The organism is Candidatus Zixiibacteriota bacterium (genome assembly GCA_029860345.1).
GTDB lineage: Bacteria > Zixibacteria > MSB-5A5 > GN15 > FEB-12 > JAJRTA01.
The window spans coordinates 115,343-230,685 of sequence record JAOUBJ010000006.1; the positions used below are offsets into that span (position 1 = coordinate 115,343).

Genomic DNA, 115,343 nt, shown 5'->3' on the forward strand with positions numbered 1-115,343 from the left:
GATTCGAAGAACTCAACCTGCCCCCGGTCATAAAAAAACTGGCCGCCGAACAACGCGGGCTGATAGTCCTCACCGGCACCACCGGTTCCGGCAAGTCGACCACCCTGGCTTCCATGATCGAGCACATGAATTCAAATCGTAATTGCAATATCCTCACTGTCGAAGACCCGATAGAGTATATCTACCGCGATAAGAAATCGATAATCGGTCAACGCGAAGTGGGCGGCGACACCGACACTTTCGCCTCGGCCTTGCGTCATGCTTTCCGTCAGGACCCGGATGTGATTCTAATCGGTGAGGTGCGTGATCTGGAGACCATGTCAATCGCGCTTACCGCCGCCGACACCGGTCACCTGGTTCTGACCTCGCTGCATACACTCAATGTGGTGGAGACAGTGACGCGTATCATATCGTTCTTCCCGCCCCATCAACACCAGCAGATTCGCCTCCTGCTCGGTGGTACGCTCAAGTCTATCGTTTGCCAGAGACTGCTTGCCCGATCCGACATGCCGGGCCGGGTACCGGCTTTGGAAATCCTGATCAACACCGGCGCCATCCGCGAGTGCATTCTTGATCCGGAGAAAACCTCCGACTTTCCCGAACTGATGGAGCAAGGCGGCGTCCAGTATGGCATGCAGACTTTCGATCAGTCTATCATGGGTCTTTATAAACAAGGGATGATCTCGTTCGAAGAAGCGATGATACAGGCTACTAACCCGGACGATTTCGACCTACGTGTCCGTGGCGTCACCGGTACGTCCGACCGTTGGGGAAGCGACGATCAGCAGGACGCCCCCGCCGAGGAGTCTTCATCCACCGATCTCGGCGGAGAATTCACTAAGTACTAGTCGCGCATATAGCGTGCAAAGTTGCGGCAGGTCTTGTCCCGCTCTGGCGGGATGTGACCTGCCGCTTTCGTTTGGCTTTTCCAGGGGGGCGGGTCCGTCTTCGCCTGCGCGCCGCGGCGTGAACCCGCCAAAACGTCAGGTCTTCAAGATAAGAGAGACCCGACCTGCAGCGACCACCGCCCCAAACAGGGTTTGAGACGGCCACCCGACGTTTGTTGTTATGTAAGCAGCTTTGTTGGGCGGGTCCTCCGCGCCTTAATTCTAGTTGTACCAAACCCCACTTTAGCGTATATTGATAAACTGTATAATGGCAGGGATTGTCCTGCCGTGACTGTTAATGGAGAGTGTTTTAGTTTGTTTGATAAAGTCCTGATAGCCAATCGCGGCGAAATCGCCCTGCGGGTAATCCGCGCCTGTCGCGAACTGGGTCTGACTACCGTGGCCGTCTATTCGGAAGCTGATCGGGATGCTCTGCATGTTCGATTTGCCGATGAAGATGTCTGTATCGGCCCGGCCCCACCCAATTTGTCCTATCTTGATACAAGGCAGATTATTGCCGCGGCTGAAGTAACCAACGCCGGCGCGATCCATCCCGGTTATGGGTTCTTAGCGGAAAACGCTGACTTCGCCGACATCTGCGAGTCCTGCGGCATCGTGTTTATCGGTCCCACCGCCGACCAAATCCGCAAGATGGGTGACAAAATCGCCGCCAAAGAACTGATGAAAAAAGCCGGTGTCCCAGTCACGCCGGGTTCCGATGGTGTGGTTGGGACTTTTCAGGTGGCCCGCGAAGTGGCCAGGGAAATCGGCTACCCGGTCATGCTCAAAGCGGTGGCCGGAGGCGGTGGCAAGGGGATGCGCATGTGTCGCGACGATGCCGAACTGGAACGCGGTTTTCATATAGCATCTACCGAAGCGGCCAACTCGTTCAGCAACCCCGACCTCTATCTTGAGAAACTTATCCTGAGTCCGCATCATGTAGAGATTCAGGTCATCGGCGACACCCACGGCAATTACTTCCATTTCGGTGAACGTGACTGCTCGGTACAGCGTCGTCACCAGAAACTGATCGAAGAAACACCCTCCCCGCTAATGACGCCCGAGTTGCGCACCAAGATGGGCGAGGCGGCGGTCAATGGGGCCAAGAGAGTTGGGTATCGCGGCGTTGGGACGATTGAGTTCCTGGTTGATGCTGATCGCAATTTCTATTTCATGGAAATGAACACCCGGATACAGGTGGAGCATCCGGTAACCGAAGAAGCGTATGAGATCGACCTGGTCATGGACCAAATTCGGGTAGCCATGGGTGAAGAGTTGAAATATAAGCCGGAAGAACTACAGCCCAAGTGGGCCGTTATCGAGTGTCGAATCAATGCCGAGGACGTCGAGAAGTCCTTCCGGCCTACGCCGGGCACGATTGTCGGCCTGCACATACCGGGCGGTCCGGGTGTGCGCGTCGATCGGGCCGTGTACACTACATACAAAATCCCCCCCTACTACGATTCCATGATCGCCAAGCTGATTTGCAAAGGACGTGACCGGCAGCAGGCATTGATCCGAATGAAGAACGCGCTGAAAGAATTTATTATTGAAGGTCTCCCGACCACGATCCCGTTTCATCAACAGGTGATCGACCATCCGGACTTCGCCAGCGGGAATTACAATCTGGATTTTGTTGAAAAGATGATGACAACTCAAAAAGCAACTCCACCGGCCAAACTGACATTGCAGCGATCCGGTGAGGGCGACGAGAGTAAGACCGAAGACAAGACTAAAGACAAGGATGTCGAACCGGTGGCCGAAACGGCGACCTCAACCGGCGAGGACTCAAGCTAACACGGAGGACAGAGTGAACATCCCGGCCGATCTTAAATATACCAATGAGCATGAGTGGCTCCGCACGGAAGACAAAACAGCTACCATCGGCATCACCGACTGGGCGCAAAGTGAATTGGGCGACATCGTCTTTATCGAACTCCCGGAAGTCGGCAGCACCATCGGCAAGGCGCAACCGTTTGGAACTATCGAAGCGGTCAAGGCGGTGTCGGAGCTTTTTGCACCGGTGACGGGAACGGTGGTCCAGATCAACAGTGCCCTTGAGGATGATCCGATGGCTATCAATCGTGATGCCTATGGCGACGGCTGGATGATCAAAGTGGAATTGTCGAAACCGACCGAGCTGGATCAATTGCTGGACGCAGGAGGTTACCAGAGTATCATCGACGGGTGAACCGGATTGATATGATGCTCCCAATTCAATAGGAATCCGCCTCGACCGAATATGCCTTACGTACCGAACAGTGACGACGACCGTCGCACCATGCTCAAAGAGATCGGCGTCGACCGCATCGAAGAGTTACTCACCGATATTCCAGCCAAGCTGCGGCTGAATCGCCCCCTCGACATCCCGGCCGCCTCCGAACTGGAACTGCTCAACCAGATCCATACAATGGCCGCTCAGAAGGTCACCACGTTGGCCTGTTTTGCAGGCGGCGGGGTGTATGATCACTTTATACCCTCAGCGGTTGCCACAATCATTTCGCGGCCGGAGTTCATGACGGCCTACACTCCCTATCAGCCCGAAGTAGCCCAGGGCACGTTGCAGGTCATGTATGAATTCCAGACACACATTTGTCGATTGACCGGGATGGATGTGGCCAATGGTTCCATGTACGACGGCGCCACGGCCGCCGCCGAAGCTGCCGCCATGGCCTGCCGGGCGACACGTCGAAATCGGGTAGTGGTTTCGGAAACAGTCAACCCCCTGTATCGCCAGGTGCTTCAGACCTATCTATCGGGACGCGATACGCAATTGGTAACAGCGCCCATGGCGTCCGGCCTCACCGACACAGACAGACTGGCCGAGATAGTTGACGACGAGACTGCTTGCGTAATAGTCGGGCAGCCGAACTTCTTCGGCCGGCTTGAAGACCTGACCGGCATGGCTGAAACCGTTCACACCGTCGGCGGAAAACTGGTGGCATGCGTCGATCCAATCGCCCAGGCAATCCTGAAAACCCCGGCCGATTGCGGCGCCGATATCGTCGTCGGCGAGGGGCAACCACTGGGCATACCAATGTCGTTCGGCGGACCGCTGCTCGGATTCTTTGCCACCCGCAAAGAGCTGATCAGGTCGCTACCGGGCAGAGTAGTTGCGCGCACGACCGATGTCGATGGACGGGACGGGTTCGTGCTGACCCTGCAAACAAGAGAGCAACACATACGACGAGAAAAAGCAACCTCCAATATCTGCACCAACCAGGCGTTGTGTGCCGCAGCCGCTGCCGTATACATGTCATTGCTGGGCAAGTCCGGGCTCAAGCAGGCGGCCCTGCTGTCGGCCGAGAGAGCTCAGACGGTAGCGCAACGTTTGGCTGAATTGGACGGATTCGAGCTATGGTTCGATGGACCTTTCGTGCGCGAAGTTGCCATCAAGACGCCGCTACCGGCCGCACGGATAATCCAGGAGTTGGTCACGCGAAATATCCTGCCGGGAATCGATGCCGGTCGATGGTATCCGGGTATGGAAAACTGTTTGATTCTTGCCACTACCGAAAAACGCACCGAACCGGAGATTGATCGCCTGGTCAGTGAAATGGGAAAGCTCGCCTCAAGTCATGTTGTGTCCCGAATGTAAAGTAGAGATTGCGGACGGCCAGGTGAATTGCTCAATCTGCGGCTGGGAACATGCCAAAGAGACGGAGCAGGAGTGGGTGGTACTGGGTACCATTGAAGATCGCCCCTTTGCCGATCTCGCTCGCGAGACGTTGAAGTCATTGGATATCCCGGCCGTTGTCGTCTCCCGCGCAGGTTTTTTTGGGAACATTGGTTTGCCGCTCAATTCTGTTTTCGATGGCGGTAAACTTGGCGTCTTCGAGATTTCGGTGCCGCAGTCATTCGTCAGGGAAGCAGCCGACACCCTGGACATGACGCTCGGCGACAAATGGCGAAGGGAAGGTGTCTAAGTGCCGTTTTGCCCCAAGTGCAAATATGTGTTTCAGAACGGTATCGGAATCTGCCCGGACTGTGACGAACCGCTGGTGGAACATTCGCTCACCGGTAAAGGCGCGGCAATGATGCCCGACGACAGTTGGATGGTGGTCGGAGGAGTTGTCAATCACGACCAAACACGGGTGGCAAAAGGCTCGCTCGACTCATCCAATATCCCGTCGATGGTACTGCCTTCGAAGTTCGCCGTCTTCGGAACCGAAAACCCACAACCGCCCATTGATCCTAACGGCCCGGATGATGGAAGCCTGATTATGGTGCCACGGGAGTTTCACGATGAAGCCCTGGCCATTCTCGAAGCGGTTCTGGGGGATGAACTGTACGGCGAGCAAGCTGATGAATAAACGACACTTGATATAACAAGGAGTTATTATGCGACATGTTTCCATCGTCTTGCTTCTGACGGCTCTGATAATAATGGCGGTCGCCTGCGGTCAACAGGAGGTTGAGACCACCAATGTTATGTCTTCGCCAACTGTTTACTCCAGCATAGAAGAAGCCAAAGCGGCGGTGGGCGAGTCCGGCCGACCGATTGTCGTCGATTTCTATACCGAGTGGTGACCGGGCTGCAAGATGATCGACACGGTCGTGTTGAGAGATTCTGCTGCTATTAAGTTCTTTAATAATGAAATGGCTTTCGTGAGAATAAACGCCGAAGAGGATACTATCCTTGCCCAGGAGTACCGCATCTCCGGTTACCCCACTATCGTGATGCTGGGTGCCGACGGTAAGGAAGTTGATCGGCTGATCGGCTATATCCCCCCGGTACCGTTTGTCCAGAAGTTTCGTGATTACGCTAACGGGATCGGTACGCTTGAGGACCTGCTGAATCGGGCCGCCGCCAAAACCGACCGTGCGCTTTTCATGGAGATTGGCATGAAGTATAAGTATCGGGGCGGCACCGAGGATGCCACCTACTGGTACACCCGGGCGCTTGAGGAAGGGGATGCACTCGACAGCTTGTCGGGTGAGTGCCGGATCGCCCTGGCCGACATGCACCGGCGCGCCAAAAACTACGACAAGGCGCTGGCCGACTATGCTCAAATCACAGCGGACTTCGGTGACCTGCCCGCCGGTACCGACGCCGAGATATGGACAGCCATCATATATCGAAAAACGGGTGACACAGCCAAGGCGGTGGCCCAGTTCGAAGCATTCATAGAGAACCACCCAAATCATGGTGATGCCGAATACTGCAGGCAACAGATCGTGAAATTGACGACACCGGCTGAGGAGGATGATCAGTCACACTAAGTTTGGGACCAAGCCTGTAAGACAAGACTGTTATGAAACATCGAACTCTGATATATGAGAAGTCCGCTCCCGGACGCAAAGGCTACACACTTCCCAGGTGTCAAAAAAGCGAAACCGATATCCTCGCCGCTATCCCGGCTGAGTTACGACGTGGCGACGATGCCGCGTTACCTGAAGTAACCGAGGGTGAGGCCATGCGTCACTTTGTCGAACTTTCGATCAAGAATCATCATATCGACAAAGGGTTCTATCCGCTGGGGTCCTGCACGATGAAGTACAACCCCAAGCTAAACGATGCGGCGGCATCAATGCCCGGTTTTGCCAACCATCACCCCCTCTCTCCCTGCAGTACCGCGCCGGGAATCCTGCATCTCATGTGGGACTTAGCCGCCTGTCTCTCGGAGATTTCAGGGCTGCCCTCAATGTCCTTGCAACCGGTAGCCGGTGCCCACGGTGAGTTTGCCGGGCTGCTCGTCATGCGAGAGTATCACAAGGGTAAGGGTGAACAACGGCATCGGATTATCATACCCGATTCTGCGCATGGTACCAACCCGGCCTCGGTCACCACGGTCGGCTACACGGCGCTGCCCATAGCGTCCAACGAACAGGGCGTGGTGTCACCCGAAGCGGTGGCCGAAGTGATGGATGAAACAGTGGCCGGAATGATGCTGACCAACCCCAACACGCTGGGGATTTTCGAAAAGCATGTTGAACAAATCGCCGAGATCGTACACGCCAAAGGTGGCCTGATGTACATGGACGGCGCCAACTTGAATGCCAACATGGGTATCTTCCGACCCGGCGATGTCGGTTTTGACCTCATGCATTTCAACCTGCACAAAACCTTCTCCACACCGCATGGTGGCGGCGGGCCCGGCGCCGGCGCTCTGGGCGCCACGGCGGAGCTTGACCGATTCCAGCCGCTGCCGGTGTTGGACAAGGACAAAGACGGCGGCCTGTTTTTCAACTATGACCGACCGGACTCTATCGGTCGCTTACACAGTTTCTACGGAAATTTCGGCAACATGGTGCGGGCCTACGCATACATCCGCACCCTGGGCGGTGAAGGACTCAAGCGGGTCAGCGAAGTGGCCGTGCTCAACGCCAACTATCTCAAAGCACTCTTGCGCGATGACTTCGAGATTCCATTCGATGGACCCTGCATGCATGAGTTTGTCGCCTCGGGCAGCCGTCAGAAAAAGCTGGGCGTGCGGACGCACGATATGTCAAAACGTATGCTCGATTTCGGCATTCATTCCCCCACCAATTACTTCCCGCTGATCGTGCCCGAAGCACTCATGATCGAACCGACCGAAACCGAGAGCAAAGAGACGCTTGATGAGTTTGCTCGCATCATGAAACAGATCGCGCGCGAAGTCCAGGAGAATCCCGACCTGGTCAAAACCGCGCCGCACGATACTCCTGTCCGTCGTCTTGACGAAGTACACGCCGCCCGCACCTTGGATGTGTGCTATAAGGGGTGAGGGGGAATAAACACGTTGTTGATAGCACAATGAGTATGACCCGCCACGCTCTTGTCGGACCCTGTCACAAAGCGTCACATTTACTACATCTCCCAGCCTAACAGTCCAAAAAAAGACATCCTAATCTATTGACAATTCTGCCCAGCGATCTTTCTTATGTTTTTATACGTAGAATGTGCCGGACCGTTATTCCATAGGGGTTACCCAAGTGCTCGACGTGTGCAAACTTATTATCACAATCTTGAGTGCTCTGCTTGTATTGCATGAATTGATAAAAAGGCGCTCAAGGAAGTATAAGCAGAATGAGTACAAGGAGTACCGGGAGGACATGGAGGACAAACACACGAAACTTACAGATCAAACAGATTGGCCAAACCAGTACTTCATCCCCATAATATTCCTTATGCTATTGTTACTGACAGTCCTACTCGTTTACGACTATTTCCGGTGAAAGGTGGTTAGTGGTGATTATTCAGGTTTACAGACTGGCAATTGTGGGGCTCCTTGTGGTAGGGGCTTATGATCTATTCACGTCATTTGTCGGGGCAGTTTCACTCTTCAATTTGAGCGGTGAATCGCCACTATATTTCTGGGGGTTGCCGGCAGCCATTGGGATAGGAGCGTTTTCCCTTAACCTGATCACTCAGGCAATCTGGGACAAGCGTCAAGGTATGCGCGGTATAATGCTGGTGTGGGGAGCTTTCCTGATCTACGATTACTATACATCCTACCTTGGGCTGGCCAACATCGTCAGAGGTGGAGAACCATGGAAGATGAACCTCGCAAGCATTGAAACAGTTATCCAGGTGCTGTCCTTGGAACAGGTAGCTGCGATTACTATCATCGCGCTGATTGTCGTTGTCAGTCCGATGACCGCTTTTGTCGTGATCAGGAGACTGAGCGAATTGCAGAGAAAGAACGATGACACCTGACAAGCTGATTGGATACGCCCATGAAGCCTGCTTACCGGCCTGCCGCCGCACGAAATACGAAGATAGATTCCCGCTTTCGCGGGAATGACAGAGGGGCGCAGGAATGACACCCCGCGCTACGCGGGGTTTCTTGCACCGCTACCCCGCGCTCGGCCTGACGAACTCCTTAAGCTTCTCCTCCGATACTTTGTGGAACGAATACTTGTATCCGTAATACAAAGCCAGCCCGTAGAACAAAATATCGAGCGGGCTGAAAGTGTCAATCAGCAACTCCATAGTGATCTGAAGATCGAGATGTGAGATAACTTCGGATACCTGAACACCTTCTTCTTTCGCGATGAAGATACAGTAGGTGAGGATGTTGCCGGACAAACAACCGATCAGCGACAGCACCGCCCCGGCAATCCCAAAACTGACATCGACCCCGGCTCCAAATTGACGTATCGCCAAGCCAACCAGGAAACCGATCCCAACTGCCATCCAGGCGATCTGGTATTCGGTAGCATAAGTGACTCCTGCCCAGATCAAAGCGCCAACGGCCGCAGCCGCCAACCCGGCCATCACCCCCATACCAAGGTTCTGGTTGTCGCGCACTTCCTGCATGTACATCTCCAGTTTCATCTGGTCGATTTCGACCGGAACACTCGCCTGCCCGCTTTCTGATGGTTCCATACGATGCATCTCCTAGGATTCGATTTTTCTCTCTGCCCTGCCTGTCGAATCTGGATTTTGGGGGGGTGTGTCGGCGGTCGATTTAGTCCCCCCGCACCGCTGCAATATAGTCGTGGCTGGTTTGGGGTGCAAGAAGAATCAGAGCGAGTCTGTCGTCCGGCCGCCGCTAGTATCCGGCAATGGTTTGGGCATCAGGCGCAACTCGAACTCAACGCCGCCGTTGTGGAAGTCAATCCGCCGGATCGGTAGGTTCCTGGCCGCGGGGTCCACACATTGTTTCGGTGCACCGAGACGGGTGGGAAAGATACTCTCGGTTTCATGGTCAGGTACCGGGTAATAGTCATATAGTTGACTTGACATCGATAGAGTATCTCCTCTTACACCGGAGATACTGTTGTCCGAGCATCGTTCCCAAAAGAAGTAAACGGCCGCCGTAGTGTCGGGGACCAGCTCAACATGCTCGCTTGAGACTATCAGCCGCACCAGCGAGGCCGGTCGTTTGAATCCGAAACAGGCCGGCCTGGTTTCGTCCGGAATAACTTCGGCCAGCGCCACCACGTGCCATACCGATCGGGGACAGTTCTCACGCTGGGCCGGTTCGACCATTTTGGCATTGAAGAACTCCCATGAACAGGAATCCAGAATCTCACCCGGCAGAATGTTGAGAATCTCTATGAACTCGCTTTCGACGCCCACCCGAAAATCGAAGCCGGCCATAAGATTGTTGCCGGGTTCCAGGACAATTTCCAGCGTGTCCATAATCCGACCGGTGTGGATGGTTACACGTTCGATAGAAACCACAAAATTCCGGCTTGAGTCGACCGACGCCGAAGACTCTTGAGTGCTATCTTCGGACAAGACTCTATTGCTGTCCAACTCTTGGGCGGCCGTGCCATCCTGGTGAAAGGCATTCAGTGACAAGAATAGTAGACCAATCAGGCACAAGCCTGTGCCTTGACGGAAACCACATCTTGGCTTGGCAATAATCATATCGACACAAAAAAAGCCCACCGGTTAGGGTGTATTGACAAACCCTGTGCGTCGCCAGGTGCAGCGCGTTGCGGTGGCGGTGCTGTCAGGCGACTCGCCTGACAGCCGACGGGTTTGACGGCAGGTGTCGGGCGGGGTCGCCCAACACCACCCCGCGATCCAGGGGTTTATCAACAAGCCCGGTAGGGTGGGCTTTCAGATTCGGTGGCTTATTTGACCACTTTGAATTTGTACGGTCCACCCCAGCTCGGTGAGGTCGAAACACCCAGCCTGGCCGGTGCTGAGTATAACCACTTACCGCCCGGCGGGAAAAAAGCTGAATCGATTACGATGGTACCGGCCTGAGGCACCATGACGTCGAAAGACAGTTTCTTTTCGGCTTTGTGAGCGGTGTATTTCTTCTTCACCGACAGACCACCAAAACCGAGCGTGTCCGGAAGCTTGCCGTCCCAGTCCGTCTCACGCACAAAGACGCCGTTGAGGTCCCAGACCGACTCATCCTGCCAGCCGTTGTACCCTTTGATGTCCCCGGCTTCATTAAGGCCGTTACCTGAGTCGGCCACATGAACGACATTCTCCAAATCGGGCGAGGTGATCTTGAAGCCCATGGTGAAACCGGTGAAAATGGTGTCGTTTTCGATTACAATGTCCACCGAAACCGGCTGCCCAGCTTTGATCGTGGCTTCACCAGCCGCCCCCGGGCCGGATAGTTTCAGCGTTATGTCGGTGGCCCCGGCTGAGCCAACGGCAACAACCAGTAAAAAGCCAGTGACGACAAGTAGGGTGTTCGTCCGCATATTTCTCTCCTGATGCTTATACATCAACAACTTATTCTCTCGCTTATTCCGTAAGTATCGACAATTTAGCGGCTTAGATTATACCAGCAGAGCCGAAGATTGTCAACCGAATTCTCTTGATAGAGGACTGGATCGGGCTGCGGGACTATCCTTGCCAAATAGACTTTGATTCCTCATTCACTGGTTTCTTATACCCACGATCTGATTCGGCGACCAAATAGAACCCACAAAGTCCGCAAAATCAATTTCTGTTGACATGTTCTTGCAGCCCTGTTTATTACCTCGATAAACTTGGAGAGAGTATGACAACTGCTGCAAAAACACCGGTTTCCCAATCAGTTCGGGGATCGGGTTATTCGTCGATTGGTAAGAAAATCTGGATGGCGGTCACGGGAGTCACGTTTATCGGCTTTGTGGCCGGCCACCTGATTGGTAACCTTCAAATCTTCCTGGGGCAGGAGAAACTAAACGCTTACGCCCTTTTTCTGCACGACTTGGGCAAGCTCCTGTGGATAGTCCGCGGGACGATGGCCCTGTTCTTGGTGATCCACGTTTGGACGGGTGTACGGCTATACCTGCAGAACAAATCGGCCCGACCGATTTCTTACCGGCGCATGGATCCTGTCGAAACCGGCCTGACGTCGAGAACGATGATCTGGTCGGGGCTAGGGATCTTTCTTTATCTGTTGTACCATCTGTTGCACTTCACTTTCATCACGACTAATCCGGAGTATGCCTCGTTGACCGATGCGGCCGGACGCTTTGATGTTTACTCGATGGTCATTCTCGGTTTTCAGAATTATCTGATCTCTATAGTCTACCTGGTGGCTATGTTTGCTTTGGCCTTTCACATCAATCACGCCTTGCCGAGTTTGCTTCAGACTTTCGGATTGACCCGACCATCATGCCGCACCTGCCTGAAGCGGGTTGGTAACATTGCGGCTATCTTGTTCTTTGTTGGTTATGCATCGATGCCGGTAGCCGTCCTGTTGAACCTCATCAGCCTGCCGGGAGGACACTAATATGACACTCGATCCCAAGATTCCCTCCGGCCCGCTGGCAGAAAAGTGGGACAAACACAAATTCGACATGAAGCTGGTCAACCCGGCCAACAAAAGGAAGTACTCTATAATAGTCGTAGGTTCCGGACTGGCCGGCGCCTCGGCTGCGGCTTCGCTGGCTGAGCTTGGTTATAACGTTTCCTGTTTCTGCTATCAGGACAGCCCGCGCCGCGCCCACAGTATCGCCGCCCAGGGTGGGATCAATGCCAGCAAGAACTATCAAAACGACGGTGACAGCACCTACCGTCTTTTCTATGACACCATCAAAGGCGGCGACTTCCGGTCTCGCGAGGCCAACGTCTACCGTCTGGCCGAGGTTTCCGGTAACATCATCGACCAGTGCGTCGCCCAGGGTGTGCCGTTCGCGCGTGACTACGGCGGCTTGCTGGACAACCGCTCGTTCGGCGGGGCGCAGGTATCCCGAACCTTCTATGCCCGCGGTCAGACCGGCCAGCAGCTTCTGTTGGGTGCCTACTCGGCCCTGGTCCGCCAGATCGGCAAGGGTCAGGTAGCTATGTACAACCGCGCCGAGATGCTTGACCTGGTCGTGGCAGACGGACGGGCCCGCGGTATCGTCGTGCGCGACATGGTCTCAGGCGCTGTCAGTTCGCATGCCGCCGATGCTGTCGTGCTGGCCACCGGTGGATACTCAAACGTCTTCTATCTGTCCACCAACGCCAAAGGCTGCAACGTTACCGCTGCCTATCGCGCCTACAAAAAGGGTGCCTTTTTTGCCAATCCCTGTTACACGCAGATTCATCCGACTTGCATCCCGGTAAGCGGCGACTATCAATCAAAGTTGACCCTTATGTCCGAATCATTGCGCAATGACGGACGCATTTGGGTTCCCACAAGCGCCGACGACAAAAGAGCGGCCAACGATATCCCGGAATCGGATCGCGACTACTATCTCGAACGGAAGTATCCCAGTTTCGGTAATCTGGCGCCACGGGACATTTCATCACGCTCGGCTAAAGAAGCGTGCGATGAAGGTCGCGGAATCGGTGAAACCGGTCTGGGTGTCTATCTTGATTTTGCCGATGCTATCGGACGGCTGGGTGAGAATGTTATCCGCGAACGATATGGCAACCTCTTCCACATGTACGAGAAGATCACCGGCGAGAATCCGTACCAGGTTCCGATGCGCATCTACCCCGCGCTGCATTACACAATGGGCGGCTTGTGGGTGGATTACAATCTTGAGAGCAACCTGCCGGGACTGTTCGTGCTGGGTGAAGCCAACTTCTCCGATCACGGCGCCAACCGGCTGGGTGCCTCGGCCTTGATGCAGGGACTGGCCGATGGATACTTCGTGGTACCTTACACGATGGGCAACTGGCTGGCACGGTCGGGAGTGAGTGACGTGAAAGCCGACCATACCGAATTCAAAAAAGCCGAACAGGAAGTATCCGACCGCACCAAGAAACTGCTCGGTGTCAACGGTAAGCGCACGGTCGATTCGTTCCACCGTGAACTGGGCAAAATCATGTGGGAAAACTGCGGCATGGCGCGCAACGATGCCGGCTTGCGAAAAGCAATCGAAGAGATACCCAAACTCCGTGAAGAGTTCTGGCAGAATGTTCTCGTGCCGGGCGACAACAACGAACTGAACCAGTCGCTCGAACGGGCCGGACGGGTGGCGGACTTCTTGGAGTTCGGTGAAGTGGTCTGTCAGGATGCACTTACCCGAACCGAGTCGTGCGGTGGACATTTCCGCGAGGAAAGTCAGACGGCCGAAGGTGAGGCGATGCGCAACGATGCCGAGTTTACGCACGTCACTGCCTGGGAGTATCAGGGAGTCGGCAAAACACCCACCGAGCACAAGGAAACACTGGAATTCGAAAATGTGGAACTGGCCACGAGGAGTTACAAGTAATGAACCTGACTCTCTTGGTTTGGCGGCAGAAGAACGCTTCGGACAAGGGGAAGATGGAGCGTTACGATGCAAGGGACATTAGCACGCACATGTCCTTTCTGGAGATGCTCGATGTGGCCAACGAGGACCTGACCGAAAAAGGCATCGACCCGATCGCCTTCGATCATGATTGTCGTGAAGGTATCTGCGGTATGTGTTCGCTGATGATTAACGGTATCGCGCACGGCCCAGAGCCGGGCACGACTGTTTGTCAGTTGCACATGCGACACTTCAAAGACGGCGACTCGATCTACATAGAACCCTGGCGCGCACGCGCATTTCCCGTGGTCAAGGACTTGATCGTTGACCGCTCAGCTTTTGAACGTATCCAACAGGTGGGTGGATTTGTTTCTATTAACACCGGCGGCACACCCGACGCCAACGCTATCCCGATCTCGAAGGAGAAAGCCGAACTGGCTATGGACGCAGCTTCCTGTATCGGGTGTGGCGCTTGCGTGGCGGCTTGTCCGAACGCATCGGCGATGTTGTTCGTGTCGGCCAAGGTCACGCAGTACGCCAACCTTCCTCAGGGACAGGTTGAGGCATCCGACCGTGTCGAGAAAATGGTAGCGCAGATGGACGCTGAGGGTTTCGGCAACTGCACCAATCATTATGAGTGCGAGGCTGTCTGTCCGAAGGAGATCAACATCCGTTTCATCGGCCAGCTAAACCGCGAGTTCATGAAAGCCAAGACGGGGCTCGGCAGCTAAGCCACGATTCAGGGCGCGCGCAGCGCGAAAGACCCATTTATGGGTGTCATTCCCGCGAAGGCGGGAATCCATCTTCCTAGTGTCACCCTGAGCGCAGTCGAAGGGTGACACGGTCAAGCCGTGGGTGACATAGTACGTGGCGCACGAGGACGTACACCACGCACGAAACAAGACTGGATGCCGGATCAAGTCCGGCATGACCGATAAATCGGTTCCTCGCGCTTCGCGCCCCCTTCGCTTTCCCCCCGCCCAGACACAACTGGCGGGTTCACGGTACGGCGCGCAGGCGAAGACGGATCCGACATGCTCACCGAGAACGAGCACTGGAACCCAAAACTCACTTGATATGAAAGACAGTCGCTACATGCCTGACCCGTGCTATTTGTGCTCGTGATCGGTAGGGTCCACCTCGTCGTTCATCCGCTTAGCCAGGTTTCTGGCTTCGGAAAGCGTAGGGACGTTCCATTTGCGACGTTCATCATCGGTTATCACGGTGGTGTCAATCGGCTCAATCGTCCACACCCCATCGACCGGCTTGCGCTGGGTGCCAAACCATTGCGGTTGGCCAACGTGCCATAGATATCTATCCTTGGCCGCCGCCGCCAGCCAGAGGTAACTGCTCAGTGTAGAATCAAGCTCGGCGGCTTTAAGGGACAACTCATGGGCCAGCAAATAGTGGCTGCTGTCATCCCCGTGCTGAAGTATCAAGGCGGCATTGAAGTGGTCCGAGGCTGAGATGACCTGACCGTCCTTGAGCATTTCCATCACACGCGATCGACGTCGAGCGTCTCGAACATCCATACCCTCCCAACGCTCCAGTTGTCGGTCCGCCTGATCCTCATCACAGAGCCAAGCCAATTCCCGGTTGTTGACCCGAAAGAACTCTTCGGCAGCAGCTTCGCACTTCTTGATGATCTCCTGCCACCGATCATCAGTGTGCAGTGACGTCAGATCGGCGTCCTTTTGGAGCCAGGTCACATCTCGGTAGCCTATGGCTATGGCTGTATCCAGGTAGAGGAAGGCCTGATCCAGACCGTCGGACTGAGCACAACAGCAGGCGGCGTTGTAGAAAGTGAGCGGGTTGCGAGCGCCGATCTCAATGATAGCTCGATAGTGCTCGGCACATTTGTCGAACTCTTTGGCTTGCATGGCCGCGTTGGCCATCTCCAAGAGTTCCAGTTGCTTGTCGGTGGCTGCAGAAACCGCGGCAACGCTGAGCGAGATTAGACAGAACCAGCAGACAAATCGTCGCATTCCAAGACTCCTTTGTTTTCAATGGGTGCGTAGTGCACGAGGACGTACAATACGCACGGAAAGGCGGGTTCACGCCACGGCGCGCGGGCGAAGACGGACCCGCCCTACGAATCACTCGGTCAATCGTTCAGTGATCATGTCCTTCGTGTTCATCAGAATCGTCATCATGCTCACTATCCGCAGAGTCCGGCGGCGGTGCGAACTCTGTAGACCATTGATGGATCAGTGCTTTGTCATCGTCCGATAGCCTAGCCTCGGAGTGCAGCATCAGGTAGCCGGTCATCGGCATCTCACCCTCCTCGACCTCCTCCCATATTTCCTCGCGAGCGTGTGCTTGCTTGTCGGCCGGCAGAGCCTTCCAGGTGGAGAAGTTGAGATGCTCGCGCGCCTCTCCAACATGGTCAGCCACGACCCACGACACCGGCGCTACCACCGAGTACCACGGCCAGACGGTAGTATTGGAATGGCAATCATAGCACGACCGCTGGAAGACCTTCTGTACCTCCGAATTCTCATCGAACTCCCCGGTCACCGGCGGGTTGTCGCGAGTTACGGGGACGAACTGAATCAGGATCAACAAGCCGAATATGCCGAACACTATGAGACTCTTCTTTGATCGTTTCATGTCAAGCGCTCCGCCGTTTCTTGTCAATTGCCTCAGTCACACCGGATACTAATGAATGCCAGTGCGTATGAGCAAGATTTTTCACAGGCAAGGCGACAAGTCGCTTCTTTGTGCGTCGCGGTATAAATCACCTTTGTGCGCTCCGCGCTTTGTAGCCTCAAAGTGGGTGCTCCCAACCTCACCTTGAGCGGAGTCGAAGGGTGAACCTATTGTGCCAATAACCGTCCCAAACCTTGTGTGAGACGGCGAGTGGGTGGCACCCTCAAACCCGGTTTGGGGGTGATCTTCTGCCTAACACGCACCCGTCCCAAACAAAGTTCGAGACGACCACCCAACCGAAGACTGGATTCCAGTTTTGGCGCCGTAATGACAGTTGGGGAAGTCGTCGCACAAAAAAAACAAAAAAGTGTTTGACATCGATTAAGAAATCCATAAATTAGTCGAAACATTCGCCAAATAGAAACGTCAAGTATTGGAATGAAACGCTAATCCGCCGCGAAACTGTTACGAGGAGAGTTTGATGTTGAATCAAATGAATAACTATATCTCGAATGGCGTACCGAAATTTCGCGGCGGGTGGTGTATGAATCGCTTGTGAACAGATTCACATAAAGATTTCAACCCGCCGCAACCGAAAAGGTCCGGCGGGTTTCTTTTTTGAGCTAAGTCCCGTCGAGCCTTCAACATAAACGACTGAATGAAAAGAAGGTGAGAAAATGACCGCTGAATTCTATGAAGATGAGAAAGCAACCGCCGAGGAAAAAGATATAGGCTCCAAAAAGGCGTTCGGCCGGCTGCTCCCCCTGTTAAAAGAACACACCAAGGGTCTGTTGTTCTGTCTCGGTCTCCTGGCCGGTGCCACTTTGCTGTCGATTTACTGGCCGATTCTGATCAAAACAGCGGTCGATACCGACATCAAAAGCGGCGACTTCGACGGCCTTCTGTGGACCGCTCTGGCCATCGGCGGGCTCCAGGTTGCTACCATCCTGTTTCAGTATATTCAGCGCATTCGTCTGGAAACTATCGGACAGGATGTGATGGTTGCCCTGAAACGCAAACTATACCACCATATTCTGTCGCTGGATGTTTCGTTCTTCGACAAGAACCCGGTAGGTCGACTGCTGGCCCGGGTCGAGTCGGACACGGAAGCGCTTAGGATGCTTTTCACCAACACTGTGGTGCTGGTGGTGGGTGACTTTCTTTTGGTGGCCGGAATCTACGCGGTCATGTTCTATTACAGTTGGCGGCTGGCCTCGCTTCTGTTGATCGTGGTGCCGATAGTTGCGCTGCTGGTAGTGATTTTCGAACGTAAGACGACCAAGCGGTTCTTGAACGTTCGCAAGAAAATGGCCGAAGTGACAGCTACCTTGACGGAGTTTTTGCACGGCATGTCGATTGTGCAGATATTCCATCGCGGCGCCTATGCGCAGCAGCGGGTGAGTACGGCCAACCGGGAGAAGTTCGCCGAAGATACCTATGTCAATATTGCCGTAGTGCTGTTCTTCAACACTGTCTTCTTCTTTGAATCGGTGATGTTAGCGCTGGTTTTGTTTTTTGGCGATCAATGGCGCCAAGCGCACCTGATCACGTCCGGCACGTTCATCATGTTCATTGTATTGATTTGGAAGTCGTTCGAGCCTATCTGGCGCGTTTCGGAACAGTTGTCGACCATTCAAAAAGCTGTGGCCGGCGCCAAGCGGATCTTTGCCCTGCTGTCCACACCACAAAGACTGCTGGACCCGGCCAACCCGGTGCGCCTGACCGGTCTCAAAAAATCGATCCGGTTTGAGAAGGTGTGGTTTTCGTACACCGACGATGACAATTATGCGTTGAAGGACGTCAGTTTCGAGATTCCGGTCGGCAAGCGGTTCGCGCTGGTCGGCGTAACCGGTGGCGGCAAGAGCACGGTGATATCGTTGCTGCTCAGGCTGTACGATCCACAAAAGGGTCGCATCACCATCGACGGCGTTGACATACGCGACATCCGCAAAGCCGACCTGCGCGGCCAGTTTGCCCTGGTGTTACAGGATATCTTTCTCTTCCCCGGCGATGTGACGTCGAACATCTCGCTGGATTCAGATGAGATGGAAGCTGCAACCATCGAGGATGCAGCCCGAACAGTCGAAGCCGACCGGTTCATCGACAAGTTGCCGGACAAGTACGGCACCGAGGTCTCCGAGAAAGGGTCCAATTTCAGCCGCGGTGAACGTCAGCTACTATCGTTCGCGCGCGCGTTGGCATCCGAGCCGGATATCCTTCTGCTCGATGAAGCGACCAGCTCGGTCGACCCGGAGACGGAGCGGACTATTCAGAGTTCGCTTAAGAAACTGATGGCCGATCGTACTTCGATAATCGTGGCCCACCGGTTGTCGACGATTCTCGATGTCGATCAGATTCTGGTCATCCGCCGCGGAGAAATAATCGAACGCGGTTCACACACAGAATTGTTACTGCAGGACGGTTACTACTCGAAACTGTTCCACTTGCAGTTCAAGCATAGAAACGGAGTGTTAGCAGATGCTGGATAAAATAAGATGGTTCTGGCGATATTATCGCCGTTACAAGTATGTACTGGCATTGTTGATTATACTGACGCCAATCCAGGCGGCTTTCCAGGTGTCGATTCCGAGAACGATCGAATTCAGTATCGACTACTTCGAAAGCGGTCAAGTTTCCGATCACTGGGCGGCGCACCTGATAGATGACGCGGCGCATAGTTATGGTCTGTCGACCGCCGCCGGACTGGCCCTTACTCTGGTCATACTCGGTCTAACGGCCGGGATTCTGTATTCAGTGGTACAATCGCATCGAGCCTGGATGAACCTGAAACTGGAGTGGCTGTTTCGCCAGGATGCGTTCGACCGGATCACACTGAAGGGACCGAATTTCTTCAACGACTTTCGAACCGGTGATCTGGTAACCCGCATGACCGACGATGTGGCCGAGAAACTGTCGTGGTTTGCTTGTAGTGGTATATTCCGGCTATACGAGGCTTTGGCTTTCGTAGCTTTCACGATCTACATGATGACCACAATCGATCCGACGTTGACCTTGTGGACGGCCGGTCCGTTGCCTATTTTGATTGTAATCTTCTTCGTGAGCGCATCGGTTTTGGACAAACGTTATGACCATCTGCAAACACGCATTTCGCGTTTCAACGATGTCATGGAAGCCTGTTTCTCGGGCATCCGCGTAGTCAAGGCGTATGTCAAAGAGCCGGCTCAGAAGAAGAGTTTCGAGACGGCGGTGCAGGATCGCCGGAATGCGGAGATTTCAACGATCAAAGCGATGACTGTCGTTGAGTCGATGTACCATTACATCTGGCAGCTCGGCATCATCATTGTGATAGTCGGTGGCGGATACCTCGCTATCAACAGTAATCTGTCGGTCGGCAAGCTCAGCGCCTTTGTCTATTTGACGGTCTACCTGATTTTCCCGATGTTCGACATCGGTCAGTTCCTGGTCAAATCGCGCCAGTCGGCGGTGTCTATCAACCGGCTGGTCGAGCTTGAGAAGGTAGCTCCGATGGTGGCCGACAACGGTCATCAAGGCGCCAACGGCAATGTGGTCGGACGATTGACCTTTGAGAACGTTCGGTTCAGGTTCCCCGATGGTGAGCGGGATATCCTTGATGACATTTCGCTTGAGATCGAAGCCGGTCAAACTGTGGCCGTCGTCGGTCGGGTTGGTTCCGGCAAGAGCTGGTTGATAAACATGATCCCGCGCCTGGTCGAACCGACCGGTGGTGTGGTCAAGCTCGACGGCAATGATCTGAAGATGTTCCGACTTGAGGACCTGCGCAGCAATATCGGCTACGTACCACAGGAGCCGACGCTGTTCTCGGACACGGTGAAGAACAACATTCTGTTCGGACGCGAGAGTGTCTCCGATGCCGTGCTGGAGTGGGCGATCGATGTCGCGCAGCTCAAAGACGAAATCGCTACCTTTCCCAAAGGTATCGAAACTGCAATTGGGACACGCGGCATGTCGATCTCGGGTGGTCAGAAACAGCGACTGGCTCTGGCCCGGGCGCTGGTGGCCAAACCGAAGATATTGATCCTCGACGATTGCACTTCGGCCTTGGACTCGCGCACCGAGACCGCTCTTTGGCAGCGGTTGCACGAAGTGATGCCGGGTATGACGGCGATCCTGATCACGCATCGTCCGGACACCCTTGAGAGCGCGGATAATATTTTCGTGCTGGACAACGGACGGGTGGTCGAAACCGGTAGGCATCATCAGTTGATCGCCGGTGACGGGCATTACGCTCGGATTTACAAACGGTATCGCCTGGCCGAAGAGGTCGGCGCGTAGCTGCCGGTTGACACAACGAGATCGCGCGGCTAAGAGGACTGTGAAATCTCAACGAGTAGGGTGGGTCCGTCTTCGGACCCGCCTTCTTTACTGTGGCCGGTGTACGTCCTCGTGCACCGGCCTGTCTTACGGGCCATGACGGGCGGGAACGTACGCCTCCACTGAGCCGCGCCATTGCTCTGGCGGTTCTCACAATAGCCTTGCCAGCAAAGAGATATGCCCTATATCGAAATGATGCACAAAGACTTGGGTGCATCGATGGGAAGAACTGTTTTGAAACTAATATCTATCATCATTACTGTTTCACTTGGGCTGTGTGCGACGGCTCACTGTTCGGAGTATGATCGGCAGTCTGACTTTGAGGATTCGCTGGAGTTGAAGTATGCGGGAAGCACGGCATGGTCCCATTTTAGTGACATGATTGTGGACGGTCACTTATTGTATGCAGCGATGGTGTTCGGCGTTAAGATTCTGGATCTATCAAACCCTGAAAAACCTTCCCTGGTTAGCCAAGTGTATATGAACGGCAGCCTCACATACTCCTTGGCGCTCCAAAAGCCCTACCTGTACGGTCGTACGGTCGACGGATTGAGCGTATTCGACGTTACCGAGCCAGCAGCGCCTGAGCTTTTAGGCCGACTCGATCATTCGTGTGATGAGGGGGGCATGGCCGTGGCGGGTGACTACGCCTATCTCAGTTGCGGCACACGCCTCGTCACGGTTGATATCTCGATTCCGACGTACCCTGTCATAACGAGTGACATGATCCTGCCAAGGAACGGGGGTGATGCCAGATTCTACGTCGCCGATACCCTCATGTACCTTGCCGCACAGAGATTCTTTGTTGTCAGTATCGCCGATCCCGCACATCCGGAGGTAGTATCTACCATCGGGTGGCCGGATATAGACTGCGCCAAGGATCTCGCCGTGGTGGACAGTCTCGTGTTCATCGCTAACCATCCATGCGGTGAACCGCCGGGTCGTTCCAAGTTCAACATTGTGAATGTTGCGAATCCACTCCTGCCTGAGATCATTGCGACTCACGAGATTGGCGCTGGCGTTTATCACATGGCGAGGAGTTCCCAGAACGTATTTGTCAGTTGTGGTATGACCGGCATAGTCTCATTCGACGTGACCGATCCGACGTCACCGGTGATTGCCGGGTGCTACATGGGTCCAGGAATAGCCGGCCCCATAGTTATGTGCGGCGACCATCTAATCGTTTCCGACGATATGCCTGCGTGGACTCAGTCGCCTGGTCGGATTTGTGATCCGGATTCCACTTCCAGGGCCGATTCTCTGACTCGCCCCGGTGATCTCCAGATTGTCAACGTGTCCGATCCACCGTCACTAACCCTGATCGGACGTGTTCCCACAGGCGCTTTGCACCGCTATCTAGCGGTCTCCGACTCACACGTCTATGTGTCTGAGTTGTCAGGCGATATTGTAGTAGTGGACAACTCGAATTCAGACACCGTGACGAGGAAGCGCAGCATAGAATTGCCACAACTAGCGGGAAAACAATGTGTCTCAGGTGACTACCTATACGTTCCCCTTGGTCCACGAGGGCTGCACATTATGGATGTGTCCAACCTCGACAGTGTCGTGACTGTTGGGGAGGTAGTCACTCAAAGTTCCGCCGGCGCCGTCGATGTGCAGGGCAATTATGCCTACGTCACAGAGAGCCAGTACGGACTTGAGATCGTTGAGATTACCGACCCAAACGCACCGCACGTGGTCGGCTCGATTTTTCTGGAAGGTGGTTTGATAATGGACGTCGCTGTTCACGGTAGTCATGCCTATGTCGCAGCCAGCGACCGCATGCTTGTTGTGGATGTTGCGAACGCCGCCAGTCCCAGTGTTATCGGGGTCTTCATGGGATCATACATCCTCAATCTTGCAGTACAAGACACCTTAGTGTACGCGGGCGGAGGCGCGCGACTCCATGCCATCAGCGTCTCCGACCCTATGAATCCCGTTGGAGTGAGTGAGTGGAATGGAGCCGAGATTAGAGATGTCGCTACCAACGGCGACTATCTGTATACTGCATCAGCGGAAGCGGGGGCACTTATCTTTGACGTGTCCGATCCGGGCCAGATTGTATTGGCGAGTCAGATTCACACACCGCTGTTTGCTGTCGCGGTGTGCGCCACGCATGAATACGTTTGGGTAGGAGACACATACGGGATTCTCAGATATGTGTCACCCGGCAGCAATAACGGTCTCGATCTGCCGACCACATTCACGCTCCATCAGAACTTCCCGAACCCGTTCAACCACTCGACAACCATTTCTTTTTACCTAACCGGCAGCGCGCATACCACGCTGGAGGTGCTGAACATCCTTGGCCAACGGGTTGAGACCCTTCTGGATCGAACTGTACCGAGTGGAACAGTCACTGCAGGGTGGGATGCATCGGGTCACGCTTCCGGGGTATACCTTTATCGATTGACGGTTGGAGATTCACAGCAGACCAAAAAGATGCTACTGCTGAAGTAGGTGTCACCAGGGCAATAAGAGAACCACGTTCTGCATAGCTTTAGGTGGGGGATTGAAGAACTGGATTCCGTGTCAAAGCCCGGAATGACTGGAATTCATAATCCCCTCCGGTATGAAGTCCGGGCCACGTCCAGAGAAGAATCTCGCCAAGCGCGTGATGTCGAAACCCGCCTGCGGCGGTCCCACGGACCGGTGGCCGTCTCAAACCTTGTTTGGGACGGAGAATAGAAAAGCCACCTCCAAACCGGGTTTGAGGGTGCCACCCAATGTGAGCGGCAGATGTCCACATCTGCCGCTTTGTTGTGCCCGCGTGATTATCAGATCGCGCGGGTGATCGTGGCCGAGTCTGAAAACTCGACAACCACAACCCGCCTTCTTCATTGTGGCCGGTGTACGTCCTCGTGCACCGGCGTATTCTTGTCAACACGGGGGGCGCTAAACGGTAGCGGAGAGTACTGTGCGCCCGCAGTCCTATGAACCTCAAAAAACGGCCTTGCAAACAGTACGAAACGTCCTATATTAGTAAGTGTACAAAGGGAAAGAGTGTTTCTGGAGAGGCTTGATCTTGCGGCTGTTGTCAGTCATTACAATAGCTTGTCTTGGGCTGTGTGCGGAAGAGACGCAGGCTGAGCAAAACTTCTATTCTGCCGAAGTAGATTCGGTCCAATTGCAATATGCGGGGAGTGCTCTGTGGAGTGGTCGTCACGACATTCTGGTTGATGGAGATTACATCTATTGCGCGATGACTAACGGCTTGATGGTTATTGACGCGAGCGACCCAACACTGCCCACAATGATCTCCCAAACCTATTTGAATACCCGGGTTAACTGTCTGGCCAAGTCAGGATCGACGGTCTTCTGTGGGACCACATACTCCGGCCTTCTTGTGGTGGACGTATCAAATCCCAGTAGATCGCAGCTAGTGGGGTCAGCCCCACTTGATGGCTGGATCGCCAATCTTGCCTTTGACGACGGATTTGTCTACGCCATTTGCTTGGACTCAATGCACGTTATCGACGTGACGAACCCCCATTCCCCGTCGGCTGTCGCCAGTGTAGTCATTCCCGTCAATTCCAGCATGACGTTTCGAGGCATTGTCGTTTCAGGTGGAGTTGCATTTATCGCGGCAAACGACCTCTACTTGGTCGACATATCCACACCTGCCACACCGCTCCAGATTGCCCGTATCACAGTTCCCCAGATTGCTATTGATGTTGATCTGGGCGATACACTTGCGCTCGTTGCCGGGTTGTCGAGTCGACAGCCGTCTTACCAATCTGTTTTAAGTGTCATCAATGTCCGGGATATCAACTCTCCCTCGATTATTTCGAGCTACGATGTCTGGGGTGATCTGATGAGCGTCACCGTTCGAGGCAGCTATGCATACTTGGCAGCCGGTGAGTCAGGCGTGGCTGTATTTGACATAACAGATCGCTTGGCAATGCAACCAACAGGTTGTTTTCCCCCGTTGGGTCGGGCTTATGAAGTGAATGTGCATGAGGCACTCGCTTTTGTTGATAATTCGGCTCCATTGCTATTCAATGAATCCGAGTTCAATCAGGTTCTGTGTGCGCAGGCGGGAAGGGGCTTTTTACCAGCATCAAATCTTACGCAATCGCCCGATACGGGCGATCTATTGATCCTTGATGTCTCAGATGAATCGTCGTTGGTTGCCGTGGGCGCCTATCCGCACCCTGGTTACGCCACTTCGGTAAAGGTAGTGGGGCAACACGCATTTGTAGCAGATGAAACTGGGGGCGTATCTATCGTCGATGTATCCGGATCAGACACGCTCATTGCGGTCTCAGAAATCGAAGGACCTGAATCGCCGCGCGGTATGGACGTCGCGGGGAACATACTGCTGATAGCGGATCAGCTAACCGGTTTGTTGATTGCTGATGTTTCTGACATTGCCCATCCCCGCATTGTAGGCAGTGCCTCGATAAATGGTTGGACTTCGGATGTCGCAACTGACGGTGAATATGCCTTCGTCGCCGGCGGCAGCCAGGGTCTATTGGTCTTCGACATTTCAGAGCCAACTGTGCCAACAGTCGTCGGACGATCTAACACCAACGATTTCGCTATTGAGGTCATCGTTTCCGAACAGTATGCCTATGTATCGGATCGATACGCAGGCCTACGGGTTTTCGACCTGTCTGATCCGACCCAACCTGTCGCGGTAGGGAAGTATCCGGCTAATGATGAGCCCCTGTGGGTCATTTACCTGGCAAAATGGGGGAACACTCTTGTCCTGGCCGCCGATTTCGAAGTTTTCATTCTGGATGTCACGAACCCACTCGAACCGAAGCAAATCGGCTCGTACGTTTCCTCGAGAATCCAAGACATATCACTGGCAGGTGATCTTCTCTTCCTGGCGACGGCACGGAATGGGATCGAAGTGGTTGACATCTCTGACCCCGTTGCTACTAAGAAAGTATGCACATACGACACTGAAGGCGCGGCGATGGGCGTTGCCTCAAGGGACTCTATGCTCTTTGTTGCCGATCACAACAGCCTTCTCAGGTTTCAATGGCGGGGGTCATCAGACCCGAACGGTCATGGCGTTGTACCAGACGATCTCAGAATCGATCCCGGTTACCCCAACCCGTTCAACCCTTCCACGACCATAGAGTACTCAATTCCGCGAACCTCAAGGCTGAGCCTGTCTGTTTATAATATATTGGGCCAGAAAGTTGCCACGTTGGTTGATGACGTCAAACCGGCCGGATCATACACAGCAAGATGGGGTGGCACAGATGCTGCCGGTAACTCTGTCGCAAGTGGTGTATACCTTTGCACAATCAAAGCAGGAGGTGCTTATCGAACTATCAAGTTAGTCAAAGCGAAGTGAAGCTCGACACACATTACGGTTCACCTTTCTACGAATAATGTCCTGGTGTTCACTCCTTCCTAAACAAATACTTCTCCAATTCGTCTAATTAACCAAACCCCACACCCTCACCGCTGTGCTGTATAAAACGCAGAGTTTGCCTTCCCCATAGGGGCGGGCGTATGTGCATTGACAAAAACGAACAAACCGGTATCTTGCAGAAACTCGGTTACCTCAGACCGTACTCGCAAAATGCCGACCAGTCGGCCCACGACAAAGGAGAGCCAAAATGACACGTCAATTGCTAACGGCAACCCTCATCATCACCCTATTGCTGATCGGCGTCGCCGCTTTTGCCGACAGCAGCCTGCCACCCCCTGCCAACATCCGCCTGACCTACGTCGAAAACTGGCTCAACAACGAGCAGCAAGTATGGATCTGCCCGACCGATAGCAACGTGATAATAGCCAACTGGCGCGACTTTCGTCTCGGATACCGTCAGGTAGGAATCGGTCGTTCCGACGACGGCGGCTTGACCTGGACCGACTCGCTGATCAACAAACCGTGGATGCAGATGTTCGGCTTTGACTCCAAGCAATCCGACCCAACCATGAATGCCGACCGTCAGGGGAATTTCATCATGTCGTCAATGGACTGGGACGGTTTCGGCTTTTCCGGACTCAATACGATTGTGTTTTACAAATCGACCGACAAAGGTATCTCCTGGACCGGACCGGTGCCGTGTGTTTGGAGCGGCAGCGCCGTCACCTTTGAAGACAAGCAGTTTGTGGCCGTCGACCGCACCGGTGGCATCCATGACGGTAATATCTATTGCATCTGGGCTCGCTTCTATGATGGTCCCAACCGTCTGCAGTTCGTTCGTTCCACCGATGGCGCTCAGACTTTTGAGGACACTATAGTGGTCGGACCGCAGCAGTTTCCATCGGGCTGCGGAGTTCGTGATGCCGGGCAGTTTGCCTTTCCGCTGGTCAACTCAAACGGCGATGTGCATTGTTTCTGGCAGGGGTGGGCCTATGACTCTTCCGGCAATTGTACCGGAAACCAGTCTATCAAGCATGCTATCTCAACTGATGGCGGTCAGAGTTTCACCTACCCGGACACCGTGCTTGGCGTCAGCGGCTATCAGTATGCCAACGGCGGCGTCAATACGTACTCGGCGCCGGCGGCTGACGCCGACATTACCGGCGGACCGTTCGACGGCAACATCTATATGTCGTTTACCAATATCGGACCTGAAGATACCGACAGAAGTGACGTTGATTTCGTTCGGTCATTGGACAACGGCGCTACCTGGTCGGAACGGATTCAGATCAACGACGCGCTTGAATCTGACTTGATCGACAGTTTCCATCCCTGGTTGATCGTCAACCAGGAAGGTGTCATCATGGTGATATTCTATGACCAGCGCTATGACTCGCCCAACTACTACCTGTTTGATCTGATGGCGGCCTACTCGTTCGACGGCGGCTTGACTTTCACCAGCAATCACCGAATCACCACGGCTTCGTCGTCACCCGGCGATCTAAAGTTCGACGAGGAGAACGGACCGATCATAGATCCCGAGACCGGATGGTTGCGCCCGCTGTCCGATTCGCGCGCCGGGTTGATCGGTGAGTATATCGGCGTCACCGCCTACCACGACAAAACCAACGCCGTCTGGACCGACTCGCGCGACGGCAACTCAGAAACCTACACGGCCAACTGGTACCTGCCTTTGTTGGAACCGCGACTCGCGGCGCCGGAGCTAGGGTCCTATCCGCCCAGCGCGCCCTCGTTCGCATGGGCAACATCGTGGAAACATGATCAAGACCGCTATCGTCTGGAAATCTCAACCGATGAAACCTTCGGTGTGGATGTGACCTCCCGAACAGTCGACACCAATCTGTACACGCTGGACATCAGCCTGGACGAAGGGAACTACTTCTGGCGGGTCAAGTCGCTCAAGACGACAAACGCAGACTCCTCGGAATACTCGGCTGTGTGGTCATTCACGCTCGATACAACGCCACCCGATCCGCCGCAACTTTCGGAACCGGCCGATGAGACAGTGACTTTAGAGCCACAGCCTTTCTTTGATTGGAGCGATGAGACCAAGGCCGGAGCCCCGGTCACCTATTCGCTGTATGTCTCCACCGACCCGGCCTTCACGCCCGGTCCAAACACAGTCACATACAGCGGTCTGACCACGTCGGAATTGGCTCTTCCCAATCCGTTGCAACCCGACATTCTGACATACTGGAAAGTCGAGGCTATCGACGGTGCTTCGAACAGTTCCGAGTCGGTTGTCTTCACGGTGACCAATTCCAGTCTGGCCTGTGGTGACGTTGACGGTGACGGTGGTCCGGATGTCACCATTGCCGATCTCGTTTACATGGTCGATTACATGTTCAACGACGGCCCGCCACCGCCGGTGATGGCGGCGGCCGATGTCGATGGCTCGGGCGGTGATATTGACATCGCCGATTTGGTGTACATGGTGGACTATATGTTCAACGGCGGCCCGGCGCCGATTTGTAGATAACGCGCAGGATTCACCCTTCGACTGCGCTCAGGGTGACACGGGATGGGCGCACGGTTGGGTGGCAAGGTCTATACCACACAAACGAGCCGCGCCTATGTCATTCCCGCGAAGGCGGGAATCTATCTTCACTTGTAGGTCGAAACCCCTGACCCGGAGGGTCGTCCTGAGCGGAGTCGAAGGACGGGTTTCGACATCCGGGGCTCACGGATGCTCTTCTGCCAAAAAGAGCAGCGGGTGGCCGTCTCAGACCTTGTTTGGGACGGAGACATTTCAGCGGAAGAGTCACCCCCAAAGAGACTTTGAGGGTGCCACCCACCGATGCCATGCCGAGCGGAGTCGACACATGAACAAATCACAACAACGAAAAGCCGGGACCTGTGAGAGTCCCGGCTGAAATCACCCATCTCCGTCTCGACGAGAAACTAACTTACGCCATTCCGGTCGGCCTTGTCATCCTTGCTAGCGACCGCATAGTACACTAAGAACGCGAGCCCGGCCAGAACACACATAAGCCCCAGCGTCCCCTCCTCAGAGACAACATCAGTGAAGAAACTAACCATCGCACCCAAACCTACGCCCAACAGCACCAAACCCCATTTGAGATTCGACAGTGCGGGTGAGGTCTGTCGGGGATAGAGATTCTTGACTCCCTCCTCAACCAAGCCCTTTTCAATCAGGCGGTTACGCGTTCGCGCATCGGAGACGATTTTCACGATCGCCACACACGCTAAGAACATCGCGGGTACTATCACTATTTCCGGCATCTTCAACTCCTTTGCTTGGACTTCTCAATCGTTTCTATATCCATCGGACCGGTTAGCCTGCCCGAAGTTGCAGCGAAAAGCCGAAACTTCTGCAACATATTCTTCGTCTATACTGTCAAACCCAATAAGAAATGGAAATATGGCCGAAAGACCACCGCAAATTGAACGAATTCTCGCAGGAGATCACAAGGCGTTTGAGGAATTCGTCAAAGAGCATCAGCGATTGGTGAGTCATATCGTGTTTAGGATGGTTTCAAACGATGAAGATCGCAAGGACATCTGCCAGGATGTGTTCCTTAAAGTGCATCAGAATCTGGCCGGTTTTCGCAATGAGTCCAAGCTGTCGACCTGGGTTGGCCGAGTAGCCTATAATCGATGCCTGAATCACCTGGAGAAGAAAAAGGTCCCGCTGTTTGAGGACCATTGCGCTGAGGGCAGCACGATCGATAGTGTCATCGGAGAGGCCGTTCAGCCGGACGAGTATACAGAACATCAGGACATGGCCATGCGGCTGCGGGCTGAGATTCAAGAATTGCCCGCACAATACCGGGCCATCGTGTCGCTCTATCATCTCGATGAAATGACCTACAAAGAGATCGGCGAAATCACCAAACTGCCCGAAGGCACCGTCAAAAGCTATCTCTTTCGCGCCCGCAAACTGCTGAAGGAACGGCTGGCTGCAAAGTATCAGCCGGAGGAATTATGAGATACGAACACGCCAACGAGCAACAGTTACAAAAATATGTCGATGAACGCCACCGGCTGGAACGGCCATTAGTCGATCATATCGAACATTGCGGTCTGTGTCAGGAAGCAGTCGCTCAATATCAAATGCTGTTCGATGGCCTGGCCGATGAGCACGATATCCGGCTTCCGGCCGATTTTGCGGCTACCGTAGCTGCTCAGCTACCCGCCACAAAGCCGGTCGAGACAACCGCTGAACGCTGGTCCATGAGCACTGTCCTGGGCGTAGCCGGTCCGCTGTTAATGATTGCAGTTACGATCTATATCCTGGGCTATCAGTCGCTGCTTACCGGGTTCGACGGTTTCAGCACGGGCGCTGTTGGCCTTCTGACCGGTCTGTTCACCGCGGCCGGAGAGTTCCTGCTTCGTTACGGACTACGGGCCGATCTTATCGGCTTTGCCGCCCTTTTGTTGGTGACAATCGGCCTCACCGACAGGCTGCTTCGTGCCCTCCGTCACGGAAAAGCCATGCTGATGGCGTAAGGCCCCAAGCAGAGCCCTTGCTCTTTCCAAGCCTCAAATGTAAGTAGGTCGTCCGCCCCGGCGGATTAGCGGTTCCGACAAGTTTCTTAGGGCAGGTCCGTCTCCGCCCCGCCTTCTTTGTCTGTCATTCTGGCGAAGGCCAGAATCCAGTCCCGGAATCGAAGAGTGGATTCCGGGTCAAAGCCCGAAATGACGGAACGAAGCGTCTTGTAGGTCGAAACCACAAGTGACTTCCAACCGTCCGATCCAAGGCCGCCCCCTACGCTATGAAGCACGGAACAAATCTCTCCCACCACGGTTAAACAATTACAGAAAAGTAGATTCTAACCGTCCATTATGAGTCCATGGACACGCAGGAGAAGTCTTGACATGATGTATACCTTACCCGAACTCGGATATGAGTACGATGCCCTGGAGTCGTTTATCGACGCCCAAACGATGGAAATCCATCACTCCAAACACCACGCTGCTTACGTGGCCAAGTTGAACGCCGCCCTGGAGGGTCACGGAGAGTTGGCCACCAAGAGCGCCGAACAGATCATTTGCAAGCTGGACCAGGTGCCGGAAGATATCCGCACCGCGGTTCGAAACAACGGCGGTGGCCATGTCAACCACAGTTTCTTCTGGCAAATCCTCAAGCCGAATGTCGCTTTCAAAGGTGAGATTGCTGAAGCGATCAATGCCAAGTTCGGCGGGCTAGACAAATTCAAGGAAGAGTTTTTGAAAACGGCCGTGGGTGTCTTTGGCAGCGGCTGGGCCTGGCTGGTGATTGATAGTGGCGGTGATCTCAGCCTGATGGGCACACCGAATCAGGACAACCCAATCAGTTCCGGCTATACGCCGGTGATGGGTGTCGATGTTTGGGAGCACGCTTACTATCTCAAGTATCAGAACCGCCGCCCCGATTATGTTCAGGCGATTTTCAACGTGATGAACTGGGAGAAGATCAACGAGTTCTACGTAATGACGCGCCAGACGGCGAAGTCGATGTAAAACATCTCTGACATTTCAACGTTGTCGAAGCCCCGGACCTTTGGTTCGGGGTTTTTGTTGGGCTGAATCACTTCACTGGCGTAGCGGCGGGGCTTGTCTCCGCCGATCACCCATCTTGTAGGGCGGGTCTTCTGCGATCCCGCAATGATTGGCTGGGCTGAAGTAGGTCGGAACCCTCTTAGCGGTTCCGACAAGAAGAGTCGGCACAACCAGAAGTGGTTCTGCCCTACAATCAGTCCGTGTCACCCTGAGCGCAGTCGAAGGGTGAAACTTACTGATAGTTCATGGTTCGACTCCGCTCACCATGAGGTGTTGTAGTTCCGACATAACGAAACGACAGTACCAGAAGCGGTCCTGCCCTACGAGTTGAAGATCATGCGGGCACATGATCCGACATCAAGCCGGGGGCCACCGGACTAGTCGCAAACGTGAGCCAGTAGTATCCTACATGCCCTAAGTTCAAATACTCTGGCTTTCTCAAACAGGGTTGCTTGGAGCTTTTGCGGCCCGCTCTTCAACCTGAACCAGCGTAACGTCCAACCACACTTCCGAGAGCCGGCGTGGTGGAATAGTAGACACGGGGCAGCCCAGGTAGAACCGTCAGGGCGCCCGTTGTGAATCCTTGATATCCTATGACACCGCCGCTACTGGTCGTCGCTATAGAAGAACACGACAGCCCGGCCAGCCTTCCTCGCCTGAGTGGCGGTATATTTGACTCGGTCGATCTGCCGATCCTTGTCATCGTACAGTATGATCGTGCCCCCTCGCTTATTGGACAGTACGATCGGTTTCAAAGGCTTCACGGTCAGCGCTTCTCCGGGCTGCAAAACTAGTTTCTCTGCCTTAAACAGATTGTCCAGCATCAGTTCCTTTTCCCCCCAACCTCGGTCTTTCTCGTCCCAAGTTTGCCAGGCCACCAGGCGCCACCCTTTGAGACTGATCTTCTTGGCCCCGAGGTTAATAAGTGATATCCACTCCTTGCCTTTGTCCCGGCCCCTGGGATTCACCAGCACCGCGGCAATATAAACATCGACTTCTTCGTCGGCATAGTGGATGCGCGTCTTTCTCTCCTTTAAGTCCCTGATTTCTTCGGGGTGATCCACGAAGATTCTCTCGGGGTAATGACTCGCCTTGACCCTTTTCTTCTTGGCTGAATCCTCACTCCAGAACATCGGGTTCGCCTTTGCCACTTCCTTGGGGAATTTGAGTCCGGTGCGCTCCTCGATTTCTTTCACCGTGGCCTGATACACCTGGGCGCTGTACATCCCCTTCGCATCATTGTCACGCAAGGCAATTTCGTCCTGCCAGGATATGAAGGCTCGCACATCCAGTTTATTAGTGTGTTTGTTGATAAAGCATACAACCTTGAAGAAGCCGGCCGGTACCTCTGCGCTGTCCTTCCCAGGGACTTTGACGATTCGCGGATCGTCGCCGTGTATTGGTCCCGAGATCGAAGTGATTTTTCCACCTTGAGCGAGGTCCAGCTTATTCACCCACATCTCAATCGAGACCCACTCATCCCGGTTGAAATTGTTGTGTTGCAGAGTAGCATTCGTGTACCAGAATGTATCGTCACCGGCTTTCTTGGCTGCGTTTCTGGTTTTGCCCCAAGTGGCGTTAGCACGCATGGCCACATGACCGCGGTCCCATGGATTGTCTCCGCGTTCGTGCCTGTCCTTGTAGTAGTCGTTGTCCAACTGGAAGCCTTTGTCGATTCTTGGATCGACCTTCCACGCCTTGTGTTTCTTGATCTTCTTGAACAACTTCTGATCGATGTTCAAGGCCGCGAAAATCGGGCAACGCCTCTCATGGTCAATCAACATCGTGTAGTTTACGTAGTCGGCGTACACATCATCCCTCAGATCCGGATCGCCGAGCACATATGAGCGCAGTTGTCCTCTCGGCTGAGGCAATGGAATAGTCACGCCTTTAAGGAATTTCTCATCATATCCTGGCATTTTTAGATCCTCCTAATTGGATTGTTAATATTCTCAACCAGACTGCCCACACAGTTCTCATCAAACCAAGTGCGCTCATGCCGATCAATCACTCGCCAAGTCCACGACTTACCCTGCGTCTATCACGTATCCGAGGAGATGTCGCTTAGCCTTACGCTTTCATAACCGCTCTTGAGCAACTGATTATAATTCAGAGGAACCTATCTGTCAACCTGTAACCAACACTCGCTCTGAGAAACATAAGGTCCGGAGAGTCCTCCATTCATGGCTAGTTCCGTCTTCGATCATCGCTCGTCTGCGCAGTTACGGACAGGGCCAATCGATACAACGCAGGAGGCCTATAAACTGACCCGGAGGATTCGGCACGCGATTGAACCGCAACAGTCTTAAATGTTCTTCTCAGTAGCAGGACTTGTTAAAAGTGTCGGGCTGGGTCGCCTGGCTTTACTCGAAGATGTCGAAACCTCGCTTCGCGACGCCTTCGGCGCAGGGGTTTCGACCTACAGGAGAAGGCTAGATTCTGGCCTTCGCCAGAATGACTCAATCCTACATGAAACATCGATCACATAAACCACGTATCTACGACCATGTATTCTGGTTTACAGAAGATATCAAGCAGGAAGTATCTATGAAATGGTTGTCGCGAAAAGAAGAACTGCTGTTGCTCTCAATCTGGAAGCTCCAGGGTAACGCCTACGGTGTTACGATCCGTAGGCAACTAGCTAAAACCACCGACAAATACTGGTCGATAGGGGCCATCTACGACGTACTGGATCGGTTGGCCCGCAAAGGACTGGTGACTACCAAAATCACCTCTCCCCTGCCGGAACGGGGCGGTCGCAGCAAGAGAATGTACCAGGTCACCAACAAAGGATTCAAGGCTCTTGATACAGTCCGTCAAATCCAGACGGCTATGTGGGCCGATCTACCCAAGGCGTCCGTGCTGGGCGAAGAAGCATGAACAAGTCTCGACCGAACGATCCGCCTTCACTCGCGATCCGGTTGCTGAAAGCCGCCGCCCGCTCGGAGGAGTTTCACTACGCCGCCGGTGATCTGGTTGAAATCTATAGGTCTATCGCTCAAGACAGAAGCATCACGGCCGCCCAATGTTGGCTTTGGTGGGAGGTCATAAGGTCGCTACCCAGATTCGCAAAGAACTCACTCTATTGGGGACTAGTTATGTTCAAGAGTTATCTTAAAACAGCAGGGCGCAATATTCTGCGACAGAAGGGCTATTCGTTCATTAATATCACCGGCTTGGCCATCGGCATGGCTTGCTGTTTGTTGTTGGCCGTGTGGATTCTCGACGAACTCAGCTACGACACGTTTTTTGCCGAGTCCGAACGCATAATGAACATCCGGGTACTGGACGCCAATGAATCCACGCCGAACCTGCTGGGGCCCGCCCTCCAAGAGCAGATTTCGGAGATCGAACAGGCCACGCGAACGGACTGGTTGGGTCAATCGCTGATAACGAGCAAAAGCGATACATCATTTCAGTGGATCATGGCGGTTGATCCAACCTTTTTCGATGTGTTTTCATTCTCATTCGTGACCGGCAACGGCGCCACCGCGCTGGATGATGTAAGTTCTGTGGTTATATCGAAGAGTCTGGCCGATAGATTCTTCCCAAATGAAAACGCGGTCGGTCAGGTGCTCACTTTGGATAATCGTCACGACCACGTGGTCACCGGCGTCATCGAAAACGTGCCGCACAATTCCACGCTACAGTTCAATATGCTGGTGCCAATCGAGAACCTGATCCAGTCTCGTCGGGAACGAGATGAGGATTGGGCGAGTTGGGGCTGGTGGAGCGCGATTACCTATGTCAAGGTCCAGCCTGGGTGTTCGGTCGAACGGTTGACCGACAGGATTCGGACCTTCCTGCCGGAGCAGTCCGAAAAGGACCGGGAGCTCTTCGCCATCGGACTGTCGGACCTGCACTTTTTCGGTACCGGAGTAAAGGGATACGTTTACGCGTTCTCCCTTTTGGCCGCCGTTGTTCTGATCATGGCCTGTATCAACTTCGTGAATTTGTCGATCGCCCGATCATCGCGCCGGGCAAAAGAGACCGGGATCAGAAAGGTATCCGGTGCGCACCGCGGGAATTTGATCGCGCAGTATCTCGGTGAGTCGATTCTCATGTCAGCAGCGGCGTCGCTACTGGCGCTGGGGCTTCTGCGTTTTGTGCTGCCCTACTTCAACGATATGACCTCGGGTTATCTCAGTATCGATCTGCTTTTCGACGGTCCGGTCATTGCCGGACTGATTGTTTTCACTCTGGTAACGGGAATCGCCGCCGGCACCTATCCTGCCCTGTATCTAAGCGCCTTTCGACCGGTGGCTGTCCTTAAGGGCGACCTCGGCCTGGGCTCCGGCGCCTCCCGACTTAGAAAGTCGCTGGTGGTGGTTCAGTTTGCGGCTTCGATCATTCTGATAATAGCCACCACCACCGTCTACACCCAGGTGAATTATCTGAAAACCAAAAACGTCGGTTACGATAAGGAACAGATTGTCAACCTACTGTTGCGAGGCGACAGCCGACACCATTACAATAGTCTCAAGAACGATCTTTTGCAGGATTCGAGGATTCAGTCCGTCACCGCCAACGCCGCCGGGCTGCCCTATTGGCGTTGGACCACCGGAGCTGTCCACTGGCCGGGCAAGGCATCTGACGATGACCTACACATAGCCATGAACATGGTTGACTATGATTTCACCAAAACATTTGGCATTGATCTGATCGAAGGAAGAGACTTCAGCCGTGACTTTCCTTCAGACTCCATAACCTCCTATCTGATTAACGAAGAGATGATGAAGGCAATGGGGCTTGAGTCTGCCGTAGACGCCGAACTCAGTATCTGGGATAAGCCCGGTCGGGTTATTGGTGTGATGAAGAACTTTCACTTTCGGCCGCTCAACGACCAGATCCAACCGTTGGCCTTCGTGCTCAACCCGGAAAAAGCCGGTCAGGTGGCCATCAGAATAGGTCCGGGCGATGTATCTTCGACATTGGGATACATAGAACAGGCGTGGGGACGAAACGTGCCGGGCTATCCGTTTGACTATAGTTTTCTCGATCAGAGGTTCGCGGCCGGTTTTCGATCCATCGAAAGGATCGGCGACTTAGCCGGCGGCTTCGCTCTGCTGGCGGTGTTTATCGCTTCGTTGGGTCTGCTCGGGCTGGCCTCGTTTACGGCCGAGCAGCGAACCAAAGAGATAGGTATCCGCAAAGTGCTGGGTGCATCCGTCACCGGCGTCGTGCGGTTGTTGCTGCGCGAGTTCGTCATTCTGGTGACAATCGCCAACCTCGTGGCCTGGCCGCTGGCCTGGCTGGCGATGAGGAGCTGGCTTGAAGAGTTCGCATATCGTGTCGACCTGGGTATCAGCACTTTCGTTCTTGCCGGCGGACTCGCTCTGGTCATCGCGATTGTCACCGTTGGCTCCCAGGCTCTGAGAGCGGCTCGTGCCAACCCGGTGGATTCTCTGAAGTACGAGTGAGGTGACAAATCAGCCATAAATGGGTTCCTGCCGATTCGCGCGAACCGCACGTCATGCTGAGCGCAGTCGAAGCATGAGCCGCACCAACGTCACCCTGAGCGGAATCGAAGGGTGATTAGGTCAAGCCACTTCCAGGGCGTCCACCGCCCACAGACCTGGTGGCGTTGGGCGACCCCGCCCGACACCGGCCGCCCAAACCACTGGCTGTCAGGCGAGTCACCTGACAGCACCTGCACAATGTGGTTTCGCAGGGTCCTGATCTCGACGAAGTCGGGATTGTGACCCTGCGACTCTCACTAAAGCGTTGTGTTAGAGCAGCCTTTGAAACCCGGCCTGAACGGCTTGTTGAAAAAGCCTCTGTAGCCTGTTGCGGTGGGTCCTGTCCGCCGCGGCGGACGTAAGCGAATTCGTGTGACCCGCCGCCACTGTGTCACATTGAGTTAGGTGTCGGGTCACCACTACGCCTTCGGCGCGTTCAGGACCCGACACAACAAACCACGAACTTTATCAACACTCCCTGGAGTCCGGGCCACTCGAATCTACATTTGCAGGCCGCATAGCGGCAAGAAGCACAGCTTGGCTGCGTCACTCCCACTCGATGGTGGCGGGTGGTTTGGATGATATGTCGTAGGTGACCCGGTTGACACCCTTCACATTGCGGATTATTCGGTTGGAGATGTGGGCCAGAATATCGTAGTCGATGCGCGCCCAGTCGGCGGTCATGGCGTCGGTCGAGGTGACGGCGCGGAGGGCCACCACGTTTTCATAGGTCCGTTCATCCCCCATGACTCCGACCGCTTTCACAGGCAACAATACTGCGAAGGCCTGCCAGATGTCGTCATAGATGTTGTGGTTGTGCAATTCGTCAATGTAGATAGCGTCCACCTCGCGCAGCAGGTCGCAACGTTCTTTGGTAACCTCACCCAGGATGCGCACGGCCAGTCCCGGACCCGGAAAGGGATGCCGCCCGATGAATTGATCCGGTAAACCGAGCACACGACCCAGCGCCCGCACTTCATCCTTGAACAGTTCTCTCAGCGGTTCGACCAGTTTCAGTTTCATTCGATCCTTCAGCCCGCCGACATTGTGATGCGACTTGATAGTCACCGAAGGTCCCTTGAACGACACCGATTCGATAACGTCCGGATATAGCGTGCCCTGGGCCAGGAAGTCGACCTGACCGATTTTCTCTGCCTCAGCCTCGAAAACATCGATGAAAGTGGGGCCGATTACTTTGCGCTTCTTCTCAGGATCGGTGATGCCGGCCAGACGTTCAAGGAACAGATCAGATGCATCGACCGGGTGCAGGTTAATGCCCAGACCATTGAGCATCTCGATCACATCGGTGTACTCGTTCTTACGCAGAAGTCCGTTGTTGACAAAGACAGCGTGCAACTTGTCACCAATTGCTCTGTGAAGCAACATGGCCGCGACCGTGGAGTCGACACCGCCGGAGATACCTAACAGAACCTTCCCATCACCCACCTGCGTTTTAATCCTGGCCACGGCCATCTCCACCAGCGATTCCGGCGTCCAATCCCCTTTCAGTTTACAGATATCAAAGAGAAAGCTCGCCAGCATCTTCTTGCCTTCCTCGGTGTGGTGAACCTCGGGATGAAACTGCAAACCATAGATTTTTCGTCGATGATCGGCGATAGCCGCAACCGGCAGCGACTCAGTAGATGCGATTTGGTCGAAGCCTTCAGGCATTTGTGTTACCGAGTCACCGTGCGACATCCAGACCTGACTTCGATCCGGCATCCCGGCAAATATAGCCTGCCTGTCCGACACCTCCAAATGAGCCCGTCCATATTCACGATTGTGCGACGGCACAAGCTCTCCCCCATAGTGCTCGGCCACCAGCATCATACCATAACAGATGCCCAGCATGGGCAAATCGGTTTCAAAGAAGGCCGGGTCCAACCGCGGGGCGTCTTCATCACTGAGCGAGGAGGGTCCACCCGAGAGCACGTAACCGCGCACGTTGCGATCGGCATACTTTGAACGGTCAACGTTGTAAGGTGCAATCTCGCAGTAGACCCTGGCTTCTCTGATACGGCGTGCGATCAATTGTGTGTACTGCGATCCGAAATCAAGTATCAGGATCATCTCATTCTTTTGGACGTTGTCGTTCATCGGTCGACTTTCCCTCGATAATGGTGTCCCTGGCTTCGCCTTCGATCATGCCCGGATAGTCTTCATTATAATGCAGCCCGCGCGACTCTTCTCGACTCAAGGCCGAGCCGACGATCAGTTCCGCTACCGTGGTCATGTTGCGAAGTTCCACGACGCCGTAAGTAGCCGGTGTAGCCAGATAGTAATCTTCCACTGCCTGGTCCAACTGTTTGATTCGTTGGTGGGCCAGTTTGAGATGCTTGGTGGTTCGCACTATGCCGACAAAGTCCGACATAATGCGATTCAGTTCCCGTCGATCATGAGCAATCAGTATCGATTCTCGGGGCGGTTTCAGTGACGAATACGGAGAGTTATCGGTGGGCACGTTTTCCGGTAGCGGTGCCTGGCCGCAGTAGTCTGCTGATGCCGAGGCCGCAAAGCGCGCCATCACCACCGCTTCCAACAGCGAGTTGGAGGCCAGCCGGTTGGCGCCGTGCATACCGGTCATAGCCAACTCGCCGGCCGTGTACAGCCCCGGCAGTTCCGTCTCGCCGTTAATTGTAGACACGATGCCGCCGCAAGAATAATGAGCCGACGGCACGACCGGAATGGGACGTTCGGTCATATCAAAACCTCTACGCAGACAGCGGCGATAAATATTCGGGAAGCGCTCTTTTACGAAACCTGAGTCGAGATGGCTGACGTCGAGCAATACGTACTCCTCACCGCTGGCCTTCAATTCTCGATCAATCGTTCGAGCCACGATATCGCGCGGGGCCAGGTCTTTGTCGGGATGCGTTCCCTTCATGAACTCTCGACCATCGACCGACTTGAGGATACCGCCTTCGCCTCTGACCGCCTCTGAAATGAGAAAAGGCCAGCGACCGGGGTTGTACAGAGCCGTTGGATGAAACTGAATGAACTCCAGGTTGGCCACCGTGACACCGGCACGATAGGCGATGGCCAATCCATCACCGGTGGCAATGAGAGGATTGGTGGTGTGGAAATAGACCTGCCCCAGACCACCCGTGGCCAACATGGTGACCGGAGCCAGAAAGAGATCAAACTGACGGGTGGGATCACAGTAGACAAACACACCCGCGCACACTTCCTGTCCACCGCTTGTGTAAGTGATCAGATCCATGGCCATGTGATCACGAAATATATCGATAGTCGGCACACTGCGACAAGCCTTGAGCAAGGCGCGCTCGATCTCGCGACCGGTAAGGTCCCGAGCATGTACAACCCTCGGCTTGGAGTGCCCTCCCTCGCGACCAAGATGGAGTTGGTTGTCGGTCTGAGTGAATCTGACGCCGAGTTCAATCAACTCCTCAATCACCCTGGGCGCGTTCTCGACAATCTTCTCAACAACCTCTTGTCGGCACAGCCCGCCGCCAACCGCCATAGTATCGTTAACATGATCCTCGAACGAATCAGTCCCGGCCAGCACCGCGGCAATACCACCTTGCGCCCGATTGGTTGAGGAGTCCGTCTCCCCCTTCTTGGTCAAGATGGCCACCGTTGCTTTGGGATTGTGCTCGACAACCTTCAGGGCATAGAACAACCCGGCAATACCGGAACCAATTACCAGATAATCATAGCGCCGTTCCATCAGTCAGAAGGCCTCTTCAAATTCAACCGCTCTATTATATACCGAACCAGTTTCTCTTCTCCCGGATCGAGGTCAATTGACTGAACAAGATAGTATATTTCGCGTCCGAACGCAAAGTCGCCCAATTTGACCCAGTCTTTGCCCGTGGTGAGGAGTAGGTCGGAGTCATGACTATCGGCCGCAGTTTTGATTTTTTGCAGCACTGTCTGGTCGTACCGCTGATGGTCACTCAGTTCAATTGCCTGATCCAAATCGGCGCATAGCGTTGTCACCTGTCGGGACATGGCTCGGAAATTACCAATACCGGCAAAGAGCAGGACCGACTTGTCCTCAAGGTACTTGATGGGCCATCGCCGATCACGACCGACCAACTCGGAGGGGAGAAACTGTGCACGATAGATCTTCGCCTGCGGGAACAACGACGCAAACTGAGTCTGCCGGGCACCCGGGTCGTCGGCCAGGTTCGCCCGCGTGACGAGTATTACATCGGCACGGGTCAGCGCACTCAGGGGTTCACGAAGGACACCCAACGGGAATGGTTTGAGGAACTGGTCAGCAACCGAAGCATCGAAGGTGACGATTTCAAGATCACGATGGAGCTTAATGTGTTGCATACCGTCATCGACAATGATAACGTCGACCCCGCCGCCGGCACCTAATCGTAGCGCCGCCTCAGATTTCGAACGGTCGACCGAAAACAGCGCCTCCGGCAATAACCCGGCCAGATGCTTGACTTCGTCACCGGTCAGGCGACTATCCATCGTTTGAACACGATAGCCCGGCTCAAGGAACGACGTTTGGTCGGCACGACCATAGCCCGAGGAAACAATCCCCACTCGGATGTCCTCCTGCAGCAAAAGTCGTCCAAGCATGCCGACACTGGTGGTCTTGCCGCTGCCGCCGACTGTGATGTTACCGACTGAGATTACAGGTACCCCGGCGTCGACCTGCGCCCCTGCCGTTAGTCGGTGAATGACTCGGGCCAGTCGATAGGCCAGCGAAACCAGCCATAGCAAAGCAGCCGGTAGGATCAACCACGAAAGTGAACCTCGACGCAGTACCTTCTTCCACAGTTGCTCAAGCATCACCAAGCATCCTCAGAAGATAGGTCCCAACCTGGGCCGTGGTGGAATTACTCAGATCGGAATCCTGCTTGAGCGCGAACTTCGTGCGTCCCTGGTACACACTCTCAACCACGTCGATAAGCTGTTCAGCACTGTCGACCTGCATTCCATAATCGTGTTTCTTGATATAAGCGGTCGCCTCCCGAACGTTGTCGGTGTAGGGACCAAACAGGACCGGCGTCTGTGCCCACACCGGTTCCAATAGATTGTGTCCTCCTATCGGCACCATGGTACCGCCGACAAAGGCAAGATCGGCAATTTGATACAGGTCGTTCAACTGACCCAGGGTATCTACAAGAACCAGCCCGCCGTCGGAAACTGGAGTGCTGCCCGAATCACCCGCCGAGAATCGATACCAGCGAACACCGGCTCTATCGAACAGATTGATGACCTCGCCCACTCGTTCGATGTGTCGAGGGGCCATGATCATTCGGAAACCGTCGTACCTTTCGCGCAGTTTTGCGTATGCTTCGACCAACATCTGTTCCTCGCCCGGCCTGGTCGATCCCGCTATCCAGACAAAATCGGACGGCGCCACACCAGCACGGGACCGGGTCTCACTTTGCCTCGCCTCGGATTGTCGCGTCAGAGGAGCATCAAACTTCATGTCGCCCGCCACGGTGATAAGCTCCCGGCGTAATCCCAGATGTGAGTATCTCTCGGCATCCTGGTCGGTCTTGATGAACCAATGCCTGTAGTTGCTTACGAGCTTGCCAATCAGAAAGCGAATCAGTTTGTAACGATTGAAAGCACGTGGCGACATTCGTCCGTTGATCTGCACCATGGGAATCCCACGACGAGCCGCCTGGCAAATCAGATTCGGCCAGATTTCCGTCTCGGCGATGACCACCACTTGCGGCTTTATCCTGTCGAGTGTGCGACCGATGGCCGGTGGAGCATCGAGTGGAAAATACGTCAGCGTGACCGAGTCGCCCATCTGGGCTACGGCGGTGCGATAACCGGCCGGTGTCATCGTGGTGACATGTATCCTGACCGAAGGTTGTCGTTTATGAATGTAATCGACCAGGTATCCGACTATGCGGATTTCTCCGACCGAGGCGGCATGGATCCACAGGTGCACAGGACCCCGAACATCAATCAAGCCAAGTCGACCACGCCACAGTTGATGACCCGACGCCGCCTTGAAACGTCCTACGATGACAAAAGCCAGGTAAGTGAGATAGGAAAATATCCGGTAAATAGCCAACATCGCAGTCACACCGATTGTCTTTGGCCGGATGTCAGGAGTTGTGTTATCACGCTCACTTAGCGACCGCCTGGTTTTTCGAGCAATTCATGTATCATCGACGCCGCCCTGGCCGATGCACCGGTACCGCCCAGGAGCCCCGGCGCTTCGTTAAACCGGAGACAAGTGGCATCATACCGTTCCTCGTCGGTATAGAGCTGCGATAGTGCCGCCAGCATCTTTTCCGGAGTGGCGTCGTGCTGAATCAACTCAGGCGCCACTTTGTCATTTAGAACAAGGTTCACCAGCGCAATCTTGTCAATCTTTATCAGGCGGCGAGCGATCTGATATGTGATGTTACCGGTCTTGTACACTACCACCATTGGTCTTCCGATTATGGCCGCTTCCAGCGTGGCCGTGCCGGAGGCGCTGAGCACAAGCGTGCTTTGGTGGATAACGCGGCGCGCATCGTCGTAAACAAGCTCCACGTCTTCGCTCTGGAAATCACTCAGCGCAGCGTCATAGTCATAACCATTGCCGGCCGCCGCAACGACGGCGCGAGTGCCGTGGCGCTCTTTGAATTTCTGCGCCGTCTTCAGCATGACGGGCAGCATACGCTCAACTTCCTGCCGTCGTGATCCGGGCAACAGGGCGAGAGTACCATCGACCGGTGGTCGCGATGAGATATACTCGGCCGGGATGTCTTCAAGCAGATAGTGTCCGACGAACTTACTGTTCACGCCGGTGTTTGCATAGAACCGTTGCTCGAACGGCAATATGAGCAGCATTAAGTCAACGCACTGCCGAATCAGCGGCAGCCGTCGGTGACCCCAGGCCCAGATTTGCGGCGATATATAGTATATGACAGGTATCCCCAGGGTGCGAATCCTCTTGGCCAAACGCAGGTTGAAACCGGGATAGTCGACCAGTATGACACAGTCGGGGCGACGGGTGCGAATCTCTGAGACGCAGCACGCCATCAGTTTTTGAAAGAACCGAAACCGCTTGGCCACCTCCCAGAAGCCAAGCACGGCCAGGTCGGCGGGCAGGGCCAGTTGTTCCTGACCGCGTTGTCGCAGTCCGGGCCCACCCAACCCGAAGACGGCCAACCCCGGCATTCTGCGGGCGAGTTCGTCGACCAGTCGGGCCGAGGCGTTGTCACCGGAGGGGTCTCCGGCGGAGAGAAAAAGCGTGGGCGACGACATTCAGCCTGATTCCCGCGCCAACACGCGTTCGGCCGACTCACGGCCGATCCGCTCCACCTCCAAGGCCACTCGTAGCGCCTCGACTCCCTCTGATAGCGGTACCGCCACTGCCGTATCGTCAAGGATTGCATCCAGAAACCGCCCCAGTTCACACCCGAGCATGTCCTCGCCTGAGTCCTGTTTCTTTTGATAGATCACATCGCGACCGGATTTGCCGAGCGGTAATCTGAGTCCCTCAGCCGGTTCGTCTTTAGCCGCCAGCCGATACAGGTCGGCCTGTTTGGCGGCCAGATCGAGCGAGTAGTAGCCGGACTTTTGGAACAGTCGCAACTTGCGCATGGCTTGCAAAGAGATCCGAGACGCTGTCAGGTTGGCCACAGCGCCGTTCTCAAAAGTCAGCCGGGCGTTGGCGATATCCGGCTTCTCTGATATCACCGCGACGGCCGAAGCCTGGATGTTGACGATCGGTGACCTGATAAACATCAGGGCCAGATCGATGTCGTGGATCATCAAGTCGAGCACAACGGCAACATCGGTACCACGCGGATCGAAAGCAGCCAGGCGATGGGCCTCAATAAACGATGGGTGCAACTCGATTCCTTCAAGCGCCTGCACGGCCGGGTTGAATCGTTCGATCTGTCCCACGGTCAGCTTGACCGAGTGATCTGCCGCCAGCGCCATCAGCTTGTTGGCCTCGTCAATAGTTGAGGTGACCGGTTTCTCGATCAGGCAATGAACCGAACGTTCGATAAGTTCCACCGCGACTGCGTAATGGTCGGTGGTGGGCACCACAATGGAAACAGCCTCGGCTTGTTCGGCCAATTGTTGTAATGAATCAAACGCGGTCACGTTGTATTCGGCCGCAAACTTGTGGGCTTTGTCCGAGTCGGTATCGTACAGCCCGATCAGTTCGCTATTGTCCAGCTGCGCGTACCATTTGAGATGGTGCCGACCCAGCGACCCGACACCGACCACGGCGGTCTTTAGCTTGGGCATTTTTGCATGCTCGCTTTCGTTCGTGACTCTGACATTGTCAAGCTGGCAAGATAGTGAGTCGGTCGCTCCAGAGCAAGCGGGTACTCCGTCATTCCCGCGCCTCTGTCATTCCCGCGCCTCTGTCATTCCCGCGCCTCTGTCATTCCCGCGCAGGCGGGAATCCATCTTCTCCGTTGGGTGGCCGTCTCAAACCTTGTTTGCGGCAGAAGGTCATGCTTCGACTTCGCTCAGCATGAGGTTGAGGAGAGCCGTGCACACCGAAGACGTGTGTGACCAATCGACAAGTGTGGCAGAACCAGAGGCGGTTCTGCCCTACTGCGCCCAGAAGAAGAGACGACCAAGCCGGAACTCCCCGTAGGGTGGGGGCCGTCTTCGCCTGCGCGCCGCGGCGTGGACCCGCCTTTGTTGGCAGGTCTGAAGACAGACCTGCCCTACAAGATCAGAAGCACGGCGTTGGGGGTGCGCCGGAGTTGAACATGTAATCGACCAGGTAAACCAGGTCGGCAATGTCGATCGGCTCAACGTCACTGGCGTCGACGTCACCTTCATCGAAACAGATTGGCGCCGGTCCACCGGTAAACATGAAGTCCACCATGTAAACCAAATCACCGATGTCGATTTGTCCGGTCGGGTCGTGGTCTACATTCCCGCGCGCGATACAGCAGGTAACATGCTCGGTGAAGAATATAAAAGTCTCCGTCGACCAGGTTGCACTGTCACCGAGATCGACCGCCTGGACACGCCAAAAATAAGAACCGTCAAGTTCAGCGAGTATCGGCATGACTACAGAAGTATCGTACATCACCGTGACCTCGTCGTAGCTGCCAAATGTGGAGTCGGCCGATATTTGCATAACGTAATGAACGGCATCGCCAGGGTCGCCATCGTCGGTCGGGTGCCAGTAGAGAGTTGGATAGTTTTCAAAGACCGTGTCCTTGTCAGCCGGCGCCGCGAGGCTGAACGGATTAGGTGGCTGGTTGACGGCGTTGACGATGAACGAGGCTTGCACAAGGTATTCGCTGTACTCGTATCCATCATGGGATCGACCGTGCCACCAAAAACGAGTGTCTTCATCCAGCGGCGTATCAACGGTCCAGACGGTGGTAGGATCACCTTCGGCATGTCCCGCTACCGATGCAGCCAGATTGGTCAGGGCTGAGTCTGAGTATACTTCGAAGTCGTAAGTCAGCACATCGCCGTCGGGATCATCGGAGTTCGCCCTGTTCAGGGAAGGCGTGGCAGAGTAAACCAGTTCGTCATCGACCGGCACGATAGCGTAACCTGCCGAAGGCGTGGCGTTCATGTGGAAGTCGAGTTCGTACCACCGCGACCAGGTAACGCCGTTGTTGGCGCGCACTCTAAACACATAGCTCGCGCCGTCCTGAAGGGCGGCACCGGCATAGGTGATATTGGTGTCGCTACCTGCAATGACGGCAGGCGACCACATGTTGTCGTTGTTGTAACAAAGGTTGCCGGTACCAACCGATACCTGGTACTCAGTAATCGGGTTGGCGGTGGTGTCCACGATGCTCCAATGAAACGCAGGAGTATGATCGATCATGTTTTGTTGGGCGCCACCTTCGACTCCGATAGCAGCAACGGTCGGGTTGATCGAAGAAGTGTCAACAGTGAAGAAGTCGAGAATCCGTCCAAAGACCGTGTCCTGATTGGCGTATGCTCCAAACTGATCGGAGATGGCTTCGAAACCGAAACTGAACAGGACAACTTTGTAACTGCTGTCGAAACTAATCCCGGTTGCCTCCCCGCTGGGGATCACGAACTCAGCCAGGGCGCTACCGGTTGGGAACATGATCTGCGGGTTGGTCTGGTTGGTGGTGGTGTTGTAGCGGATTTTGATTCCGTCGCCGACAGGTGAATCGTCAACTCCGAACATGAGCGGGTACAGCAGGTCGGAGTCGAATGAGGCGTGCAGGTAATCGTTCAAAAACGTCGGGTCATCGGTGTCCAGTTCGTGGACGAGCCCCTGCCCGGTAAGAAAGAGGTTGCCACCATTGTCCAGAAATGTCTCCATGGCAGCGATATCGGCGGCCGACATGATGTCTGCCCGGTCATCGCCGGTGAGCCACAAAACACTGGAGTAGTTGGAGAGTTGGCCGCCGGTCGGAGAACCGGCCGACGATTTGTCATGAAGCTCAAACGGTATCCGACGGTCGTACAATTGGGCCGCAATGGACTGCTCCCAGTCGGCGCCGTTGTCGTCATCGACCAGCAGGATCGAAGGTGTACCGATATGCAACTCGAAACCGAAGGTCTCACCACCCAGAGGATTGTCCGAAGTCATCTCCAGGTAGAATGAATCGATGCACGGCGCGAAACCGGCCGGGATAGTGAACACGATCAGAGATGACTGGTTGTCACCATATCCGCCGTCGCCCGGCACCGTTCCGATGTTGACCGTCGGCACGTCGAAGGTGATATCGTTGTTGTCCGAGGTCATGGTTGCCGTCACGTTGGTTGCTTCCAGCCAGAGGTTCTGGGCCAGGAATTCGAAAGTGATACTCTCCCCTTCTTCAGCGATACCGTTGCTGTTGCCGAAGGCGGTATCCGAAAAAGTACCCAGCCACATTACAAAGCGGGGACGGGAGTAGCTGATATCAAAATTGGCGTACATCACGGAATCCGAAGCTGAGATATCCCACACAGCAGCTTTGGTGCTGGTAGTAGAATACCTACGAGTATTGGGTGTCGACAGATCATCAAAGTCGGTTTTCGTTGCGGTCGACCAGACATCGAATTGATCTCCCGACGACGTGCCTGCTTCCAGTTCGAACAGACCGTCGGCTTGCTCAACGGCAACTTTGGGGTGGGCTTCGTTTGAGTTGCCGCCGACCGACTCGTCGATGTGCCATATTAGCAGACCGGAGCCGGGAATGAAATTGTCGAAACCCACCGAGCGCCTGTTCTCAACGAGAAAGTACTCCGATCCCATCTGACCGTTTTGCCACACGCGGTAGGCGATAGGATTGTGATAGCTCGATGGTAATTCCACGTTCACCGAGTTGGTGGTAATGTTGAACACGTTGGTAAACCCAAGGGTCGACTTGCACCAGGCATCAAAGAAGGCCGGGCGATTGCCATTGTTGTTCCAACTCCCACCGGCCATCAGAGACCAACGACCGATACCGGATGATGAGCCGTCGGTGTCGTACAAGTCCGGCAGGCCCAAAAAGTGTCCGTACTCGTGGGCATAGACACCAAAAGTAGACAAACCAGACGAGGTGTTCTCCTCCGGTTCGGTAGTGTAGCTGCGAATGTTGGTTCCATCGAGCGTAACCGTGAACGGTATCGACGAAGCGTGCGACCAAATGTGATCATCTGATCCGGTCTGTTCGGCGCCGGGACCGGCATGGACAGAAAAAACACCATCGATCCAACCGTTGCCGTCATTGTCGTACAGCGAGTAGTCAACATCGTCATCAGCGGCCAGGATCAGGTGGTAGGTCATTCCTGAGGCGCTGGTGGGATATGGTCCGAAGCCGTTGTTGCCGTTGCAATAGTAGGCATAAGTTTCGGGCATGCGGTACCATCCGGCCACATCGCCTAACAGGATGAACCCTCCGTAGGAGTTGTCAAAAAAGAACTCACGCATCGAGTAGACGCCGTCGGTAGAGTCGCTGGAAAAGAGCATCTGCTCAAAGTCTGCGACGGTTCCATAAACCAATCCACCGGTAGCCGGGTTGTCATCAAAATCTGCCAGCAGGACCAGCACGCGAAAAGTGTCGACCACATCCGGGTTGAAAAGCGCGTCCTTAGAATACGGATCACGGACCATGCCGTTCATGTTCGGTGGGTTGAACATACCCTGTGCCCGAGCCTCGTTCAGTCGCTCAATCAGTCGGTCCCACTGAGCGGTTCCTTTGAGTCGTTCGACAAGTTCGGGCGATGGCGGGCTGGCCACGACGGCCGAGCTCAGAACCAGGGTGAGGAACAATGTCATGGCGGCGGCGATAATGGTCAGGCCCGTATTTTGGGTGCGAGTGATTGCTGTCAACTTTGCTTCTCCTATCAGCGATAAGTACTTCCGGTGAGTGTCCGGCTGGAATAGGCTGGACCGACCGGACAATGTTTGAACCGTCCGCAAGATAGCGCAAAACGGCTTTTTGTCAATTGTAAACCCCGGTGCAGACGCAGGGCAAATCCATATCCTGCAACGTGCTGGCGCGGATAAGGTTCCCGTAATTGGGGCGTCATGGACCGAGATGAGGTCTTTTCGGCGGGGCGGCATTGTAGCGTTTAACAATGAAACCCACCCGACGCAAAGCCTCTGGGTGGGGTACCGTGTGAACGAAGAAGTAGGGTGGGTCCGTCTTCGGACCCGCCTAATTGTCGGAACCGCTAAGAGGGTTCCGACCTACAGGAGGCCTGCGCCAGTATGACAGTGTATAGAAGTCTTCACTCCCCTTTACTACTTGATCATACCAATGGCCAGAAAACCCAAGACCAAAAGGACAACAAAGGCGATGGCCAGAAGATTGAAATACTTGTCTATGAACAGTTGAATCCGGTTGCCGTACTTTCTGTAAAGCAGACCGATCAATCCGGCTACCACAAAAAAGCGCAATGAACGACTGATTGCCGAAGCTACCAAAAAGGGCACAAAGGCCATCTCAAAGAAGCCGGCTGCGATGGTGAAGACTTTATATGGAATGGGTGTGAATCCGGCGATGCCGACCGCGAAAGCTCCGACATGCATCCCCCATACTTCTTTTTCATTGAACCAGTAGCGCGCCGTTTCCAACAGCTGCTCCGGATCGGTGCCCGATAACGAACCGGTTATTACCAGCATTTTCTCGCCGACCAGATCGAAAGCGTAAGAACCGATCAAGTATCCCAGGACGCCGCCGACAACCGATCCCACCGAGCAGACCAAGGCAAAACGTTTCCACTTGCGATAGGCACCCATACATAAGGCGATCAACAAAGCGTCCGGCGGGACCGGGAAGAAAGAGGCCTCGGCCATGGAGAGCAAAAACAGCGCGGTCAGTCCGTGTCGCGACTCACCCCAGCTAAGCACCCAGTCGTAGAGAGCCCGTGACCACCTGAGCGGCGCGGAGAGTGTTTTAAGCATCCGGTTCTGCGCCTCTCTCTTTGATCGGTTCAACCGAAGGGCCGGAGGTGCGTTCCAGTTTCAATCGGGCCAGACGGTTGGCTGTTTGTTCCAGTACGGTGATTTTCATGTCGGCAATTGTCAGCGACTCCTTCTCCTGGGGCAACCGTCCCAAAACTTCGTTGACCAGCCCGGCCAATGTTTCGAACTGTTCCTCAGGAAGGTGGCTATCCATCAACTCGTTGATGGCGCCAGGCCAGACGGAACCATCGGCAAAAGCGACCCGGTCGGAATGTCTGACCAGTTCCGGGGCGCCGTCGTCGTCTTCGTCTTGTATTTCACCCACCAGCTCCTCCAGCACATCCTGCAACGTGACAATCCCGGCCGTGCCGCCGAACTCGTCGAGCACGATGGCCAATCGATATTTCTTGCGCTGAAAGTCCTGAAGTAACCGTGAAGCGGGCAGCGAGTCGGGCACGAATGAAGGACGGCGCAGAATGTCGTTCAGGTGGATCAACTCCGGATTAAGTTTCTGCAACACCAAGTCCTTGGTATAGATAATACCAACAATCTTGTCGATAGTGCCGTCAAAGACCGGGAATCGCGTGTGTCCGTGTCGGATGACGGTAGAGATAATTTCATCCGAGGTGGCCCGCTTATCAATGGCCACCACATCGGTGCGCGGCGTCATGGCCCTGCGTACAGTGGAATCGGCAAAGTCGAAGACCGATTTAATAAGCCGCTCCTCGGTCTCATCAAAGACCCCCTTCTGCCGCCCTTCGAAGATCATCAGATTGATTTCTTCTTCTGTTACGGCGCTGCGATTGGGGTCCGAGCGAACACCGAACAAACGGACAACCATCCCGGCCGTGCTGCTGAGAACATGAGAGAAAAACGAAGTAACCCAAATGAAAACCGAGATCGGGCGGGCGGAGTATCGGGCGTAGCGTTCGGGGAAGGAAAGAGCCAGATACTTGGGCACAAGCTCACCGAGAACCACAGCGAAGACGGTAATGCCGACCGTGACCAGCCCAACCGACAAAGGTGTGGCCCACTCCGAGAGATAGCCAATCGACGATCGGCTGAGCATGGAGTGAAGATGGGCGACGATGGTAGCGCCACCAAAAACGCCGGCCAGCGTACTGAAGAGGGTGATGCCAACCTGGATTGTGGCCAGGAATCTCTCCGGGTTTCGATGGAGTTTCTCGGCGGCTGCGGCGCCCGGCTTGCCCTGCTGAGCCTTATGACGAAGTCGGCTGCTGCGACTGGCAATAATCGAAAACTCGGCCAGGGCAAAAAACCCGTTGGCCAAAATCAAAACCAGTATGGCCACCAACTCCAGGAGAACTGATCCCGTCACACCTGCTCCCTGTCTAAGACAGCCGGCAACGGATCAGGCTGGTCGTCTTGATCAAATTCCATCATAACCCTGGTAGGGTAACTCCTCGGCCAGTGTGTGCAGCCTGTCAATACGTTCTTCCACCGGTGGGTGGGTCGAGAACCAAGAGCTCATCCCTCGTCCGGACAGCGGATTGATTATCATCAGATTAGCTGTGGCCGGCCGCTGGTCCAGATTCATGCGGGTTGGCGACCGGTGCAACTTTTCCAGAGCTGAGGCCAGAGCCTGAGGTTTGCGAGTGATCGTACCTCCACGGGCGTCGGCCTTGTATTCGCGTTGCCGAGAAATTGCTGTTTGCAACACGACAGCCACCAACGGCGCTACGATGCCTGCGATCAGAAGCCCGAAGACGCCGCCACGATTAGAATCACCACGGCTGTACCCGCCGAATATGGCGCCCCATCTGGCGATAGAAGCCAATATGCCGATGGCGCCTGCGAATGTGGCCGCGATGGTGCCGATCAGCATGTCTTTATTAATTATGTGTGCGACTTCGTGTCCGATCACACCTTCAAGCTCGTCCTCAGTCAGGATTCCCAGCAATCCTTCGGTAACCGCCACCGCTGCGTGTTCGGCGTTGCGACCGGTGGCAAAAGCATTGGGAGCTTTGGACGGCACGATGCAGACTTTTGGCATCGGAATCATTGCTTGCGTTGCCACCCGCTGGACGACCCGAAACAAACGCGGGTGGTCAGCCTCGGTGATCTGACGCGCTCGATACATACGAAGTATTATTTTGTCCGAGTACCAATAGGTGCAAAGGTTTATGGTACAGGCGAACACAAAGGCTATGGCCATTCCCGACGGGCCACGTACATAATAGCCTACCTGCATAAAAACCGCCACCAGGACGAGCATCATGACTGTGGTTTTAAGTGCGTTCATCTTCTTGGCCTCATCATCCTATTCTACGCAGTCCGAACGCATTGGGTCAACAATTTTGACGGCCGTACATACTGATTTATCGAAAGTAGAAAGTAGCGGCCACCGCCGCCGCCGTATTAATATTGGTTCCGTTGGGATTGCCGAACATAAACGAATTGACATCGGAAAACACAGCGTTAACCTGCGCTTCTACTCCAACACTGAATCTATCGGCCAGAAAACACTCGCCACCGAACATGAGCCCGGCCAAATAGTCGGTGGTACCTTCGCCGGCTTCAGGTGTTCGATGCAAAAAACCGCCACGAACACCGACATAGGGTATGGCACGACCGGTGCCTCGATTCAGGCGCAGACCCAGTCCGACGCCAACATCGGTAGCTTTTTCGCTGACATGCACCAGGCTCAAAGAAGGTATCACCACCCACTGCCGAGAGATCCACAAGGGGAGCAGAATGTCGCTCTGATTGCCCTGCCAGGAGGCCGACAAACCGACCGAGCCGGAATGACTGTCTTCCTCCCCGGCAGCATCGGCCGCCATTGCACATATCAGGACGGTTAGGCATAGGCTCCAAATCAGCCGTTGCGCAGTGGTCTGAAACATTATCTCCTCCATACTTGCCGGTCAACTTAGTGATCGGTGCGGTTCTGTTTTCAGCGGCAATCTCCCTCAGGGCGAATACCGGGCCGGGTCTTTGCCTAAATAGATATCAGTGTAGGTAATGTCCGCACCGATGGCCAGCCATATCCGGTAAAATCCATCGGGGACATCGGTGCCACCCCAGGTGATGACATAGCGACCCGGGAACTGGATGGTTTGGACAAGCACCGCTATTGGTGCGCCTGAAGCCGATGTGACCTCGGCTCCGCCCCAAACCACCATTTCTTCTTCAGTCTCCAGAGGCCCCAGAGCCCGCACCAGCCACAGGGTAACCGGCGCTTCCTTTGGAACATGGTAAGCGATATCGATCGGCGGCAGCGATGGGTTAGGGTAAGCGATGATTGAATCGGTGGGCTTTCCCCAGGTGCCGATAATGAAACCCTCGTCGTCGGTGAGCCACATCCCTTCAGCACGCGGAGTGTTACCATGCTGTGCGCCGATCGGATTGAATTGATCCCACTCATTGCAACCCTGACTCAACAAAAGGACCAACCCGGCCAGAAATGCCACCCGGAGCATGAGAGCCCGAAAAAAAACGACATACCTCCAGTTTCAAAGCTTGTCGGCAACCTGGCCGGCTCACCGGCGGCGGCTGCCGTGTTGACGCCTCAATATGAAACCTGCCGGCTGCTGAGTCAAGACCGTTCGTCTGTCACATTGTATGGCGCAGCAGGGCCGCTCAGTGGACACAAAGGCAGTTTTGCCGCTGGAAAACAGGGAAAGAAACCGACTGAGACTCTGCCGCTGGGCTGCTCGAATCCAGAATTGGAAAGACCGCTATGGCGACAACGGGACCCCTGATGTCTCGTTGGTACAAGCTCCAGCCTTCCCGGTAAGCTATTGTGTCGTTGTTAGTTACAAAAAACTATAGAGCGTGTGAGGATTATTACCTTGACACAATTCCAGATCAATTGTATAATCAAGCATTGTGAAGCATTTCACATGTAAAGGGACCTATTTACTGACCGAATGAGGATAATTGATGGATGAGATTTTAGAACCGACGCCTCGAAAGAGAATTTCAGAATCTACGATTCATCGCTTGTCGCTGTACTTCCGAGCGCTTTCTATTCTTGAGAAAGAGAACTACGAGACTGTTTCCTCCAAGGAGTTGGCCCGACGTGAGAAACTCACACCGGCTCAGGTGCGCAAGGACCTGTCATTCTTCGGATCATTCGGCACGCGCGGACTGGGCTACCCGGTGGCTGATCTCAAAGCCAAAGTGTCTCGGATTCTGGGCATCGATCGCGTCTGGCGGGTGGCTCTGATCGGCATCGGCAACATTGGATCGGCTCTGGTCAGTTACAAGGAATTCATCAAACAGGGGTTCCATATCGTCAAGCTGTTCGACAACGATCAACGCAAGATCGGATCGAACCATAAAGGGATTATTGTATCGGATATCAAGAACCTCAAAGAGGAGCTGTTGGAAGATCGTATCGAAATGGTCGTCATCGCAGTGCCGGCTACGGTGGCGCAGTATATGGTCGATGATGTGGTTCGGGCCGATGTCAAGGCGATCCTGAATTTCGCCCCGATAAACCTGAAAGTGCCCGTCGATGTTCACGTTCGCAACGAGAACATGGCCATGGAACTTGAGTATCTGTCTTTTGCGATGGTCAACAACCATTTGCCAAAAGGAGCCGGCAAAAGTTAAACCGCTTCAGGGATGGAGCGGTTGGTACCTCTTTTAAGCGTCCTCGCGCTTAGGAGTGGACGGCCTGCGAAAGTGGGCCGTCCGTTATAATGAGCAATCCCCTGAGTTTGTAATAAAGATGATTCTGTTTGAATCGGCGCGAGAGCGCAAGGGTATAAGGTGACCAGATGATGAACAGACGGAAATACAGCAGGCCGTTGGCAGTTTGGTTGTTGGCCGTGCTTGTCTTGACCGGCGCAAGCCTCTATGGACAGGACTCGCTTCAGATATACCTGGATAAAGGGGCAGAACTGTTGGCCGAACGGAATTACCAGGGGGGCATGGACGCTTACCAGAATGCGCTGCGGCTTGATCCCAACAACTATATCGCAATCAAGAACATTGGCCGAAGTTTCGCCCAGCTTGACGACACGAAACAAGCTCAGGCGTTTCTGGAACGGGCCTACAAGATCGACCCGCTCGACCCCCAGGTGTGCAACAATCTGGGCGCGGTGTTTGCCGCCAATGCTAACTCCGGCGAAGCTATTCGGTACTTCGAACAAGCGGTGGCTATCGACTCCACCAACGAAATGTACATCACCAATCTGGGCCAGGAGTACTCGCGCCTGGGGCGGATCGGCAAAGCTCTGCCGCTGATGCGACAAGCCTGGGCGCTCAATCAGAAAAACTCCATGATTCCCTACACTCTGGGCAACTGTTTCGCTGCCACTCAAACCTACGACTCAGCCGAATACTATTACCTACGCTCAGCCAGTTTGGGTGGTCGCCCGGCTGAATTGTATTATCGTCTTGGCACGGTTCAGAACCGCTTGGGCAAAACATTGAAGGCTTCGGAAGCGTTTGTCGAGGCGCTGAAACGTCAGCCCGATTTCAGGGAATGTCGTCAGTCGTTGGCTATGCTATTCCTGGCCGATAAACAATACAAGGCGGCGGTTCAGGAGTTCGGAGTTCTTTGCGATGCCGACAGCGCTTTCTACCCGGCCTGGATCGGCTACGGCACGGCCTTGGCCATGGATGGACGGCCCGAGGAATCAGACCAGGTGTTGTCGCATCTGTTTGCCGTTGATTCCTCACTCGGTTACAAGATGCTTGAGGTCATCAACCTCCAGCGGCAGTAATGCTGTTCCTCACCGTTCGTAACTAAACTCACTCGAACACGTAGCACGGGTTTACTATTTCTGGTCCGCCTGTGAACATCCAATCGATCAAGTAGGTGGCGTCGTCCATATCAATCACGCCACCACTGCAATCCATATCAGCCAACCGAACCGATGGAAATGGCGCTGGACCTTCGGTAAACATATAGTCGACCAGGTACACCAGGTCGCCGATGTCGACCTGCATGTCGGCACTGTTGTCGACATTACCATGAGAGATCGACAGCACGGCCCGAAAGGCATCCACCCGCCCCCAACCATAGTTAGAGTCGGGCCTAAAACCTGTCCAACCCCACTCAGGCATCCAAACAGCCGAACTACAAAGTATCTGGTAAACCGTATCAACGGTGAGGGTGGAGTCGCGTGATAACAACAACGCGGCTGTGCCGGATACAAGGGGTACCGCCATAGACGTCCCGCCCGCTTGACAGTTGTAGTTGTTATCATTGGTGGCTGGAGGGCCCGGCGGCCCACATAGCCACGTGTGGTTAGTGTCCTTGAAATACCCGCCGTCATTTAGGCCAAGTGTGTCCATCTGATCCAGTGTCCAAACATCGCCATAGATTGTGTCTTCCGGATCGAACACACCTTTGCCCGCACTGGGAGCTACTATATCCAAGACCACAATGGTATCGTCGCCATAGAAATCCGGGCCAGACCCACTCCAAGGATAGTGATCGTCATCAAGATCAATGGCTCCTACGGCGAAACACTTTTCATATCGGGCCGGGTAGCTGACTGCATAACGCTGTTCCCCCTTGTTGCCGGAGGAGAATATGTGCGGGCAGCCACGTCCGTTGCGGCCAAACTCATAGGCGCTGTCAAGGGCCCAATTGATGGCCACTCTGTCAGTGTCTTTCACAGTAGCAGTCCAACCAAAACTCCAGCTACATGACAGAATATCAGCGCCCTGCTTGTAGGCATAGGTGATAGCCTCGGCCCGGCCCATATCGTCAATAACACAATCGAAAATGTCACCGGGTCCGTTACATAACATTTTCACGTTGAGAATGCTGACAAATGGATCCATTGATATCATTCCGCTGGATCGCACAAACTGCGAGATACTATCCGTAGAGTGTGAAGCAGCTATTATTCCAGCACAGGCCATTCCGTGTCCGGTAAACCACTCCGGTGTTGGAGTGCTATCTTTATGGGCGAAGTCGTAGCCGTGAATGATTCTCTCCGATGGCAGGTCTTCATGCTCATCCACACCCCTGTCCAGCACGGCAACTACAACGTCGCGGTTCATTCCGGCGAAGTCCCAGACAGAGGCGCTGTCGAAGGTCCCGATTACCTTCTTCAAGTGCGGCTGGAAGTCATGGTAGTAGTCATACAATCTGTAGCCGTCAGCCTCGACTCCCGGGCCGTAGTTTGGTTGGACAAAAGCGAGGCCGGGCAGGGTTAGGAAAGTATCGACAAGCTGCCAGAGACGCAGGTTTGATGAATCGGTATTAATAATCTCTGCCACATTGGTCATCGGCTGTCGGCCTAGTTCAAGGTCGTAGTGGGCAATCAGGCTGTCCACGAATTCAAGAGTAGTTCCAGGCTGCAACCCGACACAGAAGCTGGCCCCGACGAGACTGGGCGTGCCGATTTCGGATATGTAGTATGGTTCCACCAGAGATATCTCTTCGATACCACGTAGCGAGTCTAGGAAGTTGATGTACCCGTTTCCGGTTGTCAGAGAGCAGGCCATGAAGCCGTGATAAACGTGGTAGTCGTCAAGAACATCCGCTATCCTGCCAATGGCAGCCACTATGCTATCTTGTTGATCAACCGAGACTGTCTGGTCAAATCTGATTGTAATCTTCAGCGAATCGTAGCCAGGCTCGCGCGCTCCGGCAATCAAGGGCATAGCCAAAAGCAAGAGGCCAGCGTAAACTAGTACTGTCCGAGATGTGAGCACCGCATCTCCCCCATAAGTTTAGAGAGTTTTTGTTACGGTGAGTTCTGAATTGTCAGATAATTAACATTTTTCCCCTCCAACAATACATGGTTCGATAATTCAAAAGTATTTGCATTGACAACAGCTACCAGCCCACCGGCTGACAGTACAATCCATGTATCATCCGGTGTCACCTCGACATCTCGCATCGCATGGTACTGTACTCCACCCTCATGCACCACGTCAACTGGGTGCACCTCATTCGTTGTTATGTCATAGACACTGAACGAAGAACCACCTCCGCCACAGACACCGACCAACTCGCCTGGATGGGTGTATGGAATGTAGCGACCATTTGGAAGGAGCTCAATCTCGCCGTATCCTGCGAAAACAGACCGGTGTATGACGGAATCAGCATTCACGTCATAGACCTCCACTGCAGCATCGCATTCAGCATGAGCAGTCAGAAGATACCACTGACTGTCATCGGGAGATGGGATCACCTGACCTAAGCGCCAGGGAGTACAAACCCGTCGTTGAACATTGAAACCGCCTTCAATCTGCAACCGATAAGCATAGTCAGGCCAATGAGAGGCAAGGAACACTCTACTATCCGCAGAGAACCCACCGAACAGAACGCGGTCGGTGTCATGAAATAATAACGAGTACCCATCGGTGGAGAGGATATTCAGACCCTCCCGGTTGAGGACGGCCAAGTATTGACCATTGGGTGACACAGAGACCCCAAATTCAGCTGCATATGGTAGTACCTCTACTTGTTGAGGGTTAGCTATCTCAACCGCCAAAACGGAGTCTTCTAAAGCGAGATAGATACTCTCCCCACCGGGAGACACAACCATTCTCGGCTCCGGCACGCCGAGTGACGGCGTTCGAGGTGTTGGCAGGGCCGGCACCTGGAAAGAGTCCAGTTGCCCCGATAGAATGTGGTATCCAAAGACCCAGTTGTCGCTGTTTACGTCCGCGAAGTAGGCAATGTAGTCAGTTGGATCCGGTGGTTCCGGATCGGTCGGTGAGCGGTCGCACCCCCCTGTTCCCAGATAGTATAGCACACACGTCAAGAGCAGTATACTATGCCGCTGCACTCTCCCTGCTTGATTCATGTCGATCCCCTTATCTGAGGTTTCCCACCACCTACCATAACAAACGAGCCAACCTCAATTTCTGTCAAGACATTTTTATCCATCATATCCACTATTCTTGCGCGCGCCGGGCGCCCGATTTCACACCTAATCCGATAGCAGCCCCTCTTGTGCCCACATGTTTTTAGTTGAAAGGCCCCGGCAAAAGATGCATCCATGCGCCCATGAGATTGCGATGGACACTCATTCTGACTCTGGCCGTCGGCATCTGTGCCGGTGCGGCCAACAGCCGGGCCGAGACAGAGGTCGGGTATCTCTTTGTCGAATCGGAACCTAAACATGCACGCGTGGTGATCGATGGTGATGACAAGTTGATTGTGGTGTCACCGCTGTTATGTACGCTGTCGGTAGGACCCCACAAGCTCACTCTTTATTCTGACGATCACCTGCCCAACACGATCGGAGTCTACATTACAGCCGGAAAGATACTTCGCAAAAAGATTCGGTTCCTTGGTCCGCAACAGATAGAGCAGCTATCCGATGCCGGTTCTTATATGTCTGCGGTCAACGGCAATCTGTCCATTGTCACCGACATTTTCGGCGGTGTTGTGTTTCTGGATAGTGCGCGGATGAATGTCGCCCTGCCTGCGACCTTACGCTCGATTCCCTCTGGCGTGCATCATGTACGAGTCGAGCACAGTGGGCTGGGATTTGACACCACTGTGATAATCCATGCCGGTGTGACCGAGACGCTCAATCTCAGTCTGCTTCAACTGTGGGAGCTGCCGCCGCTTGATGTACTGCCGCCACCTGCAGAACTTTCACCGCCTACGGCTGCGGAGGTGCCACCACCGCCACCTGAACTGGTAACAGTTGTGGTCAACATGGAACTCCCCGGCTGCCGCTACCAGCGTGCCCTGGCACCAGAGAATGATACACCGTTCGACAGCTTTCAGATCGCCCTGCCGGGTGAATATGACACCGAGCCTGCGCCCGAAACGCCCGAAGTCGGCAACCAATCCGACGGCGACATGCGCACTTTGGCCTACCATCGAAACCGCTTGCCGGTCTGGGATGATGAGCGGATATCCATGCGGGGCGTCGATGCCGTGGTCAGTATACTAACTGAAGACTCGGTGATTGTCGTCTCGCATCGATTCGCAGTCGACAGCACCATGTCGCTCAGACCCCAGTCGGCTGATCTCGAAGTTGGCATGCCGGTGCGCTTGGCCAAACGCTATTCACAAACTTCCAAAGGTAGTGAGGTATCTTTCGAGGTTGAGTTATTCGTCAACCAGTCGATGAAATTTGCGGGCTTTGCCAATCTGCTGCCAATCCGCAAACGGTTCAGGCTCAATACCGATCTAAACGGCGGCGACGATATCAATGTTCGAATACGCATCGACACCCAAGGTGAAGTGTTCTTCAGATACTGGTAGCCAACGCGCCAGGTGCACAGGGCTGCTGACCTCAAACCGCTTACACTCTTTTGCAACACGTTACTTCCCTGTAGGGTGGGTCCGTCTTCGCCTGCGCGCCGAGGCGTGGACCCGCCGGATCGTCAGTGGTGCACGACATGAGGCCGCCCACAAAAAAAAACCGGCCTGCGCCCAGCAAGCCGGTTGTGAATTGAACTATCGATCTATCGATCAGGTCCCGGCTGTCAGAGTAACAACCACCTTGATCGAATCTACCGTGAACGAGCTGGTGGTAACATCGGCCATAGCCCAAAATTTGAACTGGCCGGTTTCCCCAAGCGTCTTCAAAGTAGACAGATTGGTAATGTGGCTGAACGACGCAGCGTATCCAATGAACGACTTACCGGCCGGCATCGGTACATCGACCAGAACGTGAGTAGCACCGGCAATGACCGCACTCTTGGACGAGGCGCCACCGAGCGACGACGCCAGAGCGTCAACGTAGCAGTTGAAATTATTGGCCGAGGCCGCCGAACTGTTCAGCCAGATTTCAAAACCGATGTTGTCGATATCTTTGATGTCATCCTTATGGTCCTGCCAGACGGAGTTATCAGTGATATCGAGGGCTTCATAGTAGTAGTCACCGGTGCCGTTGGGAGTGAGGTCGTAGAAGGTCTCCTCCACGACATAGGTGCCGCTGACGATTTTGCAGCCGGAGGGAACCAACAGGGCCAGGGCGACGGCAGCAACTATAGCTGTATGCAGTAGTTTTTTCATGACTGTCTCTCCCTATAATCCGAAGTGGTAGTTAACGCCGGCTGTTATCAGCGCAGCTTTCTTGGACCCGCCACCCTCGGTGCCGATTACATCGAAACGACCACGAACTTCCAAACCGAGCGAGGGTCCCACACCGATCTCTACACCCAGACCACCGGAGAGTCCGGTGTTGCTCTCATCGATCTGTAGATCATCGTTTTTGACCTTGTAGGTGCCGATACCGACAAAAAAGAACGGTGACAATCCGGGTCCGGCCAGAGAACCCAGGCGCGCATCGACTCCGAATCCGTTCACCTTGGCGCCGGTAGGATCGTCAATGATTTCATCAACATCCGGGTCACCATACTTCAGAAAGGTGACGTGCGGTTCCAGCGAGATCACCGAAAATGCCTTCACACTCGCCCTTATTCCAAAAACCGTCCCCTGCGACTGGTCATCCTGCGCCACCGGGATACCGACCCCGCCAAAGGCGCCGACACCGGCCGACAGACCGGCCGCCGATGCCGACTGAAGCATCAGTAACAAGCCAAGCGTTACCATTACTAACTTCTTCATAAATCCTCCAGGATTGATTCGGGAGGGCCATGCCTCCCACGAATTAGTTTCAAACACATAAGTCTACCTCTGCAACTATTCGTTGTCAAGACTGAATACATCTACATTTCAATAATCTGAATACGTGCATAACTGCTATTTCTGTTGACCTTATACCCAGTCTGTATGTACTTTTCGCGATACGCTATGCCGCCGTTAGCCGAAGCAGCGCCGGCGGAACGAGGACAGAGAGTGAACATGAACGATGAGAACTGTCGAATGAGCCGGTCACATGCCTTGGGTTTCTTCGAGCGCTACCTGACCGCGTGGGTGCTTATCTGTATTGTGTCAGGCATCGTTCTCGGCAAGATCGCTCCGTCGGTGGCACATTTCCTGGACGGCCTGGCCATAGAGTCCGGCGGCGCGCCGGTGGTATCGATCCCGATCGCCGTTTGCCTGTTTTTCATGATGTATCCGATAATGGTCAAGATCGATTTTGCCGAGGTCCTCTCGGCCGGTCGGAACATGAAGCCGGTACTGTTGACGTTGTTCGTAAACTGGGGCATCAAACCGTTCACTATGTACGGCATCGCCACGTTTTTTCTGGGGACACTGTTCCTGGGGCTGATCGGACCGGAGGCAGTCGATCATGTCAAAATGCCGCTGGGCTTGAATCTGGAGGTCGGGACGACTTACGGTTCCGGGACGGTGGTCTTGATCGACGGCATTCGGATGCTTGAGGTGCCGCTATGGCGCAGCTACCTGGCCGGATGCATCCTGCTGGGCATAGCGCCCTGCACCGCTATGGTGTTGGTGTGGGGCGACCTTTCGCACGGCAACGCCGGACATACGCTGGTTATGGTCGCTATAAACTCGCTCACCATGTTGGTCCTGTACGGCCTGCTGGGTGGATTCCTTCTCGGTGTGGGCAGACTGCCGGTTCCCTGGCAGGCATTATTGCTCTCGATTGCCGCCTATGTCGCTCTGCCGTTGGTCGCCGGTTACCTCTCGCGGCGATGGCTTATCGCGGCAATGGGTGACCGGTGGTTTAAGGACAAGTTCCTGCCGGTGTTGTCACCGGTGACCATCACCGCCCTGTTGGTTACGCTGGTGCTTTTGTTTTCCTTCAAGGGGGAAGTCATCCTGGGAAACCCGCTAACTATTCTATGGATCGCCATACCGTTGTCCGTGCAAACCATCCTGATCTTTGCCGTCGCTTTCGGACTTACACGGGTATTACGTTTGAAGTATGAAGACGCCGCACCATCGGCCTTGATAGGTGCATCCAATCATTTCGAGGTCGCCATCGCTACGTCCACGATGCTCTTCGGTTTGTCCTCCGGCGCCGCGCTGGCTACCGTGGTCGGCGTGTTGATTGAGGTTCCGTTGATGCTCTGGCTGGTGCGTATCTGTTTACGCGCGCGGGCGCGCTTTTAACTCGGCTTCAGCCCACGGACACTGTCTCAAGCCGAAGGTTCTTCGATCGGATCAGTCTGCTCTCTCTGCCGAAACTGTTCACACACGTCGGTAACGCCGATCTTATCCAAATAGGACTGATTGGCCAACGAAGATTCGTCGCCGACATTAAAAGGATTGCGCTCGTGATGGAGCGCATCGGCCATGTGTACGGCCGTGAGGATCGTGCGTTGGGGAATTGGCATCCGCTCCGGATCGTGGTGCAGCGCTACCGGTTCGAGAATTGAATCCGGCAGACCCCACAACGACAAGAGATGGGTGCCGATTTCAGCGTGAGTGACATTAAGGACTTTTCTTTCAGCCTCGTGGAAAGGAATCGACTTCTCGTCGGCCAGTTCGAGCGCCTCCTGTAACTCGGCCCGGAAATGAGTCAACATCACCAGTTTGCCTATATCGTGTAACATCCCGGCCATCAACGCCTCATCGCACTCCGGCCGTGGCAAACCGATGGCTTCGGCTATCTTCTGAGACTGAGACCCCACGGCCATACTGTGACCGTAGATGCTCTCGATGGAAATCTTGTGTAAGGCGGGAAAATCAAATTGGCTGAACGCCCCAGCCGTCAAAACCAACCCTCGGACCGCCTCCAATCCAAGCAGGTTGACTGCCTGCGTGACGTTGTCGACGTGCCGGCTGAGTCCAAAATAGGCCGAGTTGATCATTTGAAGGAGTTTTGCCGTTAGACTGATATCCTCTGAGATAAGGGCGGCGATTCTCCCTATCGACACAGTGTCCGATTGGATTTCATTCATCAGTCGATTGTACATTTCCGGAGGACTGGGCAGAGTGCCGATGGCTGCAATTCGTATATGCAACTCCTCCATGGCCAGGACTTCCCTGAGCCCCAAAGAAGTTGTCAGGAAACCGCGCAATGTCTCCGGGTTGCACGGCTTGCTGATCAAGCGGTGCGCGATAGAGGTGGACTCAAGCATGACCTTTCGATCGCTGGCATCGGTCTGGATAAAACGAATTGTACCAGGATAAAGGTCACTGATCTGTTTGAGCAGTTCCACCCCGGTCATTGTCGGCATATCGAGGTCGGTGAGGACTATGTCCGAGGGGCACCGTTTCATTGCCCTTAAAGCCTCAGCCCCGTTTGTTACGAATTCGACTTCCCATTCATTCTGCCGTCTGGCAAGGATCTGACGGATGCCTTCAATTGTGGCCGACTGTTCATTTGCGAAAACAAAAAGGATTCGCTTGCGGGACATGGATGTTCTCCTTCTGTGGTTTTCGTTTCTCGGACTAAGACTTTTTGGACTAAAGCAGGTTCGTGCCTGTTGGGGGAATATCCCAGAATAAGCTGCCTGGACCCTGCTATAGTATCTCTATCGGTTTTTTGCGGAAGGTCTGAATGAAGATGGGTAAAAATACGGTAGTAATCAGGTAGGCCGAGCTGTCGTCACGTACCCATTCGGTGACGGCCGGCTGCAAACATGATCGGAATCAACAGCGCAGTTGCCCCGGCATAATACAGCGGTACGCCGGTCGTGATGGCCTCCGGGGAAGCGGCCAGGAAATCCAACGGCACGATATGGTTCATCGGCCCGACATACCAAAGAGTCATGTAAACAACCTCAAACAGCTTGTTGGTTCCGCTTACTTTTCCCAGAGTCATGGCCAGGGTGGGAATAAAGAGGGCCGCCGTCAGCCACGCCGCAAGATAGGAAAACTGACCCAGGATGAGAGCCTTGATAGCGATTCCACCTCCAGCGACGAGAGCGACAGTAATTCCGGCCAGCCAGGCGACCGGCAATTGACGCGACACCGGGTACGGACAGCTGACCATAATCTGCGACGTGTTCCACCTGAGTTCACGCGTCCCCATTTTCGACCAGACTAACAGCGGCCACACCCATGCCACCGGCAAAATATAAGTTCGGGCAATCTCGAAGGGCGCAGCCAGCGAGGCAACGATCAAGCCCAGCTGCACAACGTACCAGGACCAGTGAAAGCCCTTGAGCATCACCCTGAGTTCGGCCAACAAAAGTGCAACCGGGCTGAACACCGAACGCACCGCGGCCAAATGACTGAGATGGTAAGGTGTGGTCTCGGCAAGAGAACGAACCATACCGTTGTTGGAATCCACGGGAGTCTTTTTGACCCGGCGCTTTGTTTTCGATGGATCGAATCGGTCAAAGAACGGCACCGCCAGCATGGTAATAAAGAAGGCCAACCCGACACAGAAGAAGTGCGGCTGCACCACCGCCCAGGTCCACTCGATACCGTCCCATTGGAACTGTTCCAAACCGGGGAAGAACTCCGGATTGAGATTGAAATTCAGTTTGGCCCCCGGAAACTGAGCCAAGGCCGCTGTTTTCATGCTTGTCTCAAAAAGGTTGAGCCCAACAAAGTCGAAAATTGGACGCTTGGTCTCCATGGCCAGCGGCAGGCTCATCGTTATCATGATCAGGTAGACGGCATTCCCCAGCCCACCGCGCAGCCACCGGATCGATTCGAACAGTATTGCAAAGGCGGCCGTGAGCAGCATAGTCGGCAGCCCGATGTACACAAACGGCGCCAGCAAATGCCACAGATCAAAGCTGCCGGAACCGGGGTCGACAAGTTGCATGACCGCTCCTGATGCCGCTACAATCATCAACATCGAGGTCAAAACTGCAAAGTTACTGAGGAGCTTGCCGAACAGATAGCCTATTCGCGTGAGCGGTGTAGTGGCGAGTATCTCGCCAACGCCGGTGGTCCGGTCGCGATCGATAGCGTTTTTGATCACGTAGAATCCGAACATCATCAACAGTAGCGTGCAGGTCATGGTCATGGTGCTGCCGACCCAGGCTGAGTTACCGACACCTCGATAGTTGCCCAGTCGAGCCGTGAACTTTCCCACGTAGACCAGGTATCCCAGGTAGAGATTGAGTCCGAGCACGACCAGAAAGCTGTAACGCCTGGTGCGTTCACGGAAGTCGGCCAGCACGGTGTGGTAAAGAGCAGTCATTGCCGGACCTCTCCGTATCTCAGGGTACATCGGCTGGGAATAGGGATGGCTTTTTGGAGCGTCGCCAGACCGGCTGCACGGTTCGCCCGACACCAACGACTCTCTTGAGCATGACCAAGCCGACCATCAGGCAAAGTCCCACCGCCAACCATGAAGCCTCGACCCCAAAGGCACCGCCGGTCAGCCACTCTGGTCCGGTGACTGAAGGCCTCACCAATCCCTCCACCGTGTGGCCCGAAACGGTCAGGCCGAAGACTGTAGACTGTATGAAATTCCAGGCCAGATGCAGCCCGAAGATCATCCAAATGCGACGTGTATACATAAAGGCCGCGGCCAACAGAACTCCGGCCTCGACCATGATGGCTACCGAGCTGAACCAGGTGGCGTTTGGATTGCCGGCATGCACCAGACCGAACAAAGCGGCTTGCACTACCAAAGCCAACCAGCTACCCAGAGCCTCCTCGGTGATTTTGAAGACGATCAGCCGAAAGACCATTTCTTCCAGAAAGGCAGCGGAGAACATCCGCAGGAATCCCTGGACTGCGATGGCCGGGTTCGGATCGAACGACTCAATACGGTAGTATCCGCCGACGGCCAGCACGGCCACGACCGTTACCATTAGAGCAGTACCTATTCCAAAACCGCGTCCGAATTCGGCAACGCTGCCCCTCAAGGCCAACTCCGATGCTTTGCGTCGTTCGATCAAACGTGTGTAGAGGCAGTAGACAGCGTACATAAGAATGGAGGCGGCGAGGGCAAGAAGAAGCTTCGCCCAGCCGCTTGAGTCGGTCAATGACTGGTCCAATGCCATTCCGGCCAGATTCACCGGCGACAGAAAAGCCAGCACCAGTACAAATCGACATAGTGGGAATTGAATAATCTTACCCGGGACCGTTGTCGGCTGGACGGTCGTGAACAATTGCGCAGGCTCAGGATAGGTTGAGACCTCTTGGCCGATGGGCTCTTGATGATTCGGCATCATGAACGCTCGCTCGGTTGTCGGGCTGAGTTACCGTTGTTTCGGTCATGGGCCAGTATATAAAGATAGGCATCTTCGAGCGTCGGAGACGCAGCCTCTGCGCTCTCATCGGGGCAGCTTTCTTCGACGACGCGAATGCGCACCCCCTGATCGGTTCGGATACTGGAGGAAATAAGCAGCCGTTGCTGCAACTTGGGCAGCTCCGTTGACGGGACCACCCACTCCCAGACTTTTCCATGCACCGACCTGAGCAACTCCTCCGGAGTGGCCTGGGCAATGAGTCGTCCGCGGTTAATAATAGCCACTCTGGTGGCTATGGCGGCAACATCGGAAACAATGTGCGAGGACAAAATCACAATCCTCTCCCCGGCCAACTCCGACAGCGAATTCCGAAAGCGAACCCGCTCCTCCGGGTCGAGACCGACCGTTGGTTCATCGACAATCAGCAATTTGGGGTCATTTAACAGAGCTTGGGCGATCCCAACCCGCTGCTTCATACCGCCGGATAGAGAACCCAGAGGACGTTTACGGGCTTCGGTCAGGTTGACCAGCTCCAATAGCTGATCGATCCGCTGCCCGGCGCCACCGATCCCTTTGGCTGCGGCAAGATAAGTCAGGAATTCGACCGCGTTCAGGTGTGGGTAGACACCGAAATCCTGCGGTAGATAGCCCAGCACGGTACGCACGTTGTTTGGTGAACGCTCGATGTCGACATCGTTGAAAGTTACGCTGCCCTCGGTCGCCCTGGTGACTGTGGCCAGGATACGCATCAGGGTAGATTTGCCGGCGCCGTTAGGTCCCAGAAGGCCGAGCAACCCCGGCTGGACATTTAGACTGAACTTCCTCAGACCCCAGACATTGCCTCGATAACGTTTTCCGAGTGATTCGATGTTTAGATTCAAGAGTCTCTCCTCTGTTCACCCTGCCGTTGGCGCTGCCGGCTTTTGCGGGCAAAGTCTCATCTCGCCATACCATTAGACGGCTCAGGCAGCAAAATGTTGCTGGCGGCAAAAATCCCACCCGACGCAGAGCCTCTGGGTGGGGTACCGAAGATTGAGATTGCCGCGGCCCCTCTGGTCGCTCGCAATGACGCCGACGGTGCATAGTCCGGTAGGGCGGGTCCGTCTTCGCCTGCGCGCCGCGGCGTGAACCCGCCAGTCCTGTAGGTCGAAACCCCTGGTCCGAATGTGAGAACCATGGCTTGACCGTGTCGTCCTGAGCGCAGTCGAAGGACGAATCTTGTACCCCACCTAAAGCGAAGCGCCAGGTGGGTTACCTTGCGTACTCACCGAATCCCACCCGACGCAAAGCCTCTGGGTGGGGTACCGCCTGGCGCACGACGACGCATACCACGCACGGAGAACCGCCGATTTGCTTGACAGATTCCGCCTTTCCGATATATTGTATACTGAAGTCTACGATGACTCATGACAGGAGGTCTCGTTTGAAGGCATTTCCGCTTGGCCTGACCCTGGCTTTAGCTCTTGCGGCCAAAACCAATTCAACTGTAATCTATGTCCCCGCCGATCAGCCAACGGTCCAGGCCGGGGTCGATGTAGCGTCGGTAGGCGACACCGTCCAGGTCGCCCCCGGCAGGTATTACGAACATGTTGCCATTACTGAGGCCGTCACGTTGCTCGGTGAGACTCGCAACAGCACTGTCATCGACGCTTCGGACAGTGGTGATTGCATTCTGGTTTCGGCTGCGGGAGTTGTGATCAAGAACCTGTCCGTTCAGCACGGCGGACCGCTGGGGCCATACGAAGGTGCCTGGGATTCCGGTATCAGGATCGTGGAGACAGAAAACGTGCTTGTAGAAGACTGCTTCGTTTACGACAACGGCGCGGCGGGGATATCTCTGACGGCATCTTCTTTCTGCACCATTCGAGGCTGTTATATTTGGGATAACGTTACCGGCGTATACTTCTATGAGGATGTCTACGGTAGTTTTAGCAACAATGCCGACAATCAGATAATCGGTAACGTAGTTGGCCTCAACAGTTCGATCGGAATACATTTCGAACATTCGGTCAGTCTCTACCACTCCGATAATATCGTGCGCAGCAACTTCGTTGTCGGCAACGGTGTCGGCATGTCTATGCTCATGTCCCAGTACAATGATGTTGTCTTCAACCATTTCTACTGGAACGTCGGTCGGGCGCTTGTACTTGGCATGTGTATGGGTGGCGGGGAGAACAATACTTTCCACCACAATAGTTTCCATAACAACAACGCCGGCGACACTCAGGCGCAGGACTATGGCGACGGAACCGACTATTGGTACTCCGTCTATCAACAAGAGGGTAACTACTGGTCGGACTATACAGGCGTCGACAACAATGGCGACGGCATTGGGGACACGCCCTATACTATCGAGGAGGGTGAGACCTATGATCTTTATCCGCTGATGGTCCCCGAGGACTCCGACGGCGATGGTTTTATCGACAGTGTCGACAATTGCCCGGGACTGTATCACTCAAACCTGGCCGATGCTGACCACGACTTTATCGGCGACGAGTGTGATGATTGCACCGACTTCGATGGCGACGGCTACGGCAATCCCGGTTTGCCCAACAACACCTGCCCGGACGATAACTGCCCCAATGTGTACAATCCTGCCCAGGAGGATTTCGATGGCGACGGGATGGGTGACTCCTGTGATTACTACGCACCGGCTATCGATCAAATCTGGACTACTTGCCTGGGCCTGGCGGTAGACAACGACGGCAATTTCGGTGTCAAGGGCAATGATGCCGACGGTGGCTGCAACCTCGACTACACCCAGTACGGCGGCGACTGTGACCCGGGGGCGGATGTATACCTGTATGACGGCTCACCATTTGTATTGCGTATCAACGGCGATGATACACTGCTTTGTCAAGCCCTCCACAACACCCACAATTATCTTCGCGTTGGATGGGGTCGTCCTTATGAAGGGGTCATCACCACACCCTGGTTCGACTTGTACCGAAGCGGGACATTTGTAACCAACGACTATTCAATCGGCCTCGAACAGTGGTTCTGGGTCCCCAAGGACCCGGAGTATTGCACCTTTATCATAAAGGCCCTGAAAGTCTATTCGTTCGACGGCCAGCAGCACGACAACGTTAGTGTCGGTAATGGCATTGATTGGGATATACCGGGCGACGGCGGTGGCAACGAAGGTGGATTTGACACCACGCATCGATTGATCTATATACGCGGCCTGGAGAGCGACGGCGCAGGCTGCCAGGACAACGATGCCCGCTACGGCGGGGAGGCGCTCCTGAGTTTCCACAGTAATGACACCTGCGCCGACGCCTGGGGTACCCAGCCCTACAGCGCCTATGTTGCCACTAATCCGGACTACCTATGGCCCGAAGGCGGATTGGTGGCATCTGAGCTGGACAGCATGATACACCTACCGGGGTACAAGATAGAGCACGACACCGTCGACCTGCACGCCGTAATGACTTACTTCGTTGACCAGACGCTCATGCCCGGCGATACCGTCACGGTTTACTCGGCGCTTACAACTGTTCGCGAAGGTTCTCTGCCGATCCTGTTCAACAACGTATCATTGGCGCAATTCTGGTTGTCGGCCTTTGTCACCCAGGACTGTTACTGTTGCCGGGGACTTCGAGGGAATATCGACAACGATCCACTCAACCAGATCGATATTTCGGATTTGGTCGCTTTGGTCGATTACATGTTCACCGGTGGCCCGGGTCCGGAGTGTCCCGAAGAAGCCGACATGAACGCCGATGGTGGCTGGGACATAGCCGATCTGGTATACCTGGTGGACTTTATGTTCAACGGCGGCCCGCCGCCGGTTGCCTGCCCGTAATCGTGAGATCGCGCCGACTTGTACCGTGGCGTCCACCGATTGCGTCGTGTACCGTGAGGTACACCTCCACAGCGCAGTCTTCCGAGACGCCGATAACACAACCCCGAATGAGGTAACCAGTTAACTTAAGCCGCCCGTTTTGGCACGCTTTCTGTTTGTCTCTGTGTAAGAAACAGAAACAAACGGCACCCCTTGATAAGGAGAGACAAAAGGTGTTGAAAAAACTACTTACAATCTCAATGCTAACTGCGCTGCTGGTCTGGGCGGTCGGCTGTTCGGAGAGTCCCACCGAAACAAACAATCTGACTGAGAACCTTAACCTCAATGACGCCACCGGCGGCTACCGGGCCACCGATGAGGCGCCCGGTTTTGGCGATTCCGACCTGATGGCCGACAGCGACGAATCAGAAGAGTATGACGACCCCATCCTGTTGAGCGGCGCGCTCGATTCGATCATCGAGGACCCAGCTTCGGGCTACTACCATCTGCGCATCCTCTGGGGTCAGATGGAGTTGGATACCAGTGTTACGGAACTAACTGACTGGACAGGGTCGCTGACGGTGACACGAGGCGGATTGGCTATACGGCAGGTGATCAGGTTCGAACGAGGCCAGGACGCAATTCTGGAGCGCACCGACCGTAATCTGATCGAATGGGAGTCGTTCACCAATGTCCACCACGACGGTATCGGCGTAGACATTTTTGTCCCACCGGCTGCGACTGATTCAACAGACTCCGCCACGGTGGACGAACTGGTTTCGGTAACATTCGAGACCGGTCCCTACAGCCGCACCTTTGACATGGCCGAACTGATGGCGCTGGATACCGTGGTCTACCTGGACGACGCCGATTCGAACGCCGTGGCCTTTCATGCCTTCCGGCTCGATAAAGTCCCTTGCGCGCGTGGATTCCTGGCCGGTCGCTGGGGTTACAACGATGAGGGCCACGGTATCTTCCGTGGTTTCTGGATATCCAAGAAGGGTCGGATCTCCGGGTTCCTTCGCGGGCATTTCGGTGTCAACGATGAGGGCAAAAACGTATTCTTCGGAAAGTGGATCGGCGAAAGAGGTCGCTTCCGTGGATTTATCCGCGGCCATTGGAAGCAGCATCCCAACCACCACGCCAACCCCAACGCCGTGCGCCACGCCGGCGGCCGCTTCGAAGGTGAGATCATCGATGCCAACCGCCGGAAGATAGGCGTCATGGGTGGCAAGTACAAATCTCACCCACAGTTCAAAAGAGGCTTCTTCCAGGGTCGCTGGAAACTGGATTGCGATGAAGAAGAAGAGTCCCGCGACGAAGGACTGTAGGTCAAACAGTGGCAAAATGCAACGAAATGTCATCTGAGTGTCATAGAATTAACCAGGACGTGCCGATCGTTTCCAAACGGTCGGGCGTCCGCTCAAATACACCTGAAATAGGACGAAAAGCGCAACCTTTGCGGCAACTTTTTTAGGAATAACCTGAACAAAACAGTCTGTTTATACGTTAAATAGGCAGGACAAAAAAACCCCCTCTGTCTCTCCTAGAGACAGCCCTGCGTTGGGCAGGATTAGCAATAATCCTGCCCTCCTTTTTTGTGGTCAATAATCCGACTGTTCGTTCACGTTAGGTCGACATCATGTTTGGGTGGCGTATGGACGCTTAGGTTGGGATTCATCGGTCCCGCCATAAACGGTGGACCACCCGCAACCCTATCACCCTGAAGACACAGACTGTGTCCTAATAGGGTTTCGCGGGGTCCTGACCACGCCCTAGGCGTGGTGGTGACCCTGTGATTCTCGGCATTGTGTTGTGACAGAGCAACCTCAAGAACACCGGTTCACACGCTCGCCTTCGGCGAACGCAGGAACCGGTGTAAACGCTGGACCACCCGCAACCCTGTCACCCTGAGCGCAGTCGAAGGGTGAGCGCAGTCGAAGGGTGAGCACAGTCCGAGACTGCCTGTTACTCGCCGGGCACCCCGACCTCCGATTCGAGCACGTCAATCAGAGAATCCAATTGTGCATCGGGGCCAACGGCGTTGCGGACCATGCGGAAGATTTGGAGAGCTTCGCGTTTTTTCTGTGGCTTGTCTTGAGAGGCCAGGGCCGAAGCCAGGTTGATGCGATAGGCAATTGCGGTGCTGTCGGCCAGAATAAGGGAACGAAATATCTCTTCCGATTTTGTGTACTGGTGCAGCACGGCGTAGTAGATACCTTTGTTGGCCAGAAACGATTCGTTGGGACCAAATTTGGCAATGGCCGAGTCAACCAGATCAATAGCGACATAGAGCGAACCCATGTCTGCCGCCGTGTTGGCTGTCTGCACCCAACGGTTGGGGTTATCCGGTTCGCTCTGCATCAGTTGTCCAAAGTAGTAGTGCGCCCACGAAAGGTCTTCCATCTGAATGCTCAGTTCGGCCAGTTCCTCCAGATGGCTCTGGATAGGATCGCCGGTTTCTACCATTACCCGCAGGGCCGCCCTGGCCGCCTCCCAGTCCTCGACCTTGAGCGCCGCCTCGTACAGAACCAGATTGATTTCACGGTCATCGGAGTACAGTGTGTTGGCCCGGCCCAAATAAAACAGGGCCGAATCATGCATCAGCTCGCGTGAGTAAGTAACCCCAAGCAGATACAGGAGGTCGCGGTCGGATGGTTTTTCCTTGAGCGCCTCCAGAAGGTAGCCGCGAGCTTTGAAGTACTCACCGCTTACGAAAGCCTGTTCGCCCGCTTTGAGTCGTTCGTCGAAGGTCTCCGGTTCGGATGCGCAGGCCATTGTCAGTATGGCGGCACTCAGGAGCAGATGGATCAATCTGTGCATTCATTCCTCTTTGGTCATCGGTTCAACGCTTCATAATAGGAGAAAACTACATACAATTCAAGTTTGTCCACCAGGGAATTATAGTACGATTCTTCTTTATTGCAGGCCGGTCCGCCGCGGCCGATTGTGGTCCTCACACGGTCAAGCCGTGTTGCTCCGGATTTGGCGGGTCCGAAGACGGACCCACCCTACAAAAGTTCAGGCTTCGACCATAGGGTTTCGCAGGGTCCTGACCACGCCCTAAGCGTGGTTGTGAACCTGTGATTCTCGGCATCGTGTTGTGAAGGAGCAACCTCAAGAACCACCGGCCCTCAATAGCTGTTGACAAAATCGGATCGGCGCAGGACATTACCTTATGACCCGGGATCATCAAAACAGTTCTGCCGTTATCATGGTCGCCCTGACAAAGTTCTGTGGATTCGGCCCCCGGATGATCAGCGCCCTCTTGCAGCGCTTTGGTGAACCTGCCGAGATTCTGAACGCGTCTGAAGACGCATTAATGAAAATCGACGGTCTGACAACCGAGCAGGCCGATCAGATATGTACGGCCGGAGACGTTATCGATCAGGCCACGGAGTATTGCCAAAGTCTCAAACAACGGGATGTAATCATCTCCACCCGGCTTGATGACGGTTACCCCGAGGGGCTTTATGAGTTGAACGACCCACCACCGCTTTTGTTTGTGCGGGGTCGCCTTCCCGACGGCGCCAACAAGTCTGTCGCCGTGGTCGGAGCCGATGAAGCAACCGGCGAGGGGATTGATCTCACCGTCACACTGGCCCAACGGTGCGCCGAGGCAGGCGTGCAAATAGTATCATCACTCAGACGAGGTATCGATGCCGCCGCCCATCTTGGCGCCAAGGCGGGCGAAGGTGTATCGTTCGCCGTGCTGGACGGTGGGCTGGACCACATTGATCTGGTCGAACAGATGCCTCTGGCTATCGATATCACCAGAGCAGGTGGAGTCCTCAGCGAGTTCCCCCCCGAAACCGAGCCGACCGACAAAGCCTTCTCTGTCTCCAATCGAGTCCTGGTCGGCTTGGCGCAGGCGGTTGTGGTCACGGAAGTCTATGGTAATTCGAAGGCAACTCTGGACTTGTTGACGTTTTGCAACGAGACCGGGAAACTGGCTTTTGTACTAATCGATCCCAAGAACGGCGCACTGTCCGATGAGACCAGCCTCTCCGAAGCTGTACGTTTTGGCGCCATCCCGATGGTCGGATTGGATAAAATCGAGGACATAATCAAATCGCTGGTTTGAAACCAATCGATGGATGACGTCTACTACACCATTCAGCAGTCGGCCAAGACCGAAATTAAACGCAAGGGCTCGCGGTTCATTGGAGAAGCGCTGCTGGTAGAGGGCGTGGCCCAGGCAACCGAAAAACTGGAGCAAATCCGCAAACGTGAGCATGCCGCCACCCACCACTGCTACGCCTGGCGAGTCGGGCTTGAAAGCGAGGTCAGGTTCAAGTATTCTGATGACGGCGAACCAGGCGGCAGCGCAGGGCGTCCCATCTACGATGTTGTTTGTGGTCACCAGTTGACCAACTCTCTACTGGTCGTTACGCGCTACTATGGCGGCACCAAACTGGGTACGGGCGGTTTAGTACGGGCTTACGGAGACGCTGCCACGGCAACCCTGGATAAGGCCGGTCGACTTGAACGATTCGTACTGTGTGGCATAAAAGTCCGGATCGACTTCGGGCTTTACGACCGTCTGGCCAAACTGATACACAGCCACGACGCCAGGCAGAGCAGTGCGGATTTTTCGGATCGGGTGACGTTGGAACTTCAGGTACGACAATCTCGCGTTGATGTCCTCATCAATGACATCGTGCAGCTAAGTTCAGGAAAGGCAACAATTGAAAAACTCTCCTGAACGACGGCAACTCGACTGTCTCGGATTGGGCATCATCCCGCTGGACTTTCTATACACTGTCAAGCGCTTGCCCGAGGCCGGAGAAAAAATCGATTCTGTTGATATATGCATGCAGGGTGGCGGACCTGTACCGAATGCTTTGGTGGGGCTGTCCCGGTTGGGGATGAATTGTGCCGTTATTGGGGCGGTGGGAAATGACCACTTCGGAGAGCTGTTGATTAGTGAACTCACCAACGAGGGAGTCGATTGTCGACACATCCTCCGCAAGAAGCGGCCGTCGGCAGCGGCCGTCGGGCTGATTGAACAAGGAAGTGGTCGACGCACGATTGTGCTCAATCGCGTCATCGAGATAGTGCCACGCGATCTGAAAGTTTCGACCTTGCAACATCCGCGCATAGTGCATCTTGACGGACGGGATATTGAAGCATCGTTGAAACTGGCCCGCTGGGCCAGGAAAATCGGCGCTATGGTATCATTCGACATCGGTTCGATACGCAACGATGTCTCTGCGCTGTTACCGCTGGTTGACCATCTGGTAGTGGCCGACGAGTTCGCCTTCCCATTCACTCGAACCGGTAAGGCCACCGACGCTCTACGGAAACTATCAGGCCATTGTGCCGGGAGTATTGTTGTCACCGAGGGAACGAAAGGGTCCACCGGATTGGAAGAGCGAAGGGTAATCCGCCAGCCCGCGTTTCGGGTCGAGGCGGTAGACGCCACCGGCGCGGGTGACAGCTTTCATGCCGGGTATCTATGGAGTCTGTTAAACGGCTTCGACATGGCTGAGCGGCTGGAGTTCGGCGCGGCGACGGCAGCCATCAAGTGTACGCGACCCGGAGCCCGTACAGGCGCTCCCACCATGAGGCAGGTAAGACAGTTCCTAAGGGAGGACCCAGGGACCTATGCTTGAGTATCTGAACGGCATTGACCGGGCTCTGTTCTCATTCGTGAACGGCCAGTTGGCCAATCCGGTCACGGATTTCCTGATGCCGGTTATAACCGATGATATGGTTTTGCGCGTGCTCTACGGCGCCGCCATGGTCATCCTGTTGTGGCGCGGCAAAGCCCGCTTGCGATGGCTGGTCTTGTTTTCAGCGCTGACTCTGGCCGCCACCGACCAGATAGCGGCCCACCTGCTCAAGCCGCTGATCGAGCGAGTGCGACCCTGCCATGTCTTGCCGGAGGTCCATCTCCTGGTTGGTTGCGGCGGCGGCTGGGCTATGCCGTCGGCCCATGCGGCCAATGCCTTTGGACAGGCTTTGCTCTTTGCCGTCATTGAACCTAAGAGTCGATGGTATGTCCTGGTCTTTGCCACCATGGTAGCTTTCAGTCGCGTCTTTGTCGGAGTTCATTATCCGGGTGACATACTTGTCGGCGCCTCAGTCGGTGCGGCCCTTGGATTCATGGGTGCCAAGGTCTTTGGTATCTTCGATGGTAGATTCATCAAAGCAGCGAGGTAACCGGTGCCGTACAGAGTTGAAATCGTCAAAGGTGACATAACCCAAGTTGATGTCGATGCAATCGTCAACGCAGCCAACAACGAACTATGGATGGGAGCCGGGGTGGCCGGGGCCATCAAGAGCACCGGTGGGGAGATTATCGAGCGTGAAGCAATGGCCAAAGGGCCGATCATGCCCGGTGAAGCTGTATTCACTACAGCCGGTAAACTACCTCATAAAGCCGTGATCCACGCCGCGGTCATGGGCCAGGATTTGCGTACAACCGACAAGTTGATTCGCCAGGCAACTATCGCAACCCTTAATACGGCCGAGAATCTGAAACTATCCTCACTGGCCTTGCCCGCCTTTGGAACCGGGGTAGGTGGTTTCCCCATGAAAGCGTGTGCCTATATTATGACTCGGGCCGTGAACGGCTACCAACCGCTGGCCAAACACCTGGAGCGAGTTCTATTCTGTCTGTTTGACGAATACGCATTCCAGACTTTCAAGGATGCTCTGGTGGACGAATCGTAACCGGCAGGCCATTAAGACCCCTTGTCACTGCTTATCAACTCTGACTTTACCATCGAACTTGAGCTGTTCACCGCCCTTGTTGGCAAAGGTTCCGTCGACACTGAAATACAGTGACTGGTCGGCAATCGAATCCAACAGGTAGAAACCCTCTTTCGGCAGGAAAACTCGTTCTTCGGTAGACAGTTCATAGCGCCCCAACAGATGGACCAGCGTGTTGCCTGCCAAAACCGTGGAATCGGGGTCAGCCTTCGATGGAACCTGCATGTAAAACTGACACCGCATGTATTCGTCGGAAGAGAAACCATGCCAGGAACTCTTTTTCCCCTTCGACTGGCGTGTGCCTATCGTAACCACGGCCACATGACCGTTTCCCTCGTCCAGTTTGTTGTCGCCATACGGATTGCCCAGTACGGCGCCCCACACATACTGAGTCGATTCAACCTGAATGTGTCGACGGTCCTCCTCGACGGTCAAATACAGATCGAGACGATATCGACTGGCGCAGCCCAAAAAGAGCAGCAGCAAGACCGGCGCGATTACAGCCAAACGAAAACGGGGGAATTCGGGGCGTTGTTTCATTGTGCAATATAACAGTTCGTTTTGCCTCGGTCAACTTGGGCTTCGACAGTCGAGCTTAATAGTCGCAACGGTTGAGTGAGCGGGTGCAGCGCGCAAGACACCGTGTAGAGTACGGCCTTGTGACGCCCCAACAAAGCCCGCCTCGAATGCGCTTGGGGTGACAGACGACGGCCCAAACCAACGCCGCTACGCGACAAGAAGTACGCCTTTAGGAACATCCCCCAATCGTCTGTGTCCACAGCAAGAGCGAATAACATATCGGGCTAATACGAGTATTTCACCACTATGGCCGGTCGCAGCTCGCGGATGGGTGCCTCGCTTGACCAGAAACTCAACCTCTGGGCAGGATCGGCCTCCCCTATTTCCTCCTTTTGCAGCATGACCGACATGCCTTCCGGATCGAAGTCACGGTAGACCTGCTTCAGATCGAAAGACAGGGGCTGACCGGGCTGAACTTGTTCTGCTGCGATAGGGAGCAAAGAAGGTCGAGGGCCGTCAGCCCAGGTGACACTGTTTTCCTCCCAGGCAGCGCTTCCCAGGGCCATCGCACGCATCGATACCCACTCGACACGCTGGTACTCCTCGGTCGGATGGAGCAGAAGGCTCAGGCCAGTCATGTTCAACCGTCCGGCGCCCTCGGGCAGTGGAGGCAACGTGAGCAAGATTCGAGTTTGTGCTACAAAACTCCGGCGCGGCGGTCCGGGATCAGCCCTGAAAAAGTACTCCAGTTTCAGTTGTTCCGCGCTGCCGTAATTACGGTCGCTACCCCCCCAGTCCGGGCAGTCGGCACAGTCCTCAAATTGAGAAAGGCTTATCGAGGCGTCCTGCTCCACAAGCACGGTGTCACAGATCGACCTGGTCAGAATCATGTCATGCCAACTTCCGCTTGCCCCGATCGTGACCTGTTGTCTGGTCGAATCGTAGTCAGGATGGCTGACCGTGATCTGATGCGTCCCCTGAGGAGCAGTGAGCAAGTCGTAAGAACCATCACTTCCGGTTAAGGTTGCGGCCTCGCCGACTTGTACTTTGGCGCCTTGGACCGGACCATAAAGACGGTGCTCCACGGTCCCGATCAGTCGGGCGCTGGCCAGGTGAATTGGGATGGTCGTATCCTTTTCCAGCATGACCCGGGTCTCAAACGATATATAGTGATTCTTCAACGCGAACAGCTTGTGTGTTTGGGCCGTGACATCCTTGAGGAAGTAGGAACCCTCGGCGCCGGTAGTATCGTACACGTCGCCGCAGATCACCACAACGTCCGGGACCGGTATGCTGCTGCCATCGAGATAAACATTTCCGGTGATATCTCGGTACTCAATCATCTTGGACATGTAAACATTGTGAACGGTATTGTCGACGACACGGATCAAGATGCGATAAGGATGAAAGCCGGTTTTGGCGGCTTCAAGCATGTGGTATCCTTCGGGAACAGCCTTGAACATGTAGATTCCTGATCGGGAGACCTGGTAAGATTGGTCGGCCATGGTCACGGTGGCGCCGTCGATTGCTTTTTGTGTATCACTGCCCCTGACATAACCGGAAATGTCGCCGTACTGAGGAATGGGATCAACCGGACCGCGTGTGCATGACAGCGAAACGGCCATCATGATCACCACAACCGTCCAAATTGAATCATGTTTAAGCGCCGACATAGCTCACCTTCCGTCCCAGCAAGAACCCGCAATATATACAACGTCCAAAACGACGTTTTTGTGCAAACGAAATAGTCGGGATCTGTGGGTGATAAAGTGCCGGCAGCATGCCGGACAGCCACACCGAGCAAATCCAGACCACATTTTCACACCATCAAGTGGTGCATGACACCAACAAGTGGTGCCTGTCACCAGCAAGCGGCAGTTTACACCGACCAGCGGTGCTTGGGCTCTCAGACCAAACCGTGCCACAAGGCGGCAAACAGTCTATGGCGGCGGGGCATTCAGTTTGCTGGTAATAAGTTAACTTTGGAAGGCGTTTGTGTCAACCGAAAAATGGACCAAGGAGCCGGGCTGGTGGCTGCTCGGCACACGGGAGTCGTGGTGGGTCATCCCACCCGACACGGACAAGCCCGTCTTTCGCGCCTCGCGCGTTTCCAGGTGGCACCCTCAAACCCTCAGGCTGTCTCACAATGTGGTTTCGCAGGGTCCTGCCATTGCGACACAGCCTCACAGTCGAAGGGTGATGCCACGGCAGATGTGAACATCTGCCGGGCACGGGAGCCTGGCACGGGATGATGCGCAGTGTCTCAGAACTTCAACTCATCCCGGTAATACATCAGACGACCATCCAGCATGGTGGCCAGAACCTCAACGCCCGCTATTTTCGAAGCTGCCACCCGTGTGATATCGTCAGATAGTACAACCAAGTCAGCCGGATAGCCCGGCAGCAGGTAACCCCGGCAGTATTCCTGGCCGACAGCAAAAGCCGGCCCGGCAGTGAAACCGTGAAGTGCCGCCTCAGCCGTTATGCGCTCTTCGGGGTAAAAGACGTTGCGCTTACCGGGACGTGATCTTTGTACGGCAGCAGCTATCCCGGCTAATGGATTCAGCGGCTCGATAGGCGCATCGGAACCAAAGGCCAACGGGACGCCGCGTTCTAACAGTGTTCGGAAGATGTATGCATTGCGACCTCGGGTTGACCAATACCTGGCCACCAGGTCAATATCGGACGGGCAGTGTGACGGTTGCATCGAACCAACCACACCAAGCTCTTTCAAACGAGCGATATCTTTGCGGCGGACCAGTTGCAGATGTTCGATGCGATGCCGACCGCCCGATTTCAGCCGGGGCGCTGCCTCGAAGGCGTCAAGAACGTTAGACACGGCCAGGTCTCCGATGGCGTGGATGGCACAAGGCAAGCCAAGCCGAGCGGCCGCTTTTGCCAGTTTTTTGAGTTTCTCCGTTGAAGTCACTTCGATGCCGCGGCTGTCGCTGCCGGGATACTTGTTGAAACATAGCGCGGTCTGACTGCCCAGCGAACCATCAGAGAAAATCTTCACCCCGGCCACTCTAAGAAACTCGTCGCCGACACCGTATCGCACGCCGCTTCGCCGCAACTGTTCAATCATCAGCGCCGGAGGATAATAATTGATGCGCAATCCCAGCCGACCTTTCTCGGCCAGTTGGGCGAAGTACTCAAAACCCTCGGGGCCGTCGAAAGAATGTACGCCGGTAACACCGGCCCGGTAGGCCGTATCCAGGGCGCGCCGGTAGAATCGGTCGATTTGGCGGCTCGAAGGTGATCCGATAAGATCGAAGACAGGCCCGGCCGCCGGTCCTTCATACAGCAGTCCGTTGGGTTGGCCGTCTGAGCCAAGGCCGATTCTGCCACCGGATGGCTGCCGGGTGCGCGAGGTGATACCGGCCAGCTTAAGAGCACGACTGTTCACCCAGACGGTGTGCTGATCTTTGGACAGTATCACGGCCGGGCGACCGGCGGTGACACTGTCGAGCATCTGTCGGGTCAACTCGACCCGCTTTGTGAAACGATCAAGTTCAAAACCTTCCCCGACCACCCATTCATTCTTGCCAAGGCCGGAAGTGTGCCCGCGAATCTGCTCAAGACAGGCCTCGGCCGAAGTCAATCCCTGAAGCCAAACGCGGCCGTATGACAAGGCCATGTAGAAGAAATGTGTATGGGCGTCGACCAACCCGGGTGTGATTGTCAGACCGCTCATGTCTATCTGAGGGTAGCTTGCGAAATCCGGATCGCGCTGCAGGTTGCTCCCCACGGCCACGATCCGATTTTTGCTCAGTACCAACGAATCAACGACCAACCCACCCGCCTGGGTATGGACCCGCGCATTGAAAAGTAGCCGCTTAGTTGTCAAATCGATCTCCTTTGACGCGAATGTCACCATCGCGGTCGGTCAGTTTGAGACGGTCGGTTTCCTCAAGAATGGGAATTGCAAACTTGCGCGACATGCCGAACTTCTCTTTGAGGTCACTCACGATCAACTGCCCGGTCGCGCCGAGCGTCGTCTTGATATAGGTGACAATCTCCTGCCATGCGTCGGATAGAAACAAAAACTCCGAGCCGCACTTGTACCCTTCGCCGGACTCTATGATGAACTTGATTGCTTCGCGATGATCCTTGCCCTCCTTGGCCAGCACGGCCAGCCGAGGTGGCGTGTGTGGCTGGTCTTTCAATTGGGCGATTATCTCATCGTGGGCCGTTTTGATGTTTCCCTTCAGACTCATACCGCGCCCCACCAGATTGTAACGATCTCCGAGTTTCACCAATTTGCCGATATGGATCAGCCAGTCGACCAGGTCGGCTGTTTGCTGCCGATCGGTGCCGGAGAACTCGCCAACCTGATCTCTGGTCAACCCTTTCAGGTGTGGTTTGCTTTTAAGGAAGGCTTTGCTATTCTCTTCAAAAGTCGCCATGACACCGTTTAGATGTTCGACATGGAATAGCTTGTCCTCGAAACTGTCGACCAGGCTGTCTTTGGTCAGCGCTTTAACCGCTGCGGAGATCTGACCGGATGACAGCGTTGAGTGCTCCAATAGTGTTTTCGAATCAGCCATGATTGTCTTGGTCAACTCGGTGAGCACCAGATCAACGCCTGAGCCCGACAGGCGTGTTTTGAGATAGTCGTACCGATCCGACTCACGCCGGTATGGGAAGCGGGTCAGATGATCCAGAACCAAGCCACCGCCAAGGGTCACCATGGGCGTCGGCAGGCGAATAACAAATCGATCACCGACCAGCGTGTACACAGGTTGGTCGGGACGAAAGAATACGATGGCCGACTCGGCCGGCTTGATCTCCTTGGAACCGAGAATCCTGATCTCCCCTTCAAGTTCCGTGGTGCCGGTGATGAAGAGGATTCTTCGACGGTCGGCCAGCGAGACCATAGCTTCCGGTAAGAGTTCCACAGACAAGGCCAACACCGGTCGCCGAGTGAAGTATGCGTGGTCAAGCCGGTCGGTGATGACACCACCTCGCGTGAGGTTCTCTTTGTCGACCCCGGTCAGGGTCAGGGCGGTGCGTTGCCCGGGTTCGGCGGTCGAGACGTCACTGTTATTGGCGTGCAACGAACGCACCTTGCCGCTAACACCCGAAGGCCATACGCCCACCGTCTGGCCGACCGAAAAACCACCGCCGCGAAGGGTGCCGGTCACCACGCCGCCGATACCGGTGAGCACGAATGATCGATCTATGTAAAGCCGGGCCTTTCCGATGTCGCGCCGTGCCGTTAATTGGCCGGCCAGTCCGTCGAGGTAGACACCCAACTGCTCAAATCCCGCGCCGGTCTGCGCGCTGACCCGAAACATAGGCGCCTCGGCCAGAAAAGTGCCGGATACTTTCTCGCGTACATCTTCTTCCAGCATGTCCAGCCAATCGGCCTCGGCCAGATCGATTTTGTTGATTACAATGAGGCCGTTCTTGATACCCAGGAGTCGGACGATCTGAAAGTGCTCCTGACTCTGCGGCATCCAGCCATCGTCGGCGGCAATCACCAGCATAACAACATCGATACCGCCCACCCCGGCAATCATGTTTTTGACAAAGCGCTCATGGCCGGGTACATCAACGAAAGCTATGGTCTGATTATCTTCGTCGCCACGGAAGGCAAAGCCGAGATCAATGGTCATACCGCGCAGTTTTTCTTCGGGCAGGCGGTCGGGGTCGGAGCCGGTGAGCTGTTTGACAATGGCCGACTTGCCGTGGTCGATATGCCCGGCTGTGCCAACGACCAGCATAGATTAACCGGTCACCTTGCGTATTGCCCGAATGAGTGCGGTCATCTCGTTTTCGCCAACCGCTTTCAGGTCGAGGATATACCGGTCATCTTCTATGCGCCCGATTACGGGCGGCTCCAAAGCCCGAAAGTCGCGCATCATGGCGGTAGGTCGATACTTCGAATCAAAGACGATACCTACCGACGGCAGCCTCGTTTCCGGCAGGGCGCCGCCACCGACATAAGCAGAGGTTGCGCTCACCGACAGACCGTCAGGTTGGCCGAGCTCGTCGAGGATTTGTCGGCCCCGTTCGTACAAGGTCGCCTCGGGCACGGCCAGAATTTGCCAAAGCCTGACATGGTCGCACGGATCGCCGTCCAAATAGACCCGAAGCAAACGCTCAAGAAAGGCCACCATGATTTTATCCAGCCGCATGGTTCTGAAGATTGGATTGCGTTTCAGTTTTTCGACCACTGCCTTGCGACCGACGATCAACCCGGATTGCACACCTCCGAGCATCTTGTCGCCGGAAAAGCAGGTCAGGTCGGCGCCACTTTTGACCGATTGCTGCACGGTCGGCTCGACATGACCGAGAATCTTTTTGGTCGGGATGAACACACCGCTGCCAAGATCGTTCACTACCGGGACATCAAACTTGCGGCCAAGTTCGACCAGCGGTCCCACGGCCACCTCCTCGGTAAACCCGGCTTGCATGAAATTGCTTTTGTGGACTTTCAGAATCATGCCGGTGCGCTCGGTGACGTTGTCCTGGTAGTCCTCAAGGGTGGTGATGTTGGTACTGCCGACCTCGCGCAGGCGGGCGCCGGATTTCTTGAGAATGTCGGGGATGCGGAAACCACCGCCGATCTGGACCAACTCGCCGCGAGAGATGATAACTTCCTTGCGGTTGGCCAGGCTGTTCAGAATCAGCAGCAGAGCGGCGGCGTTGTTGTTGACCACGACACCGCTTTCGGCTTGAGACAACAACGCCAGATACCTCTCACAAGCCGCGCCCCGACCGCCGCGGGCGCCACCAGCCAGATCGTATTCGATGTTGCCGAAACCCGCGACGGCATCCCTGACTTGATCGAACAGTTCCGCAGCCAGGGGCGCCCGTCCCAGGTTGGTGTGGATGACGATCCCGGTGGCGTTGATTACGGGTGTTATCTCCTGCCTTCGGGACCCTACGATAGCTCGGGTGATATCTCTTTCTATCGAGGCTTCGGTGATCTTCACCTTTTTGGTTTTCAGACTGGCCTTGGCTTGGGCGATTACCTCTTTGACAAGCGCCGCGGCCAGGGGACGCGGGACCAAAACTATAGTGGCAGCCAACGAGGTACGCTGGAGAAGTTCTTCGACGGCGGGGAAATCGCGTAGTTTGGTGATTAGTTTTTCGGCCATAATGATGAATTATAAATGATATTAGTAGTTAGCTTGCCGACGTTCTCAAGCGACTCGGCCGAACACTTATCAGGTGTGTCCAGTTCGGTGTGCCAATAAGGATAGTCGAAGTCAATCAGATTAATGGCCGGTACGCCGCCGCCGTTGAGGGGCAGGTGATCGTCGAGCACATGATGTTTGACCGAATCGTGAAAGGTGGTAATGTTAAGTTCTTTGGCCAGATCAAAAACCATGTCGTTCAACTCGGGATGATACTCCTCGGAATACCCTTCCCGATATATCTGCTGGTCTTTGTCGCCAACCATGTCAAGCACGATTGCAAAGCGGTACTTGCCCCGAATGCCGCGCCGGGCAAACTCGCGAGAACCCAATAAGTAGTAATCCACATGGCCTGCCCGCCCCCAGTCTTCACCATCCAACAAGAGCAGTTCAACCTTTACCGGAGGCGGTTGAGCGGCCAGTAGTCCGGCCAGTTCCATGAGTACGGCTACCCCCGAAGCGCCGTCGTTGGCGCCGTCAATCGGCAAAGCGGCCAATGATCTGTCTACTGCCAGGTCGGTGCGGGGTCGGCTGTCCCAGTGGGCGGCCAGCAGCAAACCGGGCTGGTGTGGGTCCTGGCCTTCAATGATGACTCTGAGATTAACAAGCGGAATCGTCGCACCAGAATATGGGTCAACGAAGTCAAATGCCTGAGAATCGACGGACAAACCGAGACTGTCGAAGTACGTTGTATAGTACTCTCGACATTGCCGCCAGGCCTCACTGCCGGGGACACGGGGGCCGAACGACACCTGCCGATTGAGACATTGCAAAGCACGGTGACCGTCGAACGTTGGAGGGACGACTGAGTCCGTTAGGCAGGCGAAGCCCAAAGCGGCCAGCGCCAACGCCGTCACACACGCTTGAGGGTATTGACACATGCAGCCAATGTCATCGAATTTGCAGGTTATGTCAACGGAAAAGCATTTAGAAGCGAATCTCTGTCCAGATGGAAACTTCGCGCATGTGTCGTTTTTGGTTGCGATAGTTGTCGTTGGAATCCTGCCAGCGTGTGGACAGGCCGCCTTTGATCTGTCGGCTGAAGGAGTAACCTACCACCGCGCTCCAGGAGAAATCGGATTTGTCAGAAGATGCCACCCACGGTCTTCCGCCCGAAGAGGTTTCGGCTTTGCTGGCGTTTATCTTGACGGTCAGGGTGATCGACACCTGTGACTGGAATTTCAGGCGACCGAGTAATGGGATGCCTATTCCCCCCGGCGCTCGGAAGGAGTACTTGGTATCGAAAGCCAATGAGCGGGTGCTTGATCGCGACTTTGACTGTGGGCTGCCGTCGGAGAGGTTGTATTTCTCGCTCTCATCGCGGGACATGGCGGCACTACCGTTAAGACTGAGGTCCTTGAACACTTTGAAGTTCACCGACAACAACGGGTTGTACTTGGTGGACACGCTCTTCTGAGTTGTGAAGCCGCCGTCCAGATCGACCGTCTCCTTGGTCGACCGCGAAAAACCGGTCCGGGGTGCGAAAACGTCGATCAGACGATTTACGATCGGCTTCAACAGCGGTAGTGTTTTGAAGGTCTGTATCCTGATTTTCAACTCGGGCCAGGAGGTGGAGATACTTTCTTTGCGCGAACCCTGCTTGACAACATCTCGTGTTATCGACCGCTTAAAGGCCACATCGCAGGAGATACCGCCGAGAAAACTGAAACCTGAGGAGGCGTCATAGTTGATTCCTTCACCGGCTGAGACCGAACGACTCTGGTTGACGACGGCAACGTCGGTGGTGCGTTCCAGCCCGAATCGATATCGCCACAAAGGTCGTTCCAGCGTCCCCGGCACCGAACTGTTGAAGGACTGTCCATAGCTGTAGGTCGGCGGCTTGATCCACCCGGTTAGGAATCGCATGAGGGACAAGGGATAGTCATAAATGGGGCGCCCCTTGGTCTTTTTGTCTTCCTCCTCTTTCTCTCCGTCCTTGTCTTTCTTTTGGCCGCGGGGGGTGGTGCGACGTCGTCCGGCAAACTTACGCTCGCCACCGGTTGACTTTCCTCCAAACAGGCCGAGGTGATCAAAGCGACCTTTGACGTTCCAGGAGCGAGACATTTTGGTGTGACGTGCCTCGATGGTTCGATCCCAGGAGTCTGAGTATCCGGCCTGATAACCGAAAGAGGTGGTGAACCAACTCAGCAGCTTCGGATCGAAACTACTTTTGAACGATTGTGAGAAACTTGTCTCCAAACCGAGTCGGAAGTCATTCAGCGAGACATTGACCAGATCGTGATCAGAGAGATCGCGCTTTGTAGAAAGGTTGAAACTGGATTTCAGATTGTCGAACAGGTTGTAGCCCAGGTCCATCCGTCCGCCGAAGTCTCGCTTGTATGTGGAGCGACGGTTATCGTTGGGGTCGTCGGTTACACTGATATTACGATTGAAATTACCTGAGAATTTCCAATTGGTGGGATATATACCGATAGTGGTCTCCGAGAACCGTTTCAACACCGGAATCGACTTTGTCCAAAAGAGAATCGGCGGTCTGGGAATACCCTTGATATTCATATCCAGACTGGAGGAGACACCGAAGTTTTCATTGAACCCGTATGGCTGCGTTACACGCCTTGAGACCTTTCGTCCATAGGTCACGTTGTTACTGACTCGGTTAAGCAGTATGTCAAACAGCAGGTTCTTACCCTTGTGCCTGAACGACTCACGAATGGTGAAGCTACGGCTTTCTTCGAGGTCCTGTTCCAGCTGGCGGACCTCCTCGGGCAGAACAATGTCTGTACCCGTGCGCAGAAGCGGCGTGGTGGTTCGCTTGGAATAAGTGTAGCCGATTGGAATGTTGGCGCCCCATGACGGCGGCAGGAAGCGATGGGCCTGAAGAGTCAGACTGTATCGATACGAAGTAGTGGTTTTGCCGCTGCCGAGATTGTTCTGCCCGCCGCCTCGAGTTGCCGATGAAATGGGGCGAAAGAAGGGGTCTCGGGAATCGAAATTGAAACTATAGGTGAGCAAGTCGGCCAGGGAACCGCTAACCGACAACCGGCCGGCCGTACCGACATCCTTGCGCACACCGGTGACCCGTAACTCATCCAGCCAGACGAATCCGTTCAAGGTCGTATCCGAAGTTGCGGTGTTGACAATTCCGGCCGCGAAGTAGCGAACCTCGTTTAGATTCGGTTTCCCCTTGATTCGATAAACGGAGTTGCTGTCATCAATATTCTGCTGCTGCCCCTTGGGACTATTCCGGATCAATGAATCTTTGAACCCGGTCAACTCATCAAAATTGAATTTGACATGATTGCCGTTACTCCAGCCAGTGTCTATGAAAGTCCGATACTCATAAAAATTGGCGGCATTTGATCCGATGCGAAAGAAGAACCGAATGTCCGGACTAATACCCATCGAGGGATCGCCGTAAACAAACATCTCCATGCCGCGGTAGCCTGAATACTGATCCACGGCGATCATCTCTTTTACCGCCAGACAGGTATCGATGTTGTTCAGATTCTGGAATTGCAAAAGCAGACCACGCTGAGCTTCAGTGACATTTGTAGTCGGGTCCTCGTAGGCCTCAACGCCGCTGGGAGGACTGAAAGTGCCGTCCTCGGTACTGACCGAGGCGACCACAAATCGTGTCAACGGTTCTTCCTCAGGCGAAATCACCGAGTCTTGCCAGTTCGACTGAACGAAGTACCAAGCCGCAACTTCCACCGTGTCCCAACTGTCGTCGTCCATGGAATCGTCTTCAAACCACACTCTGACATGTTGCACATCCTCCCACCGAGGCATACCGCTGGCATCAACGATGGTGTCGAGCGCCGTCGAGTCCTGAATGGGAATACGATAGGTCCACCATTGCCGATCTTCGCCAACGCCGGGCGGCCAGTTGGATTCCGGCACCTTGAAGGAATCAGCTTCGAAATCCAAAACGAATGAGAAATACGAATTGGCCGTTTTTAGTCCACTGGACAGAACTTCCTGGTCCGGCCTGCCCTGCACCGATGGATCATTGATGTTGCCTTCCGTGCCGTTGAGCCACTCATACCGAGTGGCTTCGTTTTCCCAGTCGATGGTGTCGCAGTTCGGTATGGGGCACTTGCCGTCGTCCAAAAAGTACCAGTTGTCACCGGCCGGATCGGGATATACGTGTTTGATCTGGTCGTAGATTTCTGATTCATCCGCGTCGATGAGCCCGTCCAGACCAACATCTTCGTCCTCTTCAACGGCGCCGTTTTGGGCGCCACCGGAGGTGATGCCGTCCTCCGACTCGGCGAAGCCGTTGCCGTTCACATCTTCGCTTATTCGCCCAAAGTCGAAATGGAGTTTTCCGCTTTTGGCCCGAGCCCGGACTTCAAGCAACTGTGCACGTTTGGGATCGACGCCACCGGGGAGAGAACGCATGATCCCGGCCCAGGAAGACAGCCCGGTAGCCACGGTGTCGACCAGGACTTGATCCTGATCGTCTACTATGATTTCCGTCTCGACGTGGCGCGGTCGGAAAATCATGCGGAAGGTTCGCACCGTTCCCTGACCCTGAGCCGCTTCACGATCCCAAACGTCATCGACGCTAACCAGGTCCCGTGGCGTGTGCCACAACATCTGGCCGCGAATCCAGCCATCACCCAAGGTCACCGGCTGCGATGATTTGGTCCATGAGGTCCGGCTCGTTCGCAGGGATAGCTGGTCAAGCGCCGATTCAAAATCATCGACGTATGCGACTCCATCGATGTTGGGGTTGGGATGCGACTGGGCTATCTCGCCTGAGATAGTAAAATTCGAGGGCGACTCGGTCTCGACCAAAGGGAGGGCATCAACCATCTTGGTGATAAAGCTCGGCCTGAGAGTCAGGCTGGCATCGAGATCATATACCAGGGCCTTGGCTGTTTCCTGCCCGACGCGCGGTTTGCGATCCTGAGCTTTGTCCGACTTATAGAGAACTGTCGTGCCGAACTTGAAGTCCTTGCTGTACTCATATTCGGATCGCAGTCCCAGCAGGGTCTTCTTTTGTATGGCCAAAAACGGCGCATACTCGAAGTCCACGGCCAACTCGGAGTTCGGGTCCAGCGCTTCCTGACTGATCAGGTTGATCTGGCCGAAACTGTAGTCGATGGTGTAATCTGTGCCTTTGGTGAGGGCTTTGCCGTTGGCCGTAACCCGTTCGGAACCTTCGATAATATTGGCTCGGTTGAGACGAATGATCGATCCGCGTGATTTGGTAGAGATGCGCAGGAAGTACTGGCTGTTGTCCCGTTGGGCGCTACTGGTGTTGGTGGACACGTAGATCTCGGGAACGGTGTCCTGGAGAAACTGGGTTTCATTTCCAGAGACATCGAAGAAAGTCGATCTGGTTCTGAACGGTTCACGGTTAGGGAATATTATCAGACCCCAGTCGGGTCGGTAAATATCCGGACGATCATCCACACGTCCGTCCGGGACTTTCTGATTAGCCGAGTTATACTGATCCAGCCCGAGGATTTCGATGTAGTTCTGGGTAAGACCACCCACATCCTGATAGTCCAGAACATTGGTGGTCAGTTCGCTTCCGGCCAGGCCCTTGAGAACTTTGAGATTCAGGTCCTCCAGTTCGACCCCGCGTGATATGTTGTAGCAGTTTCGCCACATGAGTTTCCAGGACTGATAATCCGGAATGGGATCGTGGGGTCTTAGAATTCGCAGGGCCAGAGAGTCCCCGGTGGTGCCATAGGTCAGGTCCCCTATGGTGATCGTGTCATTTCCTTTCTGTACCTGTATATACGCGCCCAACCATAAGTTCCGGCCCTTTTCCGAGTTGAAAACTACGTAGTGCAGGTTACGTTCCGGATCATCCTCCCAGGTGTAGGATTCGGAGGATACCTCCTTGACATAAATTCCACCCTGACCTTCGGTTGCATAGAGGCTCGGATCGCGGGGATCGACCATGAACTCGGCAACACCGTCGGCCTCGGTGATATCCTTGGCACTTCGCATTTCCTCATAGATAATCAGGTTGACAATCTTATCGTCGGCTTCGAACTCCCCGGGGTAGCCCAGATCAAAAACACGTCCTTTGGCGAATTCGTAATCGCGAATGACCGTTGCATTCTCCTCGCCGCCCGGGGTGATAGCAATCCGGTCGGCCGAACCTTTTTCCTGCGAGGCGATAGCGGTCATTTTGAGACTGCCCACCTGAGCCGCCGCTTTGATACCAAACAGCCCGTTCACTCTGGCCGAGTACCCCACCAGGGCGGTGCGCGGTAGACTGAGATTGGTGTTACCGGCCTCGATCACTTTGAGAATGTCGTCTTCATCACCTTTGTAGCGGAGTTGAATCCTGTTGGCCAGTGGGATGTCGGTCTGGCTGTTCTGGGACACTTTCACGGAGATCTTGGAACCTATGGTACCGGTGATATCGAACTGGTAAACCTGCTCCATGTTCAAGGATGGAAACTTGCTTTGACGATGGGTGTCTGAATTGGCCGCATCGGTCCAGTTGGAGCGACCCGAAAAAGTGATTTTGCGAAAACCGGTCACTTTCAGTCCGGCGCCGCCTTCACCAAACACTCGATCGAGACGCCTGGGCAGTGCTACCGTGATTCCCAGTCCGGCATCTTGTTTCTTTCGGTTAGGATTGGTGATTGCCCGCGTCGTTACTCTGCGAAACTGTTCGCGGGTGCTCTTGTCCAACCGGTAGTTCATGAACCTCTGAGCATCGGCTGAAATCGGCACCAGCGACTGCGAGTTTTTTCCGCGTTTGTAGAACTCGGTGTTAAAAGTAAGCGAGGAGGTGGCCGAACTTGCCCGGACCAATACAGGCTGGCGTTTCATCCTCTGAGAAATCAAGGGGAAGGACAGTGGATACAGAGCTGCCGAAAAACTGTAGTCCGGCTCACGGTATTGAGATACAGCCCCGGGTGGGTCGTCGAATTCTGCTACAAAAAGGCCATCCGCCAGTGCCGGACATGCCGACAATATGGCAAGGGCCACGGCAACGGCAAGAATGAGGAGTTTTCGATGGAGCGTAGTAATCACACTCAGGCACAATAATCACGTTCAGTTTACTTCGTTAATAAGGGCTCGATAATCCTCCTGTAAAGTTAGAACTGGCCAACCTGAATAACTTCTTCCTGCAACATTATACCATATTTCTCAAAGACTTTCTCTTTTAATTTGTCGGCTAACCGCCGGATATCCTTTGAGGTCGCCTTCCCTGAGTTAACTATGATATTGGCGTGTCTTTCACTTACTCTGGCATCGCCAACCGACATGCTCTTGGCGCCCACTTCTTCGAGCAGCCGACCGGCCGGAATCTTGCCGTGTTCGCTGTCGGCATCCGGAATATTCTTGAAAATACATCCGGCACATCTGTCGGTCGGCGGAAACTTGGCCTCTCGTTCTTTGAGTATCGAGTTTACTTTGTCGCGGATTTGTTTCTCGTCGCTCTTTTGCAACCGAAAACGAGCCTCTACCACTATCTCCTGGGTTGACTTCAGGCGTGAATCACGGTATCCGAAACGCAGATACTCTGAACCGACAGTCTTAACCTGACCTTTGGTGTCTACCAGAGTAGCTTCGGCCAGAACTTGCGAGATATCTCCGCCGTAAGCGCCGGCGTTGCCGAAAACAGCGCCACCCACCGAGCCCCAGATACCGGCGGCGAATTCAAGCCCGGACAATGAGTGGCCGGCCGCAAAATCGACCAGCGACATCAGGTCCTCACCGGCGCCGCAGACAATCTCGGTTTCCTTCAAGAGTTTCAACCCGCCGATTCCTGCTCGGATCACCAGCCCGTCATATCCGGAATCGGCCACCAGAAGGTTGGACCCGCCGCCTATAACAAGATAATCCAGTTTCAGTCGGTTGGCTGCGGCCACAGCCTGAGTCATCGCCTCGATTGACTTCGCTTCCAAAAAGAGCCGGGCGGGTCCGCCGGTGCCAAAGGTAGTGAACTCCGCCAGAGGGCGGTCGAATTCGAGTTGTTCACCCAGTTCAGCGATCAGCTTGTCTTGGGAGACCGTCTGCTCGGCTTTGGGTTTTGACACCATCTTAACCACTCTCCAATATACCGATAGGCCACGCCAATACAAGCTAAAAGCAGGGCAGGTCGGGCCACTCGGACCGGTGGTTCAGTCTTTATCCGTTTCAGTTTCCGCCTCGGAATCGGCACCGGCTTCTGCCTGATCCGACTCGGGCTCTTCGGCCGATGCCGCCTGATCGGTTTCCCGGCTCTCCGTCGACGGTTCGCCCGGCTTTTTCAGTTCATCGACATAATTGAGGCGCAGTTCATAAAGAACATGCTCGATCAGTTTCTTCTCTTCGTCGCTGAGATTTCCTTCTGTTTTCTCTTTCACCATACCCAACATGTCGATTGAGCTCTTGGCCATGTCGAGACTACGTTCCACCTTGCCGGTCAGGGGTGAGGCAATCTTGCCCATCTGCTGCATAGCCCCGCCCTGTAGTGAAACGACCAGTTGAAAAAAGTACGGGTCCATCTTTTCGTCGAATTGATTCATCGGTCTTCCTCGATACTTGAGTGAATAACGGCCATAGTTTCAGTTTAGCCGCCGCCAAGTTCAGTTGGCTTAACTTCGGCGGCTTGCACCAGATAAGCCAGCAAACGACGATGAGCGCCGTCAAGGCTGTTCGGTTTGTCGTGCAACCTGCCCAGCAGACTGCGGGCCGAGTCTATCAAGTCGCGGTCCATCGACAAACGCGCCGCCTTCAGTTGGGGGATTCCGGACTGCTTGAGACCGAACATCTCCCCCGGTCCGCGCAATTCCATATCGGCCTCAGCGATGGCGAAACCATCGGCAGTCGAACTGAAATACTGCAAGCGTTTACGTGCGATCTCCGAAAGGGGCGGGTGCGCCAGCGCCACCAATGTAGCCTGCTTGTCGGAACGACCTATGCGCCCCCGCAATTGATGCAACTGGGCCAGACCGAATCGTTCGGCGTGCACGATTACCATCAGGGTGGCGTTGGGATTATCGATACCGACTTCGATCACGGTTGTGGCCATCAGCACCTGCAGATCACCGTCATGAAACTGCCTGAGTATCTTATCGCGTTCTTTCGGTTTGACACGACCATGAACCACACCTACTTTCAAATCGGAAAACATTCCCGAGGTCAGTTCGGCAAAGGCGTCCTCCACATTCTCCAACTCGATCTGCTCAGATTTTTCTATCAACGGATAGATGATGTACACCTGTCCACCCTTTTGTACTTCGTCGATCACAAATCGATGCACTTTTTCGCGGGCATCGTGCGAACGCCAGACCGTTCTGATCGGCTTGCGTCCGGGCGGGAGCCCTTCAATAGTGGAGATATCCAGATCTCCGTAAAGAGTCAGCGCCAGGGTGCGCGGGATAGGCGTCGCGGTCATAATCAATAGGTCGGGGTTGTCACCTTTGGCGTGCAGTTTGGATCGTTGCTGGACACCGAAGCGGTGTTGTTCGTCAATGATAACCAATCCGAGTTTCTCAAACGCCACATAGTCATAGATCAAGGCATGGGTACCAAAGAGGACATGGATGTCGTTCTGCGCGCAAGCGCGCGCTATCTCCTTCTTGTAGGTCGGCTTTGCGCTGGACGTCAACAGATCACACCTGATGCCCAGCTCATCCAGGAACGGTCCCCAGGTTCGAGCATGCTGCTCGGCCAGGATTTCAGTCGGCGCCATGAAAGCCACCTGCAAACCGTTCTCGGCTACGTAAGCTGCCGCAGCAATGGCCACAACTGTTTTGCCACAGCCGACATCACCCTGAAGCATGCGCGTCATCGGCTGGTCGCGCTGCAAGTCCTCGAATATCTCTCGAGTCACCTTCTTCTGGCCGCTGGTCAACTCAAACGGCAGGTTCTTTTTGAAAGCGGTGAGTTTCGCATCCGGCGGCTTGTACTGGTGTTGTTTGATCGCCTGCTCCTTGGCCGAGCGCCGCTTGAAAGCGAGATACAAAAAGCCCAGCAGTTCATCAAAAGCGATACGACGCCGACAAGCTTCCAGTTGCTCGCGGTCATCGGGGAAATGTAACTTCCGGATGGCTGTATGCAGGTCGACCAACTGCGACTGTTGGCGCACTTCGGCCGGCAAAAGGTCGCTAACCTGTTCCGACAGGTTCTCAAAGATGAACGATGTCACCCTGCGGATAGACTTGCTGCCCAAACCGACACTGGACAGCTCAGCCGTCTGCGGATAGACCGGAATGATCCGCCCGGCGTGCACCATCTGCGAGGAGTCATCTTCCAGACGCTCAAGGTCGGGGTGGACGATCTGATAACCCATAAAATAGGACACCGTGCCGGTGGCTGAGAAAATCTGGCCTTTCTTGAACAGACGTTGCCAATACCTGACGCCGGCGAACCACATTAGCGATATCGCCCCGGTGTCGTCTTCGAGAATCACTTCGTAACGACGTTTGCGTCCGTGCAAAATACCGTGCGCCTTGACCGTGCCGATTATCGTCGCTGACTGATCCACTTGCAGTTGATTGATTGGGACGACGTTTGTCCTATCCAGATACTGCCGAGGAAAGTAAAACAAAAGATCACGCACCGTGCGTAGGTCGTGCTTGGTGAGCACCTCGGCTTTGCGCGGTCCGACACCTTTGACGTACTGCAACGGTGAATCGAGTCTTAGTTCAGCCACAGGCAAACCTGTCATTGCGCCTCGCGGTGATAAATCACTTCTTTGCCCTTCGCGCCTTTCCTATCTAACAGTCCTCTTAACCGTAGGTCAGGACCCCTGCGGTTTCGACATCACGCACCTTAAAAGCCATTTATGGCCGCGTGATTCTTCTCCGATCACCTGTCCATTGTGTCGTATTGGGGGCCGGTAGTCAAGGGGAAATGGCAGGCAAGCCGACAAGTCGGTTCCTCGCACTTCGCGCCTTTTCTATCCGGCAAACTGCGTTAAGTTAGCGGGGCGGGTCCGTCTTCGCCTGCGCGCCGCGGCGTGAACCCGCCAGTGTGTCAGGTCTGAGTCCGCACCTGAGTCTGTTGATGCGCCTGCGGGGCGCGAAGCGCCTGAGACCCATTCATGGGTCCCCTCTAGAGACGGGTGGCCCGCCTTTGGCGGGACGGGGTGTGTTCCGGACTGTTCCGCCACCCACGAGAAAATCACCAACTCACGCCAAAATGCGATGACGCAACTGTATATAAAGGAGAAGCCTATGTACATCAGAACAAAACAGAACACGCCCAACTCTGTGTGCCTTAGCAATCACCATCGATCCTGTCAGGTAACTGTGTTATTGCAACCGATCAAACCCATTTTACAACGCTCATGACGCGACTGCACTTGGCAAGACATAGGCTTGCCCCCGTTGACCTTATGGCCGAGTTGACGGTCACCCATCAGAAGAGCAGGTCAGAAAAAACGTTTTTCCGCAAAACAAACCCATTTTCCTTGGCCGGGTGGCCGTCTCAAACCTTGTTTGGGACGGTAGGCATATCTGGTAGGCCAGTCCGGCGCGGCGGACGCCCTTCTCTCCACCACTGTAACAAGTCACCGCCTCATCGGTCTGACAAATGAACGCAGATTGACACAACTTGCAGCCAAAGGCAGGACATGAATTCTTCGTGTGAATCAACTTTGACCGATACGACCGACAGCCATGACCGACCGGTCGCTCTTTTGGTCATGGCATACACTGCTGTCTACCTAATCTATCTTTGGTTATTTGTGGAACTTGAGAACGAAGGCATGCACTGGATAACCCTGGTGTTAATTCCTGCGTTATTGCTTTGGCTGACCAATCGATCGGTTCACGGCAAGTTTTCGTTTGGCGACCTGATGCGATCAGTCGGTTTCAATCGTCGGCATCTCAAGCGCGGAATACTCTGGGGAATGGCCTGCGGTATCCCGCTGGCGGTAGTTCAAACGCAACTGTCGCGCAAGGGCGACGAAATCTGGGAAGTGATTATGTCCGGCGACGTGTTCATCCGTCTGCCGATGGCCTTTGTGTTGATGCTCATTACCGCCGGATTCACCGAAGAGTTTTTCTTTCGCGGCGTGTTGCAAACTACGCTGGTGCGCAGGATCGGCAATAGGTGGTTGGCTATCGGTATCTCGGCTGTTCTGTTTGGCTTCTATCACCTGCCCTATGCTTACCTGAATGAAAACTGGTCGACCCACGGTGACTTCTGGGGCGCGATGCAAGAAGGCGTGTTGATGGCGAGTGTCATGGGGATCATTTTGGGGATCATATATGACCGCAGCAAGAATCTGATCGCACCGATAGTATGTCACTCGTTGTTCAACGCTGTTTTTGCGATGACCATGTGGAACCTGAGCTTGAAGTTTGGGTGAAGCATTCGTCCGGGAATAAAATACAGGGCAGGCCCAGTGGACCTGCCCTCTCGAATCCTCAGCGACATTGGTCTATTTCATCAGTACCATTTTCCTGGATGCCGAATACTCGTCGGCCTGAAAACGGTAGAGATACACACCGCTGGCGGCTGCGCTGCCGTCCCAAACAAAACGGTGCACGCCCTGTTCAAGGCGGCTGTCGACCAGGGTGGCCACCTTTTGGCCCATAACGTTGAAGATTTCCAGCGTGACTTGCGAAACCGCCGGAAGAGTGAAACTGATCTCGGTTATGGGATTGAACGGGTTCGGATAGTTCTGCGAGAGACTGTAGGCATCGGGCATGTTCGCGTTCTTCTGCAGTGGTTCGACACTGAGAGAAACCGTGCGACCGTTTTCATCAATGCCTATGGCTGAAGTCGGTTGCGCTTCACCGGCCACGGTCAGTAATGAGGTTATGCCTGATGCAATGCGTTGGTCTCCCTCCATGTCCAGCAGTCCAATCCGGGCCAGACCTTCGAAGTGACCGGAAAACGACTCTATGTCCGCGGGGAGGCCGACGATGTCGGCTTCGTCGTCACACTCCACTTCGAGCTGAACCGCCAACAGATCGACAGCCGAGTTGACCTCGATTATCGTGTTGACACCGTCAAAGAGGCTGGTGAGTTTGCCAACGGCAGGTGCACCACTGAGCGCTTGACCGGGCAGATCGAGTCGGGGAGCGCCACCACCGCAGCCGTTAAGCGGAGCCGGGCCGCTTTGGAAAATATAGGCTATGATATAGGTAATGTCGCCGACATTAACGGAAGAATCGGCGTTAACATCACCGGCAAGAAGGAAAGGCAATGGCGCTGCACCGCTTTGGAAAACGTAGTTAACCAGGTATGTGGCATCGCCCACATTGCAGTCGTCACTCTCGTTGACATCACCGGCGACACGATCGGGCCAGCCTTCTTCACAGCACTGGTAGAAACTCTCGGAGCAAACGTCACAATCGTCGCCTATGTCGTCTTCGTCGCTGTCGGCCTGGTCGTTGTTGGTGTCATCGGGACAATTGTCGCAGACATCGCCCAAGCTGTCGGCATCGCTGTTTGTCTGGCCGGCGTTAGAAACCAACCAGCAATTGTCGCAGACGTCGCCGACGCCGTCGCTGTCATCATCGGCCTGATTACTGTTAGCGTCGGTGGGACAGTTGTCACACACGGTGCCGACATCGTCACTGTCGCCGTCGGCTTGATCGTTGTTGGTATCATTGGGACAATTGTCGCAGGCATCGCCCAAACTGTCGGCATCGCTGTTTGTCTGGCTGGCGTTGGCGATTTCCCAGCAGTTGTCGCAGACATCGCCGACGTCGTCGCTGTCTTCATCGTCCTGATTGGCGTTGGCGTCCGACGGACAATTGTCCTCAAGGTCGAACACGCCGTCGCCGTCACCATCGGTGCAGGAGTACAGATAGACATGGTAGCTGGACGGTTTACCGACTAAGATATTGTCCACACCGTCGCCATCGGTATCCCCATCGCCGGCCAGTCCATCGCCGTAACTGTCCCCGCCGATTGTGCCAAACTGACTGAAAAGCAACGACCCGTCGTCACCACTGAAGGCATGAACCGCAGTGCTTCTGAAGGGATACGAGAAGCCAACTTCAGTGACCAGGATATCCGGCACGGCGTCGTCATCAATGAAACCACCGCCTGCCACCTGGTCGCCGAGATAGTAGCTGCTGGCCACGGTCAAGGTGTACAATGTATCGGCTGACTGGCCTGAATAGCTTGACTCGTAACCTGAAAAGACAACGGCGTTGTTGTTGCTGATGTACCCGATCACAAAATCGGCGTTGCCGTCGCCATTGACATCACCGGCCCCGGCCACCTCTTTGGTTCCCGGTGCGACCAGAAGCGTATCATACCAGTCGTCACCGGAGTAGATAATGACATTCCCGGAACCGCTGGATACCGAAAGGTCAGGTGTGCCGTCTTCATCTACATCACCGACACCGGCAACGTGAGTTCCGAACTTCTGATTGTTCGAGGTTCCCTCGATCCAGGCAGACGGACCACCACCTTGCGTCGTGCCGCCTTCAAAGATGAGAATCCTGCCGCAGTTGGTGTATGTTCCATTGTCATACTCCGGACAGCCGACGATTATTTCGTCGTCACCATCACTATCGTAGTCACCGAGAACGGCCACACTGTAACCGCACCTCTCAGTTGAAGCGCCGGCTCTGGTAAACAACGAACTCCCGTTGGCTCCCGACCAGACCGTGACTCTGCCGTCATGGTTCGCACCTTCGTAGTATGATCCGCCCACGTAATCGGTCCAGCCATCGTTGTCCCAATCTCCGGCACTGGACACGCTGAAACCAAGACGGGAATTACTCTGGCCACCGGCGTGATTTCGAATCGCAGCACCATCGACACCGGAATACACATAGACTTTCCCGTAGTAGCTGCCGTCGTAAGATGCTCCCACGATGAAATCGTCATACCCGTCCTTCACACTGTCGGCATCCGTGCCGATGTCACCGATAAAGGCCACGCTACGGCCAAACAGACTACCACTTGGGCCGGTGATGTCGTCTGATCCCGGGCATTCGTCTACTGCCAACAACGCAGGTGTTGCTACCAGTACTGTGGCAAGTAATGTAAGTACCACGTTCCTCATTAGAGGCTCCTCCTGGAAAGAGTTTTGGGTTATGGGTTATGAATGCGACTTGCATTCAGGCCGATTGATCGGACTCGGCCGTCATGCAGAGTTACGATACAGGCCGTGGATTCAAGTGTCAAGTTTGTTTGAACAGAAACCCATGCTATAACTATATACCAAACCGATTCAGTCTTGTGGCCATCAAAGGCCCACGCAGAAGAAAGGGAAGGCACAAAGCCTTCCCTGTGTCATGCTTTTGGATTGCTCCAGGGGCTCTTATTTGGGTACATTGGCCTTGTTGAATTCCGGCGGGACCTCGCCCGGAGAATATGCATCAATCTCCTGTAGCGTAGCATACGCCTTATCTCTGAGGTGGGAGTTATCCCCTTGAGTCATGGCAACTAGATACGCGATCACCCCATCGCCGCCAATGACCTCCCGTACTTGCACTGCATTACTGTTATCTTGAAGTTCTCCAGGAAGGTATCGAATCCATTCATCACCCCCATCCGTCAGGGACTCGATGATATAGGCAGCACGCCAAACGGGCCGCCAACCAGGGCGACCATCAAGTAGTGTGATAACGTCTGACAGGACTCGCTCGGAAGGAATACCCCTTGGCATCCAATCGCCCCATAGCCCATGCACGATTGAGCAGACAAACATGAATAGCTGCTCCCCCTCGGGGAGTACCGCCATCTGGTCCCTGTGCAAAGCTACCTTTTTGAAATCATCATAGGACAGAAGATGTAGGTACTTGGATGCAAAGTCCGCATCCCGCCAACTACTATAGCCGTAAGCAAGACTGGCTGTTGCCTCACTGAACGCCTTGGCCCGCTTCGCTTTCTCAGGCCGAAAGTGCCTTATCATTGCCCAAATGAATCCGCCAATAGCAATCAGGGCAGCGATTACGCTCAATGCTTCGACCATAAAACGTCCTCCTTGTTGAATCCGGACCTAAGCCCAATCTTGATGTACACACGATTCTGCAATCGACTCAGTGTCCCCTTGGTAGGGAGTACTGCCGTAATATTGAGTCAAACCCTCTACCACGGATTTATACAAAAGGCCACTGGCTATGTCAAGTCACAATACTTACGCATGCGGAAGCACGATCTAACTGTCGACGGTCCATCAGCGCCCAACAAAAGAAAGGGAAGACCACAAGGCCTTCCCTAAATCGAAACCAGAATGAGCCGCTTGCGGCTTTACATGTTCTTGATCATCTGGGTGGCGAACTCGGAAGTACCGACTTTCTTGGCACCCTTCATCTGACGATGAAGATCGTAGGTGACCGTCTTCTTGTCGATAGTCTTCTGAATAGACTTCTCGATCATCTGGGCCGCTTTGTCCCAACCCATGTAGTCGAGCATCATCACCGCCGACAGAATCACCGACCCGGGGTTGATGACATCCTTGTCGGCATATTTCGGCGCGGTACCGTGGGTGGCCTCGAAAAGACCGATGTAGTCACCTATGTTAGCGCCCGGAGCCATACCCAGTCCACCCACCTGCGCGGCGCAGGCATCGGAAAGATAATCACCGTTGAGATTCGGCGTGGCCAGTATCTCGTATTCATCGGGGCGGGTCAGCACCTGCTGGAAGATCGAATCGGCGATGCGATCCTTGATGAGGATCTTGCCTTTCGGCATCTTTCCTTTGTACTTGTCCCACAGTTCGTCCTCGGTAACCACTTTGTTTCTGAATTCACTGGTGGCCAGTTTGTATCCCCAGTCACGAAAGGCGCCCTCGGTGTATTTCATGATGTTGCCTTTGTGCACCAGAGTAACAGAGGAACGCTTCTTGTCGATGGCGTGCTGGATTGCCTTGCGCACCAGACGTTTGGTACCAGTCACCGAGATCGGCTTGACTCCGACGCCCGAATCGGCGCGGATGTTGGTCTTCATGGTTTTGTTCATCCAGGCGATGACCTTCTTGGCCTCTTTGGAACCCTTCTGCCATTCTATCCCGGAGTAGACATCTTCGGTGTTCTCACGAAATATGACCACGTTCAGCTTTTCCGGATGCACGACCGGCGAGCCGACACCCTTGAACCATTTCACCGGGCGGACACAGGCATACAGGTTGAGCACCTGGCGCAGTGTCACATTCAACGAACGGAAACCGCCGCCGACCGGCGTGGTTAACGGACCCTTGAGAGCGACGATGTATTTCTTGATAGCATCGAAGGTCTCTTGCGGCATCCACTCGCCGTAAAGCTCGTTGGCCTTTTCACCGGCGTAGACATCCATCCAGACGATCCGCTTTTTGCCTTTATAGGCTTTCTCGACCGCGGCATCGACCACGCGACGGGTCGCTTTCATGATGTCGCGACCAATGCCGTCCCCCTCGATCACCGGAATGATCGGATTGGCGGGGATTTTGAGCTTCTTGTTTTTGACTTCAATCGGCTTGCCGCCAGAGGGCACGACGATATGCTTGTACTTAGCCATTATTTCTCCTTGAGGTATTACTTGTACCCCAGAGCTTTCAGGTGGCTCTTATATGTCTTGGCCGAACCCTGAAGCGCTGTGAGTTCGCTTTTGTTCAATTTCAATTCGATGATCTTCTCCACACCCTTGGCGCCAAGAACGACCGGTACGCCGATGTAGATATCTTTGATACCATATTGACCGGTGAGATAGGCCGAAGCCGAAAGCAGTCTTTTTTCATCATTGAAGACAGCGCGGCACATGTCGACCGATGCCGCCGCCGGAGCATAGAATGCAGAGCCGGTCTTGAGCAGTTTGACGATCTCGCCGCCACCGGTTCGAGTACGGTCGGCGATGGCTTTGATGCGATCTTTGGAGATCAACTCAGAGATGGGGACACCTGCTACCGTGGTGTAGCGCGGCAGGGGCACCATTGTGTCACCGTGCCCGCCCAGCACCATGGCCTGCGTGTCGGTCATGGCAACACCCAACTCCATCGAGATGAATGCCCGCATACGGATCGAATCCAGCACCCCGGCCTGACCAAAGACGCGGTTTTTCGGGAAGCCGGTGGCCTTCTGCATGTGGAAGGTCATCAAGTCAAGCGGGTTGGAAACAACGATGACAAAACTCTTGGGGGCGTACTTTTTGATGTTCTTGCCGACCGATGCGACGATGTTGGCGTTGGTCTTCAACAGATCCTCGCGTGACATTCCCGGCTTGCGGGGCAGACCGGCCGTCATGATTACAATGTCGGCACCTTTGATATCTGAAAACTTGTTGGTCCCTTTGACCGTGGCGTTGTAACCACGGACCGGACCGGCCTGCGTCAGGTCGAGTCCCTTGCCCTGCGGCACGCCGTCGATAATGTCTACCAAAACTACATCGGCAAAATTGGCCTCGGCCAGATACATGGCACACGAGGCGCCCACGTTGCCGGCACCGATTACTGCAATCTTTTTATTCATCACATCCTCCGTTGGACAATTACGGCTTACACTCTGTCTAGACCGTCAGAACCGAATTGCCGGCGTCGCGAACGACAGCCAAGCGAAACAGCTCTCGCTGGTCAGAGCGTAAGAATAGGAATTTTTTCACAAAGTCAAGCGGTTCGTAAAAGACCTGTCGAACCGGTTGCGGGGGCAGCGTGGAATGGAGGTAAACTTCGATTCTCTGGCTATGAGCAGCTACTCGTGAAAGCTTGTGCGATCCAAAGCGCCATTTCCCATCGGCCGGTTCGTTCTTGGTGCAGTCCCATTTTTGGGCCAGTTGCATGAAATGTTCTGAGCCGATCCCCTCCCGGCAGGCCGAAACCAGAATAATGGCGCCACCATTGCGGACACCGGCGTGACAATGCTCAAGCGCTTTCTGCACCTGATACAGGTTCTTGTCCAGAGGGGACCGCAACTCGCAAATGACGACATCGTACTGCTGTTCGATTCTATGCGCGAAGATATCCTCGGCCCTCTTCCTACCACGTCCAAAAGACTCATTCAAGCCGCCGCAAAACAACGATGCAATCGCACCGTCGGCATCCAGTACCGCCTGGATTCCCAACAAACGCGATTGGTCGACAAAACCGGCGAGTTCTTCAAGATGCTCTGCCACCGGGTTGCCTTCAAGAGCCAGCGGCTCAGCCAACATCGAATTGGCCAGGTTGTGGTTACGTTCTATCGTGGCCAGGTCGGTCAGGCCCGGGAACAACGACTTGCGACCTCCGGAGAGACCGGCGAAGTAGTGCGGTTCGACGGAACTGATCAGAAGCAAGCGCTGATGATTGTCCAAAGCGTTGTTGAGCCAAACTTCACCACCCATGCTGTCGACACCCAGCTGAGTCATGCTGTCATAATCAACGGCGTTGTGAACGAGCAAGTGTCTTCGGACGCGCTCAAGATGCGGTCCGAAGATGCTGACCAGTTGCGACTCCGTCGGCGGATCGTGAGTCCCTGTAGCCACGATGAAATCGGCCGTGTCGAGCAGGTCATCTTTGATCCGGTCCAACCATCCCAGAATCTCCGGCGTAGGTGTATTGCGGTATGCATCGTTGACGACGATTAGCGGTGGATTATCGGAGACAAACTCAACGCCCCCGGATTTCCTGAACTCATCAGAAAAGTGATCGAAGGTCACCGGCTGGGCGACCCGAACCGGAGCGAACTCGTCGACCTCGACACCGTCGGGTATCTCAATGGGGATGGTTCCGTCGCCGTATGTGAGTTCGAGTATCATGGTTTATTAATCCCTCGCCTCAGATGCTAAACTCACCCTTCGACTGCGCTCAGCCGCGGGTGGCCCAGGGCTTGGGCCTAGTTGATAGACCCACCGGCTCGTCATCGCGAGGTACGCCTTGCGTGCCATGGCAATCTCAATCTGCTGTGCAGCATGGAGAATGAGATTGCCGCGCTCCCGCTGGTCGCTCGCAATGACGCCAAGCGGGACCTTGCCAACGCTCCCCGAGCCCACGGGCCACCCAACCTCACTTCAGTTGCCTGTCAATCGTTCAACCCTCGAAGAAAAAGGCAATCTCCTTGGCCGCGTTTTCATCGGAATCGGAAGCATGCACCGAGTTACACTGAACATCGAGCGCAATCTCCTGGCGGATCGTGCCACAGGCGGCATTCTCCGGATTGGTTGCGCCAATCAATGTGCGCAGGTCTTGGACGGCGTTCTCTTTTTCGAGCACCATGGGCACCACTCGGTCGGAGGTCATAAACTTCACCAGGTCATCGAGGAACGGCTTGCCCTCATGCACGGCGTAAAACTGGCGCGCCTGTTCGGGTGTCAAGGCCGTCATAAGCATGGCGGCGATCCTGAAACCCGCTTTTTCCAGACGTGCTATGATATGTCCGATCAGATTACGTCCGGTGGCATCGGGCTTGATGATGAGCAGGGTCTGATTCATACGTCTCCATTCCCCTCTCTTCGGCCAGGGGTTTTCTTGACTTTCATTGCATCTGAAAAACCGATGTCCACCGCGGTGCGGTTTTTGTCTTCGGTTCCGCGCGGGGCTCGTTTGAGCACGGCGCCGATTAAGTCCTCTTTGGCAACGACACCGGTGAAGGCGGCGATAGCACCCAGAGCGACAACGTTGGCGACCATAATGTGCCCGGCCTGCTCACGCGCTATCTGAGTGAAAGGCAGGCCATAGTACGTCTCGGTAGGGATGTTCTTGACCAGACCGCTATCGACAATCAGGACACCCTCTTTGTGCAGGTCGGGGTAGTATTTGTCCAGCGACTCCTGAGTCATACACAGAAGCATGTCGAGTTGCATGGCCTTGGGATAGTATATCTCATTGCTGGACACCACGACGTCCGCTTTGGAAGCGCCACCGCGCGCCTCTGGTCCGTATGACTGCGATTGCACGACGTTCTTGCGATAGTCGACGCCAATTGCTTCGGCCAAAATCACCGCAGCCAGAATCATCCCCTGACCGCCGGAGCCGGAGAGGCGGATCTCGAAACGATCGTGAGGAATTTCTATTTTATCCAGGAGCTTGTGGGCCATCGTTATTTCTCTCCCAGGTGGGCATCGACCACCTTTTGGTATTCATCGCAGAATTCGGTTTTGTCATCTTCGTACAAAGTGCCGATGACGTGCTTACCGTCAAGCTCTTCCGGGACCATTTTCGCGGCCTTAGCGGTCGTGACCGAATTTTCCTTGAAGTTATTCAACATCGACACGGCATCGCCACGCCGGTTAAGCCGGCCGTAGTAGGTGTGACAGTTCGAAATCACCTCGACCAGGCTGAATCCGCGATGGTTCAGAGCGTTCATGATTGTTTTTTCCATCTGCGGTGTGTGGTAGACGGTGGCCCGGGCAACGAACGACGCCCCGGCCGCTTGAGCCAGTTCGCACGGTTCGAAATGTTTCTCGACATTGCCATACGGCGTCGTAGTCGAAAACGCATCGGTCGGTGTCGTTGGCGAACCCTGTCCGCCGGTCATCCCGTAGATGTGGTTGTTAATCAGAATCGCCGTGATGTCAATGTTGCGACGGCAGGCGTGGATAAAGTGATTGCCACCGATAGCCAAACAGTCACCGTCGCCGGTAATTACAATCACCTTCATTTTGGGTTTGGCGAACTTAACGCCGGTGGCGAAAGCCAGGGCGCGACCGTGAGTGGTATGCAGGGCGCTGAAATCGAGATAGATAGGCATGCGACTGGTACAGCCGATGCCGGAAACCAAGGCCACCTCATCTTTGGAATAGCCCAGCTTGTCGATGGCCCGAACGAGCGCACTTTGCACCAGTCCATTTCCGCACCCGGCGCACCAAACGGAGGGCATGCCTTTTTTTGGTCTCAGGTAGTTAAGGACTACATCCGATTTCTGTTTCTCAACCGGCTTCGACTTTTCTACGGTAGCCATTATATAACCTCTTCCAGTTTCTCGAGTAACTGCATGGGGGTGAGAATCTCACCGTCATAGCGCTGCAACGAGTGTATTTCAGTATCAGGTGGCATGACGCGCGCGACCTCCTGCACGATCTGTCCCATATTGAGTTCGGGGACGATGATCTTTTTGGCCTTGCCGCAATAGTCACGCAGTTTGTTGTCAGGGAACGGCCACAATGTATAGAGCTGGACCATTCCCACTTTCACGCCTGCCTGACGAGCCAGAGCAACGGCCAAAAGAGCAGCGCGCGAAACCGAACCGTAGGAAACAAACGCGATCTCGGCATCGTCCATCATCTCGATGCGCAGCTTGGTGATCTCGTTCTTGTAGTTCATGATTTTGTCACGCAGCTTGTCATTCTTGACTGATATCTCCGTCGCCGTGTTCGTAGAGAAGCCCATCGGGTCATGAGTCAAGCCGGTAGCAATCGTGCGATAACCTTCACCATAGCCTGCCATCGGTGAGACTCCGTTGGCCGTTAGTTGAAACGGCTCGAAATCTTTCGGCTCAACGGTTGGCTTGACACGATCGATGACCTGATGCTCACCCGGTTTGGGCAGCGAGATGAGTTCGCGCTGGTGACCAATCACTTCATCCATGAGAACAATGACCGGCGTTCGAAAACGTTCTGACAGGTTGAAGGCTCGGATCGTCTCGGTAACGGTGTCGCCGACCGTTGACGGCGCCACGGCTATAGCCGTGTAGTCACCATGGGTTCCCCAACGGGCTTGCATGGTATCGGACTGACTGACTTTGGTCGGGAGTCCGGTCGAGGGGCCGCCACGCTGGACATTGACAATCACGCAAGGTGTCTCGGTAATGAAAGCATAGCCGATGTTTTCCTGCATGAGTGAGAAGCCGGGTCCGGAGGTGGCCGTCATCGCTTTCATCCCGGAAGTCGAGGCACCCACGACGGCGGCGATGGACGATATCTCGTCTTCCATCTGGATGAACCGCCCGCCGATTTTCGGCAGGTCACGGGCGCAACCTTCGGCGATTTCGGTCGATGGTGTAATCGGGTACCCGGCGTAGAACCGCATACCGGCGTAGAGAGCGCCTTGCACACAGGCCAGGTTACCCATCAAGAGAGTTCTTTGTGTGTCAACCATAGTGGTACAGTCAATCTACTTGTAATTCGATGTTATGGCAAAATCGGGACAGTGCGTCCAGCAGACAGTACACTGGGTACAGTCTTCCATGCGCGCCATGACCGGTTTGCCGTCAGCATTTGGTTCGAACACCTGGGTCGGGCACAGAGCGATACAAATATTGCACGCTTTGCACCAGGCCATGTTGATTTCCAGAGCGGGCGGGCCGTTGGAATAATCGTACTTGCTTTTGCCCTTCTTCTCAGTCGAGGGCTTGGCTGTTTGTGGCTCAGTCATGGAGTTTCCTCAGCAACTTGTGTTGCATGTCTATCTATGCCAACTGGTGGTTATTTCTTTGCCTTTCGCGATTTGGTCGGGGCCGCGGCTTTTTTCAATTTGGGCGCCTTGGCTGAGTCTGTCTTTTTGGCGCTGACCTTTTTAGTGGCGGCTTTTTTGGTCTGGGCTTTGGCCGTGGTTTTCTTGCCACCCTTGATGAGTTCTTTCAGCACCGCCGGGATCTCGGTGGGTGATCCGGCTACGGGCACGCCGACTTTGTTGAGGGCAGCGATCTTGTCGGCCGCCGTGCCGCTGCCGCCGGCAATGATGGCCCCGGCGTGACCCATACGTTTACCGGGAGGAGCTGTCTGACCGGCAATGAACGAGACGACCGGTTTGGTGACGTTCTTCTTGATAAACTGCGCGGCCATCTCTTCATCGGAGCCGCCTATTTCACCGATCATGACGATTGACTTGGTCGATGGATCGGCCTGGAAGGCTTCCAGGCAATCGATGAAGTTGGTGCCGATCACTTGATCGCCGCCGATACCTATGCAGGTAGTCTGACCCATACCGGCTTCGGTGAGGGCCCATATTGCTTCATAGGTGAGGGTGCCGGAGCGCGAGACCACGCCGACTGACCCCTTCTTAACGATATTGGATGGCATGATGCCGACTTTGGCCTGGCCGACCGAGATGAGGCCTGGACAATTGGGGCCGATCAGACGAGCACCGTTCTGTTGAACGAAGGGATAGACTTTCATCATATCGTTGGCGGGCACACCTTCGGTGATACAGACGACAAGTTTGATCCCGGCGGCCACAGCCTCAAAGATAGCATCTACGGCAAACGGCGGAGGCACATAGATCACCGAGCTGTTGGCCTTTGTTTTGGCCACCGCTTCTTCGACCGTATCAAACACCGGTATGCCGGCCACTTTCGTTCCGCCTTTGCCCGGAGTGACACCCCCAACCACTTTGGTGCCGTACTTTTTCATTTGTTCAGCGTGAAAGGATCCATCCCTTCCGGTGATCCCCTGAACAATCAGTCTCGTTTTCCTATTAATGAATATCGACATTTTTGTTACCTCTCACAGTGCCTTTTTATTCCAACCCGGCCAGTTCGATGGCCTTTTTGACCACTTTGTCCAGCGTGTCAGCCGAGGGGAGCTTGACCGAACGCAGGATTTTCTGCGCTGCTTCTTCATTGGTGCCGGTAAGTCTGACCACCACCGGTACGGTCGGGTTCAACTCTTTGAAAGCGGCGACAATGCCGGTGGCGACATCGTCACAGCGGGTGATACCGCCAAAGATATTAATCAATATAGCGCGGACGTTGGGGTCGGAAAGAATGATACGCATGGCCGCGACCACTTTCTCAGGATTGGATGATCCGCCGATATCGAGAAAGTTGGCCGGTTCGCCGCCATAGCGCTTCACCAGGTCCATGGTGGCCATAGCCAGACCGGCGCCATTGACCATGCATCCAATGTTTCCTTCGAGTTTGACATATGACAGGTCCGCCTCGCGCGCCTGGACTTCTTCCGGTACTTCGGCGTCAAGGTCACGCATGGACTCTATGTTTTTCTGTCGATAGAGACCGTTATCGTCGATGTTGATTTTGGCATCAAGGGCAATCACTTTGGTGTCGGTGTTGCTGATCAGCGGATTGATCTCTACCAGCGAAGCATCACAGGCCCAGAACACTTTGTAGAGTTTCAAGATGATGTCGGTAGCTTCGCGCACTTGTTTGATGTCGCGAAAGAGCTTGAGGGCAAGGTTGCGAGCCTGATAGGTTTTCAAGCCGAGGACAGGATCGACGGTCAGCTTGAATATCTTCTGCGGAGTTTTTCTGGCCACTTCTTCGATGTCGATACCGCCGGCCGGGGATACCATAATGACCGGGCGTTTGGTAACCCGATCGAGAATTATCCCGACATAGGACTCTGATATTATGTCCTCGGCCTCGGTGACCAGTACCTTTTTGACGGTGAGGCCCTTGATATCCATACCCAGGATACTGTGGGCGAGTATTTTCGTAGCCTCGGCATTTTCGGCGTATTTGATCCCACCGGCCTTGCCGCGACCGCCGACATGCACCTGCGATTTGACCATCACCGGTCGGTTAATCTCCTCGGCGATCCGGACGGCTTCGGCAGGCTCAGAGGCTACCTGGCCAAAAGGCACCGGAATCCCGGCATCGGCAAAAATCTGCTTGGCCTGATACTCATGAATTTTCATTTATCACGTTCCTTGAGATTGTTTTTATCGGACAACGTTTCCTTCTGTTCGATCTGTTCGCGGGCGAGAGTGGTAAGAATCTCGCGGCTGTTCAAATTGGGGTCGTCGAGCACTCTTTCCAGCAGATAGCTGAGGACCCGGCCGATCGCCGGACCGGGTTCAAGTTGGAATAGTTCCATCATGACTCTACCGTCAATGGCCAGATCAGTGACGCTGAGTGGCGGCTTGCGTTCAAGCTCCTCACGAATATCAGTCTCAAACTGGTCGACATCCTCGGTGGTTCCACCCATGCCCTGAGCGACGACATCGGCCCGACGCAGATCAAGCAGATCATGGATCAAATCCACACCGACGCGACGGACCAGGCGCCTGAGACCTTTTGGGGTGACCTCGGTGGTAAACATGTGTCGTTCCACCAGTGTGGCCACCTGTTTGATGAAACCGTTGGAGTAGCGCAGCCGCCTCAAGACACTCGCTGCAACTTTGGCTCCGGTACCTTCATGCCCATAGAATGTGGCGCCACCATCGACTAACCTTCGTGCCTGCGGCTTTGTAACATCGTGAAAGAGCGCCGCCATACGCAGCCGCAAGCGTGCGTCACAACTGTCGATGATGTGCATGGTGTGTTCGAAGACATCGTATTTATGGTATCCACCCGGCTGATCAACACCGACGCAAGTCTGCAACTCCGGCAATATGACCTTAAGCAATCCCAGTGTCTGCATCAGCCGGAAGCCGCTGGACGGTATCTGTGCCAAAGTCAGCAGTTTGTTAAGTTCTTCGGCGATCCGTTCGGCTGAGACTGTTTCTATCAGCGCTGCGTTTTTTCGAATAGCTCTAAAGGTCTCCGGCTCGATCATGAAACCGAACCGGGCGGCAAACTGCACCGCTCTCAGCATGCGTAAGGGATCGTCCTCGAACGATGTCGGGTAGACCATTCGCAACTGCCGGTTGTCCAGGTCCATGCGACCGTTCAGGGGGTCAATCAACTCGTTGTTGTCCAGAGCGACAGCCATGGCGTTAACCGTGAAGTCGCGCCGCACCAAGTCTTCTTCGACCGGCAACGAGGGATCAAATGAAACCGCGAATTCCTTGTGTCCCCAGCCGGTGGAATGTTCACGCCTGGGTAGGGTGAGGTCGAAAGTGTGCCCCCGGCCACCGGTAAACTGAGTGTACTTGATGACTCCGAAACTCCGCCCGACCAGATCGACACGACCGTGCTGTTTCAGCAAGCGACTGAGTTCATCGTAGCCAACACCGGTGACAAGATAGTCACAGTCTTTAGTGGCCTTCGATCCCGACAGCAGGCGGTCACGGACGGCGCCGCCCACTTCGTAGATGCGGCCCCTCTTGAGGATAGCAGCGACGGTTTCTTCAGACAGGTGATTCATGGCTTAGTTGGCTACTATTCTGGTACCGGCCTCGCCGAGGATGGCAAGGCCTGCGTTTTCAAATGAAGTTACGGTTACCATCTCGCCGCCTTTTTCAAGGAAACGAATGGCCGCGTCTATCTTGGGTCCCATGGAACCGGCTGGGAACTGGCCCTCGGCATGATACTTTTTTATCTGGGCAAGGCTCACTCGACCGAGCTCCTCCTGGTTTTCCCAACCAAAGTTGATCGCAACTTTGTCAACCGAGGTAAGGATCGACAGGATCTCGGCTCCGATTTCCTCCCCGATCACCGCCGAGGCAAGGTCTTTGTCTATAACGGCATCGAAACCTTCGTAGTTACCGTGCTTGTCGATAAAGACCGGAATCCCGCCACCGCCACCGGCTACCACTATAGTTCCGTTTTTTACCAGAGTTCTGATCGTCTCAGCTTCAACCGTGTGAACCGGGATCGGCGATGGCACCACGCGACGCCAGCCACGATCACCGTCGGGCTTCATGTGCCAGCCGCGACTGGCTGAGTAGCGTTCGGCCTGTTCTTCGGTATAGAATTGTCCGATAAACTTGGTCGGGTTGTTCACGGCCGGGTCATTGGCATCGACCAACATCTGAGTGATAATCGTGACCACCGGGCGGTCGATTTTTTCGGCCCGCAACCGGTTCTGCAACGATTGCTCGATCATATACCCCATGCCGCCTTCGGTGTCGGCCACGCAAACGCCCAACGGCAGAATGGGCGCTCGGTCGCGCGCCAACTCGACCCGGAGAATAGCATTGCCCACCTGCGGTCCGTTACCGTGACTAATCACCAGATTGTATCCCTCACGAGCCAGTTGGACCACACCGTCTAGCGCCGCTCGGGTGTTGGCGAACTGGTTGGCGATGGTATCCTCTCGGTCGGGATGAGTGATTGCGTTTCCCCCCAGGGCAACCACCGCCGTCTTGTGACCGGTCATTTCGTTGTCGGCTCCAGTTTAGTCGGACCGTTAGTAGTAAAGCGGGCCGGCGAGCCGACCCGCTACCGGGTTTGTTTCTATTTCTTTGAGCCCTTCTTCGAGCTCTTTTTCGCAGGGCTTTTCTTCAGCCTGCTGGATACAAACGCATCCAGCACATCGTGCAGGTCCGGCGATCCGATTTCCTGCAAGTTGTACCCAACTCGCACCGTAGGTTTGGTGATTTTAATCAAACGACTCAGGTCGATCGGTGTGGCGATTACCACGGCGTCGCACTCGGTTCGGTTGATCGTCGTCTCCAGGTCTTTCACCTGCTTGTTGCCATATCCCATAGCCGGCAGAAGGGTGCCTATGCCTGGGTACTTCTCGAAAGTAGCGCTGATCGACTTGACCGTGAAGGGACGGGGGTCAACCAGTTCGGCTGCACCGTATTTTTCGGCTGCAACCACACCGGCGCCATATTCCATCTCACCGTGGGTCAAGGTCGGACCATCTTCGACAACCAGCACCTTCTTGCCACGAATCAACTGCGGCTTGTCGACATCAAGAGGAGAAGCGGCATCGACTACGATAGCGCTCGGATTATATGCTGCGATGTTACGACGGAGTTCAGCCACACCTTCGGGATCGGCCGAGTCGATCTTGTTTATCACGACTACATCAGCCAACAACAGGTTGTTCTGTCCGGGATAGTAAGTCAACTCATGACCGGGGCGGTGCGGATCGACGACGGTTATTTGCAGATCGGCGGCATAGAAAGACATGTCGTTGTTGCCGCCGTCCCAGAGGATAACATCCGCTTCCTTTTCGGCTTCGCGGATGATCATTTCATAATCGACACCGGCGTAAACAACGACGCCGGTCATAATATGCGGTTCGTACTCTTCACGTTCTTCGATGGTGCACTTGTGTTTGTCGAGATCCTTCAGAGTGGCGAATCTTTGACAGGCCTGCTTGGCCAGGTCACCATACGGCATAGGGTGCCGGATCGCGACCACTTTCTTGCCCAGAGCCTGCAGCACTTCCGCCACCCGCCGGGTCGTCTGCGATTTTCCGCAGCCGGTCCGGATGGCGCACACCGACACCACCGGTTTTTTTGACTTGATCATAGTCGGCGTGCCGCCTTCGACGGCGAACCGTGCGCCGGCCGACATGACATAGGCTGCACGTTCCATCACGTATTGATACGGCACGTCGGAGTACGCAAAAACGACCTCTTCGGCCTCATGCTTCTTGATCAATTCCAACAGTTCGGACTCATCGTAAATCGGAATCCCCTTGGGGTAGAGCTTACCGGCCAATGAAGCCGGGTAGCGTCGGCCTTCGATATCGGGAATCTGGGTGGCCGTGAAAGCTACGACCTCGACCGCCTTGTTGTCGCGATAAAGGCAGTTAAAGTTGTGAAAGTCGCGCCCGGCGGCGCCCATGATGATTATTTTTTTGGCCTTGGCCATGTTGTTCTCCAATCATTCAATTGCAGTAATACTCAGTTAATATTCACATCCGTTATCTTCAGCCATCCTTAGCTAAAGGCTCCATCGTGACTTCTGAGTGCGTTTGACATGGTTGGTCCGTTTCCTTTACTGGTTGTCGATCTGGGGGCGCTGCAAGCTGCCGGAAAAATCGACGTAGACAGATTTCCATTCGCTGAACACATCAAGGCAAGCCGTAGCCGCTTCGCGGTGACCGTTGCCTGTCTCTTTCGTCCCGCCGAACGGCAGGTGGGTCTCGGCGCCGATAGTGGGAGCGTTGACATAGAAGATGCCGGTGTAGACATCGCGCATGGCGGTGTAAGCGTTGTTGATGTCCTGCGTGAATATCGAAGCAGAAAGTCCATACGGCGTGTCGTTGGCCATGGCGATTGCCTCATCCAGCGAAGCGCACGAGGCGATACCCAGCACCGGGCCGAAAATCTCTTCCTTCCAGATGGTCATCGACTGGGTGATGTCGCCGAATATTGTCGGCTGCACGAAGTATCCTTTGTCGAAGTCGCCCCCGGTCAGGCGTTCGCCGCCGGTGAGCAATTTGCCGCCGTCCTTTTTGCCGATTTCGATATAGCTGAGAACGGTGTCGAGCTGCGCCTGGCTGACGGCCGGACCCATGTCTACCGATTCATCGAGACCGTTGCC

Annotated in this window: 87 protein-coding genes and 2 pseudogenes (2 of these 89 running past the window's edge); 35 read left to right on the forward strand and 54 right to left on the reverse strand. The window is 54.7% G+C overall.

Annotation, left to right across the window (positions count from 1 at the left end):
• The 10 genes from OEV49_08125 to OEV49_08170 form a co-directional block, all read left to right on the forward strand.
• Positions 1–848, forward strand: the 3' portion of a protein-coding gene (locus tag OEV49_08125) for a PilT/PilU family type 4a pilus ATPase (protein ID MDH3891039.1). It extends 313 nt beyond the left edge of the window; 848 of the gene's 1,161 nt are visible here — the last part of the coding sequence; its start codon lies beyond the left edge, outside the window; the stop codon is at positions 846–848.
• Positions 849–1,202: 354 nt separating this feature from the next.
• Positions 1,203–2,684, forward strand: coding sequence for an acetyl-CoA carboxylase biotin carboxylase subunit (gene accC / locus OEV49_08130; protein ID MDH3891040.1), 1,482 nt, complete (start codon positions 1,203–1,205; stop codon positions 2,682–2,684).
• Between the two features lie 13 nt (positions 2,685–2,697).
• On the forward strand, positions 2,698–3,078 hold the full coding sequence (gene gcvH / locus OEV49_08135) for a glycine cleavage system protein GcvH (GenBank protein MDH3891041.1): 381 nt from the start codon (positions 2,698–2,700) through the stop codon (positions 3,076–3,078).
• A gap of 51 nt (positions 3,079–3,129) precedes the next feature.
• The gene (gcvPA, locus tag OEV49_08140) at positions 3,130–4,485 is read left to right on the forward strand and encodes an aminomethyl-transferring glycine dehydrogenase subunit GcvPA (protein MDH3891042.1); all 1,356 of its coding nucleotides are present in this window, start codon (positions 3,130–3,132) and stop codon (positions 4,483–4,485) included.
• Positions 4,486–4,507: 22 nt separating this feature from the next.
• Positions 4,508–4,813, forward strand: a complete 306-nt coding sequence (locus OEV49_08145; GenBank protein MDH3891043.1) for a hypothetical protein — start codon at positions 4,508–4,510, stop codon at positions 4,811–4,813.
• Positions 4,814–5,200: a hypothetical protein gene (locus OEV49_08150; GenBank protein MDH3891044.1), complete on the forward strand. Its 387-nt coding sequence runs from the start codon at positions 4,814–4,816 to the stop codon at positions 5,198–5,200. It abuts the gene before it with no gap.
• Positions 5,201–5,228: 28 nt separating this feature from the next.
• The gene (locus OEV49_08155) at positions 5,229–5,417 is read left to right on the forward strand and encodes a hypothetical protein (GenBank protein MDH3891045.1); all 189 of its coding nucleotides are present in this window, start codon (positions 5,229–5,231) and stop codon (positions 5,415–5,417) included.
• Positions 5,418–5,429: 12 nt separating this feature from the next.
• Complete coding sequence (locus OEV49_08160) at positions 5,430–6,110, forward strand: tetratricopeptide repeat protein (protein ID MDH3891046.1); 681 nt, start codon at positions 5,430–5,432, stop codon at positions 6,108–6,110.
• Positions 6,111–6,142: 32 nt separating this feature from the next.
• On the forward strand, positions 6,143–7,594 hold the full coding sequence (gene gcvPB / locus OEV49_08165; protein ID MDH3891047.1) for an aminomethyl-transferring glycine dehydrogenase subunit GcvPB: 1,452 nt from the start codon (positions 6,143–6,145) through the stop codon (positions 7,592–7,594).
• A 464-nt stretch (positions 7,595–8,058) separates the two neighbouring features.
• Positions 8,059–8,526, forward strand: coding sequence for a hypothetical protein (locus OEV49_08170; protein ID MDH3891048.1), 468 nt, complete (start codon positions 8,059–8,061; stop codon positions 8,524–8,526).
• Positions 8,527–8,664: 138 nt separating this feature from the next.
• On the opposite strand, the gene OEV49_08175 is transcribed toward OEV49_08170, so the two are convergent.
• The 3 genes from OEV49_08175 to OEV49_08185 form a co-directional block, all read right to left on the reverse strand.
• Positions 8,665–9,198 carry a hypothetical protein gene (locus tag OEV49_08175; GenBank protein ID MDH3891049.1) on the reverse strand — a complete coding sequence of 178 codons (534 nt, stop codon included), beginning with the start codon at positions 9,196–9,198 and terminating at the stop codon, positions 8,665–8,667.
• A 138-nt stretch (positions 9,199–9,336) separates the two neighbouring features.
• A complete protein-coding gene (locus OEV49_08180; GenBank protein ID MDH3891050.1) occupies positions 9,337–10,119 on the reverse strand; it encodes a hypothetical protein in 783 nt (260 codons plus the stop codon).
• Between the two features lie 278 nt (positions 10,120–10,397).
• Entirely contained in the window at positions 10,398–10,985 is a 588-nt protein-coding gene (locus tag OEV49_08185; GenBank protein ID MDH3891051.1) for a hypothetical protein, read from the reverse strand.
• Between the two features lie 302 nt (positions 10,986–11,287).
• Between OEV49_08185 and OEV49_08190 the strand changes: the two genes are divergently transcribed.
• The 3 genes from OEV49_08190 to OEV49_08200 are packed head-to-tail and all read left to right on the forward strand — an operon-like array spanning position 11,288 to position 14,671.
• Positions 11,288–12,007: a succinate dehydrogenase cytochrome b subunit gene (locus tag OEV49_08190; protein ID MDH3891052.1), complete on the forward strand. Its 720-nt coding sequence runs from the start codon at positions 11,288–11,290 to the stop codon at positions 12,005–12,007.
• A gap of 1 nt (position 12,008) precedes the next feature.
• A complete protein-coding gene (locus tag OEV49_08195; GenBank protein ID MDH3891053.1) occupies positions 12,009–13,922 on the forward strand; it encodes a fumarate reductase/succinate dehydrogenase flavoprotein subunit in 1,914 nt (637 codons plus the stop codon).
• Positions 13,922–14,671 carry a succinate dehydrogenase/fumarate reductase iron-sulfur subunit gene (locus OEV49_08200; GenBank protein ID MDH3891054.1) on the forward strand — a complete coding sequence of 250 codons (750 nt, stop codon included), beginning with the start codon at positions 13,922–13,924 and terminating at the stop codon, positions 14,669–14,671. Before OEV49_08195 ends, OEV49_08200 begins: the two co-directional genes overlap by 1 nt.
• Before the next feature lie 378 nt (positions 14,672–15,049).
• On the opposite strand, the gene OEV49_08205 is transcribed toward OEV49_08200, so the two are convergent.
• Both OEV49_08205 and OEV49_08210 read right to left on the reverse strand, forming a co-directional pair.
• Positions 15,050–15,925: a hypothetical protein gene (locus tag OEV49_08205; GenBank protein ID MDH3891055.1), complete on the reverse strand. Its 876-nt coding sequence runs from the start codon at positions 15,923–15,925 to the stop codon at positions 15,050–15,052.
• 127 nt (positions 15,926–16,052) lie between these two features.
• Positions 16,053–16,550, reverse strand: a complete 498-nt coding sequence (locus OEV49_08210; protein ID MDH3891056.1) for a heme-binding domain-containing protein — start codon at positions 16,548–16,550, stop codon at positions 16,053–16,055.
• A gap of 716 nt (positions 16,551–17,266) precedes the next feature.
• Here OEV49_08210 and OEV49_08215 point away from each other — a divergent pair.
• The 5 genes from OEV49_08215 (at position 17,267) to OEV49_08235 (ending at position 28,735) form a co-directional block, all read left to right on the forward strand.
• Positions 17,267–19,078, forward strand: coding sequence for an ABC transporter ATP-binding protein/permease (locus tag OEV49_08215; protein ID MDH3891057.1), 1,812 nt, complete (start codon positions 17,267–17,269; stop codon positions 19,076–19,078).
• On the forward strand, positions 19,068–20,864 hold the full coding sequence (locus OEV49_08220) for an ABC transporter ATP-binding protein/permease (GenBank protein ID MDH3891058.1): 1,797 nt from the start codon (positions 19,068–19,070) through the stop codon (positions 20,862–20,864). Before OEV49_08215 ends, OEV49_08220 begins: the two co-directional genes overlap by 11 nt.
• 216 nt (positions 20,865–21,080) lie before the next feature.
• Positions 21,081–23,363: a T9SS type A sorting domain-containing protein gene (locus OEV49_08225; protein ID MDH3891059.1), complete on the forward strand. Its 2,283-nt coding sequence runs from the start codon at positions 21,081–21,083 to the stop codon at positions 23,361–23,363.
• A 565-nt stretch (positions 23,364–23,928) separates the two neighbouring features.
• Complete coding sequence (locus tag OEV49_08230) at positions 23,929–26,214, forward strand: T9SS type A sorting domain-containing protein (GenBank protein MDH3891060.1); 2,286 nt, start codon at positions 23,929–23,931, stop codon at positions 26,212–26,214.
• Positions 26,215–26,482: 268 nt separating this feature from the next.
• Positions 26,483–28,735 carry a glycoside hydrolase gene (locus OEV49_08235; GenBank protein MDH3891061.1) on the forward strand — a complete coding sequence of 751 codons (2,253 nt, stop codon included), beginning with the start codon at positions 26,483–26,485 and terminating at the stop codon, positions 28,733–28,735.
• 422 nt (positions 28,736–29,157) lie between these two features.
• On the opposite strand, the gene OEV49_08240 is transcribed toward OEV49_08235, so the two are convergent.
• Entirely contained in the window at positions 29,158–29,499 is a 342-nt protein-coding gene (locus tag OEV49_08240; GenBank protein ID MDH3891062.1) for a hypothetical protein, read from the reverse strand.
• A 139-nt stretch (positions 29,500–29,638) separates the two neighbouring features.
• Between OEV49_08240 and OEV49_08245 the strand changes: the two genes are divergently transcribed.
• The 3 genes from OEV49_08245 to OEV49_08255 all read left to right on the forward strand — a co-directional run bounded on the left by OEV49_08245 (position 29,639) and on the right by OEV49_08255 (position 31,719).
• Positions 29,639–30,205, forward strand: a complete 567-nt coding sequence (locus OEV49_08245; protein MDH3891063.1) for a sigma-70 family RNA polymerase sigma factor — start codon at positions 29,639–29,641, stop codon at positions 30,203–30,205.
• Positions 30,202–30,726: a hypothetical protein gene (locus tag OEV49_08250; protein ID MDH3891064.1), complete on the forward strand. Its 525-nt coding sequence runs from the start codon at positions 30,202–30,204 to the stop codon at positions 30,724–30,726. The genes OEV49_08245 and OEV49_08250 overlap by 4 nt, the downstream gene beginning before the upstream one ends.
• 369 nt (positions 30,727–31,095) lie before the next feature.
• Positions 31,096–31,719 carry a superoxide dismutase gene (locus OEV49_08255; GenBank protein MDH3891065.1) on the forward strand — a complete coding sequence of 208 codons (624 nt, stop codon included), beginning with the start codon at positions 31,096–31,098 and terminating at the stop codon, positions 31,717–31,719.
• Between the two features lie 644 nt (positions 31,720–32,363).
• On the opposite strand, the gene OEV49_08260 is transcribed toward OEV49_08255, so the two are convergent.
• Positions 32,364–33,677, reverse strand: a complete 1,314-nt coding sequence (locus tag OEV49_08260) for a DNA/RNA non-specific endonuclease (protein MDH3891066.1) — start codon at positions 33,675–33,677, stop codon at positions 32,364–32,366.
• 550 nt (positions 33,678–34,227) lie between these two features.
• On the opposite strand from OEV49_08260, the gene OEV49_08265 reads away from it, so the two are divergent.
• On the forward strand, positions 34,228–34,638 hold the full coding sequence (locus tag OEV49_08265) for a PadR family transcriptional regulator (GenBank protein MDH3891067.1): 411 nt from the start codon (positions 34,228–34,230) through the stop codon (positions 34,636–34,638).
• Complete coding sequence (locus OEV49_08270; GenBank protein MDH3891068.1) at positions 34,635–37,178, forward strand: ABC transporter permease; 2,544 nt, start codon at positions 34,635–34,637, stop codon at positions 37,176–37,178. Before OEV49_08265 ends, OEV49_08270 begins: the two co-directional genes overlap by 4 nt.
• Positions 37,179–37,763: 585 nt before the next feature.
• Here the strand turns inward: OEV49_08270 and guaA are convergent.
• The 12 genes from guaA to OEV49_08330 all read right to left on the reverse strand — a co-directional run bounded on the left by guaA (position 37,764) and on the right by OEV49_08330 (position 53,945).
• Positions 37,764–39,314, reverse strand: a complete 1,551-nt coding sequence (guaA, locus tag OEV49_08275) for a glutamine-hydrolyzing GMP synthase (protein MDH3891069.1) — start codon at positions 39,312–39,314, stop codon at positions 37,764–37,766.
• Positions 39,289–40,905 (reverse strand): L-aspartate oxidase, encoded by a 1,617-nt coding sequence (nadB, locus tag OEV49_08280; GenBank protein ID MDH3891070.1) that lies wholly within the window; start codon positions 40,903–40,905, stop codon positions 39,289–39,291. Before nadB ends, guaA begins: the two co-directional genes overlap by 26 nt.
• Complete coding sequence (gene lpxK / locus OEV49_08285) at positions 40,905–41,990, reverse strand: tetraacyldisaccharide 4'-kinase (GenBank protein ID MDH3891071.1); 1,086 nt, start codon at positions 41,988–41,990, stop codon at positions 40,905–40,907. Before lpxK ends, nadB begins: the two co-directional genes overlap by 1 nt.
• A complete protein-coding gene (locus tag OEV49_08290; protein MDH3891072.1) occupies positions 41,983–43,239 on the reverse strand; it encodes a 3-deoxy-D-manno-octulosonic acid transferase in 1,257 nt (418 codons plus the stop codon). The genes lpxK and OEV49_08290 overlap by 8 nt, the downstream gene beginning before the upstream one ends.
• 56 nt (positions 43,240–43,295) lie before the next feature.
• On the reverse strand, positions 43,296–44,420 hold the full coding sequence (gene lpxB / locus OEV49_08295) for a lipid-A-disaccharide synthase (protein ID MDH3891073.1): 1,125 nt from the start codon (positions 44,418–44,420) through the stop codon (positions 43,296–43,298).
• Positions 44,421–45,416, reverse strand: coding sequence for a Gfo/Idh/MocA family oxidoreductase (locus OEV49_08300; GenBank protein ID MDH3891074.1), 996 nt, complete (start codon positions 45,414–45,416; stop codon positions 44,421–44,423).
• 439 nt (positions 45,417–45,855) lie between these two features.
• Positions 45,856–49,428: a M6 family metalloprotease domain-containing protein gene (locus OEV49_08305; GenBank protein MDH3891075.1), complete on the reverse strand. Its 3,573-nt coding sequence runs from the start codon at positions 49,426–49,428 to the stop codon at positions 45,856–45,858.
• 414 nt (positions 49,429–49,842) lie between these two features.
• Positions 49,843–50,505, reverse strand: a complete 663-nt coding sequence (locus OEV49_08310) for a VTT domain-containing protein (GenBank protein ID MDH3891076.1) — start codon at positions 50,503–50,505, stop codon at positions 49,843–49,845.
• On the reverse strand, positions 50,498–51,844 hold the full coding sequence (locus OEV49_08315; GenBank protein MDH3891077.1) for a hemolysin family protein: 1,347 nt from the start codon (positions 51,842–51,844) through the stop codon (positions 50,498–50,500). The genes OEV49_08310 and OEV49_08315 overlap by 8 nt, the downstream gene beginning before the upstream one ends.
• 51 nt (positions 51,845–51,895) lie before the next feature.
• Positions 51,896–52,768 carry a zinc metalloprotease HtpX gene (locus OEV49_08320; protein ID MDH3891078.1) on the reverse strand — a complete coding sequence of 291 codons (873 nt, stop codon included), beginning with the start codon at positions 52,766–52,768 and terminating at the stop codon, positions 51,896–51,898.
• A gap of 76 nt (positions 52,769–52,844) precedes the next feature.
• Positions 52,845–53,369 carry a hypothetical protein gene (locus OEV49_08325; protein MDH3891079.1) on the reverse strand — a complete coding sequence of 175 codons (525 nt, stop codon included), beginning with the start codon at positions 53,367–53,369 and terminating at the stop codon, positions 52,845–52,847.
• Positions 53,370–53,435: 66 nt separating this feature from the next.
• On the reverse strand, positions 53,436–53,945 hold the full coding sequence (locus OEV49_08330; protein ID MDH3891080.1) for a hypothetical protein: 510 nt from the start codon (positions 53,943–53,945) through the stop codon (positions 53,436–53,438).
• Positions 53,946–54,408: 463 nt separating this feature from the next.
• Between OEV49_08330 and OEV49_08335 the strand changes: the two genes are divergently transcribed.
• Both OEV49_08335 and OEV49_08340 read left to right on the forward strand, forming a co-directional pair.
• On the forward strand, positions 54,409–55,083 hold the full coding sequence (locus tag OEV49_08335) for a redox-sensing transcriptional repressor Rex (protein MDH3891081.1): 675 nt from the start codon (positions 54,409–54,411) through the stop codon (positions 55,081–55,083).
• A gap of 167 nt (positions 55,084–55,250) precedes the next feature.
• Positions 55,251–56,201, forward strand: a complete 951-nt coding sequence (locus OEV49_08340; GenBank protein ID MDH3891082.1) for a tetratricopeptide repeat protein — start codon at positions 55,251–55,253, stop codon at positions 56,199–56,201.
• A 28-nt stretch (positions 56,202–56,229) separates the two neighbouring features.
• Here the strand turns inward: OEV49_08340 and OEV49_08345 are convergent, their stop codons facing one another.
• The gene (locus OEV49_08345) at positions 56,230–58,149 is read right to left on the reverse strand and encodes a S8 family serine peptidase (protein MDH3891083.1); all 1,920 of its coding nucleotides are present in this window, start codon (positions 58,147–58,149) and stop codon (positions 56,230–56,232) included.
• 32 nt (positions 58,150–58,181) lie between these two features.
• Positions 58,182–59,249 carry a hypothetical protein gene (locus OEV49_08350; protein MDH3891084.1) on the reverse strand — a complete coding sequence of 356 codons (1,068 nt, stop codon included), beginning with the start codon at positions 59,247–59,249 and terminating at the stop codon, positions 58,182–58,184.
• Between the two features lie 203 nt (positions 59,250–59,452).
• Here OEV49_08350 and OEV49_08355 point away from each other — a divergent pair, with 203 nt between their 5' ends.
• The gene (locus OEV49_08355; GenBank protein MDH3891085.1) at positions 59,453–60,667 is read left to right on the forward strand and encodes a hypothetical protein; all 1,215 of its coding nucleotides are present in this window, start codon (positions 59,453–59,455) and stop codon (positions 60,665–60,667) included.
• Positions 60,668–60,877: 210 nt separating this feature from the next.
• Here OEV49_08355 and OEV49_08360 read toward each other — a convergent pair whose 3' ends face one another.
• Positions 60,878–61,423, reverse strand: coding sequence for a hypothetical protein (locus OEV49_08360; GenBank protein MDH3891086.1), 546 nt, complete (start codon positions 61,421–61,423; stop codon positions 60,878–60,880).
• Between the two features lie 12 nt (positions 61,424–61,435).
• Positions 61,436–61,978 carry a porin family protein gene (locus OEV49_08365; GenBank protein MDH3891087.1) on the reverse strand — a complete coding sequence of 181 codons (543 nt, stop codon included), beginning with the start codon at positions 61,976–61,978 and terminating at the stop codon, positions 61,436–61,438.
• 237 nt (positions 61,979–62,215) lie between these two features.
• On the opposite strand from OEV49_08365, the pseudogene arsB reads away from it, so the two are divergent.
• Positions 62,216–63,370, forward strand: a pseudogene (arsB, locus tag OEV49_08370) (ACR3 family arsenite efflux transporter).
• 50 nt (positions 63,371–63,420) lie between these two features.
• On the opposite strand, the gene OEV49_08375 reads toward arsB, so the two are convergent.
• From OEV49_08375 to OEV49_08390, 4 genes are all read right to left on the reverse strand, one after another.
• Positions 63,421–64,644: a response regulator gene (locus OEV49_08375; GenBank protein ID MDH3891088.1), complete on the reverse strand. Its 1,224-nt coding sequence runs from the start codon at positions 64,642–64,644 to the stop codon at positions 63,421–63,423.
• A 191-nt stretch (positions 64,645–64,835) separates the two neighbouring features.
• The gene (locus OEV49_08380) at positions 64,836–66,386 is read right to left on the reverse strand and encodes an ABC transporter permease subunit (protein ID MDH3891089.1); all 1,551 of its coding nucleotides are present in this window, start codon (positions 66,384–66,386) and stop codon (positions 64,836–64,838) included.
• Between the two features lie 19 nt (positions 66,387–66,405).
• A complete protein-coding gene (locus tag OEV49_08385; GenBank protein MDH3891090.1) occupies positions 66,406–67,368 on the reverse strand; it encodes a CPBP family intramembrane metalloprotease in 963 nt (320 codons plus the stop codon).
• The gene (locus OEV49_08390; protein ID MDH3891091.1) at positions 67,365–68,267 is read right to left on the reverse strand and encodes an ATP-binding cassette domain-containing protein; all 903 of its coding nucleotides are present in this window, start codon (positions 68,265–68,267) and stop codon (positions 67,365–67,367) included. Before OEV49_08390 ends, OEV49_08385 begins: the two co-directional genes overlap by 4 nt.
• Positions 68,268–68,809: 542 nt before the next feature.
• Between OEV49_08390 and OEV49_08395 the strand changes: the two genes are divergently transcribed.
• The gene (locus OEV49_08395; protein MDH3891092.1) at positions 68,810–71,191 is read left to right on the forward strand and encodes a right-handed parallel beta-helix repeat-containing protein; all 2,382 of its coding nucleotides are present in this window, start codon (positions 68,810–68,812) and stop codon (positions 71,189–71,191) included.
• Positions 71,192–71,403: 212 nt separating this feature from the next.
• A complete protein-coding gene (locus OEV49_08400) occupies positions 71,404–72,501 on the forward strand; it encodes a hypothetical protein (GenBank protein MDH3891093.1) in 1,098 nt (365 codons plus the stop codon).
• A 637-nt stretch (positions 72,502–73,138) separates the two neighbouring features.
• Here the strand turns inward: OEV49_08400 and OEV49_08405 are convergent.
• Positions 73,139–73,993 (reverse strand): hypothetical protein, encoded by an 855-nt coding sequence (locus OEV49_08405; protein ID MDH3891094.1) that lies wholly within the window; start codon positions 73,991–73,993, stop codon positions 73,139–73,141.
• 355 nt (positions 73,994–74,348) lie between these two features.
• Here OEV49_08405 and OEV49_08410 point away from each other — a divergent pair, with 355 nt between their 5' ends.
• From OEV49_08410 to OEV49_08430, 5 genes are read left to right on the forward strand one after another with little or no spacing between them, the layout of a single operon-like run.
• Positions 74,349–75,254, forward strand: a complete 906-nt coding sequence (locus OEV49_08410) for a DNA-processing protein DprA (GenBank protein MDH3891095.1) — start codon at positions 74,349–74,351, stop codon at positions 75,252–75,254.
• A 9-nt stretch (positions 75,255–75,263) separates the two neighbouring features.
• Complete coding sequence (locus tag OEV49_08415) at positions 75,264–75,875, forward strand: IMPACT family protein (GenBank protein ID MDH3891096.1); 612 nt, start codon at positions 75,264–75,266, stop codon at positions 75,873–75,875.
• The gene (locus tag OEV49_08420) at positions 75,859–76,785 is read left to right on the forward strand and encodes a PfkB family carbohydrate kinase (GenBank protein MDH3891097.1); all 927 of its coding nucleotides are present in this window, start codon (positions 75,859–75,861) and stop codon (positions 76,783–76,785) included. The genes OEV49_08415 and OEV49_08420 overlap by 17 nt, the downstream gene beginning before the upstream one ends.
• Positions 76,778–77,335 (forward strand): phosphatase PAP2 family protein, encoded by a 558-nt coding sequence (locus OEV49_08425; protein MDH3891098.1) that lies wholly within the window; start codon positions 76,778–76,780, stop codon positions 77,333–77,335. The genes OEV49_08420 and OEV49_08425 overlap by 8 nt, the downstream gene beginning before the upstream one ends.
• Positions 77,336–77,338: 3 nt before the next feature.
• Positions 77,339–77,848: a macro domain-containing protein gene (locus tag OEV49_08430; GenBank protein MDH3891099.1), complete on the forward strand. Its 510-nt coding sequence runs from the start codon at positions 77,339–77,341 to the stop codon at positions 77,846–77,848.
• Between the two features lie 24 nt (positions 77,849–77,872).
• Here the strand turns inward: OEV49_08430 and OEV49_08435 are convergent, their stop codons facing one another.
• The 10 genes from OEV49_08435 to recG form a co-directional block, all read right to left on the reverse strand.
• The gene (locus tag OEV49_08435; GenBank protein MDH3891100.1) at positions 77,873–78,427 is read right to left on the reverse strand and encodes a hypothetical protein; all 555 of its coding nucleotides are present in this window, start codon (positions 78,425–78,427) and stop codon (positions 77,873–77,875) included.
• Between the two features lie 263 nt (positions 78,428–78,690).
• Positions 78,691–80,079: a hypothetical protein gene (locus OEV49_08440; GenBank protein ID MDH3891101.1), complete on the reverse strand. Its 1,389-nt coding sequence runs from the start codon at positions 80,077–80,079 to the stop codon at positions 78,691–78,693.
• Positions 80,080–80,669: 590 nt separating this feature from the next.
• Positions 80,670–82,253, reverse strand: a complete 1,584-nt coding sequence (locus OEV49_08445; GenBank protein MDH3891102.1) for an amidohydrolase — start codon at positions 82,251–82,253, stop codon at positions 80,670–80,672.
• Complete coding sequence (gene selB, locus OEV49_08450) at positions 82,243–84,132, reverse strand: selenocysteine-specific translation elongation factor (protein MDH3891103.1); 1,890 nt, start codon at positions 84,130–84,132, stop codon at positions 82,243–82,245. Before selB ends, OEV49_08445 begins: the two co-directional genes overlap by 11 nt.
• 3 nt (positions 84,133–84,135) lie before the next feature.
• Positions 84,136–85,512 (reverse strand): L-seryl-tRNA(Sec) selenium transferase, encoded by a 1,377-nt coding sequence (selA, locus tag OEV49_08455; protein MDH3891104.1) that lies wholly within the window; start codon positions 85,510–85,512, stop codon positions 84,136–84,138.
• Positions 85,497–86,432, reverse strand: a complete 936-nt coding sequence (locus OEV49_08460; GenBank protein ID MDH3891105.1) for a M28 family peptidase — start codon at positions 86,430–86,432, stop codon at positions 85,497–85,499. Before OEV49_08460 ends, selA begins: the two co-directional genes overlap by 16 nt.
• A gap of 46 nt (positions 86,433–86,478) precedes the next feature.
• Positions 86,479–92,520: a cell surface protein SprA gene (gene sprA, locus OEV49_08465; GenBank protein MDH3891106.1), complete on the reverse strand. Its 6,042-nt coding sequence runs from the start codon at positions 92,518–92,520 to the stop codon at positions 86,479–86,481.
• Between the two features lie 65 nt (positions 92,521–92,585).
• Positions 92,586–93,533, reverse strand: a complete 948-nt coding sequence (gene murB, locus OEV49_08470; protein MDH3891107.1) for a UDP-N-acetylmuramate dehydrogenase — start codon at positions 93,531–93,533, stop codon at positions 92,586–92,588.
• 81 nt (positions 93,534–93,614) lie between these two features.
• The gene (locus OEV49_08475; GenBank protein MDH3891108.1) at positions 93,615–94,001 is read right to left on the reverse strand and encodes a DUF1844 domain-containing protein; all 387 of its coding nucleotides are present in this window, start codon (positions 93,999–94,001) and stop codon (positions 93,615–93,617) included.
• Between the two features lie 44 nt (positions 94,002–94,045).
• Complete coding sequence (gene recG, locus OEV49_08480; GenBank protein ID MDH3891109.1) at positions 94,046–96,133, reverse strand: ATP-dependent DNA helicase RecG; 2,088 nt, start codon at positions 96,131–96,133, stop codon at positions 94,046–94,048.
• A 945-nt stretch (positions 96,134–97,078) separates the two neighbouring features.
• Between recG and OEV49_08485 the strand changes: the two genes are divergently transcribed.
• A complete protein-coding gene (locus tag OEV49_08485) occupies positions 97,079–97,795 on the forward strand; it encodes a CPBP family intramembrane metalloprotease (GenBank protein ID MDH3891110.1) in 717 nt (238 codons plus the stop codon).
• Between the two features lie 72 nt (positions 97,796–97,867).
• Here OEV49_08485 and OEV49_08490 read toward each other — a convergent pair whose 3' ends face one another.
• The 16 genes and pseudogenes from OEV49_08490 to OEV49_08565 form a co-directional block, all read right to left on the reverse strand.
• Complete coding sequence (locus OEV49_08490; GenBank protein ID MDH3891111.1) at positions 97,868–100,456, reverse strand: FG-GAP-like repeat-containing protein; 2,589 nt, start codon at positions 100,454–100,456, stop codon at positions 97,868–97,870.
• 258 nt (positions 100,457–100,714) lie between these two features.
• Positions 100,715–101,368 carry a hypothetical protein gene (locus OEV49_08495; GenBank protein MDH3891112.1) on the reverse strand — a complete coding sequence of 218 codons (654 nt, stop codon included), beginning with the start codon at positions 101,366–101,368 and terminating at the stop codon, positions 100,715–100,717.
• A gap of 278 nt (positions 101,369–101,646) precedes the next feature.
• Positions 101,647–102,891 (reverse strand): isocitrate dehydrogenase (NADP(+)), encoded by a 1,245-nt coding sequence (gene icd, locus OEV49_08500; protein MDH3891113.1) that lies wholly within the window; start codon positions 102,889–102,891, stop codon positions 101,647–101,649.
• A gap of 17 nt (positions 102,892–102,908) precedes the next feature.
• Positions 102,909–103,838 carry a malate dehydrogenase gene (mdh, locus tag OEV49_08505; protein MDH3891114.1) on the reverse strand — a complete coding sequence of 310 codons (930 nt, stop codon included), beginning with the start codon at positions 103,836–103,838 and terminating at the stop codon, positions 102,909–102,911.
• Between the two features lie 37 nt (positions 103,839–103,875).
• A complete protein-coding gene (locus tag OEV49_08510; protein ID MDH3891115.1) occupies positions 103,876–105,099 on the reverse strand; it encodes a lactate racemase domain-containing protein in 1,224 nt (407 codons plus the stop codon).
• Positions 105,100–105,370: 271 nt separating this feature from the next.
• Positions 105,371–105,772 (reverse strand): nucleoside-diphosphate kinase, encoded by a 402-nt coding sequence (gene ndk / locus OEV49_08515; GenBank protein ID MDH3891116.1) that lies wholly within the window; start codon positions 105,770–105,772, stop codon positions 105,371–105,373.
• Positions 105,769–106,377, reverse strand: coding sequence for a 2-oxoacid:acceptor oxidoreductase family protein (locus tag OEV49_08520; protein MDH3891117.1), 609 nt, complete (start codon positions 106,375–106,377; stop codon positions 105,769–105,771). Before OEV49_08520 ends, ndk begins: the two co-directional genes overlap by 4 nt.
• Positions 106,378–106,379: 2 nt before the next feature.
• Entirely contained in the window at positions 106,380–107,240 is an 861-nt protein-coding gene (locus OEV49_08525; GenBank protein ID MDH3891118.1) for a 2-oxoacid:ferredoxin oxidoreductase subunit beta, read from the reverse strand.
• Positions 107,240–108,376, reverse strand: a complete 1,137-nt coding sequence (locus OEV49_08530; GenBank protein MDH3891119.1) for a 2-oxoacid:acceptor oxidoreductase subunit alpha — start codon at positions 108,374–108,376, stop codon at positions 107,240–107,242. The genes OEV49_08525 and OEV49_08530 overlap by 1 nt, the downstream gene beginning before the upstream one ends.
• Before the next feature lie 15 nt (positions 108,377–108,391).
• Entirely contained in the window at positions 108,392–108,652 is a 261-nt protein-coding gene (locus OEV49_08535; GenBank protein MDH3891120.1) for a ferredoxin, read from the reverse strand.
• Positions 108,653–108,846: 194 nt separating this feature from the next.
• Positions 108,847–109,710: pseudogene (gene sucD / locus OEV49_08540) on the reverse strand (succinate--CoA ligase subunit alpha).
• Between the two features lie 25 nt (positions 109,711–109,735).
• Positions 109,736–110,872: an ADP-forming succinate--CoA ligase subunit beta gene (gene sucC, locus OEV49_08545; protein ID MDH3891121.1), complete on the reverse strand. Its 1,137-nt coding sequence runs from the start codon at positions 110,870–110,872 to the stop codon at positions 109,736–109,738.
• Positions 110,869–112,263, reverse strand: coding sequence for a CCA tRNA nucleotidyltransferase (locus OEV49_08550; GenBank protein ID MDH3891122.1), 1,395 nt, complete (start codon positions 112,261–112,263; stop codon positions 110,869–110,871). The genes sucC and OEV49_08550 overlap by 4 nt, the downstream gene beginning before the upstream one ends.
• Before the next feature lie 3 nt (positions 112,264–112,266).
• Positions 112,267–113,217 carry a carbamate kinase gene (arcC, locus tag OEV49_08555; protein ID MDH3891123.1) on the reverse strand — a complete coding sequence of 317 codons (951 nt, stop codon included), beginning with the start codon at positions 113,215–113,217 and terminating at the stop codon, positions 112,267–112,269.
• 77 nt (positions 113,218–113,294) lie between these two features.
• Positions 113,295–114,668 carry a cyclic 2,3-diphosphoglycerate synthase gene (locus OEV49_08560; GenBank protein ID MDH3891124.1) on the reverse strand — a complete coding sequence of 458 codons (1,374 nt, stop codon included), beginning with the start codon at positions 114,666–114,668 and terminating at the stop codon, positions 113,295–113,297.
• Positions 114,669–114,794: 126 nt separating this feature from the next.
• On the reverse strand, positions 114,795–115,343 hold the end of the coding sequence (locus tag OEV49_08565) for an aldehyde dehydrogenase family protein (GenBank protein MDH3891125.1). 945 nt of this gene lie beyond the right edge of the window; the window shows 549 of its 1,494 coding nt (coding positions 946–1,494); the start codon falls outside the window, past its right edge; its stop codon occupies positions 114,795–114,797.

Coding starts and splice junctions, on each gene's coding strand:
- gcvPA (MDH3891042.1), top strand. CDS start 3,130: ATGCCTTACGTACCGAACAGTGACGACGACCGTCGCACCATGCTCAAA.
- OEV49_08155 (MDH3891045.1), top strand. CDS start 5,229: ATGCGACATGTTTCCATCGTCTTGCTTCTGACGGCTCTGATAATAATG.
- OEV49_08160 (MDH3891046.1), top strand. CDS start 5,430: ATGATCGACACGGTCGTGTTGAGAGATTCTGCTGCTATTAAGTTCTTT.
- gcvPB (MDH3891047.1), top strand. CDS start 6,143: ATGAAACATCGAACTCTGATATATGAGAAGTCCGCTCCCGGACGCAAA.
- OEV49_08175 (MDH3891049.1), bottom strand. CDS start 9,198: ATGGAACCATCAGAAAGCGGGCAGGCGAGTGTTCCGGTCGAAATCGAC.
- OEV49_08185 (MDH3891051.1), bottom strand. CDS start 10,985: ATGCGGACGAACACCCTACTTGTCGTCACTGGCTTTTTACTGGTTGTT.
- OEV49_08190 (MDH3891052.1), top strand. CDS start 11,288: ATGACAACTGCTGCAAAAACACCGGTTTCCCAATCAGTTCGGGGATCG.
- OEV49_08195 (MDH3891053.1), top strand. CDS start 12,009: ATGACACTCGATCCCAAGATTCCCTCCGGCCCGCTGGCAGAAAAGTGG.
- OEV49_08200 (MDH3891054.1), top strand. CDS start 13,922: ATGAACCTGACTCTCTTGGTTTGGCGGCAGAAGAACGCTTCGGACAAG.
- OEV49_08205 (MDH3891055.1), bottom strand. CDS start 15,925: ATGCGACGATTTGTCTGCTGGTTCTGTCTAATCTCGCTCAGCGTTGCC.
- OEV49_08210 (MDH3891056.1), bottom strand. CDS start 16,550: ATGAAACGATCAAAGAAGAGTCTCATAGTGTTCGGCATATTCGGCTTG.
- OEV49_08215 (MDH3891057.1), top strand. CDS start 17,267: ATGACCGCTGAATTCTATGAAGATGAGAAAGCAACCGCCGAGGAAAAA.
- OEV49_08220 (MDH3891058.1), top strand. CDS start 19,068: ATGCTGGATAAAATAAGATGGTTCTGGCGATATTATCGCCGTTACAAG.
- OEV49_08225 (MDH3891059.1), top strand. CDS start 21,081: ATGCCCTATATCGAAATGATGCACAAAGACTTGGGTGCATCGATGGGA.
- OEV49_08235 (MDH3891061.1), top strand. CDS start 26,483: ATGACACGTCAATTGCTAACGGCAACCCTCATCATCACCCTATTGCTG.
- OEV49_08240 (MDH3891062.1), bottom strand. CDS start 29,499: ATGCCGGAAATAGTGATAGTACCCGCGATGTTCTTAGCGTGTGTGGCG.
- OEV49_08245 (MDH3891063.1), top strand. CDS start 29,639: ATGGCCGAAAGACCACCGCAAATTGAACGAATTCTCGCAGGAGATCAC.
- OEV49_08250 (MDH3891064.1), top strand. CDS start 30,202: ATGAGATACGAACACGCCAACGAGCAACAGTTACAAAAATATGTCGAT.
- OEV49_08255 (MDH3891065.1), top strand. CDS start 31,096: ATGATGTATACCTTACCCGAACTCGGATATGAGTACGATGCCCTGGAG.
- OEV49_08260 (MDH3891066.1), bottom strand. CDS start 33,677: ATGCCAGGATATGATGAGAAATTCCTTAAAGGCGTGACTATTCCATTG.
- OEV49_08265 (MDH3891067.1), top strand. CDS start 34,228: ATGAAACATCGATCACATAAACCACGTATCTACGACCATGTATTCTGG.
- OEV49_08270 (MDH3891068.1), top strand. CDS start 34,635: ATGAACAAGTCTCGACCGAACGATCCGCCTTCACTCGCGATCCGGTTG.
- guaA (MDH3891069.1), bottom strand. CDS start 39,314: ATGAACGACAACGTCCAAAAGAATGAGATGATCCTGATACTTGATTTC.
- nadB (MDH3891070.1), bottom strand. CDS start 40,905: ATGGAACGGCGCTATGATTATCTGGTAATTGGTTCCGGTATTGCCGGG.
- lpxK (MDH3891071.1), bottom strand. CDS start 41,990: ATGCTTGAGCAACTGTGGAAGAAGGTACTGCGTCGAGGTTCACTTTCG.
- OEV49_08290 (MDH3891072.1), bottom strand. CDS start 43,239: ATGTTGGCTATTTACCGGATATTTTCCTATCTCACTTACCTGGCTTTT.
- lpxB (MDH3891073.1), bottom strand. CDS start 44,420: ATGTCGTCGCCCACGCTTTTTCTCTCCGCCGGAGACCCCTCCGGTGAC.
- OEV49_08300 (MDH3891074.1), bottom strand. CDS start 45,416: ATGCCCAAGCTAAAGACCGCCGTGGTCGGTGTCGGGTCGCTGGGTCGG.
- OEV49_08310 (MDH3891076.1), bottom strand. CDS start 50,505: ATGCTTAAAACACTCTCCGCGCCGCTCAGGTGGTCACGGGCTCTCTAC.
- OEV49_08320 (MDH3891078.1), bottom strand. CDS start 52,768: ATGAACGCACTTAAAACCACAGTCATGATGCTCGTCCTGGTGGCGGTT.
- OEV49_08325 (MDH3891079.1), bottom strand. CDS start 53,369: ATGTTTCAGACCACTGCGCAACGGCTGATTTGGAGCCTATGCCTAACC.
- OEV49_08330 (MDH3891080.1), bottom strand. CDS start 53,945: ATGCTCCGGGTGGCATTTCTGGCCGGGTTGGTCCTTTTGTTGAGTCAG.
- OEV49_08335 (MDH3891081.1), top strand. CDS start 54,409: ATGGATGAGATTTTAGAACCGACGCCTCGAAAGAGAATTTCAGAATCT.
- OEV49_08340 (MDH3891082.1), top strand. CDS start 55,251: ATGATGAACAGACGGAAATACAGCAGGCCGTTGGCAGTTTGGTTGTTG.
- OEV49_08350 (MDH3891084.1), bottom strand. CDS start 59,249: ATGAATCAAGCAGGGAGAGTGCAGCGGCATAGTATACTGCTCTTGACG.
- OEV49_08355 (MDH3891085.1), top strand. CDS start 59,453: ATGAGATTGCGATGGACACTCATTCTGACTCTGGCCGTCGGCATCTGT.
- OEV49_08360 (MDH3891086.1), bottom strand. CDS start 61,423: ATGAAAAAACTACTGCATACAGCTATAGTTGCTGCCGTCGCCCTGGCC.
- OEV49_08365 (MDH3891087.1), bottom strand. CDS start 61,978: ATGAAGAAGTTAGTAATGGTAACGCTTGGCTTGTTACTGATGCTTCAG.
- OEV49_08375 (MDH3891088.1), bottom strand. CDS start 64,644: ATGTCCCGCAAGCGAATCCTTTTTGTTTTCGCAAATGAACAGTCGGCC.
- OEV49_08380 (MDH3891089.1), bottom strand. CDS start 66,386: ATGACTGCTCTTTACCACACCGTGCTGGCCGACTTCCGTGAACGCACC.
- OEV49_08385 (MDH3891090.1), bottom strand. CDS start 67,368: ATGATGCCGAATCATCAAGAGCCCATCGGCCAAGAGGTCTCAACCTAT.
- OEV49_08405 (MDH3891094.1), bottom strand. CDS start 73,993: ATGCACAGATTGATCCATCTGCTCCTGAGTGCCGCCATACTGACAATG.
- OEV49_08410 (MDH3891095.1), top strand. CDS start 74,349: ATGACCCGGGATCATCAAAACAGTTCTGCCGTTATCATGGTCGCCCTG.
- OEV49_08415 (MDH3891096.1), top strand. CDS start 75,264: ATGGATGACGTCTACTACACCATTCAGCAGTCGGCCAAGACCGAAATT.
- OEV49_08425 (MDH3891098.1), top strand. CDS start 76,778: ATGCTTGAGTATCTGAACGGCATTGACCGGGCTCTGTTCTCATTCGTG.
- OEV49_08435 (MDH3891100.1), bottom strand. CDS start 78,427: ATGAAACAACGCCCCGAATTCCCCCGTTTTCGTTTGGCTGTAATCGCG.
- OEV49_08440 (MDH3891101.1), bottom strand. CDS start 80,079: ATGTCGGCGCTTAAACATGATTCAATTTGGACGGTTGTGGTGATCATG.
- selB (MDH3891103.1), bottom strand. CDS start 84,132: ATGCTGGTCGTTGGCACAGCCGGGCATATCGACCACGGCAAGTCGGCC.
- selA (MDH3891104.1), bottom strand. CDS start 85,512: ATGGCCGAAAAACTAATCACCAAACTACGCGATTTCCCCGCCGTCGAA.
- OEV49_08460 (MDH3891105.1), bottom strand. CDS start 86,432: ATGTGTCAATACCCTCAAGCGTGTGTGACGGCGTTGGCGCTGGCCGCT.
- murB (MDH3891107.1), bottom strand. CDS start 93,533: ATGGTGTCAAAACCCAAAGCCGAGCAGACGGTCTCCCAAGACAAGCTG.
- OEV49_08475 (MDH3891108.1), bottom strand. CDS start 94,001: ATGAATCAATTCGACGAAAAGATGGACCCGTACTTTTTTCAACTGGTC.
- OEV49_08490 (MDH3891111.1), bottom strand. CDS start 100,456: ATGAGGAACGTGGTACTTACATTACTTGCCACAGTACTGGTAGCAACA.
- OEV49_08495 (MDH3891112.1), bottom strand. CDS start 101,368: ATGGTCGAAGCATTGAGCGTAATCGCTGCCCTGATTGCTATTGGCGGA.
- icd (MDH3891113.1), bottom strand. CDS start 102,891: ATGGCTAAGTACAAGCATATCGTCGTGCCCTCTGGCGGCAAGCCGATT.
- mdh (MDH3891114.1), bottom strand. CDS start 103,838: ATGAATAAAAAGATTGCAGTAATCGGTGCCGGCAACGTGGGCGCCTCG.
- OEV49_08510 (MDH3891115.1), bottom strand. CDS start 105,099: ATGATACTCGAACTCACATACGGCGACGGAACCATCCCCATTGAGATA.
- ndk (MDH3891116.1), bottom strand. CDS start 105,772: ATGAATCAGACCCTGCTCATCATCAAGCCCGATGCCACCGGACGTAAT.
- OEV49_08520 (MDH3891117.1), bottom strand. CDS start 106,377: ATGGCCCACAAGCTCCTGGATAAAATAGAAATTCCTCACGATCGTTTC.
- OEV49_08525 (MDH3891118.1), bottom strand. CDS start 107,240: ATGGCTACCGTAGAAAAGTCGAAGCCGGTTGAGAAACAGAAATCGGAT.
- OEV49_08530 (MDH3891119.1), bottom strand. CDS start 108,376: ATGGTTGACACACAAAGAACTCTCTTGATGGGTAACCTGGCCTGTGTG.
- OEV49_08535 (MDH3891120.1), bottom strand. CDS start 108,652: ATGACTGAGCCACAAACAGCCAAGCCCTCGACTGAGAAGAAGGGCAAA.
- sucC (MDH3891121.1), bottom strand. CDS start 110,872: ATGAAAATTCATGAGTATCAGGCCAAGCAGATTTTTGCCGATGCCGGG.
- OEV49_08550 (MDH3891122.1), bottom strand. CDS start 112,263: ATGAATCACCTGTCTGAAGAAACCGTCGCTGCTATCCTCAAGAGGGGC.
- arcC (MDH3891123.1), bottom strand. CDS start 113,217: ATGACCGGTCACAAGACGGCGGTGGTTGCCCTGGGGGGAAACGCAATC.
- OEV49_08560 (MDH3891124.1), bottom strand. CDS start 114,668: ATGGCCAAGGCCAAAAAAATAATCATCATGGGCGCCGCCGGGCGCGAC.